General features: G+C 63.9%; 95 protein-coding genes and 1 other RNA gene (1 of these 96 only partly in view). 48 read left to right on the top strand and 48 right to left on the bottom strand.

Annotation, left to right across the window (positions count from 1 at the left end; translation table 11 throughout):
- Nucleotides 1-96: 96 nt before the first annotated feature.
- From katG to mutS, 19 genes are all read right to left on the bottom strand, one after another.
- On the bottom strand, nucleotides 97-2,277 hold the full coding sequence (gene katG, locus AZSI13_RS10790; protein ID WP_109041168.1) for a catalase/peroxidase HPI: 2,181 nt from the start codon (nucleotides 2,275-2,277) through the stop codon (nucleotides 97-99).
- Nucleotides 2,278-2,537: 260 nt separating this feature from the next.
- Entirely contained in the window at nucleotides 2,538-2,921 is a 384-nt protein-coding gene (locus AZSI13_RS10785; protein WP_109041167.1) for a hypothetical protein, read from the bottom strand.
- Complete coding sequence (locus AZSI13_RS10780; protein ID WP_133247305.1) at nucleotides 2,918-3,757, bottom strand: hypothetical protein; 840 nt, start codon at nucleotides 3,755-3,757, stop codon at nucleotides 2,918-2,920. Before AZSI13_RS10780 ends, AZSI13_RS10785 begins: the two co-directional genes overlap by 4 nt.
- Before the next feature lie 15 nt (nucleotides 3,758-3,772).
- Entirely contained in the window at nucleotides 3,773-5,197 is a 1,425-nt protein-coding gene (locus AZSI13_RS10775; protein WP_109041165.1) for an OprD family outer membrane porin, read from the bottom strand.
- 8 nt (nucleotides 5,198-5,205) lie between these two features.
- Nucleotides 5,206-6,768, bottom strand: coding sequence for a diguanylate cyclase (locus tag AZSI13_RS10770; protein WP_109041164.1), 1,563 nt, complete (start codon nucleotides 6,766-6,768; stop codon nucleotides 5,206-5,208).
- A 144-nt stretch (nucleotides 6,769-6,912) separates the two neighbouring features.
- Nucleotides 6,913-7,812, bottom strand: coding sequence for an ABC transporter permease (locus AZSI13_RS10765; RefSeq protein WP_109041163.1), 900 nt, complete (start codon nucleotides 7,810-7,812; stop codon nucleotides 6,913-6,915).
- Nucleotides 7,809-8,795: an ABC transporter permease gene (locus AZSI13_RS10760; RefSeq protein WP_109041162.1), complete on the bottom strand. Its 987-nt coding sequence runs from the start codon at nucleotides 8,793-8,795 to the stop codon at nucleotides 7,809-7,811. The genes AZSI13_RS10765 and AZSI13_RS10760 overlap by 4 nt, the downstream gene beginning before the upstream one ends.
- 14 nt (nucleotides 8,796-8,809) lie before the next feature.
- Nucleotides 8,810-10,441, bottom strand: coding sequence for an ABC transporter substrate-binding protein (locus tag AZSI13_RS10755; protein ID WP_165833460.1), 1,632 nt, complete (start codon nucleotides 10,439-10,441; stop codon nucleotides 8,810-8,812).
- 337 nt (nucleotides 10,442-10,778) lie between these two features.
- On the bottom strand, nucleotides 10,779-11,879 hold the full coding sequence (gene trmA / locus AZSI13_RS10750) for a tRNA (uridine(54)-C5)-methyltransferase TrmA (RefSeq protein ID WP_109041161.1): 1,101 nt from the start codon (nucleotides 11,877-11,879) through the stop codon (nucleotides 10,779-10,781).
- A 408-nt stretch (nucleotides 11,880-12,287) separates the two neighbouring features.
- Complete coding sequence (locus AZSI13_RS10745; protein ID WP_109041160.1) at nucleotides 12,288-13,310, bottom strand: AI-2E family transporter; 1,023 nt, start codon at nucleotides 13,308-13,310, stop codon at nucleotides 12,288-12,290.
- Nucleotides 13,311-13,500: 190 nt separating this feature from the next.
- Nucleotides 13,501-14,001 (bottom strand): STM3941 family protein, encoded by a 501-nt coding sequence (locus AZSI13_RS10740; RefSeq protein ID WP_109041159.1) that lies wholly within the window; start codon nucleotides 13,999-14,001, stop codon nucleotides 13,501-13,503.
- A 49-nt stretch (nucleotides 14,002-14,050) separates the two neighbouring features.
- The gene (locus AZSI13_RS10735; protein ID WP_109041158.1) at nucleotides 14,051-14,419 is read right to left on the bottom strand and encodes a DUF2834 domain-containing protein; all 369 of its coding nucleotides are present in this window, start codon (nucleotides 14,417-14,419) and stop codon (nucleotides 14,051-14,053) included.
- Nucleotides 14,420-14,470: 51 nt separating this feature from the next.
- Entirely contained in the window at nucleotides 14,471-15,298 is an 828-nt protein-coding gene (locus AZSI13_RS10730; protein WP_109041157.1) for an alpha/beta fold hydrolase, read from the bottom strand.
- Between the two features lie 97 nt (nucleotides 15,299-15,395).
- On the bottom strand, nucleotides 15,396-15,881 hold the full coding sequence (locus AZSI13_RS10725) for a hypothetical protein (protein ID WP_109041156.1): 486 nt from the start codon (nucleotides 15,879-15,881) through the stop codon (nucleotides 15,396-15,398).
- Between the two features lie 59 nt (nucleotides 15,882-15,940).
- Nucleotides 15,941-16,495: a DUF1697 domain-containing protein gene (locus AZSI13_RS10720; protein WP_201262356.1), complete on the bottom strand. Its 555-nt coding sequence runs from the start codon at nucleotides 16,493-16,495 to the stop codon at nucleotides 15,941-15,943.
- Between the two features lie 49 nt (nucleotides 16,496-16,544).
- Nucleotides 16,545-17,027, bottom strand: coding sequence for a hypothetical protein (locus AZSI13_RS10715; protein WP_133247304.1), 483 nt, complete (start codon nucleotides 17,025-17,027; stop codon nucleotides 16,545-16,547).
- Nucleotides 17,028-17,377: 350 nt separating this feature from the next.
- On the bottom strand, nucleotides 17,378-18,652 hold the full coding sequence (locus AZSI13_RS10710; RefSeq protein WP_109041154.1) for an O-acetylhomoserine aminocarboxypropyltransferase/cysteine synthase family protein: 1,275 nt from the start codon (nucleotides 18,650-18,652) through the stop codon (nucleotides 17,378-17,380).
- Nucleotides 18,653-18,910: 258 nt separating this feature from the next.
- On the bottom strand, nucleotides 18,911-19,192 hold the full coding sequence (locus AZSI13_RS10705) for a hypothetical protein (protein WP_109041153.1): 282 nt from the start codon (nucleotides 19,190-19,192) through the stop codon (nucleotides 18,911-18,913).
- Nucleotides 19,193-19,196: 4 nt separating this feature from the next.
- Nucleotides 19,197-21,800 (bottom strand): DNA mismatch repair protein MutS, encoded by a 2,604-nt coding sequence (mutS, locus tag AZSI13_RS10700; protein ID WP_109041152.1) that lies wholly within the window; start codon nucleotides 21,798-21,800, stop codon nucleotides 19,197-19,199.
- Nucleotides 21,801-21,992: 192 nt separating this feature from the next.
- On the opposite strand from mutS, the gene AZSI13_RS10695 reads away from it, so the two are divergent.
- From AZSI13_RS10695 to AZSI13_RS10675, 5 genes are read left to right on the top strand one after another with little or no spacing between them, the layout of a single operon-like run.
- The gene (locus AZSI13_RS10695; protein WP_109041151.1) at nucleotides 21,993-22,415 is read left to right on the top strand and encodes a DUF1924 domain-containing protein; all 423 of its coding nucleotides are present in this window, start codon (nucleotides 21,993-21,995) and stop codon (nucleotides 22,413-22,415) included.
- Nucleotides 22,416-22,426: 11 nt separating this feature from the next.
- Nucleotides 22,427-22,906, top strand: coding sequence for a cytochrome C (locus tag AZSI13_RS10690; RefSeq protein WP_165833458.1), 480 nt, complete (start codon nucleotides 22,427-22,429; stop codon nucleotides 22,904-22,906).
- A gap of 10 nt (nucleotides 22,907-22,916) precedes the next feature.
- A complete protein-coding gene (locus AZSI13_RS10685; RefSeq protein WP_109041149.1) occupies nucleotides 22,917-23,576 on the top strand; it encodes a cytochrome b/b6 domain-containing protein in 660 nt (219 codons plus the stop codon).
- A gap of 40 nt (nucleotides 23,577-23,616) precedes the next feature.
- Nucleotides 23,617-24,294 carry a response regulator transcription factor gene (locus AZSI13_RS10680; RefSeq protein ID WP_109041148.1) on the top strand — a complete coding sequence of 226 codons (678 nt, stop codon included), beginning with the start codon at nucleotides 23,617-23,619 and terminating at the stop codon, nucleotides 24,292-24,294.
- Nucleotides 24,291-25,643 (top strand): ATP-binding protein, encoded by a 1,353-nt coding sequence (locus AZSI13_RS10675; protein WP_109041147.1) that lies wholly within the window; start codon nucleotides 24,291-24,293, stop codon nucleotides 25,641-25,643. The genes AZSI13_RS10680 and AZSI13_RS10675 overlap by 4 nt, the downstream gene beginning before the upstream one ends.
- A gap of 131 nt (nucleotides 25,644-25,774) precedes the next feature.
- Here the strand turns inward: AZSI13_RS10675 and AZSI13_RS10670 are convergent, their stop codons facing one another.
- Entirely contained in the window at nucleotides 25,775-27,352 is a 1,578-nt protein-coding gene (locus tag AZSI13_RS10670) for a PLP-dependent aminotransferase family protein (protein WP_369406668.1), read from the bottom strand.
- Nucleotides 27,353-27,800: 448 nt separating this feature from the next.
- Here AZSI13_RS10670 and AZSI13_RS10665 point away from each other — a divergent pair, with 448 nt between their 5' ends.
- Both AZSI13_RS10665 and glyA read left to right on the top strand, forming a co-directional pair.
- Nucleotides 27,801-29,006, top strand: a complete 1,206-nt coding sequence (locus tag AZSI13_RS10665) for a benzoate/H(+) symporter BenE family transporter (RefSeq protein ID WP_235609735.1) — start codon at nucleotides 27,801-27,803, stop codon at nucleotides 29,004-29,006.
- A gap of 121 nt (nucleotides 29,007-29,127) precedes the next feature.
- Complete coding sequence (gene glyA, locus AZSI13_RS10660; RefSeq protein ID WP_109041480.1) at nucleotides 29,128-30,378, top strand: serine hydroxymethyltransferase; 1,251 nt, start codon at nucleotides 29,128-29,130, stop codon at nucleotides 30,376-30,378.
- A gap of 141 nt (nucleotides 30,379-30,519) precedes the next feature.
- Here the strand turns inward: glyA and AZSI13_RS10655 are convergent, their stop codons facing one another.
- Nucleotides 30,520-31,215: a Crp/Fnr family transcriptional regulator gene (locus tag AZSI13_RS10655; RefSeq protein ID WP_165833456.1), complete on the bottom strand. Its 696-nt coding sequence runs from the start codon at nucleotides 31,213-31,215 to the stop codon at nucleotides 30,520-30,522.
- A 391-nt stretch (nucleotides 31,216-31,606) separates the two neighbouring features.
- Entirely contained in the window at nucleotides 31,607-32,383 is a 777-nt protein-coding gene (locus AZSI13_RS10650; RefSeq protein ID WP_109041144.1) for a ferredoxin--NADP reductase, read from the bottom strand.
- Between the two features lie 160 nt (nucleotides 32,384-32,543).
- Here AZSI13_RS10650 and AZSI13_RS10645 point away from each other — a divergent pair, with 160 nt between their 5' ends.
- Nucleotides 32,544-33,500 (top strand): LysR family transcriptional regulator, encoded by a 957-nt coding sequence (locus tag AZSI13_RS10645; protein ID WP_109041143.1) that lies wholly within the window; start codon nucleotides 32,544-32,546, stop codon nucleotides 33,498-33,500.
- Between the two features lie 129 nt (nucleotides 33,501-33,629).
- Here the strand turns inward: AZSI13_RS10645 and AZSI13_RS10640 are convergent, their stop codons facing one another.
- The 3 genes from AZSI13_RS10640 to AZSI13_RS10630 all read right to left on the bottom strand — a co-directional run bounded on the left by AZSI13_RS10640 (nucleotide 33,630) and on the right by AZSI13_RS10630 (nucleotide 38,302).
- On the bottom strand, nucleotides 33,630-34,565 hold the full coding sequence (locus AZSI13_RS10640) for a restriction endonuclease (protein ID WP_235609734.1): 936 nt from the start codon (nucleotides 34,563-34,565) through the stop codon (nucleotides 33,630-33,632).
- A 54-nt stretch (nucleotides 34,566-34,619) separates the two neighbouring features.
- Nucleotides 34,620-37,802, bottom strand: coding sequence for an EAL domain-containing protein (locus AZSI13_RS10635; protein WP_109041142.1), 3,183 nt, complete (start codon nucleotides 37,800-37,802; stop codon nucleotides 34,620-34,622).
- Nucleotides 37,803-38,056: 254 nt separating this feature from the next.
- Nucleotides 38,057-38,302 (bottom strand): hypothetical protein, encoded by a 246-nt coding sequence (locus AZSI13_RS10630; RefSeq protein WP_201262355.1) that lies wholly within the window; start codon nucleotides 38,300-38,302, stop codon nucleotides 38,057-38,059.
- Nucleotides 38,303-38,628: 326 nt separating this feature from the next.
- On the opposite strand from AZSI13_RS10630, the gene AZSI13_RS10625 reads away from it, so the two are divergent.
- Complete coding sequence (locus tag AZSI13_RS10625; protein ID WP_235609733.1) at nucleotides 38,629-39,192, top strand: bifunctional 2-polyprenyl-6-hydroxyphenol methylase/3-demethylubiquinol 3-O-methyltransferase UbiG; 564 nt, start codon at nucleotides 38,629-38,631, stop codon at nucleotides 39,190-39,192.
- A gap of 95 nt (nucleotides 39,193-39,287) precedes the next feature.
- Here AZSI13_RS10625 and AZSI13_RS10620 read toward each other — a convergent pair whose 3' ends face one another.
- Nucleotides 39,288-40,127 (bottom strand): alpha/beta fold hydrolase, encoded by an 840-nt coding sequence (locus AZSI13_RS10620; RefSeq protein WP_109041141.1) that lies wholly within the window; start codon nucleotides 40,125-40,127, stop codon nucleotides 39,288-39,290.
- Between the two features lie 311 nt (nucleotides 40,128-40,438).
- Here AZSI13_RS10620 and AZSI13_RS10615 point away from each other — a divergent pair, with 311 nt between their 5' ends.
- Nucleotides 40,439-41,392 (top strand): GlxA family transcriptional regulator, encoded by a 954-nt coding sequence (locus AZSI13_RS10615; protein ID WP_201262354.1) that lies wholly within the window; start codon nucleotides 40,439-40,441, stop codon nucleotides 41,390-41,392.
- A 123-nt stretch (nucleotides 41,393-41,515) separates the two neighbouring features.
- Here AZSI13_RS10615 and AZSI13_RS10610 read toward each other — a convergent pair whose 3' ends face one another.
- Nucleotides 41,516-42,967, bottom strand: a complete 1,452-nt coding sequence (locus AZSI13_RS10610; protein ID WP_109041140.1) for a PLP-dependent aminotransferase family protein — start codon at nucleotides 42,965-42,967, stop codon at nucleotides 41,516-41,518.
- 97 nt (nucleotides 42,968-43,064) lie between these two features.
- Here AZSI13_RS10610 and AZSI13_RS10605 point away from each other — a divergent pair, with 97 nt between their 5' ends.
- Entirely contained in the window at nucleotides 43,065-43,727 is a 663-nt protein-coding gene (locus AZSI13_RS10605) for a pyridoxamine 5'-phosphate oxidase family protein (protein WP_109041139.1), read from the top strand.
- A gap of 182 nt (nucleotides 43,728-43,909) precedes the next feature.
- Here the strand turns inward: AZSI13_RS10605 and AZSI13_RS10600 are convergent, their stop codons facing one another.
- Nucleotides 43,910-44,788 (bottom strand): LysR substrate-binding domain-containing protein, encoded by an 879-nt coding sequence (locus AZSI13_RS10600; protein WP_201262353.1) that lies wholly within the window; start codon nucleotides 44,786-44,788, stop codon nucleotides 43,910-43,912.
- 107 nt (nucleotides 44,789-44,895) lie between these two features.
- Between AZSI13_RS10600 and AZSI13_RS10595 the strand changes: the two genes are divergently transcribed.
- The 3 genes from AZSI13_RS10595 to AZSI13_RS10585 are packed head-to-tail and all read left to right on the top strand — an operon-like array spanning nucleotide 44,896 to nucleotide 46,356.
- Entirely contained in the window at nucleotides 44,896-45,837 is a 942-nt protein-coding gene (locus AZSI13_RS10595; RefSeq protein WP_109041137.1) for an AEC family transporter, read from the top strand.
- Nucleotides 45,813-46,133: a DUF4160 domain-containing protein gene (locus tag AZSI13_RS18395; RefSeq protein WP_235609732.1), complete on the top strand. Its 321-nt coding sequence runs from the start codon at nucleotides 45,813-45,815 to the stop codon at nucleotides 46,131-46,133. Before AZSI13_RS10595 ends, AZSI13_RS18395 begins: the two co-directional genes overlap by 25 nt.
- Nucleotides 46,114-46,356 carry a DUF2442 domain-containing protein gene (locus tag AZSI13_RS10585; RefSeq protein ID WP_109041136.1) on the top strand — a complete coding sequence of 81 codons (243 nt, stop codon included), beginning with the start codon at nucleotides 46,114-46,116 and terminating at the stop codon, nucleotides 46,354-46,356. Before AZSI13_RS18395 ends, AZSI13_RS10585 begins: the two co-directional genes overlap by 20 nt.
- A gap of 14 nt (nucleotides 46,357-46,370) precedes the next feature.
- Here the strand turns inward: AZSI13_RS10585 and AZSI13_RS10580 are convergent, their stop codons facing one another.
- The 3 genes from AZSI13_RS10580 to AZSI13_RS18205 all read right to left on the bottom strand — a co-directional run bounded on the left by AZSI13_RS10580 (nucleotide 46,371) and on the right by AZSI13_RS18205 (nucleotide 48,600).
- A complete protein-coding gene (locus AZSI13_RS10580; protein ID WP_109041135.1) occupies nucleotides 46,371-46,961 on the bottom strand; it encodes an HD family hydrolase in 591 nt (196 codons plus the stop codon).
- Nucleotides 46,962-47,101: 140 nt separating this feature from the next.
- Nucleotides 47,102-48,160 (bottom strand): hypothetical protein, encoded by a 1,059-nt coding sequence (locus AZSI13_RS10575; protein WP_201262352.1) that lies wholly within the window; start codon nucleotides 48,158-48,160, stop codon nucleotides 47,102-47,104.
- A 305-nt stretch (nucleotides 48,161-48,465) separates the two neighbouring features.
- The gene (locus tag AZSI13_RS18205) at nucleotides 48,466-48,600 is read right to left on the bottom strand and encodes a hypothetical protein (RefSeq protein WP_268807527.1); all 135 of its coding nucleotides are present in this window, start codon (nucleotides 48,598-48,600) and stop codon (nucleotides 48,466-48,468) included.
- A gap of 292 nt (nucleotides 48,601-48,892) precedes the next feature.
- Here AZSI13_RS18205 and yjjJ point away from each other — a divergent pair, with 292 nt between their 5' ends.
- The 3 genes from yjjJ (at nucleotide 48,893) to AZSI13_RS10560 (ending at nucleotide 52,605) form a co-directional block, all read left to right on the top strand.
- Nucleotides 48,893-50,197, top strand: coding sequence for a type II toxin-antitoxin system HipA family toxin YjjJ (yjjJ, locus tag AZSI13_RS10570; protein ID WP_109041134.1), 1,305 nt, complete (start codon nucleotides 48,893-48,895; stop codon nucleotides 50,195-50,197).
- A gap of 190 nt (nucleotides 50,198-50,387) precedes the next feature.
- Complete coding sequence (locus tag AZSI13_RS10565; protein ID WP_109041133.1) at nucleotides 50,388-50,930, top strand: lipocalin family protein; 543 nt, start codon at nucleotides 50,388-50,390, stop codon at nucleotides 50,928-50,930.
- Between the two features lie 145 nt (nucleotides 50,931-51,075).
- Nucleotides 51,076-52,605, top strand: a complete 1,530-nt coding sequence (locus tag AZSI13_RS10560; RefSeq protein ID WP_109041132.1) for a cryptochrome/photolyase family protein — start codon at nucleotides 51,076-51,078, stop codon at nucleotides 52,603-52,605.
- A 133-nt stretch (nucleotides 52,606-52,738) separates the two neighbouring features.
- On the opposite strand, the gene AZSI13_RS10555 is transcribed toward AZSI13_RS10560, so the two are convergent.
- Nucleotides 52,739-54,133: an HD domain-containing phosphohydrolase gene (locus AZSI13_RS10555; RefSeq protein ID WP_109041131.1), complete on the bottom strand. Its 1,395-nt coding sequence runs from the start codon at nucleotides 54,131-54,133 to the stop codon at nucleotides 52,739-52,741.
- 74 nt (nucleotides 54,134-54,207) lie between these two features.
- On the opposite strand from AZSI13_RS10555, the gene AZSI13_RS10550 reads away from it, so the two are divergent.
- Nucleotides 54,208-55,161 (top strand): IS1595 family transposase, encoded by a 954-nt coding sequence (locus AZSI13_RS10550; protein WP_109041130.1) that lies wholly within the window; start codon nucleotides 54,208-54,210, stop codon nucleotides 55,159-55,161.
- Nucleotides 55,162-55,765: 604 nt separating this feature from the next.
- Here AZSI13_RS10550 and AZSI13_RS10545 read toward each other — a convergent pair.
- The 3 genes from AZSI13_RS10545 to AZSI13_RS10535 form a co-directional block, all read right to left on the bottom strand.
- Nucleotides 55,766-57,400 carry a PAS domain-containing methyl-accepting chemotaxis protein gene (locus AZSI13_RS10545; RefSeq protein ID WP_109041129.1) on the bottom strand — a complete coding sequence of 545 codons (1,635 nt, stop codon included), beginning with the start codon at nucleotides 57,398-57,400 and terminating at the stop codon, nucleotides 55,766-55,768.
- 205 nt (nucleotides 57,401-57,605) lie between these two features.
- Nucleotides 57,606-58,250: a response regulator transcription factor gene (locus AZSI13_RS10540; protein WP_109041128.1), complete on the bottom strand. Its 645-nt coding sequence runs from the start codon at nucleotides 58,248-58,250 to the stop codon at nucleotides 57,606-57,608.
- Between the two features lie 2 nt (nucleotides 58,251-58,252).
- Nucleotides 58,253-59,761: a PAS domain S-box protein gene (locus AZSI13_RS10535; RefSeq protein ID WP_109041127.1), complete on the bottom strand. Its 1,509-nt coding sequence runs from the start codon at nucleotides 59,759-59,761 to the stop codon at nucleotides 58,253-58,255.
- 147 nt (nucleotides 59,762-59,908) lie between these two features.
- Between AZSI13_RS10535 and AZSI13_RS10530 the strand changes: the two genes are divergently transcribed.
- Nucleotides 59,909-61,813 (top strand): diguanylate cyclase, encoded by a 1,905-nt coding sequence (locus AZSI13_RS10530; protein ID WP_133247303.1) that lies wholly within the window; start codon nucleotides 59,909-59,911, stop codon nucleotides 61,811-61,813.
- A 72-nt stretch (nucleotides 61,814-61,885) separates the two neighbouring features.
- Here AZSI13_RS10530 and AZSI13_RS10525 read toward each other — a convergent pair whose 3' ends face one another.
- From AZSI13_RS10525 to AZSI13_RS10505, 5 genes are all read right to left on the bottom strand, one after another.
- Entirely contained in the window at nucleotides 61,886-65,302 is a 3,417-nt protein-coding gene (locus tag AZSI13_RS10525) for an error-prone DNA polymerase (protein ID WP_109041125.1), read from the bottom strand.
- Nucleotides 65,303-65,562: 260 nt separating this feature from the next.
- The gene (locus tag AZSI13_RS10520) at nucleotides 65,563-67,536 is read right to left on the bottom strand and encodes a DNA polymerase Y family protein (protein WP_165833454.1); all 1,974 of its coding nucleotides are present in this window, start codon (nucleotides 67,534-67,536) and stop codon (nucleotides 65,563-65,565) included.
- A complete protein-coding gene (gene imuA / locus AZSI13_RS10515; RefSeq protein ID WP_165833452.1) occupies nucleotides 67,457-68,218 on the bottom strand; it encodes a translesion DNA synthesis-associated protein ImuA in 762 nt (253 codons plus the stop codon). Before imuA ends, AZSI13_RS10520 begins: the two co-directional genes overlap by 80 nt.
- Before the next feature lie 303 nt (nucleotides 68,219-68,521).
- Nucleotides 68,522-69,709, bottom strand: a complete 1,188-nt coding sequence (locus AZSI13_RS10510; protein WP_109041122.1) for a DUF2863 family protein — start codon at nucleotides 69,707-69,709, stop codon at nucleotides 68,522-68,524.
- Nucleotides 69,710-69,765: 56 nt separating this feature from the next.
- Nucleotides 69,766-71,862, bottom strand: coding sequence for a site-specific recombinase (locus tag AZSI13_RS10505; protein WP_109041121.1), 2,097 nt, complete (start codon nucleotides 71,860-71,862; stop codon nucleotides 69,766-69,768).
- Nucleotides 71,863-71,907: 45 nt separating this feature from the next.
- Here AZSI13_RS10505 and yaaA point away from each other — a divergent pair, with 45 nt between their 5' ends.
- From yaaA to AZSI13_RS10490, 3 genes are all read left to right on the top strand, one after another.
- The gene (yaaA, locus tag AZSI13_RS10500) at nucleotides 71,908-72,684 is read left to right on the top strand and encodes a peroxide stress protein YaaA (RefSeq protein ID WP_109041120.1); all 777 of its coding nucleotides are present in this window, start codon (nucleotides 71,908-71,910) and stop codon (nucleotides 72,682-72,684) included.
- A 2-nt stretch (nucleotides 72,685-72,686) separates the two neighbouring features.
- Nucleotides 72,687-73,160 carry an SRPBCC family protein gene (locus AZSI13_RS10495; protein WP_109041119.1) on the top strand — a complete coding sequence of 158 codons (474 nt, stop codon included), beginning with the start codon at nucleotides 72,687-72,689 and terminating at the stop codon, nucleotides 73,158-73,160.
- Nucleotides 73,161-73,246: 86 nt separating this feature from the next.
- Nucleotides 73,247-73,639 (top strand): hypothetical protein, encoded by a 393-nt coding sequence (locus AZSI13_RS10490; RefSeq protein ID WP_109041118.1) that lies wholly within the window; start codon nucleotides 73,247-73,249, stop codon nucleotides 73,637-73,639.
- A gap of 260 nt (nucleotides 73,640-73,899) precedes the next feature.
- On the opposite strand, the gene AZSI13_RS10485 is transcribed toward AZSI13_RS10490, so the two are convergent.
- Nucleotides 73,900-74,919 carry a Fe(3+) ABC transporter substrate-binding protein gene (locus AZSI13_RS10485; RefSeq protein WP_109041117.1) on the bottom strand — a complete coding sequence of 340 codons (1,020 nt, stop codon included), beginning with the start codon at nucleotides 74,917-74,919 and terminating at the stop codon, nucleotides 73,900-73,902.
- Between the two features lie 358 nt (nucleotides 74,920-75,277).
- Between AZSI13_RS10485 and AZSI13_RS10480 the strand changes: the two genes are divergently transcribed.
- The 10 genes from AZSI13_RS10480 (at nucleotide 75,278) to htpG (ending at nucleotide 87,262) form a co-directional block, all read left to right on the top strand.
- Nucleotides 75,278-76,465 (top strand): hydrogenase small subunit, encoded by a 1,188-nt coding sequence (locus AZSI13_RS10480; protein ID WP_109041116.1) that lies wholly within the window; start codon nucleotides 75,278-75,280, stop codon nucleotides 76,463-76,465.
- A gap of 2 nt (nucleotides 76,466-76,467) precedes the next feature.
- On the top strand, nucleotides 76,468-77,436 hold the full coding sequence (hybA, locus tag AZSI13_RS10475) for a hydrogenase 2 operon protein HybA (protein WP_109041115.1): 969 nt from the start codon (nucleotides 76,468-76,470) through the stop codon (nucleotides 77,434-77,436).
- Between the two features lie 13 nt (nucleotides 77,437-77,449).
- Nucleotides 77,450-78,616, top strand: coding sequence for a Ni/Fe-hydrogenase cytochrome b subunit (gene hybB / locus AZSI13_RS10470; RefSeq protein WP_109041114.1), 1,167 nt, complete (start codon nucleotides 77,450-77,452; stop codon nucleotides 78,614-78,616).
- Nucleotides 78,617-78,637: 21 nt separating this feature from the next.
- Nucleotides 78,638-80,350, top strand: coding sequence for a nickel-dependent hydrogenase large subunit (locus AZSI13_RS10465; protein WP_109041113.1), 1,713 nt, complete (start codon nucleotides 78,638-78,640; stop codon nucleotides 80,348-80,350).
- Nucleotides 80,351-80,483: 133 nt separating this feature from the next.
- Nucleotides 80,484-80,996: a HyaD/HybD family hydrogenase maturation endopeptidase gene (locus tag AZSI13_RS10460; protein WP_109041112.1), complete on the top strand. Its 513-nt coding sequence runs from the start codon at nucleotides 80,484-80,486 to the stop codon at nucleotides 80,994-80,996.
- Nucleotides 80,996-81,280, top strand: a complete 285-nt coding sequence (locus tag AZSI13_RS10455; RefSeq protein ID WP_109041111.1) for a HypC/HybG/HupF family hydrogenase formation chaperone — start codon at nucleotides 80,996-80,998, stop codon at nucleotides 81,278-81,280. Before AZSI13_RS10460 ends, AZSI13_RS10455 begins: the two co-directional genes overlap by 1 nt.
- Nucleotides 81,281-81,284: 4 nt before the next feature.
- Nucleotides 81,285-81,863, top strand: a complete 579-nt coding sequence (hybE, locus tag AZSI13_RS10450) for a [NiFe]-hydrogenase assembly chaperone HybE (RefSeq protein WP_165833450.1) — start codon at nucleotides 81,285-81,287, stop codon at nucleotides 81,861-81,863.
- A 192-nt stretch (nucleotides 81,864-82,055) separates the two neighbouring features.
- Nucleotides 82,056-82,613, top strand: a complete 558-nt coding sequence (greB, locus tag AZSI13_RS10445) for a transcription elongation factor GreB (RefSeq protein WP_109041109.1) — start codon at nucleotides 82,056-82,058, stop codon at nucleotides 82,611-82,613.
- 24 nt (nucleotides 82,614-82,637) lie between these two features.
- On the top strand, nucleotides 82,638-85,244 hold the full coding sequence (locus AZSI13_RS10440; protein ID WP_109041108.1) for a diguanylate cyclase: 2,607 nt from the start codon (nucleotides 82,638-82,640) through the stop codon (nucleotides 85,242-85,244).
- A gap of 101 nt (nucleotides 85,245-85,345) precedes the next feature.
- Nucleotides 85,346-87,262 (top strand): molecular chaperone HtpG, encoded by a 1,917-nt coding sequence (gene htpG / locus AZSI13_RS10435; protein ID WP_109041107.1) that lies wholly within the window; start codon nucleotides 85,346-85,348, stop codon nucleotides 87,260-87,262.
- Nucleotides 87,263-87,445: 183 nt separating this feature from the next.
- Here the strand turns inward: htpG and AZSI13_RS10430 are convergent, their stop codons facing one another.
- On the bottom strand, nucleotides 87,446-89,086 hold the full coding sequence (locus AZSI13_RS10430; protein ID WP_109041106.1) for a methyl-accepting chemotaxis protein: 1,641 nt from the start codon (nucleotides 89,084-89,086) through the stop codon (nucleotides 87,446-87,448).
- 355 nt (nucleotides 89,087-89,441) lie between these two features.
- Between AZSI13_RS10430 and clpB the strand changes: the two genes are divergently transcribed.
- Entirely contained in the window at nucleotides 89,442-92,027 is a 2,586-nt protein-coding gene (gene clpB / locus AZSI13_RS10425) for an ATP-dependent chaperone ClpB (protein ID WP_109041105.1), read from the top strand.
- Between the two features lie 230 nt (nucleotides 92,028-92,257).
- Here clpB and ssrA read toward each other — a convergent pair.
- The 6 genes from ssrA to AZSI13_RS10395 form a co-directional block, all read right to left on the bottom strand.
- Nucleotides 92,258-92,618, bottom strand: a transfer-messenger RNA (tmRNA) gene (gene ssrA, locus AZSI13_RS10420).
- Nucleotides 92,619-92,690: 72 nt separating this feature from the next.
- Entirely contained in the window at nucleotides 92,691-93,350 is a 660-nt protein-coding gene (locus tag AZSI13_RS10415; protein ID WP_109041104.1) for an HAD family hydrolase, read from the bottom strand.
- Complete coding sequence (gene ubiG / locus AZSI13_RS10410) at nucleotides 93,343-94,041, bottom strand: bifunctional 2-polyprenyl-6-hydroxyphenol methylase/3-demethylubiquinol 3-O-methyltransferase UbiG (RefSeq protein WP_109041103.1); 699 nt, start codon at nucleotides 94,039-94,041, stop codon at nucleotides 93,343-93,345. Before ubiG ends, AZSI13_RS10415 begins: the two co-directional genes overlap by 8 nt.
- A 129-nt stretch (nucleotides 94,042-94,170) precedes the next feature.
- Nucleotides 94,171-94,812, bottom strand: a complete 642-nt coding sequence (ompA, locus tag AZSI13_RS10405; protein WP_109041102.1) for an outer membrane protein OmpA — start codon at nucleotides 94,810-94,812, stop codon at nucleotides 94,171-94,173.
- 81 nt (nucleotides 94,813-94,893) lie between these two features.
- Complete coding sequence (locus tag AZSI13_RS10400) at nucleotides 94,894-96,225, bottom strand: TRZ/ATZ family hydrolase (RefSeq protein WP_109041101.1); 1,332 nt, start codon at nucleotides 96,223-96,225, stop codon at nucleotides 94,894-94,896.
- Nucleotides 96,226-96,273: 48 nt separating this feature from the next.
- Nucleotides 96,274-96,921 (bottom strand): OmpA family protein, encoded by a 648-nt coding sequence (locus AZSI13_RS10395; RefSeq protein ID WP_235609731.1) that lies wholly within the window; start codon nucleotides 96,919-96,921, stop codon nucleotides 96,274-96,276.
- A gap of 267 nt (nucleotides 96,922-97,188) precedes the next feature.
- Between AZSI13_RS10395 and gyrA the strand changes: the two genes are divergently transcribed.
- The 15 genes from gyrA to rfaE1 form a co-directional block, all read left to right on the top strand.
- Entirely contained in the window at nucleotides 97,189-99,813 is a 2,625-nt protein-coding gene (gene gyrA, locus AZSI13_RS10390; RefSeq protein ID WP_109041099.1) for a DNA gyrase subunit A, read from the top strand.
- The gene (serC, locus tag AZSI13_RS10385) at nucleotides 99,813-100,931 is read left to right on the top strand and encodes a 3-phosphoserine/phosphohydroxythreonine transaminase (RefSeq protein ID WP_109041098.1); all 1,119 of its coding nucleotides are present in this window, start codon (nucleotides 99,813-99,815) and stop codon (nucleotides 100,929-100,931) included. Before gyrA ends, serC begins: the two co-directional genes overlap by 1 nt.
- A gap of 4 nt (nucleotides 100,932-100,935) precedes the next feature.
- On the top strand, nucleotides 100,936-102,063 hold the full coding sequence (gene pheA / locus AZSI13_RS10380) for a prephenate dehydratase (RefSeq protein ID WP_109041097.1): 1,128 nt from the start codon (nucleotides 100,936-100,938) through the stop codon (nucleotides 102,061-102,063).
- Between the two features lie 66 nt (nucleotides 102,064-102,129).
- The gene (locus AZSI13_RS10375; RefSeq protein ID WP_109041096.1) at nucleotides 102,130-103,002 is read left to right on the top strand and encodes a prephenate dehydrogenase/arogenate dehydrogenase family protein; all 873 of its coding nucleotides are present in this window, start codon (nucleotides 102,130-102,132) and stop codon (nucleotides 103,000-103,002) included.
- 48 nt (nucleotides 103,003-103,050) lie between these two features.
- Nucleotides 103,051-104,985 carry a bifunctional 3-phosphoshikimate 1-carboxyvinyltransferase/cytidylate kinase gene (locus AZSI13_RS10370; protein ID WP_109041095.1) on the top strand — a complete coding sequence of 645 codons (1,935 nt, stop codon included), beginning with the start codon at nucleotides 103,051-103,053 and terminating at the stop codon, nucleotides 104,983-104,985.
- 203 nt (nucleotides 104,986-105,188) lie between these two features.
- Complete coding sequence (gene rpsA / locus AZSI13_RS10365) at nucleotides 105,189-106,898, top strand: 30S ribosomal protein S1 (protein WP_109041094.1); 1,710 nt, start codon at nucleotides 105,189-105,191, stop codon at nucleotides 106,896-106,898.
- A 78-nt stretch (nucleotides 106,899-106,976) separates the two neighbouring features.
- Nucleotides 106,977-107,279 (top strand): integration host factor subunit beta, encoded by a 303-nt coding sequence (locus AZSI13_RS10360; RefSeq protein WP_109041093.1) that lies wholly within the window; start codon nucleotides 106,977-106,979, stop codon nucleotides 107,277-107,279.
- A gap of 83 nt (nucleotides 107,280-107,362) precedes the next feature.
- Nucleotides 107,363-107,686 (top strand): lipopolysaccharide assembly LapA domain-containing protein, encoded by a 324-nt coding sequence (locus AZSI13_RS10355; protein WP_109041092.1) that lies wholly within the window; start codon nucleotides 107,363-107,365, stop codon nucleotides 107,684-107,686.
- Complete coding sequence (lapB, locus tag AZSI13_RS10350; RefSeq protein WP_201262351.1) at nucleotides 107,683-108,852, top strand: lipopolysaccharide assembly protein LapB; 1,170 nt, start codon at nucleotides 107,683-107,685, stop codon at nucleotides 108,850-108,852. The genes AZSI13_RS10355 and lapB overlap by 4 nt, the downstream gene beginning before the upstream one ends.
- 44 nt (nucleotides 108,853-108,896) lie before the next feature.
- On the top strand, nucleotides 108,897-110,222 hold the full coding sequence (locus tag AZSI13_RS10345) for a UDP-glucose/GDP-mannose dehydrogenase family protein (RefSeq protein ID WP_109041091.1): 1,326 nt from the start codon (nucleotides 108,897-108,899) through the stop codon (nucleotides 110,220-110,222).
- 9 nt (nucleotides 110,223-110,231) lie between these two features.
- On the top strand, nucleotides 110,232-111,293 hold the full coding sequence (gene rfbB / locus AZSI13_RS10340; protein ID WP_109041090.1) for a dTDP-glucose 4,6-dehydratase: 1,062 nt from the start codon (nucleotides 110,232-110,234) through the stop codon (nucleotides 111,291-111,293).
- On the top strand, nucleotides 111,280-112,209 hold the full coding sequence (rfbD, locus tag AZSI13_RS10335) for a dTDP-4-dehydrorhamnose reductase (RefSeq protein WP_109041089.1): 930 nt from the start codon (nucleotides 111,280-111,282) through the stop codon (nucleotides 112,207-112,209). The genes rfbB and rfbD overlap by 14 nt, the downstream gene beginning before the upstream one ends.
- Complete coding sequence (rfbA, locus tag AZSI13_RS10330) at nucleotides 112,199-113,089, top strand: glucose-1-phosphate thymidylyltransferase RfbA (protein WP_109041088.1); 891 nt, start codon at nucleotides 112,199-112,201, stop codon at nucleotides 113,087-113,089. Before rfbD ends, rfbA begins: the two co-directional genes overlap by 11 nt.
- Nucleotides 113,086-113,634 (top strand): dTDP-4-dehydrorhamnose 3,5-epimerase, encoded by a 549-nt coding sequence (rfbC, locus tag AZSI13_RS10325; protein ID WP_109041087.1) that lies wholly within the window; start codon nucleotides 113,086-113,088, stop codon nucleotides 113,632-113,634. Before rfbA ends, rfbC begins: the two co-directional genes overlap by 4 nt.
- Nucleotides 113,635-113,647: 13 nt before the next feature.
- Nucleotides 113,648-114,212: the 5' portion of a D-glycero-beta-D-manno-heptose-7-phosphate kinase gene (gene rfaE1 / locus AZSI13_RS10320; protein ID WP_109041086.1), read on the top strand. The gene runs 383 nt beyond the window's last position; 565 of the gene's 948 nt are visible here — the first part of the coding sequence; the start codon lies at nucleotides 113,648-113,650; its stop codon lies off the right edge, out of view.

Genomic DNA, 114,212 nt, shown 5'->3' with positions numbered 1-114,212 from the left:
GCTTGCACATGGAAAAGGCCCGGGGCAATGCCTCCGGGCCTTGGCATAAAGCGCCCCCGCCAACCGCCCGGGTGAGCGGCACCGGGGTAGAGCGCCTTAGTTCAGATCGAAGCGGTCGGCGTTCATCACCTTGGTCCAGGCGGCGATGAAATCGCGGACGAACTTCTCCTGGTTGTCGTCCTGGGCGTAGACCTCGGCGTAGGCGCGCAGGACCGAGTTGGAGCCGAAGACCAGGTCGGCCCGGGTGGCGGTGAACTTGGTGGCGCCGCTGTGGCGATCGATGATGGCGTAGCTGTTGCGGCCCGTGGGTTTCCAGGTGTAGGCCATGTCGGTCAGATTGACGAAGAAGTCGTTGCTGAGCACGCCGACCCGCTCGGTGAACACGCCGTGCTGGCTGCCGCCGTGGTTGGCGCCGAGGACGCGCAGGCCGCCGACCAACACGGTCATCTCGCTGGCGGTGAGGCGCAGCAGTTGGGCCTTGTCGAGCATCATTTCTTCCGGCGTCACCACGTAGTGGGTCTTCTGCCAGTTGCGGAAGCCGTCGGCCAGGGGTTCGAGCACCTCGAAGGACTCCACGTCGGTCATGGCCTGGGTGGCGTCGCCCCGGCCCGGGGCGAAGGGCACTTCGACCGGGAAGCCGACGGCCTTGGCGGCCTGTTCCACGCCCACGTTGCCGGCCAGGATGATGACGTCGGCGACGCTGGCGCCGGTATCCAAGGCGATCTTTTCATAGACAGCCAGCACCTTGGCCAGGCGGGCCGGTTCGTTGCCTTCCCAGTCCTTCTGGGGCGCCAGGCGGATGCGGGCGCCGTTGGCGCCGCCCCGCTTGTCGGAGCCCCGGTAGGTGCGGGCGCTGTCCCAGGCGGTGGCCACCATTTCGCCGATGGAGAGGCCGGCGGCAGCGATCTTGGCCTTCACCGCGGCCACGTCGTAGTCCTTACGACCAGCGGGGATGGGGTCCTGCCAGATCAGGTCTTCCTGGGGTACATCCGGGCCGAAGTAGCGGGCCTTGGGGCCCATGTCCCGGTGGGTCAGCTTGAACCAGGCCCGGGCGAAGGTCTCGGAGAAATAGGCCTGGTCGTCGCGGAAGCGCTCGGCGATCTTGCGGTATTCCGGGTCGAACTTGAGGGCCATGTCGGCGTCGGTCATGATGGGCTTGCAGCGGATGGTGGGGTCTTCCACATCCACCGGCATGTCCTCTTCCTTGATGTTGATGGGCTCCCACTGGTGGGCGCCGGCTGGGGACTTCTGCAGCCACCAGTCGTAGCCGAGCAGCAGCTTGAAGTAGCCGTTGTCCCACTGGGTGGGGTTGGTGGTCCAGGCGCCTTCGATGCCGCTGGTCACGGTGTTGCGGCCGATGCCGCGGCTGGTGTGGTTGTTCCAGCCCAGGCCCTGTTCATCCAGCTCGGCGCCTTCCGGGGCGGGGCCCAGGTTGGCGGCGCTGCCGTTGCCGTGGGCCTTGCCGACGGTGTGGCCGCCGGCGGTGAGGGCCACGGTTTCTTCATCGTTCATGGCCATGCGGGCAAAGGTGGTGCGCATGTCCCGGGCGGTCTTCAAGGGATCGGGCTTGCCGTCCACGCCTTCGGGATTGACATAGATGAGGCCCATCATGACGGCGGCCAGGGGGTTTTCCAGGTCCCGCTCGCCGGAGTAGCGGCTGCCTTCGGCGCCGGTGGGGGCCAGCCATTCCTTCTCGGAACCCCAGTAGATGTCCTTTTCCGGGTGCCAGATGTCTTCCCGGCCGAAGGCGAAGCCGAAGGTCTTCAGACCCATGGATTCATAGGCCATGTTGCCGGCCAGGATCATCAGGTCGGCCCAGCTGATCTTGTTGCCGTACTTTTTCTTGATCGGCCACAGCAGGCGGCGGGCCTTGTCCAGGTTGGCGTTGTCGGGCCAGGAATTGAGGGGGGCGAAACGCTGGTTGCCGGTGCCGGCGCCGCCCCGGCCGTCGGCGATGCGGTAGGTGCCGGCGGAGTGCCAGGCCATGCGGATCATGAGGCCGCCGTAGTGGCCCCAGTCGGCGGGCCACCAGGGCTGGCTGTCGGTCATGAGGGCCTTGAGGTCGTTCTTCAGGGCGGCCACATCCAGCTTCTTCAGTTCTTCACGGTAGTTGAAGCCGGCACCCATGGGATTGGTCTTGGCATCGTGCTGGTGCAGGATGTCCAGGTTCAGGGCCTTGGGCCACCATTGCATGGTCTGGCTGCCGGCGGTGGTCTGGGCACCGTGCATGACCGGGCATTGGCCAGCGGGCGCGGTTTGATTCGTGTCGTTTGCCATTTTTTCCTCCTTGGGTGAACCGTTGATGATCGGATATGAGGCAGTCTAGTGAATCGGCTGTAATTATTAAAATTGATTAATTGAATATTCGAAATAGCCAATGGCTATGGTGATGGGTGGCGGAAAAAGCGACTGCCCGGGCCGACCTGTCCGGGCAGTATAGTCCGCCGCCCAAAAAGAAAACGGCCGCATCGCTGCGGCCGTTTTGGCGTCTGCAACCGGCGGCATCAGGGCCGCCAGGGGATTGCCGGGAACCGGCCTTACACCTTGACGAACAGGGTCACCAGGGGCTCGTCGCCCACCTGGCAGCTCCAGTGGCCGTGCACCTTGGGATCGAAGGTGGCGCCGGCGGGCAGGGTGTCGGCGGAGTAGAAGTGCTGGCCGGCCTTGAAGTTGCGGCTGCTGCCGTCCTGCAGGCCGATCTTCATTTCGCCGCCGAGGACGAACAGCCATTGCTCTTCGGTGGTGCAGTGGAACTGGCTGCGGAAACCCACCGGGCTCTGGCGGAACTGGCAGGCCTTGGCCGGGGTGAGGGCGGAGAGCATGGCCTGGGGCGTGCCTTCGCTGAGGGGAACCTGCTCCTCCCGGAACTTGGCGTAGCCGTCGGTATCGGTGAACAGGACGACTTTGGTGAAGGTGCTCATGGGGTCTCTCCAGGGGATGTCTTGGGGCGGTGAAAGTAGGGCAGCAGGGCCTTGGCGGCTTCGACGCGAATCTCCGTCCGGGCGTTGCCATCGTTCATGAGGGCGAGGAGAAAGTCCTTCGGGTCCGCATAGGCCGCGACCTGCTGCAAGGGCTTTTCTGCTTCGCGCTGTGCAGCCAGGGCAGCGGCATCCGCAGCCGCCGCCACCTTGGCCGCAGTAGCAGCCGTGGCGCTTTGCAGGGCGGCCTGGCTATGGGCGAATTCGGCCGCGGAAATGGCGGTGCAGCCCGCCAGCAGGTCGGCCTGGGCCTCGTCTCCGGGCGGCATTTCCAGCCAGGGCTCATCCCGGAAGAGGCCGCCCAGGTTAGGGTCGATGAAGGCGGACCAGCGTTCAGCGGCACCGATGCGGGCGGGAATGACAGGTACGGCCGAAATGGCCGCCAGGCTGCCTTCCCCCGGAAAGAACATCAGGGCCGTATCGGGAAGTTCGGACAAATACTGGGCTCTCAGGGCCTGCCACCAGGCCTGGGCCTCGGCCACGGGGATGGTGGCTGCCAGGGAAAGCCACAGCTGGTAGCCGCAGACCCCGTCAATGGCCAGGGCCGGGCGGGGCAGCCCCAGGGTGTCGGTGAGGGTGGCGAGGAGGGCGGCCGCGCTGTCCCAATCCCGGGCGCGGCTGAAGCCGATGACCAGGGTGCGGGTACTGCCCGCCGCATCGGCGCACAGGGTCAGGCCGGCGTCGCCACAGGCCACGGCTTGTTGCAGGCTTTCTGCCGTCCAGGCGGGGGCCGCCGGCAGCAGGAAGAGGCGTTGCAGTTGGGCGAACAATCGTTGCATGGCGGTGGGCAAACCTCAGAAGTCGTAACGCAGGGCGGCGGTCATGAAGGCGTTATCGTAACGGGAATGGCCCGAACTGCGGCTATCCAGGGAGACCCGGGCAGAGAGGCGCGGGCTCAACTTGGCCCGGTAGAGCAGGCTGTTGATGCGGATGTCGGCGCCCGGCAGCAGGGCTTCGTCGATATTCACCCGGGCGTGGCCCAGCAGCAGGCTCTGGTCTTTCAGGCCGTACACGCCCAGATCGAACAGGGCGGTGAGGCGGGCCGAGGCGGTGCCGGCCAGGGCGCTGACCCGGTCTTCTTCCGGGTACAGGTAGGGCAGGATGACGAATTCGGGAAAACCGCCCCAGTTGCCGTAGGCGGTGACGGTGCGCTCGTTGCCGCCAAAGCGGTTCACCGCCAGGCCCAGGCTGATGCCGCTGGGGGCGTGGGCCAGGGTGCCCTTGAGGCCCTTGAGGCTGTAACTGGCATTGAGGCCATGGCGGGCCAGGTAATCCTTGAAGGCGCCCACTTCACTGACCCGGTAGGCCTGGGCCTCCAGCACTGCTGTCAGGTTCGGGCTGAGGGGCTGCTTCCAGCGGCCGTCGGCGTAGAGGCTGTGCAGGGTGTCGATGCCGTAGTAGTTCCACAGCTGCAGCCGGTGGGTGTTCTCATAGACCAGGCCGGTCATCCACACCCCGTGCTGGCCCACCAGGGGGGAAAGGTCGGCGGTGTCCCCGGCCCGGGCGTCCGGCGTGCCGTCGGGCCGGGTCATCAGGGAGAGGTAGGCTTGCCGCGACATGCTGTTGAAGCGGGAATAGCTGCCCAGGCTGTCCAGCCCCGACATCTTGCCCACGTAGGCGGCGGTCAGGGTGGTATGCGGCAGATCCCGGTTGATCAGGGTGTAGGCCTCGTAGAGGTTGGGGATGATGCGGTATTCGTAGCTGTTGATGAGGGGCGAGAAAATTTCCTGACGCCCCAGCACCAGTTCCGTGCGGCCTGCCGAGAGCCTGAGCTGGGCCTCGCCGAGCAGGGAGTAGGGGCGCTTGTCCAGGTCGAACATGTAGGCATCGGTCTGACGCGGATTGGCGTTGCGCAGGCCCAGATCCTGGCTGGTGTAGAGGGCGCCGCGAAAGCGCAGGCCGTAGTACTCCCCCGTCTCCAGGCCGAGCTTGCCGCCTACCCCGAGGGTGCCCTGGTTGGGGCGTCCGCCCTTCTTGTCGTCCGCCACCACCATGATCTTGGCGTAGCCGAAGGCACTGCTGCCCAGCAGGGCTTGACCCAGGTCGTCCCCGGCGCGGGCAGTGGGAGCGAAGGGGCTGAGGCTGCCCAGGGCCAGCACGACGCTGCCCAGGCGCTTGGCAAGCGGCGCACGCCGGGGGGACGCCATGGTGGCAGTCTCGCCAGAAGGGGCGTCGGTGGGCCGGCTGCCGTGGCGGCAGCGCTTGATCAAGTGCTTCATGCTCCGGGTCACAGGGGCGTCTGGTCGGCCGCAACGCGGTTGCGGCCCTGGTGCTTGGCCGCATAGAGGGCCCGGTCGGCCCGGGCCATCATGTGCTTGGCATCGTCCCCCGTCTGGTAGCCGGTAATGCCGAAGCTGGCGGTGATGTGTTCCACCTCGGGAAAGACATGATCCTGGATCAGGTGGCGCAGGCCTTCCGCCTGCAGCATGGCGCCCAGGGCATCGGTGTTGGGGCAGAGAATGAGGAATTCCTCGCCGCCCCAGCGGCCCACGATGTCGGTTTCCCGGGTATGGGCCCGCAGCAGGGCAGCGATTTCCACCAGGATGCGATCCCCTACCGGATGGCCATGGGTGTCGTTCACCGCCTTGAAGTGGTCCACATCCAGCAGCACCACGGCGAAGGGGTGGCCGAAGCGTTCCGTGCGGCGGATTTCGTTGTCGAAGGCTTCGTCCAGCTTGTTGCGGTTGAACAACCCGGTCAGCTTGTCGGTGATGGAGAGGCGGGCCAACTCCCGGTTGAGGCTTCCCAGCTCCCGGTTCAGGGCCGTCAGCTTGCGGTTCCAGTACAGCGCCAGCAGCAGGAGCAGGGCGGCCCCCAGGCTGATTTTCCAGATCAGGCTGTAATCCACGCCCTTCTGCACCTGGATCGCCACATGCTTGTTGGAGATGGCATCCCGTTCCTGGGGCGTCAGGGTGCGCACCCCCTTGTCCAGTATGTCCCGCAGCAGGGGCTCGGATTTGAGCACGCCGATGCGCAGCTGGTTGGTGAGGTGGGGCACCTGGCCGGCGATCTTCAGGTTGAAGAGGCCTTCCTTCTTGATGGCGTAGGCGGCGACGATGAGGGAGCGGATGGTCATGTCCGCCTGCCGGGACGAGACCAGGGAAACCGACTGGTCTTCGCTGTCGGTGAGAATCAGCTTGAGGCTGGGATAGTCCTGGCGGATGCGCTCGGCCACCATGGTGCCCCGGGGCAGGGCGACGCTTTCATCCCGCAGATTTTCCGGCGCGGCGACGAAGGGGTGCTCTTCCCGGGTGATGATCACATTGGGGTCGGAGAAGATGGGGGCCGTGAAGTTCAGCCATTTGTCCCGCACCGGCGTCTGGTTGAGAAAGCTCATGATCTGGCAGCGCCCGGCCTTGGAGGCGACCAGGCTTTCATCCCAGGTCTTGACCGGGTAAAGCGCAATCTTCAGGCCCACCCGCTGGGCCACCAGCTGTACCAGATCGGCGGCGATGCCTTCGTGGCGGCCTTCCGGGTTGATGCGTTCGAAGGGCACCCAGTCCGGGTCCACGCACATCCGGATGGTGCCGGCCTGGGCAATGTAGGCCTGCTCTTCTGGCGTGAATTGGATGGCTGCCGTCTTTTCCGCCGTGGGGGCGGCGGCTGTCGCGCTGATCCCGTCTGTGGCGCCTGCTGGACCGGCGACGCCTGCCAGAGCTACCAGGCCGACTAGGCCGGCCAGACCCAGCACCCCGGCCCGGATGCGGAGGCGCAGGATCGCCTGCAACAGCCGGAGGGCGGTTGGGCATCGGGCCGGAAAGCGGACGAAGGTCGGGGCAGAAACGGACATGGGGAAATTATCACCGATTCATGCCCGGCAAGACAGCGCATTAATTGGCGGAAAGGGCTGAAAAACGGGAGCTGGCGCGGTATTGCGCAGATTTTTCCGGATCATCCGTGCGCCCTGTTTTCCACCTCCCCAGACTGCAGACATTCACCCCGGCTGGCGCGGGTCCAGGGTGGCGGCCAGCCGGTCGGCGGCCAGGGTGATGGCGGTGATGGCCAGGGTGAGGAGCAGGCCCGGGAACAGGCTGACCCAGTATTCCCCCGAGAGCAGGTAGGCAAAACCATTGGCGATGAGGCGGCCCAGGGAAGGCTCGGTGGCCGGTGCCCCCAGGCCGAGGAAGGCCAGGGTGGCCTCCAGGGAAATGGCCGCCGCCAGTTGCAGGGGCAGGATCACCAGCAGGGGCGGCAGGCAGTTGGGCAGCAGGTGGCGCAGCAAGAGGCGCCCTTCCGACAGGCCTTGCAGGCGGGCGGCGGCCATGTAGTCCTTCTCCGCTTCCACCAGGGCGGCAGCCCGGGCGCTACGGGCGAAATAGGCCCACTGGGAAGCCGCCAGGGCCAGCACCACCTTGATCAGGCCGGGGCCGGAAAGGGCCAGCAGGGCCAGGGCGATGAGCAGGGCGGGGAAGGAGAGCTGCAGGTCGGCCAGGGCCAGCACCAGTCGGTCCCAGGCGCCGCGCCGGTAGCCGGCGAACAGGCCCAGCAGGCTGCCGGCGACGCAGGCCAGCCCGGTGCCGGCGCCCGCCACCAGCAGGCTCAGGCGCAGGCCGTAGAGCATGGCGGAGAGCAGATCCCGCCCCTGCTCGTCGCTGCCCAGCCAGTAGCTGCCGCCGGCGGCGGCCGGGCTGCCCGGGGGCAGGCGGGCATCGAGAATGTCCAGGGCGGCCAGGTCGTAGGGGTTCTGGGGCGCCAGCACCGGGCCGACGAAGGCGGCCAGCAGCACCAGGAGCAGCAGGGCCAGGATAGCCTTGCCCGCCGGGCCGGCGGCGAAGGCGGCGAGCAGCGGGAAACGGTGCCCTGCGGCAGGGCGCGTCACGGCAGCGTCGCTCATGCCCGGGATTCCCGCACCCGGGGGTCGAGCCAGCCGTAGAGCAGTTCAACACCCAGGTTGAGGAGCACGAAGAGGGCGGCGGCACAGAGCAGGTAGGCCACCACCACCGGGCGGTCCAGGGCGTTGATGGCGTCCATCAGCAGCTTGCCCATGCCGGGCCAGCCGAAGACCGTTTCGGTGACCACCGAAAAGGCGATCAGGCCGCCGAATTCCATGCCCAGCACGGTGACCACCGGAATGAGGGTGTTGGGCAGCACGTGGCGCGCCACCACCCGGGCTTCGCTGAGGCCCTTGGCCCGGGCGAAGCGCACGTAGTCACGGCCCAGCACCTCGCGGCTTCCGGCCCGCACCAGGCGCACCACCAGGGCCGCCTTGTAGAGGGCCAGATTGAGGGCTGGCAGCAGCAGATGCTGCCAGCCGTCCCAGGTCAGGCAGGAAAGGGAAAGGGCGGGCAGGCCGAACAGCTCCCGGGTGGCGCCCCGGCCGCCGGGGGGCAGCCATTGCAGCTGCACGGCGAAAACGAGGATCAGCATCAGCCCCAGCCAGAAGGCGGGCAGGGCGAAGCCCAGGGTGGAGGCGGCGCCGATCAGGCGGCCGGCCAGGGAGCGGGGCTTGAGACCGGCCCACAGCCCCAGGGGAATGCCCGCCAGCAGGGCCAGCAGGAGTGCGATGACGGCCAGTTCCAGGGTGGCGGGCAGACGCTCGAGAATCAGGCCCAGGGCCGGTTCGCCGTGGATGAAGGAGCGCCCCAGGTCGCCCTGCAGGGCCTGGCCGAGGAAGTGCAGGTATTGGCGCCAGAGGGGCTGATCCAGGCCCAGGGCGGCGACGGTGCGGGCGATGTCCGCCGGGTCGGCCTGGGGATCTACCAGCAGCTCCACCGGGTTGCCCACCACGTAGAGGGCGGCGAAAACCAGCAGGGAGACGGCCAGCAGCACCCCGGCCCCGTGCAGCAGGCGGCGGACGACGAAGGTGGCGTGGCCCATGGCTCCCGGCGTGCTCAGCGGGGCCGCACCTGGGCGGCGAAGGTGAATTCATCCACCCGGGCCGGATAGCTCAGGCCGGCCCGCAGGGCCCAGGTGGCCACCTGGTGGTGCAGGGGAATCACCGGCAGTTGCTGCATGGCCTGGTTCATGGCCGTTTCGGCGGCCCGGTTGCGGCGGCCGGCATCGGTGCTGGCCAGGGCCTCGCGGATGTCGGCATCCACCCGGGCGTCGCTGAAGCGGCCCCAGTTCCAGGCGCCCCAGCCGGTCTTTTCATCCGGCGTGCCGAGCAGGGTGCGCAGGGCGAAATCCCCGGAGAGGGAACCCCAGCCCAGCAGGGCGGCGCTGAAATCGGCGTGGCGCAGGCGGCCGAAGTAGGCGGCCAGGGGCAGGGTTTCCACCTGGGTCTTGATGCCGATGCGGCTGAAGAACTGGGCCAGGGTTTGCAGCACCTGCTCATCGTAGAGGTAGCGGTTGTTGGGGCCGTGCAGGGTGAGGCGGAAGCCCTCCGGGTAGCCGGCTTCGGCCAGCAGGCGCTTGGCGCCTTCCGGGTCGTAGGGCTCGGCGGCGGGTTTCTCGCCATGGCCGGGAATGCCCGGCGCCACCAGGCGGCTGGCGGGCACACCCAGTCCATCCAGGGTGCGGGCTGCCAGGGCCTCCCGGTTGATGGCCCGGGAGAGGGCCTGGCGCACCTTGAGGTCTTTCAGGGGATTTTTGTCCAGGGGCCGGCCAGCGTTGTCGGTGACGAAGGGCGAGGCGTCGCGGAAGAGGTCGAGCTGGAGGAACAGGGTGCGCCAGGAGACGCGCTGCTCCAGGCGGAAGCGCGCATCCTTCTTCAGCCGCGCCACGTCGGCGCCGGGCACGCCTTCGATCATGTCCACCTGGCCGGCCAACAGGGCGGCGAGGCGGGGCGCATCGGCGGGCAGGATGCGCAGGGTGACGCTTTCCCAGGCCGGTTTGTCACTCCAGTAGCCGTCGAAGCGGGCCATCTCCACCGCTTCGCCGCGGCGGAACTTGACCAGACGGAAGGGGCCAGTGCCCACCAGGGCCTTGCCGCTGTTGAAGTCTTCCGTCGTTGCCTTGGCCGCCGCCTTCTTCGAGACGATGAAAATGGAGGCCAGGTCCAGGGGCAGCGGGCCATAGGGCTGGGCCGTGGTAAGGCGCAGGGTGTGGGCGTCCACCACCTTCTTGGCGCTGATGGCCTTGGTGAAGCCGGTGAAGGGGCCAGGGCTCTGGGTGAGGCTGGCGGGGCGTTCCAGGGAAAAGACCACGTCTTCTACCGTGAGGGGGCTGCCGTCGTGGAATTTCACCCCGGGGCGCAGCTTGAATTCCCAGGTGGTGGGGTTGATGGCCTGCCAGGACTGGGCCAGGCCGGGCACCAGCTGGCCGTCCTTGTCCACCGCCACCAGGGTTTCGAAGAAGTGGCTGGCCACGCCGATGTTGGGGGCGGCGTTGAGGTAGTGGGGATCCAGGGAAGAAACGTCGGCGGCCAGGCCGATGCTGAGGGGTGCCGCCCGGGCGGGCGTTGGCGCCATCACCGCAAGGGTGACGACGGTCAGGAAAACGGCGCAGGCCGCCTTGCCAAGGGCGCGGGCGACAACGGCAGACAACCGCGAAGCGAAGGGGAGGGCCATGAGGGGGCGAGCCATGAAGGGGAGCCGGAAAGACGGAGCCGCCAGTCTACCGGGGCGGCCCGGCGGGGAAAAGGCAAAAGGGCGGGGGTTGGCGCCCAGGCCGCTTTGACTGGAAGGCGCTTTCCCGGCCGGTGGTGTGGCGGATGGTCTGGCGGATGGCCTGGCAGGTACGCCGGCTCGGCCTGCGGCAGTCGGCTTGCTCAGCCGGCTGGCATTAGCCTGCCCGGAGCGGCAAGCTGCAAGCCAATCTCCGTGATGGGGTGGTGGAGATCAAGGCAGGGTGCGCTTCTCCCGATAGGGTGGAGGAAGAACCGCGCCCTGCTTGCCTCTCCGGGGTGTTGCCGTTTTTGCCTCAGCGCCGGCTGAGCAGCAGCCCGCATTCCAGGTGGTCGGTGTAGGGGAACTGGTCGAAGGCGGCGGCGGCGGCGATGCGGTGGGTGTTGTGCAGGGCCGCCACGTTGGCCTTGAGGGTCTCCGGGTTGCAGGAGATGTAGAGAATGTTGTCGAAGCCCCGCACCAGTTCCAGGGTGCCGTCGTCCAGGCCGGCCCGGGGCGGGTCCACGAAAACGGTGGAGAAGCGGTAGCTTTTCAGGTCGATGCCGGCCAGGCGGGTGAATTCCTTGCCCTGCACGTAGGCTTCGGTGAATTCCTCGCTGGAGAGGCGCAGCATCTGCACGTTGCTGACCTGGTTGGCGGCCAGGTTGTCGAGGGCGGCGTACACCGAGGTCTTGCTCATTTCCGTGGCTAGCACCCGGGAGTAATGGGGCGCCAGGGCGATGGTGAAGTTGCCGTTGCCGCAGTACAGCTCCAGCAGGTCGCTCTCGCCGGCCGGGGCGATTTCCTGGGCCCGGGCGCAGGCCCAGGCCAGCATCTGCCGATTCACCTCGCCGTTGGGCTGGGTGAAGCCGCCTTCGATCTGCTTGTAGCGCAGGGCGCGGCCTTCCAGCTCAAAGGCCTCTTCCACCCAGTCCCGGCCCAGCACCACCTTCTGGCCGCGGCTGCGGCCGATCAGCTGGATGCCCAGGCGCTCCGCCAGGCCCCGGGCCGCTTCTTCCCAGAGGGGGCGCAGGGGGCGCTTGTAGACCAGGGTGACGAGCAGATCGCCGCTCAGGGTGGAGAGAAAATCCACCCGGAAGAGAAAGTCCTTGAGCAGGTCGCTGGCCTGCAGCTCGGCTTGCAGGCGCGGCATCATGGCGCAGATGGTGTCCGACGCCACCGGGAAGGTCGCCATGGGCACTGCCTGCCGGGTGTTGTCCGGGTTGAACATGGCGTAGGCCACCTTGCCCTCGTGGCGGATGATCTGGAATTCGGCCCGCAGGCGGTAATGCCGGGGGGCGGAAGGCGCCACGTGGGGTTCCGGCAGGTCGAAGGCCGCAAATTCCTCCCGGAAATGGGCCACCTTGGCAGCCAGAAGGGTGTCGTAGTCGTCGGGAGCGAAGCGGCGCAGGGGCATTGCAGGTACTCGGCGGGAAGAAGGTCAACAGGGGGAGTCAGGGAAAAGCCCGGGAAAAGGCCTAAAAAAAGCCCGGCAAAATCGCTGAGAAAGCGGCACCGGCTGCCTGCCACGCGCCACGCCTCAGGCGGGCGGATAGGAACGGCGCCTCTGCTGGACTGCGCGGGGCGGCGAGGCGTACAAGCCGTAGGTCACCTACAGTGCAGCCAGCCAAGTGGCCACGCCAGTTGCCGGAGGTGTGCAGCAGTCGCCGTTGCGTCACCGCTTGTCGTCAGGCCGGCGGGTCAGCCCGGGCGCTGTCAGGCATTGTTGGGCGTTGTTGGGTGCTTCCAAGCATTTCCGGGCCGGACTATACACGGCTCCCCCGGCACTCCGAAAGAGGGGGGGCGCTACCGGCCTGGGGCCGTTTCAGATCAGCCCCCGCTCCGCCAGTTCGGCCTTGAGGTAGGCGTAGAACACCGGGGCAGCGGCCATGCCGGGCAGGCCGAAAGCCGCTTCCATGACCAGCATGGCCAGGAGCATTTCCCAGGCCTTGGCCTGGATCTGGTTGCCCAGGATCTTGGCGCCAAGGAAATACTCCCCCTTGTGCAGGGCGACAAGAAAGACCAGGGAGGCGAGGGCCGCATTGAACGATACCGAGGCGCTGACCAGCACGATCACCGTGTTGGAGACCAGGTTGCCCACCACGGGCAATATGCCCACCAGCAGCGTGATGGCCAGCATGGTCTTGACCAGAGGCAGGTGGATGCCCAGGGACGGCAGTACCGCCACCAGGTAGATCGCCGTGAAAAAGGTGTTGATGAGGGAAATCTTGCCCTGGCCGATGAAGACCCGCTCGAAGGCCTGATGAAAGGCAGCGACGCGGCTGGCCAGGGCCGCTGCCAGGGGGCGGCGGAAGACGCCATCCCGCGCACGGCTCACCGCCACCATGGCACCGATGATGCCGCCCACCAGTACATGCACCAGGGCCACTCCGGCCTCCTTGCCCAGGCCCTGGAGTTCGGCGCTGTGGTCCCGGAACCAAGCGGAGAGGGTGGCCTGAATCTGCTCCGCCGAATCCGGCAGGCGCTCCGCCAGCCAGGCCGGGAGGATGGCATTGGCCCCTTCCACCACGGCGGCCAGCTTTTCCCACAATAGGGGCAGGCCGGAAGCGCCACCGTGCTTGAGATAGCTGTAGAGCAGCAGCACCCCCAGGCTCACCACCCCCACCGCCAGGGTGCCGATCAGGCCCGTGGCCAGCCCCCGGGCATGTTGCTGGGCAAAGCGTCGGGCAATGAGGGGCGACAGCCGCTCGATCAGGGAATAGACCAGCATCCCCGCAAACAGGGCAGGAATCAGGTGCAGAAGAATGGCCGCGAGGAGCAGGGCGGCCGCAATGCCGTAACTGGCCCGGGCCGGCAGATGCAGGGGGGAGGGATGGGGCGTTTCCATGGCATTCCCTTGTCGTAATGCCGGGAGTGTTGCGGAAATCGGGGAGGGGGGCTGTAACAGAATGTCATTCGCCGGACCCACGGTGGCTGCATTGCTGAAACGGCAGCTTCTGCCCCTGCTATCCGCCGCGGGGCCGGCAGTTGGCGATGTGTGGCCTTGTCAGCCCCCTTGAAACCGCGGTGATGGGTAGTCAGTCGTGGCGCTGGTGGCGCGTGGCAATGGTCTTCTGAATCAGCTCCAGTACCTCGGCCGGGTCTGCCGCCACGGCACTCAGGTTGAGATTGAGGGCGCTGAAGCCCAGGGCCTGGTTGGCAGAAACCAGGGCCCGTTTGATGGGGGAGAGCTTCTCCAGCCAGCGTTCCGGGTGGCGCAGTTCCAGGCAGATGAAGGGGGTGCCCTGCACCGACCCCAGGGAGGCACCGGTGATTTCCGACCAGGGAATTACGCCCACCCCCAGCGTGCGATCCAGAATGCCGTGTTCATCAATCACCAGGCGCGGGCGCGCATCGACCAACTGCCAGCCGAAGAGCAGAATGCCGGCTCCGAAAAACAGGATGCTCATCCACCCCACCCAGGCATCGCCGGGCTTGCCGTGGAGGAGGATGAACACACCTCCCGCAACGAAACCCAGGGTTGCCAGCAGCAACAGGGCGTATTTGAGCCGGGAGGCGTGGAGGGTGATGGGGGGCATGGTGAGTATCACCTGAAGTTTCGGAGGCTTCAGCGAAAATAGGGGCAGCTCATCCGCCCGTTGATGCGCCGTTTTGGCCGGACAGACTCGCTTGAGTTGATGATGAAGCACTGAGTGGGTGCCGCATGTAAAGGAAGAGTGGGAGTCCGAAGGAGACACCCACCAGGAAAGTCCCGGCAATGGGGGCCCATAGGTTGGTCATCTGTAAGCGACGCCCCTCCACCGCGATGAAGAGCGTCAGGACACACGCCGAAACGATGACGTCCATGCCAAAGAAGCCGCCGATAGGGGTGGAGAACAGTTCTTCCACAAAGCGCTGTAGATCGAGCCCATGGGCCAGGAGCCACGGAATGAACTGAGCGTAGGGCAGCACCAGCCCGAGAATGCAGAGGATGAAATAGGTGGTTCGTGTATTCATTTTTACGTTCCTGAAACCTGTGTGGACTCAAATGAGCTGTCGCTGCTGAGGTTATCGGGTGGAGGTTTCAAGCGGTTTCCCCTGAACCAAGGACAGGGCTTCGCGGATCGCCGCGATGATGGCCTCCGGCTTTTCCAGGGGAATGGCATGGCCGCTCTCCACCCAGATCTGCTTGGCGCCGGGGTAGAGGCGGGCGATGTCCCGACGTTTGGTATTGGCGTCATCTGCCACGGGGGATTGTTCTTCCAGGGGCTTGGCGGCGCTGAGTACGAACACCGGCTTGCCGGTGACGGTGGGCAGTTCCAGCACCTGCCTGCCGGTTTGCGGCAGCAGATCGAGTTCCTCCCGGGCACTGCCCGTCACCAGCGCCCCGAGCAGGCCGCGCGTCAGCAATGACTGCTTTTCCAGGGCGCCTTCGCCTTCGAGTTGGCGGGGGTGGGCTGTATCCACCAGAATCAGCGCCCCCACTTCATCCGGGTAGCGGCGCGCATAAAGCTGCATGTACAGGCCACCCAGGGAGTGGCCGACCAGGATGTAGGGGGGCTTCATCCTTTGCGCCTGCAACAGCGCCCGCAGTTCATCCACGATGTGCTGGCCGTCCCGGGGCGTGGTGACGGCATCGCTGTTGCCATAGCCGGGGCGGTTGTAAGCGAAGGTGGTGGTGTCGGTGAGACCGGGCAAGACTTTGGCCCACCACTCCATCCTGCCGCCCAGCCCGTTTTCGAAAACCACCGGCGGCGTGCCATGGCGGGTCAGGGCCATTTCCACCTGTTGCTGGCCCAGCTTTTCCAGCTTGGCATTGGGCAGCGAGGCGCAGCCTGAGAGCAAGGTGGCGGCAAGAAGGGTTACGGCCGCGATGAAGTGATTGTTCCGGTTCATCCAGATAGTCCTGTGGTCAGTACGGAGTGCCAGCCCTGTTCTGTCGCTTGCCTGGTGCTGCCACGGTGTTCTGGCCGGGACGAATTTTTGGGGACTCTCATTGCACGTCGAACTCGAAGACGCCGGCGAGCACGCCTTCGACATACACGCGAATGACGTAGCGCCCCTTCGGGTCTCCCGGGGCAATGCTCCAGGCATTGAGAATGAGCCCGCGATTTAGCGAAACCTCCCGCTCGGTCACCGAGGTGCGGCCATCCTCCGATACCGCCCTTTTGCCCAGGGCCTCGGGCTCCCCCCAGGTGTCGGGCTTTTGGGGCAGCGTGAACTCCTCTCGCCATTTGACCTTCTGCTGCGAGGTGCGGAGCACCAAGACCCAGCCATAACTTTGATTGGGCATGAATGGCACCACGTTCGTTGCCACGAACTCGGTCTTGCCGCTGTTGGCCTGCTTGAAGATGCCGAATTGCGCACGCACTACTTCAGTACCAGTGGCTGCCGTAACCGGCCGGTTCAATGTCGTGGCCAAGGATGGCGAGCAGATGACAAAGCAGAGGAGCGAGAGGACAAAGCGTAGTCGGTTCATGGGGGATGCGGATTCTTGGTTTGACGGGTGCAGTGGGTGACCTATTGCCTAGGCCTCTCTCAGGTTTCAGGCGCTGTTGCCAAAGCCTGCAGTTTAAGAACGGTTGCCCAGTTTCTCGTGGTGAGCGCCTTCCCTGATTTGCCGAGCAGTGCTCCGGCTGCCTTGCTTTCCAGAATGCCGGTAGCGCAATACAGATAAGCCGCCTGTTTCCCGGACAAGAGCGCCTCGGGTTCCGCGACCAGTGAGCTGACCGCATCGAGCCCGGCGAGCGCTGCGTTGTCCTGGGCAAAAACAACCAGGAGCCGGGAGGGATCGATTGCCTTCTCGGCCAGGGAATTCTCAGCAACGATGGTCGAAAGCTCCTCTGCCGTTTTGACGACGACCGGGACTTCCAGTCCCAGCCGTTTTGCGATGGCAGCAGAGATATCGGCAGCATGCCGGGCCGGCGTTCCCCCGCTTGCCTGGAACACGACATTTCCGCTGTTCAGCAGTGTCACGATGCCGCTGTAGCCAAGTTCAATCAGCAAGGCCCGCAAATCGGCCATGGCAATCCGCTTGGCCTTGCCAACATTGATGCCGCGCAGCAGGGCTATGTATCTGGGCAGGTTCGACACCTAGCTTTTGAATTCACTGATCTTGTGCAGATTTATTCGCACGGTCGGGTTAAATAACGGCGCTGCCGTCATTCGTGCCCTCCTGTTGGCTAACAGTGGCGACTGGCTCTGTAGAGCTTGCTTGAAAGAGTTCGCCTCGCAGTTTCGATAGCTCGAGTTCTAGCTTTTCAATTTGAAGTTGCGCAAGCTTGTCGTCTCGAAGTTGGATTTTTCCGTGCCAAAGAAATGCACCGAAGATACTAAGGGCGATACCAGTGCCAAGAACTGCACCGGCAAAAATATTGCCGGTCTTATCATTTGACTTCGCTACTTCCAGCAACTTCTTATTCATCTCAAGCAGGTCTTCATCAATCTTGTTTTTTTCCGTTTTCGCCTCAAGCAGTATGAGGGCCTCCATGTATTTCACTTTTCGCTCAAGGGAAGCGGAATACATGGAAACAACGGAGAAAATTGCACTAATGATGAGTGCAAGGCCGAACAAGCATGTGAACTTATAAATATTGTCAGTGGCAATGGAAAAAGATGGTGGCATGTATTTTGAGGGGAAAGTCTTTAGCGCCCTAGGCATCGTCTCTCAGCCGACTGTAGAGTGACTTGGCAGGTTATTTAGGTGGGGTTGCCAGGGGCAGATATGAATTGAGAATTCTGAAACTAGGACGAAGGTATATTTCAAAGGCGGTAACTGTACAAGCGGCAACTTACCGTTGCTCATAGCCTCCGGCAATGTATTTTTGCAAATGGCATGGGTGGTGAAGTCCTTTTTGTGTGCATGAAGGCCAGGCCATGTCGGTAGCAAAGGTCTTGGTAACGTCAGCCGAAAAGCTATAACCAAAAGAAACGGGACCCGCAGGTCCCGTTTCTTATTTGGCGTTGCCGCAGCGATCAGACAGCAGCCAGCGCCTGTTCCAGATCCTCGATCAGGTCGTCGATGTGTTCGATGCCGATGGAGAGGCGCACGGTATCCACGGTGACGCCGGCCTTGGCCAGTTCTTCCGGGTTGAGCTGGCGGTGGGTGGTGGAAGCCGGGTGGCAGGCCAGGGACTTGGCATCGCCGATGTTCACCAGACGGGTGAAGAGCTTGAGGGCGTCCTGGAAGCGGGCGCCGCCTTCGATGCCGCCTTCCACGCCGAAGGTGAGGATGCCGGAGGGCTTGCCGCCCAGGTACTTCTGGGCCAGGGCGTGGTCAGGGTGGTTTTCCAGACCGGCGTAGTTCACCCACTTCACCTTCTTGTTGCCTTGCAGGTACTTGGCCACCTTGATGGTGTTTTCGGTGATGCGCTCCAGGCGCAGGGCGGCGGTTTCAATGCCCTGCAGGATGAGGAAGGCGTTGAAGGGGCTGATGGCGGCGCCGGTGTTGCGCAGGGGCACGACGCGGGCGCGACCGATGTAGGCGGCGGGGCCCAGGGCTTCGGTGTACACCACGCCGTGGTAGGAAACGTCGGGTTCGTTGAGGCGCTTGAAGCGTTCCTTGTGCTCGGCCCAGGGGAATTTGCCGCTATCGACGATGATGCCGCCGATGGAGTTGCCGTGGCCGCCCAGGTACTTGGTCAGGGAATGCACCACGATGTCGGCACCGAACTCGATGGGACGCAGCAGGAAGGGGCTGGCCACGGTGTTGTCCACGATCAGCGGAATGCCGTTGCGGTGGGCGATTTCGGCCAGCTTTTCGATGTCGGTGATGTTGCCCAGGGGGTTGCCGATGGTTTCGGCGTAGATGGCCTTGGTCTTGCCGTCGATCAGCTTCTCGAAGGAAGCGGGATCGCGGTAGTCGGCGAAGCGCACCTGGATACCCAGCTGGGGGAAGGTGTGGGCGAACAGGTTGTAGGTGCCGCCGTAGAGGGTGGCGGTGGAGACGATGTTGTCGCCGGCTTCGGCGATGGTCTGGATGGCGTAGGTGATGGCGGCCTGGCCGGAAGCCAGGGCCAGGCCAGCGATGCCGCCTTCCAGGGCAGCGACACGCTTTTCCAGGACGTCCTGGGTGGGGTTCATGATGCGGGTGTAGATGTTGCCCGCCACCTTCAGGTCGAACAGGTCGGCCCCGTGCTGGGTGTTGTCGAAGGCGTAGGAGGTGGTCTGGTAAATGGGGACCGCCACGGCCTTGGTAGTGGGGTCGGGGGAATAACCGGCGTGTACGGCGAGGGTTTCGAGCTTCGGCATCTAACAATCTCCCTTGTTGGAATGATGAGCGGTCCGGGGCCGGGCCAGTGCCCGGTGGCAAAGTGGCCAAGGAGGCCCCGTTCCATGACGTTGAATTCTAGGCTTGCAATCCTAGCACTAAGAAAACTATTTTCTAGAATTAATTGGAATAAATAAGCAACCGTCGCGTTCTTAGCGTTCCTTGCGGATGCAGCGCGCCCTGTGGTGCTGGTCCGTTGCGATAACCGCTTGCGGCGTACCGGGGGCCTGGCCGGGGGTTCAGGCCAGCAGCTTGCTGCCCAGACGGTAGAGGGCGGTGGGCAGGGCGATGCAGCCGAGTACGAAAAGGCCGATCTTGAATTCCGCCCAGCGGTCTTCATCCAGCCGGCCTCGCAAGAAGGACACCCAGTCGGGAGGCGCGGCAGTAGCCACGTCATCGACGAAGCCTCGCAGGTCGTCGAACAGCAGGCGGAAGAATTCCCGCAGGGGGTAGAACGACAGGCCCAGGCTGAGCACCAGCAGGAAAGGATGCTCCAGTTGGGGAAAGAGCCACTGGAGCATGGGGTCAGGCCTTGCCCAGGGACTTCAGTTCGTAGAGCAGATCCAGGGCTTCCCGGGGGCTGAGGCTGTCGGGGTCGATTTCCCCCAGGCGCTCCAGGGCCGGATGTTGGGCTTCTTCCGGCGCTTCGGCGCTGGCCACGGCGGCGGCAAAAAGATCGGGTTGTAGCGGGTCCACCGCCGCCCGGGTTTCCAGCTGCCGCAGTTCCTTCTTCGCCGCCCGCACCACGGCGCCGGGAATGCCGGCCAGGGCCGCCACCTGAATCCCGTAGCTCTGGTTGGCCGGGCCTTCTTCCACGGCGTGGAGGAAGACGATGCGGTCGCCGTGCTCCACCGCGTCCAGATGCACATTCACCAGGGCCGGGTATTCGTGGGCCAGGCGGGTCAGCTCGAAGTAGTGGGTGGCGAAGAGGGTCAGGCTGCGGTTCTTCTCCAGCAGATGGCGCAGGATGGCCATGGCCAGGGCCATGCCGTCGAAGGTGGAGGTACCCCGGCCCACCTCGTCCATCAAGACAAGACTTTGTTCCGTGGCGTTGTGCAGGATGGCGGCGGACTCGGTCATTTCCACCATGAAGGTGGAGCGGCCCGAAGCCAGGTCGTCGGAGGCGCCGATGCGGGTGAAAATCTGGTCCATGGGCCCCAGCCGTGCCGCCTTGGCCGGCACGTAGCAGCCCACATGGGCGAGCAGGGCAATCAGCGCCGTCTGCCGCATGTAGGTGGATTTACCGCCCATGTTGGGGCCGGTGATGAGCAGCAGGCGGCGTTCCGCGTCTTCGCTTTCCCCCAGGTCCAGGTCGTTGGGGATGAAGGTGTCGCCCTGGGCCTGCAGCTCGTTTTCCACCACCGGGTGGCGGCCCGCTTCCAGCCACAGGCCGGGCTGGTCGGTGAATTCAGGGCGGCACCAGTTACGGGCCACGGCGGTGTCGGCGAAAGAGGCCAGCATGTCCAGCTGGGCCAGAGCCCGGGCCACCGCCTGCAGTTGTGGCACCACCGGCTGCAACTGGTCCAGCACCTGCTCGTAGAGCCACTTTTCCCGGGCCAGGGCGCGGTCCTGGGCGGAGAGGGCCTTGTCCTCGAAGGCCTTCAGTTCCGGGGTGATGTAGCGTTCGGCGTTCTTCAGGGTCTGGCGCCGGCGGTAGTCGTCCGGCACCTTGTCGGCGTTGGCGTGGGTGACTTCGATGTAGAAGCCGTGCACCCGGTTGTATTCCACCTTGAGGGTGGCGATGCCGGTGCGCTCCTTCTCCCGGGCTTCCAGATCGACGAGGAAGGCGCCGCAGTTGTCGTTGAGGGCCCGCAGCTCGTCCAGCTCGGCATCGAAGCCGGTGGCCATGACGCCGCCGTCCCGCACCATGGCCGCCGGTTCCTGGGCGATGGCGCGCATCAAAAGCTCGATGGCCTCCATCGGCGCTTCCAGCTGGCCCCACAGCTCACCCAGCAGGGGCGAGGGATGGCCGGCCAGGGGGCGGCGCAGTTCCTCCAGGCAGGCGAGGGAGTCGCGCAGGCTGGAAAGGTCCCGGGGCCGGGCGTTGCGCAGGGCGATGCGGCCGGCGATGCGCTCCACGTCGGCAAAGCCCCTCAGGCCGGAACGCAAATAGCCGGCCAGGGCCAGATGGTCTTCCATGAGGGCGCCGATGGCGTCGATGCGGGCCGCCGGCACCGCCCGGTCGCGCCGGGGGTGGTGCAGGGCGTGGCGCAGGTAACGGGCGCCCATGGCGGTGACGCAGCTATCCAGCAGGGAAAAGAGGGTGGGGGAGGCTTCGCCGCGCAGGGTCTCGGTCAGTTCCAGGTTGCGGCGGGTGGCGGCGTCCAGCCCAAGGTAGGCGGATTCCCGTTCCACCACCAGGCCCTGGACGTGGGGCAGGGCCTGGGCCTGGGTGGCCTGGGCATATTGCAGCAGGGCCCCGGCCGCCCCCAGGGCGGGGCGCAGGTCTTCGGCGGCGAAGGCGGTGAGGCTCTGCACCTTGAAGTGTTCCAGCAGCAGGCGCTTGGCCGCTTCGGCGTCGAAATGCCAGTCCGGGCGGCGGGTGGTGGCGGCGCCGATGTTCACTTCCGGCACCAGGGAATCGGGCAGCAGCACTTCGGCGGGGCGGATGCGCTCCAGGGTGGCGGCCAGCTTTTCCGTGGCCACTTCGCTGACGCGGAACTCGCCACTGGCCAGGTTGAGCCAGGCCAAGCCCCAGACGCCCCGGCCGCCGGTCAAGGCCATGAGCAGGGTGTCCCGCTTCTCGTCGAGCAGGGCGGCGTCGGTCAGGGTGCCGGGGGTGACGATGCGGGCCACGGCCCGTTCCACCGGACCCTTGCTGGTGGCCGGATCCCCCACCTGTTCGCAGATGACCACGGATTCGCCCATCTTCACCAGCTTGGCCAGGTACTGCTCCACGGCGTGGTAGGGCACCCCGGCCATCTTGATGGGCAGGCCGGCGGACTGGCCCCGGGTGGTGAGGGTGATGTCCAGCAGGCGGGCGGCCTTTTCCGCATCCTCGAAGAACAGCTCGTAGAAATCCCCCATGCGATAGAAGAGCAGGGTGCCCGGATGCTGGCTTTTCAGCGCCAAATACTGCTGCATCATAGGAGTGTGGCCGGAGGGGTCGCTGTTCTTCTTGGTTGCCATGGGCTGTTTGGGAAAGTGGTAGGCGCGGCACCGGGCCGCCGAAGGGCCGGATTATCCCGTGTCCGGCGATGGGGGGGAAGGCCGGCGCAAGCGATGCCACACAGATTGTTTTGCGCCGGCTGTCCACGCTTAAGGTTGGCTTAATCCGCGCTGCCAATACTGACTCCCACATTCACTTTGGGAGACACCTCAATGAACCGCTTCAGACCCCTGGCCATAGGTGCTGCCCTGGCCTTCCTGGCCGGTAGCACTCTGGCTGCATCGCCCACTTCTCCTGCCGAATTGCAGGCTGCCTGGCTGGCCGAAGCCCGACAGTCCAATCCCGCCTTGCGGGCCTTTTCCGCCGAGCGGGGCCGCAGCTTTTTCAGCACCGCTCACGGCGGCGACTGGAGTTGCGCTTCCTGTCATACCAACAACCCGGGCCAGGGCGGCGCCCATGCGGTGACCCGCAAGCTGATCGAACCCCTGTCACCGGCGGCCAATCCCCGTCGTTTCAGCGATGTCGCCAAGGTGGATAAATGGTTCGGCCGCAACTGCAAGGATGTACTGGGCCGGGCCTGCACGCCCGAGGAGAAGGGCGACCTGCTGGCCTATCTGCTGACCGTGAAACCCTGAGGAGCCATGCCATGAAAACACTACAGAGCCTGTCCCTGGCAACGCTGCTGTTGGCCGGCGGCGCCTGGGCCGGCGACCATCGTTATGCCCTGTCCCCTACCTACGCGGCGGAGTGCGGCAGTTGCCACGTCGCCTATCCGCCGGCATTGATGGACGCTGCTGGCTGGAAAGTGACCCTGCAACAGCTGGAGCGCCATTTCGGCAGCGATGCCAGCCTGGAGCCCCAGGCCCAGCGGGAGATCGCCAGCCTGCTGCAAGCCCAGGCCAGCACCCGCAGCGTCCATGAGGGCAAGGGGGCGGCGCCACGCCTGACCACCACCGCCTGGTTCCAGCGCAAGCATCGGCCCGAGGAGTTGCATGGTTATCCGCTGCCTGCGGTGCCGGCCGGCAGCAAGGCCACGCCCATGGCCCAGTGCCAGGCATGTCATCGCCGGGCCGAGCAGGGCGATTTCGGCGAAGGCTCCCTCAAGCCCGTCAGCGGCCGTCGATAAGGAGAACATCGTGATATCCCATACCCAGCAACGCACTGCCGCCGCCAACGCGTCGGATTCCTCCCCCCGAAAAATCCTGGTGTGGGATGTGCCGGTACGACTGTTCCATTGGAGCCTGGCCCTGGCCTTCACCACTGCCTTCATCACCAGCGAGTCGGAGCGCTGGCAGTTGATTCACATCGCCAGCGGCTATGTGGTGGCGGCCCTCATCGTCTTCCGCCTTCTGTGGGGGCTGGTGGGCAGCCGTTACGCCCGCTTCAGCCAGTTCGTCCGCGGCCAGGCGGCGATCCGCGAGTATTTGCTCGGCATGCTGCGCTTGCGCCCGCCGCACTACACCGGCCACAATCCCGCCGGCGCCCTGGCCGTGCTGGCCCTCCTGGGCCTGGGCCTGCTGACGGCCGCCACCGGCTGGATGACCTTCAACGAGGTGGCCGGGGACTGGCTGGAAGAGGTCCATGAAGGCGTGGCTTCCACCATGCTGGGACTGGTGCTTATCCACGTGGCGGCCGTGCTGTGGAGCAGCCTGCTGCACCGGGAAAACCTGGTGGCTGCCATGTGGCACGGTTACAAGCAGGGCCGGCCGGAAGACGGCATTGCCCGGCGTCACCTGCCGGTGGCCGTGGGGCTGCTGGCCCTGGTCGGCGGCGCCATTGCCCTGGCGCTGGCGTGATTGGATAGGGCGCACACCATAAAGAGGTCCGGCAGCGATCATGCGAATTCTCATCGTGGAAGACGACCAGGCCCTGGGGGAAGGCATCCAGATGGGCCTGCGCCAGGGCGGCTGGCAGGCCGACTGGGTGCAGGATGGCGAGGCCGCCGGCCATGCCCTGGCCAGCGAGCCCTTTGCCGCCCTGGTGCTCGATCTGGGGCTGCCCAAAGTCTCCGGCCTGGAGGTGCTGCGCCAGCTGCGGGCCCGGGGCGATGCCCTGCCGGTGCTGATCCTCACCGCCCGGGATGCGCCGGATGATGTGGTGGCCGGCCTTGATGCCGGGGCCGACGATTACATGATCAAGCCCTTCAACCTGCAGGAACTCGGCGCCCGCCTGCGGGCCCTGACCCGCCGCAGCGGCGGCCGCGCCGTGCCGGAAATCGTCCATGGCAATCTGCGCCTGGACCCGGCCGGGCGGCGGGTGACTCTGGCGGGGCAGGCGGTGGAACTGTCGGCCCGGGAATTCGACCTGCTGCACGAACTGCTGGCCCAGGCCGGCCGGGTGCTGACCAAGGCCCAGATCGAATCCCATCTCTATGCCTGGGGCAGCGAGCTGGAATCCAATGCCATCGAGGTGCACATCCATCACCTGAGGCGCAAGCTGGGGGCCGACCTGATCCGCACCGTGCGCGGCGTCGGCTACCTGATCCCCGAAGCCGGCCGGAGTCCGGCGCCATGATGCGCACCTATTCTCTGCGCCTGCGCATTCTCTTTGGCATCCTCGCCGCCGTCGCCCTGGTGTGGAGCGTGGTCGGTGTCATCGCCTACCGGGAGGCCCGGCACGAGGCCGAAGAACTGCTCGATGCCCATCTGGCCCAATCGGCCACCCTGCTGTTCGCCTTTCTCGGCGACGAGGCCGACGACATCGGCGAGCGCCTGCCCCGGCATCGTTACGACAAGAAGGTGGCCTTCCAGGTGTGGGATGGCGAGCGCTTACTCACCCGTTCTCACGGCGCTCCCGAGCACCGCCTGTCGTCCAGGGAAGAGGGTTTTTCCGAGGTGGATATCGACGGCAAGGCGTGGCGCGTCTTCAGCGTGCGCGATGCCCGCCGCCACTATCTGATCCAGGTGGCCGACGCGGCTGAGAGCCGGGCGGAGGTCAGCAACGAGGTGGCCAGCCATCTGCTGCAGACCATGGGGGTCGGCCTGCCGGTGCTGGGCCTGGTGCTCGGCATTTTCATCCTGCTGGCCTTCCGCCCCCTGTCCCACCTAGCCGACTCCATTGGCGCCCAGGCGCCCCTGCGGCTCCAGCCCATGGCCCTGGCCAAGGCCCCGCGGGAAGTGGTGCCGATTCTGGAACGTCTCAACCATCTCTTTGAGCAGGTCCGGCGCGCCCAGGAAGACGAGCGCCGCTTCACCGCCGATGCGGCCCACGAATTGCGCACCCCCCTGGCCGTGCTGCAGACCCATGCGGAAGTGGCCCAGGCCGCTGGTGACGAGGACACCCGGCAGCGGGCCCTGGCCCATCTGGTCAGCGGCAGTCGCCGGGCGGCGCGGTTGGTGGATCAGCTGCTGACCCTGGCGCGGCTGGACGCCCAGGCCGAATTGCCGGACCAGGAGCCTTGCCCCCTGCACCATCTGGCGGTGGAAACCGTAGCGTCCCTGGCCCCGGCCGGCTTCGACAAGGGGGTGGAGCTGGAGGTGGAAGAGGGGCCGGAAATCCGCGTCGCCGGTTCGCCCCTGCTCCTGCAAGTGTTGCTGCGCAACCTGCTGGATAACGCCATCCGCCATACCCCCGCCGGTGGCCGGGTGCTGGTGCGTTGCCAGGCGGAAGGGAGCGATGGGGCCGGCGCCACCCTGCATGTCTGCGACAGCGGTCCGGGCATTCCCTTGGAACAACGTGCAGAGGCCCTGGCCCGCTTCCGCCGGCTCGACCCGGGGGCCGGGGAAGGCCATGGGCTGGGCCTTTCCATTGTCACGCGGATCGCCGAACTGCATGGCGCTCGCCTCAGCCTGGGGGCGGCTCCCGACCTGGGCGGGCTGGATGTGACCATTACTTTTCCGGGCCGCGACAGTAGGCTGCAATAGCCGCTCTTCCGCAGCGGGAATTGGAGGGAACCAACGGGCGGAACCAACGGACGGCGCTGACGGGCGGAACGGACTCCCCGTCAATGTGGCCCAGGCCCAAGGCCGGATTCAGGGCCCGTACCACAGGGGCGTCAGCGGCGGCTTCCCGCCAGCGCGCACAGGGTACGCACGGCCTTGTTGATGGCTTCCGGCGGGGTGTTGCCGAAGCCCATCAACAAGCCTCGGGAGGGGGCGCCCGGAGGCGGCGCAACGAAATAGGCCGAGAGCGGCGTGACGCCGATGCGGCAGGCTCGGGCGGCGCTGGCCAGGGCCAGGTCATCCATGGTGTCGGGCAGGTAGGCCAGCAGGTGCAGCCCGGTAGCGGCATGGGTGACGGCAAACACCCCCTCACCGGCTTCCCCCAGGGCGGCGAGCAGGGCGGCCCGCCGCTCCCCGTAAAGGGCACGGGTACGGCGGATATGGGTGCCGAGATGGCCATTGCCGATGAACTCCGCCGCCGTGGCCTGGATGGAGGCGGGGACCCGGTGGTCGGTGCCGTTGCGCACCGTTTGCAGCACCTCCACCAGGGCATCGGGCACTACCAGATAGCCCAGCCGCAGGCCCGGGGCGAGCAGCTTGCTGAGGGTGCCGATGTAGATGACGCGGCCATCCTGCCCGTCCAGGGCCTTGAGGGCCGGGGTCGGCGCCCCTTCGTGGCGGAACTCGCTGTCGTAATCGTCTTCGAGAATGAAGGCGTTGGCCTCCCGGGCCCATTGCAGCAGTGCCAGGCGCCGCTCCAGGCTCATGGTGACGCCCAGGGGGTATTGGTGGGAGGGCGAGACCAGGGCCAGCCGTGCCTCCGGGGCCTGTTGGCGGCCATCGTCCACATCCAGCCCCGCGTCATCAACACGAACCCCGACAGGCCGCACGCCGGAGAGCTGCAGGCTGCGGTAGGCGGCGTCGTAGCCGGGATTTTCCACCCACACCGAATCCCCCGCGTCGGTCAGGGCCAGGGCGGCGATGGCAATGGCCGCCTGGGCACCGGGGGCGATGACGATGTTGTCCGGCCGGCAGACCACGCCCCGGGCGGCGCCCAGGTATTCGGCCAGGGCCACTCGCAAGGCCAGCAGCCCCTGGGGATCGCCATAGGAAAGATCAGGGGAGGGATGGCGGCGCCAGAAGCGGCCGTCGAGGCGGCCCCAGAGGGCGTAGGGAAAGGCATCCAGGGCCGGCAGGCCCGGAGTGAGGGGCCAGGCGGCCTGGGCCATGGACATGGAATCGGGCCCCCGCAGACAACGGGCACGCTGGGAGCCGGCGGCTGTTGCGGCAGTCGGCGCCTGTGGCGCGGCGGCGCGGGGGGAGGCGCTGGTCAGTGGAGAGGGGGCTGGGATGTAGGCGAAGGGAGTGGCGAGGTCGGCTGCCCGGGAGGGCGCTGGTGCACTGGCCATCCTGGCCGGATGCGCTGCATTCGGGGAATGCGGTACATAGGGCGGCTGGGGTGAATGAGGCGCAGGGGGCCGCCTGGCGATGTGCGCCGCCACATAGGTTCCTGCACCCTGGCGGGCTTCGAGAAAGCCTTCAGCAACCAACTGCTCGTAGGCACCGGAGACGGTGATCCGCGACAGCTTCAGTTCCGCTGCCAGCACCCGAGAGGCGGGCAGGCGGATGCCGGCCTGCAGGGTGCCGTCGGCCACGCCCTTGCGGAAGAAACGCACCAGCTGTTCGCGCATGGGGAGCCGGCTATCCGCCTCCGGCACGAAGCGGTTCCAGATCGGGTAGGCGGTGGCACGGGTTCTCACGGGGCGGCTTCTCGATGTTGGATGGGTGGGGAGCGGCGGGAATGGGTAAAAAGGGACAAGAAGGGGCAGGAAGCCACGCCCAGGGCATGGGGCAAGACGCCGGGCAAGCCAGCGGCTAAGGAATTCCTCTACCGCACCGGGCAAGGGTGCTGGGCAAGGCCTTGCCGCAAGCCCCGGGGGCAGCGCAGCAAGTGGCTCTCGCATCAGGTCGGTGGAGCTTAAGTGGTCTTATTTTTTTTCAAAAGTGGCAATTTATATAAGGCCATTTTGCCGCCACACTGACCGGGCTGACAAGGCCAACCAACGCCCCAGGAGACCGCCCGTGCCCCCCTCGCCACCGATAAACCCCACGACCCCTACCGCCCTCAGGCCCGCCGATTTGCTGCACCCCACCGTGGCGGCCCTCATCTCGGTCATCGTCAATTACGGCGGCACCTTCATTCTGGTGTTCCAGGGCGCCAAGGCGGCGGGGTTGAGCCCGGAGCAGACCGCCTCCTGGATCTGGTCCGTCTCAGTGGGGGTGGGCCTGACCGGCGCCTGGCTGAGCTATCGCTACCGGGAACCCATCATCACCGCCTGGTCCACCCCCGGCGCCGCGTTCCTCATCGCCGTGCTGCCGACCACGCCCTATGCGGAAATGATCGGCGCCTACATGCTCTCTGCGGTCGGCTTCATGGTGCTGGGCGTCTCCGGCTACTTCGAGCGGGTGGTGAAGATGATTCCCCCCGGCATCGCCGCCGGGCTGCTGGCCGGCATTCTGCTGCGCTTCGGCATCGGCGCCTTCGGCGGCGCCGGCATCGATCCGCTGCTGGTGGGCGTGCTGGTGCTGACCTACGCGCTGCTGCGCCGCTTCACCGCCCGCTATGCCATCGTCGGCGTGCTGGTGGCGGGCATCCTGCTGCTGCTTGGACTCGGGCAGGTCAGTTTCACGGGCGTCGCCTTGCAGCTGGCGCTGCCGGTGTTCACCACGCCGGCCTTTTCCCTCAACGCCCTCCTCAGCGTGGCCCTGCCGCTGTTTGTCATCACCCTTACCGGGCAGTACATGCCCGGCATGCTGGTGCTGCGCAACGACGGTTTCAAGACCAGTGCCAGCCCCATCCTGGCGGTGACCGGGCTGGGCTCCCTGTTGATGGCGCCTTTCGGTGCCCATGCCTTCAACGTCGCGGCCATCACCGCGGCCATCTGCACCGGCAAGGAATCCCACGAGGAGCCGGGCAAGCGCTACATCGCCGGCCTGGCCTGTGGCGTGTTCTACAGCCTGGTGGGGATTTTCGGCACCACCCTGGCGGCCCTCTTCGTCGTGCTGCCGCCGGCCTTCATTACCACCCTGGCCGGCCTGGCCCTGCTCGGCGCCATCGGCGGCAGCCTGGCCACGGCCCTGGGGGACCTGCGGGGGCGGGAAACGGCCCTGATCACCTTTCTCGCCACCGCCGCCAACGTCACCCTGTTTGGCCTGGGGGGCGCCTTCTGGGGCCTCCTCGCCGGCCTGGCGGCCCATGCCCTGATCCACGGCGACCTGCGCACCCTGCGTGCCTTGCGCGGGCAGCCCCGCCTGGGCCAGTCCGGCGCCGGGGCCGGGCGCTGAGCCGCTTTCCCCCGTGCCGGGCATGTGGCCCGGCGCCTTTTCCCATCAATCCCAAGAAAGGCTGGATGCCATGAACCACCCCAACGACCTGTCTCCCCACCAACCTGCCCATGGGGCGGGGATGCTGGGCCGGAGCGACCCGGAACTGGCCCGCTACGTCGCTGATGAATATGGCCGGCAGCGGGATTGCATCGAATTGATTGCCTCGGAGAACATCGTCAGCCGGGCCGTGCTGGAAATGCAGGGCTCGGTGCTGACCAACAAATATGCGGAAGGCTACCCGGGGCGGCGCTACTACGGCGGCTGCGGGCTGGTGGATGGGGTGGAGGCCCTGGCCATTGCACGGGCCAGGCGCCTCTTCGACTGCGCCTACGCCAACGTGCAGCCTCATTCCGGCAGCCAGGCCAACCAGGCCGTCTATCTCGCCCTGCTGCAACCCGGCGACACCATTCTCGGCCTGGGCCTGGCCGCCGGCGGCCACCTCACCCACGGCGCACCGATGAACCAGTCGGGCAAATGGTTTCGCGGCGTCGCCTACGGCGTGCGGGCGGACAACCACCGCATCGACATGGCGGAGGTGGAGCACCTGGCCTATGAACACCGGCCGAAGCTGATCATTGCCGGTGGCTCCGCCTATTCCCGCATTCTCGATTTCGCCGCATTCCGTCGCATTGCCGACCGGGTCGGGGCGCGGCTGCTGGTGGATATGGCCCACTTTGCCGGCCTGGTCGCCGGCGGCGCCCATCCGTCGCCCCTGCCTTACGCCGACGTGGTGACTTCCACTACCCACAAGACCCTGCGCGGGCCCCGGGGCGGCCTCATCCTGAGCAACGACGCGGCCCTCGGCAAGGCCATCGATTCCGCCGTTTTCCCCGGCCTGCAAGGCGGGCCCCTGATGCATGTGATCGGCGCCAAGGCCGTGGCCTTCGGCGAGGCCCTGCAACCGGAATTCCGTGGCTATGCCGCCCGGGTGGTGGAAAATGCCCAGGCCCTGGCCGATGCCCTGGTGGCCGGTGGTCTGCGCATTGTTTCCGGCGGCACCGATACCCATCTGGCGGTGGCCGACCTGCGCCCCCTGCAACTGACCGGCAACGTGGTGGAAAAGGCCCTGGAGCAGGTGGGCATCACCCTCAACAAGAACGCCATTCCCCACGACCCGCAAAAACCCATGGTCACCTCCGGCATCCGCGTCGGTAGCCCGGCCGGCACCAGCCGGGGCTTTGGCGCAGCGGAATTCCGCCAGATCGGCGGCATGATCGTGCACCTGCTCCAGGCCCTGACCGACAACCCGGAAAAGCCGGATCCAGCGGTGGCCGACACGGTCCGAGGGCAGGTGGCGGAACTCTGCCGCCGCTTTCCCCTGCCGTACTGACCTTGCATCGCCGCCGGGCACCGGGAGCGCATCCCGGTGTCCGGGCCGTTCAGCTCCGTTCCACCTCACATGGCGGCGTCGAGGGTTGTCCCCGTAAAGTGGGGCCGGGAAAGGTGGCCGGAAAACAGTCGCCTCCGGCTCCTAGGCGCAGCCTTCGCAGAAGGCGTAGCGCATTTCCCCATCGCCCTTCAGCTGCAGGCGCCCATCCTGGCGCAGCAGAACGCCTTCCCTCACCATGGTGCTGACCGAGCGGGAGAGGTGGCCGGCGCTGCAACCGATGCGCCGAGCCAGCAGCTGCATGGGCAGGGTGGCCTTGCCGAGAGGCTTCTGCTGGGGCTGGTGGCCGTTCTCGCCGCAGCGCAGGTAGCACAGCAGGCGGTTGTTTGTGGGCATGGAACGGCCGTGTTCCCGTTCCCGTTCCAGGGCCCAGATGTGGTTGGCGATGCTGTTGGTCAGGGCCTTGCGGAAGAGGGGCAGACGGATGATCAGCTGATCGACCACGTCGAGGGGAATCTGCAGCACCTCGGAATAGGTGACGGCGCGAATGCCGTAATCCTGCCGGGGCGCCTCACCGGCGGTACCGGACGGCGCGGAGAGCGCCGACAGGGCCTCGGTGCCGAACAGTTCCGATTCGGCCAGCACCCGCAGGGACCTTTCCCGGCCCTCCGCATCCATCACCGCCAGTTCCAGGCGACCATGCCGAACGACGAAAATACTCTGTTTGCCATTGTGGCAGGATTGCCAGTGGGTCCCCGGCGCCCAGCGTTCGCTGCTGACCCGGTGAGCGATTTGCGGGTCCTTCAGTGCTGCCAGCAGGACCTCCATAAGCGTTGGCAAGCCAATGCATTCCCCGTCCGTGATTTCCATCCTCTACCCCCATTGATGCTGCTGTAGTTTTTATGCAACAAGGGTCGGATGCTGCCTGCCGCCGCAGGGCGCCCGGAGGTGGCTGGGGGTGTTCTATTTTTTCCTTTTTAATCCAGTCAGTTAGCGGTACTAAAACTTGATTTGAATCAAGTTTTAGTACCGCACATGGAAAGCGCCGGCCATGGCGTCATGTCACCGCCGGGCGGCGTGGTGCGAGAGTGGTGCAGAAGAGGGGCGGAGAAAGCCAGGGAAGACCCGGGAAAACCAAACCAGGCGCCAGAAAACCGGAGGTACGTTGCGACTGTATCCGGCAATAAAAAACCGGGCACCAGGCCCGGTTTCCTTGGCACGTCGAGGCGCCTTATTTTTCCACGAAAGCCCGTTCGATGACGTAGTCGCCAGGGGTGCCGATGTGGGGGGAAACGTGGAAGCCGAGGCGATCCAGCATGGCGCTGGTGTCTTCCAGCATGGCCGGGCTGCCGCAGAGCATGGCCCGGTCGGTTTCCGGGTTGATCTGGGGCAGGCCGATCTGGGCGCACAGCTGGCCGCCTTCCAGCAGGTCGGTGAGGCGGCCCTGGTTGCGGAAGGGTTCGCGGGTGACGGTGGGGTAGTAGATCAGCTTTTCCCGCACCAGATCGCCGAAGAACTCGTTATTGGGCAGCTCGTTCTCGATGAAGTTGGAGTAGGCCAGCTCGCTGACGGTGCGCACGCCGTGGATCAGCACGATCTTGTCGAAGCGCTCGTAGGCTTCCGGGTCGCGAATGACGGAAAGGAAAGGGGCCAGGCCGGTGCCGGTGCCCAGCAGATAGAGGTGCTTGCCGGGCTTCAGGTCGTCCAGCACCAGGGTGCCGGTGGGCTTGCGGCTGACCAGCATCTTGTCACCGGGCTGCAAGTGCTGGAGCCGGGAGGTGAGGGGGCCGTTCTGCACCTTGATGCTGAAGAACTCCAGGTGTTCTTCGTAGTGGGCGCTGGCGATGCTGTAGGCACGCATCAGGGGCCGGCCTTCCACTTCCAGGCCGATCATCACGAACTGGCCGGTGCGAAAGCGCAGGCCCGGGTCACGGGTGGTCTTGAAGCTGAACAGGCTGTCGTTCCAATGATGGACGCTGGTGACTTCTTCGTGGATGAATCCGGACATGGTGGGCTTTCGCAGATCGTGGATACGGTGAAGGGTTACGGGGCCGGGGTTACGTAAGGGCTCAGAGCTTGGAGCGGATTTTAAGAGCCATTCTCATATTTATTAATCGAATTAAATTTATATAATTATTCAGTTAATTCGATAAGCGAGGCCTGCCGTCATGAAATTCACCTTGCGCCAGCTGGAATCCTTTGTTGCCGTGGCCCGCCAGGAAAGCGTTTCCCAGGCGGCGGAGAGCCTTTCCCTCTCCCAATCGGCGGTCAGCATGAGCCTCAACGAACTGGAGCGGCAGTTCGACACCCGACTCTTCGACCGCCACGGCAAGCGCCTGCAGCTCAACGAACTGGGGCGCCAGGTGCTGCCCCGGGCCCAGGCCCTGCTGGACCAGGGGCGGGACATCGAGGGCCTGCTGCAAGGCGAGGGGGAGGGCGGCCCCCTGCGCCTGGGCGCCACCCTGACCATCGGCAACTACCTGGCGCCCCTGTTGCTGGGGGAATTCATGGGTGGCCGGCCCGAGGCCTATCGGGGCCAGGTGCATCTGGAGGTGCATAACACCGCCACGGTGATCCGCCAGGTGGCCAATTTCGAACTGGATTTCGGCCTCATCGAAGGGGTTTGCCAGCACCCGGACCTGGAAGCCAGCCCCTGGATCGAAGACGAACTGGCGGTCTTCGCCGGCCCGGACCATGCCCTGGCCGGCAAGCAGGACGCCACCCTCGACGACCTCCTGGCGGAACCCTGGATTCTGCGGGAACCCGGCTCCGGCACCCGCCAGACCCTGGAATCCGCCCTCGGTCCCCGCCTGCCCCGGCTGCGGGTCGCCCTGGAACTGGAGCACACGGAGGCCATCAAGCGTGCCGTGGAAGCCGGCCTGGGCATCGGCTGCATTTCCCGCCTAGCCCTCAAGGAAGCCTTCCGCCGCGGCAGCCTGGTGGAACTGCCTTCCCCCGGGCTCAATCTGCGGCGCCAGTTCCACTTCATCATCCACCGCCAGAAATTCCGCACCCGGGGCATCCAGCATTTCCTCGAACTCTGCCGCCGGGCCGTGGCGGGCATCCAGCGCAGCGACCAGATCGTACTGCGCCGCGCCGATGGGTCGGTGATCGACTATCGTTGAGGGCAGTGTGACGGTGGCGTAATCATGGTGCCCTTGCAGGCCATTGATCTGCCGTCTCCGCATCCAGTGTTCGCCCTGCTGGCGGTTTTTCTCTGCCCACGTGTCTGCCGGGCAGGGGATGGTGACTTTCTAAGCGGCCCGAGTTCCCTTGCACTGGGGGTAGCGAGGACAGCCCCAGAAACGGGAGCCACTGTTCTGACCTCGCTTACTGGTACGCATCACCATGGATTGCCCGCATGCCGGGCAGCAAGGGGTATCGGCGGCGAGGGAATTGGCAGGGGCCGTACCGCTGATCATGCTAAGGACTTTCTCGGTGGCGACCAGCTCAATCGAGCGTCCTTCAGCAAAGCGAAGTGCCTCCTCGGTGAACGCGCCGGATGCCACGACAAATCCACCGACGGCGCCTTCCGCCGCCATGACGCCATAAAGCTCTCTGACCGTGGCAACCCCCACCTTGCGGGTCTTCCACTGTTTGCATTGCACCAGGTACTTGTCCTGGCCGGCACGCAGTTCGAGATCCACGCCGCCGTCCGGCCCTGTGCCTCCCCGCTCGATCACCTTAAATCCCTTGTCGCGAAACATGGCAGCAGCCAGACCCTCGAATTCCCGCCATGACATGGCTTCAAGCCGGCTTTGGCTGGGGCTTTCGGCGACCCAGGCATGGAGCTTTTCCTGACGTTGTCGTTTGAAAAACGAGAAGCCCGCGCCGAGCAAAAAGGCGGCTGGGAAGACGTACTGCAAGAACGAACCGATGACGATGAGCATCTGCTTGCCCAGGCCAGAACTCACGGCCTGACCGAAGCCCCTCAGGTCAGTTGCGACGAATGAAGGTGGGGGCAGCCCCGCCAGGTAATGAAAGCCTACATAGGAAACGAAGGCCAGGCCGATACCGGCTTGCCAGGGGAGTGCCGCGGCTATTTCGATGAGGTCTTCAAAGACGGTGGATTTCTTTCTGGCCATTTTCTGCGTATCACCGGAGTAAGGGATATGCCGAATAATGCCATTGTGCTTGCCGTCTTGGTCAAGCCAGCCCTCTGGAAAGCAGGGGAATGCCAAGTGGAGCAAGGGCGGCAACCTGCTTTGCCAGGGGAAATATTGTGGAGGCGCTGAGGCGCTCGATCAGGCGCCGTTATGCTGCCGCACGAAGCCGGCGAAGTCTTCTGCCGGCATGGGGCGGGCGAAGAGGAAGCCCTGGTACACCCGACAGTCGCAGTTTTCCAGGAAGGCGCATTGGGCCTGGGTTTCCACCCCTTCGGCGATGACAGCCAGTTGCAGGGTTTCCCCCAGGGCGACGATGGCGGCGACGATGGCGCCGTCGTCCGGGTTTTCCACCACGTCCCGTACGAAGCCCCGGTCGATTTTTACCTGGTCGATGGGCAGGCGCTTGAGGTAGGAGAGGGAGGAGTAGCCGGTGCCGAAGTCGTCCAGGGCGAAGGAGACGCCGATGGCCTGCAGGGCTTCCATGCGCACGATGACTTCTTCGACGTTGCCGAGCACCACGCTTTCCGTCAGCTCCAGCTTGAGGCGCCGGGGGGCGATGGCATAGCGGGCGAGGTAGTCCTTCACCTGGTCCACGAAGGTGGGCAGGCCGAATTGCCGGGGGCTGACGTTGATGGCCAGGGGCAGCGGGCCCAGCAGCGGGTCGTCGGACCAGGCCTGGAGCTGGGCGCAGGCCGATTCCAGCACCCAGTCGCCGAGGGGCAGGATGAGGCCGGTTTCTTCCGCCAGGGGAATGAAGTCTCCCGGCGGGATGGATTTCCCCGTGGCATCGAACCAGCGCAGCAGGGCCTCCATGCCGATGACCCGGCCGCTGCTATCCACCTGGGGCTGGTAGTAAAGCTGCAGGCCGCCCTGGCTCAGGGCCTGGCGCAGGCCGCTTTCCACCGCGGCGCGGTCGAACAGCTCCTGCTGCATGGCCGGGTCGAAGAAGCGCACGGTGTTGCGGCCGGCGGCCTTGGCTTCGTAGAGGGCCAGGTCTGCCTGCTTGAGCAGCACATCCACCCCGGGTTCCTTGTCCAGGAAGAGAGTGACGCCGATGCTGGAAGAAAGGCGGTGCTGGTAGCCCCCCAGGTCGTAGGGCTCGTTGAGGGCGGCGCGCAGCTTTTCCGCCACCATTTCCGCCAGGGCGGCGGCTTCCCGGGTTTCCTGGCCCAGGTCCTGGAGCAGGACGATGAATTCGTCGCCCCCCAGACGGGCCACCGTGTCGCCTTCCCGCACGCAGGCGCTCAGGCGCTGGGCGGCGAGGAGCAGCAGTTCGTCCCCCACGTCGTGGCCCCGGGTGTCGTTGAGTACCTTGAAGTGATCCAGGTCCATGAAGATCACGGCCCCGTACTGGCGGCTGCGCTGGCTGCTGGCCAGGGACTGGCGGATGCGGTCAAGCAGTAGCCGCCGGTTGGGCAGGTTGGTCAGGGGGTCGAAGAAGGCCAGGCTGTGGATGCGCTCCTCCGCCTTCTTGTGCTCGGTGATGTCGGTGAAGGCGGCGACGAAATGGGTGATGCGGCCATCGGTATCGCGCACGGCGGAAATGGTCACCCACTCGGCGTAGATGTCGCCGCCCTTGCGCCGGTTCCAGATTTCCCCCCACCAGAAGCCGTCTTCGAGGAGGGCTTGCCAGAGGGCGGCGTAGAACTCCCGGTCATGGCGTCCTGATTTGAGGAAGGCCGGGGTCTGGCCGATGGCCTCCTGATCGCTGTAGCCGGTGATCTTGGTGAAGGCCCGGTTCACCCGCAGGATCACGCCCCGGGCGTCGGTGATGAAAATGCCCTCCTGACTTTCGAAGGTGGCGGCGGCAATGCGCAGCTCCGATTCCATGGCCTTGGTGGCGGTCACATCGGTGACGAAGCCGTACCAGGTGACGTGGCCCTCGTTGCCGCCATCGCCATCCACCTCCGGCACCGCATCGACGTGGAGCCACTTCTCCCGGCCATCGGCGGTGCGGATGCGGTAGTCCACCTGCCAGGGCGACAGGCTGGCGGCGGATTGGCGCAGGGCGGTGAAGAAGTGGTCGGCGTCATCGGGGTGCTGCATGGCGCGAATCTTCCCGGCGTCGGCTTCCAGCGCTTCCGGGCTGACCCCGTAGATGTCGCGCACGGCCTGGCTGGCAAAGGGAAAGCTGCCATTGCCATCGGGGTGGAAACGGTACTGGAAGACCATGCCGGGCACATGGGAGAGAATCTTGCGCAGGCGCCGGTTGGCCGCGTTTTCCGCCGCTTCCGCTTCCTGGGCGACGATCACTTCCAGCAGGCCGTTGAAGGCGTTGGCCATCTGGCCGATCTCATCCTGGCGGCGTACCGGCAGCGCCTGCCGTGGCAGCACGCCGTCCCGCATGCGGTCGAGCAGGCCCGCGGCTTCCTCCAGGGGGTGCAGCTGGCGCCGCAGCCACCACCAGGCAACGGCGGCCATCAACAGGGTGAGGGCCAGGGTCGTCAACAGCAGGCGATGCTGCATGGCCCGCACCGGCGCGAAGGCTTCCTCGGTGGGGAGCACCGATTGCATCAGCCAGCCGGTGCTGGGAATGCGCTTGGAAGACGACAGTTCCTCCACCCCCCGGGAGCTGACCGCCACACCGGAGCCTTCGTTGCCGGCCAGGTAATGGTCGTATACCGGGTTCACCCCCGGCGGCGGCCCCGCCTTCATGACCCGCCGCTTGTCCGAAGAGGCGATGCCCATGCGGGCCTTGGGCGCAGTGAGAAGAAAGTCCCCAGTCTTGCCGTATTTGGCGGTGCTGATCTCGTCGAGGAAGTTGGGCTGGTCCAGGTTGGTGATGCCCATCACCGCCCCCCGCACTCGGCCCTCCTTGTCCTTGATGGGCACGGCGATGTTCAGTACCGGCACCCCGGTGCGCTTGCCCCGCATGGGTTCGGTGACGACGCTTTCTCCCTGCCGAAGCAAGGTCCCCATGAACGGCAGGTCGCCATAATGGGTACCGGTTCGGTCGAGGGCGCGGGGTTCGCTGGCGATGGCCAGTCCCTCCGCATCGACGATGATCAGCCCCCAGTTGAAGAGGGCGCCGAGGGGGGCTTGCTGGCGGAGGAATTCCCCGGCCTGGTGACTGTCCAGCGGCCCCGTTGCGGCCAGGCTGCGGGCCGCGGCGCCCAGCACCGTCAGGCGCTCCTGCACGGAGCGGTCGATTTCGCTGGCGATGAGGGAAACGGTGGAGAACTGCTGGGCGGAGATGGCCGCCTCCATGTCCTGGCGCAGGTAATTGCCCACCACGTAGGCAACGCCGCCCATGGAGAGAACCGTGGCGAAAAGTACCCCCAGCACCAGGCGGGTACGCAAGGATTGCCGACGGAGTGTCATGAAAAGCCTCCCTGGCCTGCTATCCGACGGGCCATGGGCTGGCCCGTGCAGGCTTCTGATTTCATCTTACGCCGCGAAATTGGCGGAATCCAAGGCACTCTCTCACGCAATTCCAGGGTTAGCGGCCCTTCGTCCGGTTTTGCGGGTGGGCTGCAGAAGGCGGAGCCAGGAGGGATCAGCGGCGTGGTTATCAAGGAGCAAAGCACCAGGAGGGGTGTCTCAACAGGCCATCTCAGGCAGCCGGGCCGAGGCCCTCAATTACCCGGCGGGGCCATGCGCTTGCAGGCGGCGCGGATGCGGGCAATGGTGTCTTCCACCGGGGCTTTGGCGCTTACCTCCAGGCCCAGTTCCCGGGCGATGTGATTGACCCGGGCCACATTGAGGGGAATGCCGCCCCGATCAATGGCGGCGATCAGGGCCAGCGCCTGGGCCTCCGCCGAAGGCGGCACAGCCGGAGCCGGGGGGCGGGGGAGGAACCACTGGAGCAGGCGGGCGAACATGGGTTTCGGGCCGGTGGGGCAGCAAGGTGAAAATGGGCAGGAGCCGACTATAACCGGCCAGCCCCTCTCCGTGCAGCCCCCACGGGCGAAGACGAGACACGGTGGCGATGGATATGCACGCCGGCGCGGTTGCCTTCCTGCCGGTGCCGCGTAACACTGCCAGCCTTTGCGAAGGCGATGCCCACCCGCTGGCGAGTTGGCCTGCCGGTAGCTTGCCGGTGGGCGGCAGCGTTTCTGCGGCGCGCCTTTTCAGGCTTTTGATGAAGGAGTTTCCGTTGCCCCCTGCCAACCCTGTCGTGCCTGTTTCTCCGAGTTCGTCAGACCCGGTGGCTGCCCCCTCCGCCTGGGTCTGCCGTTTTGCCGCCACCCTTCCGGCCGCATCCGCGGTGCTGGATCTGGCCTGTGGCCGGGGGCGCCACGGGCGCTGGCTGGCGGCGCAGGGGCATCGGGTGCTGGCGGTGGATCGGGATGGGGAGGCCCTGGCCAGCCTGGCGGACGTGGCTGGCCTCACGACGCTCCAGGCCGACCTGGAAGGGGGCGACTGGCCCCTGGCCGGGCGGCAGTTCGGCGGCATTGTCGTCACCCATTACCTGCACCGGCCCCTCTTGCCGTATCTGGCCGAATGCCTGCTGCCCGGCGGGCTGCTGATCTACGAAACCTTCATGGCGGGCAACGAGCGTTTCGGCAAGCCCAGCCGGCCCGACTTTCTCCTGCAACCCGGCGAGCTGCTGGATTTCGCCCGGCAACAGGGCTTGCAGGTACTGGCCTACGAAGCGGGGGAAGTGGCGCGCCCCAAACCGGCCATGATGCAGCGGCTGGCCGCCTTCAAGGCGCCGCAGGATGGGCTGGTCAGCTGGCCCCTTGCCGAGGGGCTTCCAGCGGCTGTTTGAGCGGCCCGAGTGGCCCGAGTGACTTGAGCGGCTCGAGCAGCCTGCACCACCGCCATTCCTTGCGTCGCCCAGTATGGCAACGCGGCAACGCGCCCTTATGCCAGCGGCGCCAGAAAACGCTGCACCGCCGCCAGCACCCGCTGGGGATGTTCCCGGTGGGGCACGTGGTAGCAGTCGGGGAGCAGCAGCAATTCCGTTGTCTCCCTGCCCAGGCTGGCGATGGTCTGGGGATGGGCGAGGGAGCCGTATTCATCCTGCTCGCCGTGGATCACCAGCAGGGGGCAGGGGATGGCCGTGGCGGTGGTGTCGATGCGCCAGGGCGCGAAGTCCGAGGACAGCCAGGTGTCGATCCAGGCCCGCAGCACCCATTCCGTCTTGTCGCCGTGGTACTTGCTCAGGCGCTCCCGCTGGCCCGGCTGGGCGAAGGCGGTTTCCGCTGCGCGGATGCCCTGCCGCACGCCCTCGTCGACAAAGGCTTGGGCCGACTGGGTGATGAGGGCCGTACACCCTTGGGGATGCAGCGCCGCACAGGCCGCCGCCATGCCGCCACCAACGCTGTAGCCGTAGGGAATGCAGTGTTCCAGCCCGAGGGCCTGGCGCAGGGCGGGGAAAATGCTGCGGGCCTCTTCGGCGATGAAATCAACCCCCAGACTGCCGGTGCGGGCGGCGGAACGGCCGAAGCCCAGGCGGTCGTAAGCCACCACCCGGCGCCCGGTGGTGGCGGCCAGCTGGGCGGGAAAATCGCGCCACAGATCGACGCTGCCCAGGGAATCGTGAAAGAGCAGGATGGCGGCCCGGGGCTGGGGGGACGTCTGGCCGGGCACCGCTTCGGGCTGCCAGCTGCGGGCGTAGAGTCGGCCCTGGGGCAGGTCGATGCCATGTTCCTGGCTGCTGATGGCCGGGGCGTCGGCAGGGTGGGGGCTGGGGGAATGCATGGTGAAAACTCCGGGGGCGGCTGTCGGCAGGCGTTGTTGCAGCGTTGTCGTCGCGCTGCTGCTTCGTTGATGTCTCGTTGCTATCTCGTTGCTGTTTCGTTCGTATGGCCCCGCCGTGGCGCCGCCATGGCGCTGTGATCGCGTCGCGATGGTGCGGCGTTGGTGCCGCGACGGCATAGCGAAGGCATTCAGGCGGCGGGGTTCTGGATGTCCGTCGATGTTAGCCGCTACGCCGCCCAAGCCCCATCTCCCATGGGGAAAAATGATAGTCTGATCGGGCCAACAAAAATCAGTGAAAGAGGGAGGTGCTTATGCGTATTGCCATTCTGGCCTATGACGGCTGTTGGGGTATGAGCCTCTTTGCCGCCCGGGATTTCTTCAGAGTCGTCGCCCTGCTGGAAAGTCACCAGGGCCTGGCGCCCTTCTACGAGGTGGCCGTGCTCTCGCCCGATGGCGGCCCCGTGACCCTGGCCGGCGGCGCTGCCCTGCAAGTCGATGGCCCCATGGCGCCGGCAGACCGCTACGACCTGGTGATCGTCCCCGCCATGGAAGGGCCACGCCTGGTGGCCCAGCACGACGACGATAAACGCCTGGCCGCCTGGCTGGCCGCCCACCTCCAGGCCCGGGTGCCGGTGGTGGCCATGACCACCGCCTCGGCCCTGCTGGCCGCCACCGGCTTGGTGGATGGGCTGCTGCTGGCCACCCACTGGGCCTTCGTGCGCCTGCTCAACAAACGCTACCCGGCCTGCCGCTTTGCCACCCACGATTCCTTCCGCCAGAGCGAGGGCATCTACACCACCGGCTCCATGAACGGCGGTTTCGATGCCCTGCTGGAAATCGTCGCCCAGCAGCGGGGCGATGCCTTTTCTCAGCTTTGTGCCACCCACCTGCTGCTGGCGGAGCCGGGCCGGCTGCGGCCCATCCTGCCGGGCCACCGCAACCATACGGACGAAGCCATTCTCAAGGCCCAGGACTGGATCGAAGCCCACCACAGCGAAAAGCTGGGCCTCGCGGCCATCGCCCACCACTGCGGCCTGGGGGAGCGCACCCTGAAGCGCCGCTTCCAGGAAGCCGCCGGGGTCTCGCCCATCGTCTATCTGCAAAAGGTGCGCGTCGACCGGGCCAAGAAGCTGCTCATCGCCACCGGCATGACCGTGCAGGAAGTGGCCTTCGAAGTGGGCTACGACAATGTCAGCTTCTTCATCCGCCTCTTTCGCCAGCATGTGGGTAAAACGCCGGTGCAGTGGCGTAGTGGCAAGGCCTGAGCCAGTCACCGCCCTACTGGACTAGGTGGGCCAGGTAGGCCAGGTAGGCCAGGTAGGCCACGTTTTGCCTGGACCTCGGCGACAACCCAGCCCCACCTCAACGCTCCCGCACCACCGACTTTCCTACACCGCGCCGTCGCCGTGGATGGCCAGGGCCAGCCGGCGCACCGCTTCCATCGCCCGTGCTTCTTCCAGATTGCCGTAGCCCAGCACCAGGCCGTTGCAGGCCACCGGCGGCCGGGCATAGGCGCTTAAGGGGCGGGGCGCCAGGCCCAGTTTGGCGGCCCGGGCGGCCACCTCCGTATCCTTCACTTCGGGCGGCAGCCACAGCACCAGATGCAGGCCCGCCTCGCCGCCGGAGATTTCAATCTCCGCCCCCAAGGTTTGCCGTAGCGCCGCTCTCAGAGCCGCCTGCCGGGCGGCGTAGCGGCTGCGCATCTTGCGCAGGTGGGCGGTGTAACTGCCCCGGGCCATGAAATCCGCCAGGGCCCGCTGCTCGATGCCCTGGCCGGCCCGGGTGGCCTGGGCGGCGGCCAGGGTGAAGTCGGCGGCGATGGCCTTGGGCAGCACCAGATAGCCGAGGCGCAGGCCCGGGTAGAGGGTCTTGCTGAAGGTGCCCACATAGACCACCGGCGCATCGGGTTGCAGGCCGAAGAGCGCCGGGGGCGCCGGGCCGGCGCGGCGAAATTCGCTGTCGTAGTCGTCCTCGATGATCCAGGCGCCGCAACGGCGGGCCCGCTCGATCAGCGTCAGGCGTCGGGCCAGGGACATGACCCGACCGGTGGGGTACTGGTGGGAAGGGGTGATCATCACCAGGCGCGGCGGCTGGTCGCGCCAATCGGCTTTCGTGGGCGCCAGTCCCTCCCCATCCACCGCCACGTCGTGAATGGCCAGCCCGGCCAGGCCGTAGGCGACGCGGGCGGCGAAGTAGCCCGGGTTTTCCACCCACACCGTATCGCCGTTATCTGCCAGCAGCCGGGCGCAGAGGTCCAGAGCGGCCTGGGTGCCGCTGGTGATGACGACCTGCTCCGGGCTGACCGCCAGCCCGCGCACCGTGGTGAGGTGGCTGGCCAGGGCCTGGCGCAGATCCGGGTCGCCGCCGTGGGCGGCGTAGCCCAGCTGGCGCCAGCCCGCCTCCCGCCAGGCCCGCTCCAGGCAGGCCCGCCAGGCGCGAAAGGGAAAGGCGCCGTAATCCGGCGTGCCGGGGGCGAAGGGCAGGGCGGCAGTCTCCCGCACCGGCCCCGGTTGCAGGGCGGCGGCGGCTCGGGTGGAGAGTTGTAGAGGCGCGGCGGGCGTTGTTTCGGCTCGCTGCGTCATCGCCCCCAGGGCCAGGGGCGCCACCCGGGTGCCCTGGCGGTCCGCCAGCAGGCAACCTTCGCTGAGCAACTGCTCGTAGGCAAAAAGCACCGTGTTGCGGGCGATGGCGAGGGATTGGGCCAGCTGACGGCTGGCGGGCAGGCGGGTACCCGGCGCCAGGCGACCAGCCAGAATGGCCTCCCGCAGGCGGTGGTAGAGCAACCGCTGGCGGGGTACGGCGTCGGGCAGGGGCGGGGCGAGCAGCCAGTCCAGTTCCATCGTGGCTCCATGAATCCGTAGTTTTGTGGCACTACGCAAGGTACCACCGGAGCCTTAGTCTGGGGCCATTCCTTTTACTTCAATGGCGTTCTGCCCCATGTCCGAATCCACTGCTCCTTCCGCCCCGTCTTCCCGCACCCGCGTGCGTCGCCTGCCTGAGCGGGCCCATTACGATAGCGACACCATCGCCGCCATCGTGGACGCCGCCCCCATCTGCACCGTGGCCTTCCAGATCGACGGGGCGGTGCACGCCATGCCCACCATCCACTGGCGCGAGGGTGACCACCTCTACATCCACGGCGCCAAGGCTTCCCGGATGCTCAAGGCCCTGGTGGAAGGCGAGGCCTGCGTCACCATCGCCCTGGCCGACGGCCTGGTGCTGGCCCGCTCGGCCATGCACCACTCCATGAACTACCGCGCCGTGGTGATCTACGGCCAGTTCGAGCTGGTGACCGACGCGGCGGAAAAGACGCGCAGCCTGGAAGCCTTCATCGACGGACTCTACCCCGGGCGCTGGGCCACCCTGCGGCCCATCAACGACAAGGAGCTGAATGCCACCGGCCTGCTGCGCATCCCCCTGGCGGAGGCTTCGGCCAAGGTGCGCAACTGGGGCGTCAAGGATGACGCGGAAGACCTGACCTGGCCGGTATGGGCCGGCGTCATTCCCTTGAATACCGTGCCCGGCGCGCCGGTGGCGGAGGAGGGCAGCGTGGTGGCGGAAGTCCCGCCGACCCGCTTTGATCGGGAACTACCTCAATAACTTGTCAGAGAACCTTGGCCATAAAACCAAAGCGAACCACCAAGACACCAAGAAGGCCAAGATGCACCAAGGAAAGCCAGCCCTTGCTCCTGCATCATCGCTTCGCCTTGGTGAAACTTGGTGGCCCTTGGCGTCTTGGTGTTTCGCTTTTCGATATCCGTTCGCCTTGATGTAGCCGGCGCCTAGGCGACAAACGCCTGTGCTGCGGCGAGAAAACCTGCCAGGCAGGGGTTGTCGTTGCCGGCGGCCCAGATCAGGCCTTGTTCCACCTGGGGCGTGCCCGGCACGGGGCGGAAGACCGCGTTGGGCAACTGCATCTTGCCCAGGGATTGGGGCACCAGGGAGACCCCCAGGCCTTCCCCCACCAGATTGACGATGGTCTGCTGCAAATGGGTTTCCAGGCGGATGCGGGGCTCGAAGCCGTGGGCGCGGCAGCAGCCGATCACCAGCTCATGCAGGGCCGGCGCCGTGGCGGCGGGGAAGGTGATGAAAGGCTCGCCGGCCAGGTCGCCCACGGTGAGGTCCGCCTTGGCCGCCAGGGCATGATCGGCCGGCAGCACGGCGCACAGCGGCTCGGCGAACACGCCCCGGTATTCCAGCCCCGGCGGGCGCTGCCAGGGGAAGGCGATGCCCACATCGGCCTGGCCGGAGATGAGCAGGTCGTTCAGCTCCCGGGGCAGCACCTCGGCCAGTTGCAGGTCCACCGCCGGAAACTGGTCGCCATAGCGGCGGATCAGGGGCGGCAGCACGCTCCAGGCGGCCGCCATGGTGAAGGCCACCCGCAGGGCGCCCCGTTCGCCCCGCTCCGTGGCCTGGGTACTGCGCACCGCCGTGTCCACCGAAGCGAGAATGCGCCGGGCCTGGTCGTGGAAATGGCTGCCCGCCGCCGTCAGCTCCACCTGGCGGGAGGTGCGCTTGAACAGCAGCACCCCCAACTCCTCCTCCAGGGCGGCGATCTGCCGGCTCAGGGGCGGTTGGGAAATGTGCAGCAGGGCGGCGGCCCGGCCGAAATGCAGGGTGTCGGCAAGGGCCACGAAGTAGCGCAGCTGGCGAAGGTCCATGATTGATACGCATCAGGTATTGATTGGCGGCATATATAGCATTGGACGGTATTGGTTGGAAATCCTAAGCTGGCCCCATCTTTCCCCCTTCCTGCACCGCTGCGGCCATGTCCTCCATCCTCAACGTCGTCCTGCCCATCTTCGCCCTCATCCTGGCCGGCTACCTCTGCCGCCGCAGCGGCGTCCTGGGGGAGGCGGCCTCCGGCGAACTCAACCGCTTCGTCGTCTGGCTGGCCCTGCCGGCGCTGCTCTTCAAGGTCACGGCGACCGCTACCTGGGAACAGATCTGGCACCCGGGCTTCATCGTCTCGGTGAGCGCCGGCTGCGTGCTGGTGTTCGCCGCCACCGTGGCCTGCCGGCTCTATCAGCGCCGCCCCCTGGCCGATGCCAGCATCGACGGCCTCAGCGCCGCCTACGCCAACACCGGCTTCCTCGGCATTCCCCTGTGCGTGCTGCTGCTGGGGGAGCCGGGCCTGCTGCCCGCCATCGTCGCCACCCTGATCGTCGCCTGCGCCCTGTTCGCCCTGGGCATTGTGCTGGTGGAGATCGCCCTACAGCGGGCCAACCACCAGCAACTCCACCCCCTGCGGGCCTGCGCCAAGGTGGGCCGCTCCCTGGCGAAAAACCCCCTGCTGGTGGCCCCGGTGCTGGGGGCTGCCTGGGCCATGGGCGGCGCGCCCCTGCCGGGCCCCGCCAGCCAGTTCCTCACCCTGCTGGGCACGGCGGCCACTCCTTGCGCCCTGGTCTCCCTGGGCCTGTTCCTGGCCCAGAAGCAGGAAGGCCGGCGGGACGGCACCCTGGGCCTGGTGCTGGCCAAGCTGCTGCTGCAACCCCTGGTGACGGCCTTTCTCGCCTTCCGCGTCTTCGAGCTGCCTGCCCTATGGGCCAACTCGGCCCTGCTGCTGAGCGCCCTGCCCACCGGCACCGGTCCCTTCATGCTGGCCAGCTTCTACGGCCGCGAAGGCGCCCTGGTGGCGCGGGTGATCCTGTTGACTACTCTGGGGTCGCTGCTGACGGTGTCGCTGTGTCTGTATTGGCTGGGACTGTAGGATTCTGCCCTTGGGAGGGCGGCTGCCTCCCGCCTATCAGACTTGCTAGACTTTGCCCCAGGCCTACGATCCTTACTGTCCTGGGGTTCCGATTTTTCTTCTTCAGTGGTGAGGGAGCGGAACCGCCCCATATCCATGTGGAACATGGCGATAAGACAGCAAAGTATTGGTTGAATCCGGTGAACCTGGCGATGTCGGAAGGTTTTCGGAGTCATGAATTGACGAAAATCCGCGCGTTGGTAATTGAACACCGGGCACTTTTTCTGGAGAAATGGGATGAGCACTTTGGCGGTTAAGCTGGACGCCCATGCCGTCGACGTTTCCGTCGATGAGGCGGCATTGCATTTCATCCTGGCCGATGGCCGGGAGATTTCAGCGCCCTTGGAGTGGTTCCCGCGTTTGCGTGACGCTTCCCCCAGCCAGCGCCATAACTGGCGACTGATCGGCAAGGGCATCGGCGTTCATTGGCCGGATATCGACGAAGATATTGCGGTCAGTACCCTGATGCGGAACCACTAGTTACAGAGGGTGATTCAATCCGCCTTGGGCGGATTGAAGTGGGCTTCGGCCATTTGCTCCGCCGCTTCCCACAGGGTCGGCGAACCCTTGGCGATGGGGGGCTGGCAGCGGCTTTTCACCTGCTCCAGGGTGACGGCGCATTCCACCCAGGTGCCGCCGTCGGTGGCGGCGTTGTGCAGCATGGGCTGAAAGCGGTCCAGGGCCTTGGCGAATCTGGCATCGTCGCTCTCCGCCGCCTCGAACTCAAACCACAGCTCGCGGAACTCCGCCGCCTGGGCCTCCGGCAGCAGGCCGAAGAGGCGCTCCGCCGCCAGCCGTTCCCGCTCCGCCTGCCCCGCATGAGTCTCCGGCACATGGAAGGGCACATCCCCCGCGTCGATCTCCACGATGTCGTGGATCAGCAGCATCTTCACCACCCGCAGCACATCCACCTCCCCCGCCGCATGTTCCGCCAGCACCAGGGCATAAAGCGCCAGATGCCAGGAATGCTCCGCACTGTTCTCCCGCCGCGAGCGGTCGAGCAGGGGCGTCAGGCGGACCACGCTTTTCAGCCGGTCGATTTCGCGGAGGAAGGTGAGTTGTTGGGCGAGGGTGGGGGAGGGCATGGTGCTGCAGATTCTTTGAATCGGGAGGTGGCGAGTCTACCAGAGTCGTTCTTCTGGCTTGAGTTCGGTGGAAAGAACGAATGACCCAAAGAAGTTCTCGCCGATTAGGAAATGCAGACATTCAATGTCAAGGCTCAGGATTACGAGCTGGTTGGTAGTGAAGCATCCTCAGCACCATTGGGCTGGGCATTGCCCCCAGCCCCTCCAAAACAGACACTTTTTGATACACAAACAGCTGGTGTGATTAGCCAAGCGATACCACTTTGTGGCAACAACCAAGAGTCATATTTGAATTTAAGATACCCATCCTCGTGGGTTATTTGGCTTACAACATCTTCTAATACTAATGTCTTGAACTGAATTGTTGCTCCCGGGGGGTAAGTGATTGTGATATCGAAGTTTCGTGTTGGATGCGCCATCTGCCAATATTGAAACTTTCCTTTCTTCACAAGGTAGGTGGACTCCACGATTACGACGAGATTATCAATGCTTTCGTATTTCTCAAGTGAGACGGTGAAGCCCTTTTGGAGTTCTGCGTTATCGTTACTTTTCTTGACGACTTCGGTCTTCCCTTTTTGAGAATGATTTCCTGGATATTGGACAGAAATCGTCATGCTCGAAATTTCATGGAATTCATCTGCATCGGCACACCAATTAATGGCTGGCTGGATTTTATTTGATGATGAACGACACACATAAATAACTTTATCCGTAACCTCATAGCAGTCCGGGCTTGTTACTGAATCACGCATTAATACTTCTGTTGACACATCCTCACGATAAGGTTCAGAGATATAGCGGTGCAGATTTTGATGGAAGTAACTGAGGAATCCATCTTCCTTATCAATCCTTGGATTGTTGAATTGAGCTTTTAGGACGTTTATCTGAAGGCTTTTGAGAGTTTCAGCATCAAGCATTTTTAGGTAATTGCTGTCAATGACAATTTCCTTAATTCTGTCGGAAAAGTAGTCGCGCCAATTCTTTGTGTCGAGAGCAAAACTAAATATCGCAAAACCTACTAGAGCCACACTGAGCGTGGTCAGTCCAGCTGTGAAGGCGTAGGCGACGCTGCCAGGAGAAGGCGCACGGACCTCAGAATAGTAAGCGGCAGCTAGTACTCCTATAATTCCAACAAACATAATTAGTATTGTAGAAAGTGATATAATTTGCTTGGTTTTTTTTGAGTCTATAGCTTCCATAAGCTCCCTCTAGATGGTTATATGAAATGTTGTTTAATTGTTAAAATATATGATTATTTGATATGTTGTAGAATGGGTGATTGGAATGGTTTGTGCTGCAATGTTTTTGTGGTTATTTTATTCATATCTCTAAGTTATCAACAAACAAACCGGGTAACCTCAAAACTACGGTTGGTTTAATATCAGCGTAATTAAATGTTTCCATATTGCATACGCATTATGCATGTTGTCAAGCAATTGGAACATGGCTTTCGACCTGTATTTCTGGTCAATAACAGTTCTCTAATGAAAATCCTGCCCCCGCGTCACCAGCTCCTCGGTAGCGGCGTCAGATCCACCAGCCGCTTGGCCACCAGATGGGTCACCCCGTGGCGGGATTCGAGTTGGCCGTAGACTCCTAGCAGGCTGCCGGCCAGGGTTTCGCGGCGCTGTTTTTCCACCAGTTTGGGGCGGAGGATGACGTTGATGGGCGTCTTCCATGGTGACGAAGACGATGCCGCTGGTGGTGCCGGTGAGTGACGATGCCGGCGGCCCGGGCCAGTTTTTGTCCGGCGCGGCCCGCAGTTCGGCAGCGGTGATGAAGCGGCCCGCCGTTAAGCGTTCCGCAGCCGGCCCAGGGGGCTTGTTCTCCTCATGCTGCCGCCGCGCCGGTTGCGGAAAATGCCGTGACGGGTATCTCCTGGGTGGCTAGAATAGTTATTCATTTCTCTATTCATTTAGTCATTCATCACCATGACTCGCCATTCCGATTCCCTTCGTCTTCTGCTTGGGCAGGGGCCGCTGTCGTCTCGCCAACTTGTTGAAAAGGCGGGGATTAGCCAGCCGACCATGTCCCGAGCGCTGGCGGCGTTGGGGGATGAGGTGGTGCGTATCGGCGCCGGGGCCGCTATTCGTTATGCCCTGCGGGATGCTGCGCGCGGCTTTACGGCGGCGCCGATCTTCCGTGTCAGCGAGGCGGGGCAGATTCGGGAGTTGGGCCAGCTCGTGCCGGTTCGCCCGACGGGGTTTGTCATGGTGCAGGCCGATGGGGTGACGCTGCATAGCGATGGGTTGCCGTGGTGGTTGTTGGATATGCGGCCCCAGGGCTATCTCGGTCGGGCCTATGCCGCCGCTTATGCGGGCGCCCTGGGGTTGCCGGGCAACCCGGAGCATTGGGGCGATGGGGAGGTGATCCGGGCGCTCCTGGCCCATGGCCATGACGCCATTGGCAACCTGCTGATCGGGGATTTGTCCCGCGACCGTTTCATTGGCATGGCGGAACCGTCTCCCCTGGATCGGGAGGCCGAATACCCCGCCCTGGCCCGGGCCGTTGGCGCCGGGGAGGTTCCCGGCTCTTCGGCCGGGGGGGAGCAGCCGAAGTTCTGTGCCTATTCCGCCCGTGGTCATGTGCTGGTGAAGTTTTCGGCACCGGACGACAACCCGGTTAGCGAGCGGTGGCGTGATCTCCTCTTGGCCGAGCATCTGGCCCTGGCGGTGCTGGGGGTGGAAACCGAGGTGTTTGATTTCGGCGGCCAGCGCTTTCTGGAGGTGCCGCGCTTTGACCGCGTCGGCAAGCTGGGCCGCGTGGGCGTCTTCTCCCTGCGTGCCTTGGAGGCGGAGTACGTGGGCGATGCGTCGGCGCCTTGGCCCTCCCTGGTGCGCCGCCTGGTGGCGGATGGCCATGTTCACCCCGACGCCGTCGCCGGTTCGGCGCGGCTGTGGGCCTTTGGCACCTTGATCGGCAATACGGACATGCACGGGGGGAACTTGTCGTTTCTCAGTGGTGAAGGCCGCCCGTATCGGCTGGCACCGGCCTACGACATGTTGCCCATGGGGTTTGCGCCGAGAAGTAGCGGCGTGGTGGCTGATGCGCTTTCGCCGCTTTCGCTGTCGGCTTCGGTCGATGGCGCCATTTGGCGCGAGGCCTTGGCGTTGGCTGAAACCTTCCTGGCCCGGGTGCGGGATTGCAATGGCTTCTCCGGCAGGTTCGCTCCCTGCATCGAGGCGATCAGCCAGCGTATGGATGAAGCCGCCTCCCGCATTGCCCGGCTAGGCTGAGTCCCTTGTGAGCGTCCCGACCTCGCTGCGACGTTCCATGGGCGCGGGTGGCGGACTTGCCGCTAGCCACAGACGCCCAGGAAGCGGCTCGGGGGCTTCGGGGCCGATGGTTGGGCCGTCAGTGCTGCCGCTGGCTAGCGGAAAAATGCAGGTAAACTTGCCCGTCTTCCTTCGTTTTTGGAATCGTCCCATGTCGTTTTTCCGCATCCTGCTGCTTGCCGCTTTCTCTGCCCTGACCCTGGCGGGATGTGCCACGGCGCCGCCCGAGGGGGTGCGTCCGGTGACGGGCTTTGAGGTGAATCGTTACCTGGGCCAGTGGTATGAAATTGCCCGGCTGGACCATTCCTTCGAACGGGGCATGAGCGATGTGCAGGCCGTCTACCAGTTGCAGGAGGACGGCAGCGTGAAGGTGATCAACCGGGGCTACAACACCCGGCGCCAGGCGTGGCAGGAGGCCATTGGCCGGGCCTTGTTCCTGGGCGACAGCACGGTGGGTTCCCTCAAGGTGTCCTTCTTCGGCCCCTTCTATGGGGGCTACCACGTGATCGCCCTGGACCCGGACTACCGCTGGTCCCTGGTGTCTGGCCCGGATCGGGACTACCTGTGGATTCTCGCCCGGGACAAGACCCTGCCGGGGGAGGTACGGGAGCGCCTGCTCAGTCAGGCCCAGGCCCTGGGCTTTGCCACCGACAAGCTGATCTGGGTCGAGCAAAACCGGGCCGACCAGCCCTAAGCCTGCCGGCTGCCGCGGACGGTTTTCCCCCCGCTTGGCCGGCGCCGCCCCATCCCGTTTTCGGCTGAGACTTGGGGCCGATGATTGATCTTCCCCATGGCGCCGGGCGTTGCCGGCCCCATGGTCAGGATTGCCAGGAACAACCATGACCACCCTGCGCCTTGTTCTGGGCGACCAACTCAATCCGCAACACTCCTGGTTCCGCTCCCCTGATCCCCAGGTCGTTTATGTGCTGATGGAGGTGCGCCAGGAGACGGATTACGTCCTGCATCACGCCCAGAAGATCATCGCCATCTTCGCCGCCATGCGCGACTTCGCGCGGCAACTGGAGGCGGCCGGCCATCGGGTGCATTACCTGCGCATTGACGATCCGGCCAACCAGCAATCCCTGCCGGCCAATCTGGATGGGCTGATCGCCCGCCATGGGGCGCGGGCCTTTGAATACCAGGCGCCGGACGAGTGGCGGCTGGATCGGCAGCTGGCCGAGTACGCCAGCCAGCTGCCCATTCCCGCCTGGATGGTGGAGAGCGAGCATTTCTATACCCGGCGGGATGAAGCCGCCCAGCTTTTCGCCGGGCGCTCCCAATGGCTGATGGAGCATTTCTACCGCCAGATGCGCAGTCGCCATGGGGTGCTGCTGGCCGCTCCGGGCAAGCCCCTGGGCGGGCAGTGGAATTTTGACCACGACAACCGCAAGCCCTGGCCCGGGCTCCCTCGGGAGCCGGCGGACTGGCGCGGCACCCACGACCATTCGGCGCTATGGCAGGCCATCTTGCAGGCGGGGGTGGCCAGCTTTGGCGAGCTGGCTGCCGCGCAATTCCGCTGGCCCCTGAACCGGGCGGAGGCCCTGCAGCAGCTGGATGACTTCATCAGCGAGGCGCTGCCCCATTTCGGCGATTTTCAGGATGCCCTGACCTATCGGGCCTGGCGCCTCTTCCATTCCCTGCTGTCTTTCGCGCTCAACACCAAAATGCTCAATCCCCGGGAGGTGGTGGCCCGGGTGGAGGCGGCCCATGCCGCGGGACAGGTGCCCCTGGCCGCCGCAGAGGGTTTTATCCGCCAGATTCTCGGCTGGCGCGAATACGTGCGGGGCGTGTATTGGGCCCACATGCCCGGCTACGCCGAGCACAACGCCTTCAATCACCAGCGGCCCCTGCCCGGGTGGTTCTGGAGCGGGCAAACGAAAATGCGTTGCCTGGCCCACGCCATCGGCCAATCCCTGGACCATGCCTACGCCCACCACATCCAGCGCCTCATGGTCATCGGCAACTTCGCCCTGTTGGCCGGGCTGGACCCGGCGGCGGTGCATCGCTGGTATCTCGGCGTCTATATCGACGCCTTCGAATGGGTTGAATTGCCCAACACGGTGGGCATGAGCCAGTTCGCCGACGGCGGCAAGCTGGCGACCAAGCCCTATGTATCCAGCGCCGCCTACATCGACCGCATGAGCGATTACTGCAAGGGCTGCCATTACGACCGGAAAGCCCGGGTCGGGGAGCGGGCCTGCCCATTCAATGCGCTGTACTGGGACTTTTTCGCCCGCCACCGGGAGCGCCTGGGTGCCAACCCGCGGCTGGGCATGGTCTATCGCCAATTGGCGAAAATGGCCCCCGCCGCCTTGGCCGAGGTCCAGACGCGGGCCGATCAGCTCCGGGCAGATATCGAAAGCCTGTAGTTTTTCCGTCGGCTGCGGCCAGGTGGACGTGGCAGAGCGCTTTTTGCGGCTGCGACGGGAAAGGGGAGCAGCTCACACCTCCAGTTTCACCGTCATTGCAGCTCTACACTAGAAATTCAGTTCGCTTAGGAATTCAATCTAAGATTTTTTGACGCAAAGCCACAAACTCATCCAGATGCTCAAGAAATACTCCAACGAGCGTTGGATCGAAATGACGGCCCGACTGCTCCTCAAAAAACTCGATCACCCTGTCAATCGGCCACGCCTGTTTATATGGCCTGGATGACAGCAAAGCATCGAAGACGTCACATATTGCCGTGACTCGCCCCTCAAAGGGGATTTCTTCACCGACCAGTCGTTTTGGGTAACCACTACCATCCCACTTTTCGTGATGAGTTAGGGCAATGGTTCTAGCCATAGCGGTAAGAGGCGTATCAACTCCGGTCAAAATACGAGCACCAATTTCACAATGGCGCTCCATCACGGCCCGTTCGTTTGCATCGTACTTCCCTGGCTTAAGCAAAATATGATCAGGGATGCCAATCTTCCCAATATCATGCATTTGACTCGCCAAACCAAGCATCTCGGCCTCTTGGGCACTTTTACCTGACAATTCTGCCAAGCGCCTACAGCAGATACTCATGCGAATGACGTGACCACCAGTTTCGTTATCGCGGAACTCTCCCGCCCGACCCAAGGCCCGAACAATTTCGACTTGCGTATCACGCAAGACTTCTCCATGAGCAGAGACCCTGGCGGCCATCAGCAAGAAAGAACCATTGAGCTCGGCAATCTCCGTAACCGCACTGATCTGCCGTGGTGCCGGCAAGACTTCCGTCTCGCCAAAATGATCCAGATCAGCAACCAAACGCTTCAAGGGCCGCACGATTGGCCGGACTGCAAAAATCCCCAGGCAGGAAAAAAGCAGTCCGACAATCAGGCTGATCCCAATTACCTGCCATTTCATTGAGGAAATTTCACTTCCTACGATCTCTACTGGCTCACGGACCACAATGTGCCAACCCAGGCCATCGAAAGAGTCATGAGTTGGAACCTGGGTGGAGGACATCAAATATGTCCCGGTATCTGACAGCCACAAACCCTCGGTCCAATTAACTTCGGTTAATTTGGAAAGGACAGTTTCAACATTGCCCTCAGTCCGTTGGGTGTCGTAAAGGATATCTCCATTGCCTGACACCACTGCAGCCGAAAGGTGTCCTGCACCAGCGGAGGTGCCGACAACCCGAGTCACCACCTCCTCGATCATCTTCCAGTTGAAGTGACTCCCCAGAACAGCGACCACCTCTCCATCTTTACTACGTAAAGGCAGTGCAATGTCCAGCAAGTAAAAGGGGGCTCCATCTTCATTCCGTATGTGATCGGCCAATAGACTTGCTGGATGTACATTCCCAAAGAAGATCGATGAATGCTTGGCCCCCTCAAACCAGTTACGCCCAGCAACGCTGTTCCCTTCAAGCAATCCTTCGGTGCCTAGTGCAATCAGTCCGTCTGTACCGACGACCCCCATCCAAGAAAAAGGCTCTGTCGCAGAACCGAGTTGTTACCTAAAGTGAAGGAAGAGAGGTAACGAGGAGGTTGGCCATGAACCGGGTTGAATTCGGGCATTTGCTGAGCCAGGTATCCCAGCTCAATGGCCGGCAACGATCGCGTCTCCAGGCCGCATTGGGGCAACCTGCAAGGCTGGATCGGTTATCCGAGGTCTTGCCCGAAGTGAAGGGCTGTCCTCATTGCCAGGCTCCTGTCAGTCAGTTGATCGGCTGGGGCCGGCAGCGGGGAGTGCAACGTTATCGTTGCAAGGTCTGTCGGCGTACCAGTAATGCACTATCGGCCACGCACCTGGCCCGGCTGCACAAGGCCGATCGTTGGTGGGATTACGCTCAGGCCCTGATTGATGGGGTCTCCATCCGGGCTGCCGCCAGGCAATGCGGCATTGCCAAGAATACGGCCTTCCTGTGGCGACACCGGTTCCTGAAGGCCGCAATAGGTCATCAGGCCTTGCACGAACAAGGCATCGTCGAAGTGGATGAGACGTTCTTCCTCCAGTCCTTCAAGGGACAACGCCATCTCCCCAGGCCGGCACGCCGACGCGGCGGCATCGGGGTGACGCGAGGCACCGGGCCCGATCAGATTCCGGTGATGGTGGTGCGGGACCGGGAAGGGCATACGGCAGACTTTCAGCTGGCCAAACTGGATGCTGATCACGTCATCGCGGCCTTGCAACCCCTGGTGGATGCCGAGGCCGTTCTCTGTAGTGATGGGGCCGGCGTCTATGCCTCCTTTGCCCGTCGTTGCAGCATCACCCATCAGGTTGTTCGCAACCTCCCGGGCCGGCGTGTCCGGGCCGGTGCTTTCCACATCCAGAACGTCAATGCCTATCACCACCGGCTCAAGGAATGGATGGCCAGGTTTCATGGCGTTGCCACCCGCTATCTCCCCGACTACCTTGCCTGGCGTCGCATCCTCGAACGCTATCAACACCACATCCAGCCCCTGCATTGCCTGCAGGAGGCGGTAGGTAGCGCTACCAACGCTTAATTGCGACAGAGCCAAGAAAAATGCTGACGAGCACTGCGAGCTCGATTCATTACCTCTCGCTTTTGTGAATCAGAGGAACTCGCCAATTCGTTCTCGAAAAGGTCCCTGATTCCGCGAACCTCTGCCTCCCGTTCCTGCATGGCATGCGATATGGCACCAGCAATATGCCGCCCCATTTCAGCAAGCCGCACACTTTCCTGGTGGTGGATGTATCGAGTACCAAGGGTCGTCACAAACCAAGCGCAAAGAGCTCCCACCACAATGGTTAATGCTGCAATATTTATTATCAGTGCCGACGTAATCGATATTCTTGTAAAACGCTCTGCAACAGCCATAACCATTCAAGCCTCAATCAGGCGATCAAATTGGAAATCGGATAGTAATAGGCATGCCAGATCAAGCATGCCTCAAAATCATCTTGTGCCTACCAGGTTAATCTTTGTCCCGGACCTGGTTAGAAAAGTAAAGGACCTCCTGCAGAGGTTCTTGTGCGAAACATGTGTCGCGAAATGTATCAGTGATTCGTTGTAGCTATCCAGATTCAGCGAGATTGCCCGATGGGCGCTTCGAGATCGGATTCCCAATCAGTCGAGTCCATGAAAATTTAGACGGAATACTGTGCAACAGCCTTTCGCATCCGATCAACGACATCATTCAAATAGTTGACCGTCGTATCCGTCTGGATAACGACTGCCATGTTCTGTTCGGTCATGGCTGCAACCCGTTCAACATTTTGGGCCATCAGGGTCATGGCCTGTTGCTGCTCATCAGAAGAGTGGGAGATGTCATTCACCATTTCCACGGTTCTGGCCATCTGTTGATTGATTTCATGGAGGGACGACTGTGCCTCCTGGACCAGTTGAACGCCACTTTCGACCTGCTGGGCTCCGGATCGCATACCCTCTACAGCCTTGCTAGTCTCAGACTGCACAGACTGGATCATGGTGCTAATTTCTTCCGTAGCCTTTGCCGTACGTTCGGCCAGTTTTCGGACTTCATCCGCCACCACGGCAAAACCTCGGCCTTGCTCTCCAGCACGGGCTGCTTCAATGGCTGCATTCAATGCCAGAAGGTTGGTTTGATCAGCGATTTCCTTGATTACCCCGGTAATACGAGAAATCTCTTCTGACTGGTTACCCAATAGCTCCACTTGTGCGGCGGAATTCTTAACCGTGTCGGCCAGAGCAAGAATCGTTGCACAAGCTTGCGCTGACAGATCAGCCCCTTGTGCCGAAACATCTGCCGCTACCGAAGCACTATCCCGCGTTGCAGCAGCATGGCTAGCCACTTCGCCGATTGAGACAGTTATTTCCTCGATGCCGGCAGCTGCAGATGAGGTTGCATCACTTTGGACCCTGGCTGACTCGTGAACATTGTGAACACCTTGACTAACCTCCAGGGCTACACGATTGACCTGGGTCGCGGCATCACCAATGCCCTGGACGGTAGACTGAATCCAGGAAACAAACTGGCTGACTTTCCGCATTACCTCACCTAGTTCATCCTGACGTTCGAGCTTGAACTGATTCTTGAGGTCTCCCGTCATCAGCAAGCGATCAAGATAAGCCCCGGTAGCATTCAAGTCGCTGCGTAAACGGGGCATGAATACTGCCAGGAAGTAAATTCCGAGCAGGCCGCCTACTCCTCCCAAGAAATAGGCCACATCATCCGCCATATGGGGCGGAATGTTCGGCATGGCCAGCAGGGTCAGACTCATGCCCAGCAATGCCAGGCCGATGATCCAGGACAGGGTGCCAAGGCTACCCAGCCGACTCCATATGGAGCGATGGCTGGGGACTATCCGCCCGTGCAGAACCTTGATACTCGTATCCCCAGCTTTCAAGCGCTTGTAAGCAGCATCTGCGGCGGCCACTTCATCCCGTGACGGACGGGAACGCACGGACTGGTACCCCACCACTTGGCCGTGCTCACGAACCGGAGAGGCATTTGCCACGACCCAGTAAAAGCCTCCGTCCTTCCGGCGATTTTTGACCAAACCACGCCACGGCAAGCCAGCCTTGAGATCCTGCCACATGTCCTGAAATGCTTGAGGCGGCATGTCGGGATGGCGCACCATGTTGTGGGGCTGCCCCAGCATTTCATCCCGCTCATATCCACTGATATGAGCAAAAGCCTCGTTAGCCTCAGTAATTTGCCCCTTCGAATCCGTCCGGGAATAAATGAACTCCCCTTCTGGCAACAGTGTCTCTATTTTTGTAACAGGCTGGTTGTTTCTCATCGGAAGGTCCCAATATTTCTAAGGCCACTCCGGAACAGCTGGAATGGCGCGAAAATCCAGGGACTATCGTCGGAAAACCAGCAAATACGCGGGTTTTGAAGGATAAGAGAAATGTAATAGTCCCTATCTGGAGGATAAGGGCCGACACCGAAGCTAACAATTCCGCCAAACCGATAATCTGAATACCCATTTCTGGGTACTAATCTTATCCTTGCTGACTGTGAGCCAAGCCTTGACGGATTGCATAGCGGGTCAGATCCGCTACCGACCGCAGTCCCAGCTTGGCCTTGATATTCCGGCGATGGACTTGCACTGTCCCGACCGAAATACCCAGTAACAGCGCAATATCGGGAGAAGTCTTGCCGCTGGCAAGCAGGCCGAGGATTTCTCTTTCACGTTTGCCCAGTAGGGACAATGGCGCTTCACCATTTTCACCGACATCGGGCATAAGAACTGCAGCCACTTCCGGAGAAAGGAAGACATTTCCCTCTATCACGGCTCGCATGGCCCTTACCAAATCATCGGCTCCGGCAGACTTTGCGACATACCCTTTTGCCCCTGCCTTGAGCATTTCGTCGACGAAAAGTCGATCTGTATATCCGGACAGCGCCACAATAAAAACCAAAGGATGGGCTGAACGGACTTTCCTAGCCAGCTCGATTCCCGACATGTCTGGCAACCCCACATCAAGGACCACCAGGTCAGCTTTAACCCGAGCCAGAACATCAAGTAGTTCTTTCCCAGACCCTACCTGCCCTAGCAACTCCAGGTCAGGAACTCCCTCCAGCATATGGCAAAGGGTTTCCCGGAACATGCGGTGGTCATCCGCCAGCAAAAATCGAATAGCCATGGTTACACATTGACGGTGGTAATGTTTTTGAGAGGAATGCACATGGTGATGCAGCAACCATCACCATCAGCGCTGTCAAACTGGATGCGTCCACCAAGAGACTGTATGCGTTCACGTACGCTGGCCAAGCCGAACCCCCCTGCTTCTTGGGCGGGGATTTGATTCACGTTCATTCCGCGCCCCTGGTCACTCACAGATATGCACAAAGTATCTGCGGACTGCTGCATGGTCAGTACAGCCAAATTTGTGCCCGAATGCTTGGCGGCATTAATCAGAAGCTCTCTAGCCGCCCGGTACAAGATCGCTGCCTGGGTTTGATTGATGGGAGGTGTCCCAGCCTCTATATGGCAAATAACCTTCAATTGATAACGCTGAAGCAACTCGTCGCCAAGCGTGTGCAAGGCTGGACCCAACCCAAGACTGAGTAGCACGGGAGGACTTAATTGGGATGTCAGCGTTCGAACCTGACGACTGGCATCAGCCACTAATCCATGCAAATCCTGAATCAATGTGTCGGGTATCCCGTCTTTGCTCAATCGGTCCAACTTGAGCTTCATTACGTGAAGGACTTGACCCAACTCATCATGCAAATCACGAGCAATGCTTTGACGCTCCCGCTCTTCTACAAAGGCCAGTTGCAAGGACATCTGGCGTAACTGCTTGGTCTGCTCCTCCACTCTCCGCTCAAGTTCTGCTCTGGCCTGCGCCAGGGACTCCTCTGCTTGTTTTCGCTCCGTGATGTCCCGGCCCACTGACTGAATCTCACGCAACATCCCTGACTGATCAAAAAAACCCCGGTTAACGAACTGCATCCACATCAGTCTTCCCTGGCCGGAATAGACCCGGTTTTCGATTACGACTAGCGGATTAGCCGGAGTTAGCTCCTTCAGACGCCGCTCCACCATAGGAAGGTCATCAGGATGGGCCACGGGCATCCAACTCCCAGGCAGCAACTCCCGTCGAGTTTTAGCAAAAACTCGACAATAAACATCATTGACGAAAACCAGCCTGCCATCCGGACGGAAACGGGAAATGACCTCAGTCTGGTCTTCGACGACTGCCCGGTATCTTTCCTCACTGGCCCGAAGCTCACTCTGAGCCCGCTTCAAGGGGGTGATATCGGACACAAGCACATAAAAGCCCTGTACCTGTCCATCCACAATATCCGGGATATAGTTCGCCAGAGAATGCCGAATCTCCCCATCAGGGAGAGGAATCATTCGTTCGAACGACTGAAATTGTCCAGCCAGAGCGGCCTCAATGTAGGGGAGATTGAGCTTATAGCGATCTTCCCCGATCACCTCTCGGATATGTCGCCCGGGCATGGTCTCGGGATCGATGCCAAACCAAATCCGGTAAGCATAGTTGCCGAAACGATTGATACAGTTGCGATCCCAATAACCAATCATCGACGGCATGTTGTCGAGGATTGATTTGAGATCCCTATTTTTTTGTCTCAAATCCTCAATCAGACGTTCTATCGACAACGATTCCTCTTTCCCTGATTTCATGATTTTTGTCTTTGTGAAACTGATGGGGATACTGCTATGGTTGCCGCGTAAAGATGTAGCCCCTGAACTACGCTGGACCGTAAGCTAGCATAGCTTGTCCCAAACGCTATTCAGATCAGGCTCGAAAAATCAACTTGGGGATGGATAGTGTCTGCACTTCGGGAAAGTTTGCGCTGGGTATTGTTGCTTCTCCTGCTGATTGTCTTGGTTGATCTACGTCTCTACACCATGGCCGTGGATGCCAGGGAAGAGGTGCTGATGGATGCGAAAACCAGACTACGCAATGCGACGGATGTCATTCTCGGTCGAGTCGAGCAACTTCTGGATACCTATGACCGAACGCTCTCTGGCATTGGCGAAGTGGTGAGTGCCAGGGGGGGTATTGCTGAGCGCCCCGACAATTACGTGCATCGACTGCTGGTCCGGCGTCATGCCATTACTCCGAGTCTTCGGTGGTTGTTTTTGGTTCGTAGCAACGGTGATCTTGCCGAGTTGTCGGCAGATTTCCCCGCTCCCCGTGCCAATGTCGCTGACCGGGAATATTTTCAGCAAGTCGCCTCTCGCTGGGACCAAGGGCTCTACATCGGTGATCCCATCAAAAGCCGGCTGGACAACGCCCTGTTCATTCCGGTCAGCCGTAGAGTCGTGAACGATGGCAATCGGTTTCTGGGGGTCATTGCTGCCGGCATTGAGCCGATGGAAATCAGCCGTTTACTCAGCGATGCGGCCTTGCCGGATGGCTATACCCTGCGGCTCGTTCATCACCGGGGCAGGGCCATCGCCTGTCTTCCAGACTCTCAGGCATGTCGGGAAAACCTTTGGCATAACGTTACCGCTCTTGCCAATCCGAATGGTCCGGCTGAAAAAGGTGAGATCAGTGATTCGACCCGCTTTGGCGATCCCCAGGGATTTGGCGCCTATGCAACCTCGGAGAAATTTCCCGTTAGCGTAATGGCAACGGCAGATGTCGATAAGGTGTTGGCCCGATGGCACCAAAGCATCTTTAACTACTGGATCATTGCTCTCAGTAGCAACGCACTGCTTGTATGGCTCGCGGGGATTGCACTTCGGCAATATCAGCGCCGCCGTCAGGCCTTACGGGATCTGGAGACTGCTAATCGGAATTTGGAGCAGCGCGTCGTCGAGCGCACGGCAGAACTCCATCAAAGAGAGGCCCAAGCCAGAATTTTCATGAACACGGCCCTGGATGCCGTGGTTGTCATTGGCAGCGATGGGCTTATTCGGGAATTCAACAAGGCCGCGGAAAATATGTTTGGCTACGCCAACGAGGAAATCGTTGGCCAACCACTGGGGTGCTTGATGCCCCCGAATTTTGCGGATGAACACCAGGGGTTGGTGGAGGCAACGAATAATGGAGAGGCCGTTCGAGCCATGGCCAGAGGGCGGGAGGTTCTGGGTCGTGCCAAAGATGGACGAGAATTCCCGATAGAAGTCAGCGTTGGCACGACGGATGAGGGAGGGGTTCGGCTGCACGTTGGGATCATTCGCGATATCAGTGAGCGCAAGATCGTAGAACAGGAGCTGCAACGCCTGGCCACCACAGATGGCCTGACGGGGGTATTGAATCGAAGAGCATTCACGAGCGAAGCCGATAATTTAGCCGCTCTGGCCCAACGCCTTGGTCACCCCGTCAGTCTCATGATTCTTGACGCGGACAAGTTCAAAAGCATCAATGACACGTATGGGCATCCGGTCGGCGATATCGTCCTCAAGAAACTCGTTGAGGCGGTCGCTTCCGTACTGCGTAAAACCGACGTTTTAGGCCGCTTGGGGGGCGAAGAATTCGGTGTGGTGCTCCCTGGTACCGATGGCGAGGGAGCCGCCATTCTTGGGGAACGAATTCTTGATGCGGTGCGTGCCTGCGCGGTCGATCTTCCCGAGAAACAACTTAGGTTCACCATCAGTTTGGGCATATCTGAACTGGGTGCTCCACCCGATAACTTGGAGGCCACATTCACGCGGGCAGATCAGGCGCTTTATGAAGCCAAGCAATCCGGGCGTAACTGTCTGAGGGTAGCCTCTCATCGCTGAGGCAGATACGGGTTATCGACTGTCGTCTGCCGGAATAGTCTTTCTTCCGCCTACATCCCAGTCCGCCAGGCCTTAATGAAAATCCCGACTCCGGGTCGCCAGCCGGCCCAGTAGGGGCGTCAGATCCACCAGCCGTTTGGCCACCAGATGGGTGACGCCGTGGCGGGATTCGAGTTGGCCGTAGACGCCCAGGAGGCGGGCGGCCAGGGTTTCGCGGCGCTGTTTTTCCACCAGTTCGGGACGGAGGATGACGTTGATGGGGCCGGTTTCGTCTTCCATGGTGACGAAGACGATGCCGCTGGCGGTGCCGGGGCGCTGGCGGTGGGTGACGATGCCGGCGGCCCGGGCCAGTTTCTTGTCCGGCGCGGCCCGCAGTTCGGCGGCGGTGATGAAGCGGCCCGCCGTGAGGCGATCCCGCAGCAGGGCCAGGGGATGGCGGCCCAGGGTGAGGCCCAGGGTGGCGTAGTCGGCCACCAGGTCTTCGCCTTCCGTGGGGGGCGGCAGGGGCGGCGGCGCTTCCACGGGCGGGGGCAGGGCGGAGAAGAGGTCGCCCTGGATGGGGAGGGCGGGGGCGTGGCCCCTTTCGTCTCCCTTGTCCCTCTGGTCCATCCCGTTTTTGCTGCGGCCTGTTGCGTGGGTGGCATCGCTGGCGCCGCTGCGTCTGCCCAGGGCTTTGGCGCTTCCTCTTCCCTTTCTCTTTTCCCCTTCCTGGTCATGGCCGCTGCGGCTGCCATGGTGGCGGGGCTGGCCGGTGTTTTCCACGGCGGCGCTTTCCCAGGCGGCGGCGCGGCGGTGGCCGGCCAGGGCGTGGAGGGCATTGGCGGCGGCGAGGCGTTCCAGTTCCGGGCGTTGTAGCCCGGCCCGGGCGGCCAGGTCGGCCACGGATTGGAAGGGGCCTTCTTGCCGGGCGGCGACGATGCGTTCGGCGGCGGCCTGGTTGAAGCCGGCGATTTCCCGCAGGCCCAGGCGTACGGTGCGGGGGCGGGCGGGGGGATGATCGGGCAGCAGTTCCACCAGCAGGGATTCCCAGGCGCTGTGGGTGACGTCCGGCGGCAGCACGGTGACGCCGTGGCGCTGGGCGTCCTGCACCAGTTGGGCGGGGGCGTAGAAGCCCATGGGGTGGGCGTTGAGCAGGCCGCAGAGGAAGGCGGCGGGCTCGAAGCGTTTCAGCCAGGCGGAGAAATAAACCAGGATGGCGAAGCTGGCGGCGTGGGATTCGGGAAAGCCGTAGTCGCCGAAGCCTTTGATCTGCTCGAAGATGCGCCGGGCGAAGGATTCGGGCAGGCCCCGTTCCTGCATCCCGCGGATGAGCTTCTGCTCGAAGGGCTCCAGGCCGCCCTTGCGCTTCCAGGCGGCCATGGCCCGGCGCAGCTGGTCTGCCTCGCCCGGGGTGAAGCCGGCGGCCACCACGGCCAGCTGCATCACCTGCTCCTGGAAGATGGGCACGCCGTAGGTGCGTTGCAGCACCTTGTCCACCGCCGGGGAGATTTTCTCGATTCTCTCTTCGCCGTGGCGCCGCTTCAGGTAGGGATGGACCATGTCGCCCTGGATGGGGCCGGGCCGCACGATGGCCACCTGCACCACCAGATCGTAGAACTGGCGCGGCTTGAGGCGCGGCAGCATGGCCATCTGGGCCCGGGATTCCACCTGGAAGATGCCCAGGCTGTCGCCCCGGCAGAGCATGTCGTACACCGCTTTCGATTCCCGGGGAATGTCCTGCAACCGCACCGGCCTGCCGTCCCGGGCGCCGAGCATGTCGAGGGCGCGGCGGATGGCGGAGAGCATGCCCAAGGCCAGCACATCCACCTTCATCAGGCCCAGGGCGTCGATGTCGTCCTTGTCCCACTGGATGACGCTGCGCTCGGCCATGGCGGCGTTTTCGATGGGCACCAGCCGCGACAGGGGGCCGCGGGAGATGACGAAGCCGCCCACGTGCTGCGACAGGTGCCTTGGAAACCCCCGCAGGGCGCGGCTCACCGCCAGCCACTTGGCCACCCGGGGGCTTTCCGGGTCCAGGCCCACGGCCCGCAGGCGCTCGGGCAGTTCGTCCTGCCTATCCCACCAGGCCAGGGTGTTGGCGAGGGCATCAATCTGCTCCCGGCCGAAGCCCAGGGCCCGGCCTGCATCCCGCAGCGCCCCCCGGGTGCGGTAGGTGATGAGGGCGCCGGTGAGGGCGGCCCGCTCCCGGCCGTATTTGGCGTAGAGGTACTGGATGACTTCCTCCCGCCGCTGGTGCTCGAAATCCACGTCGATATCCGGCGGCTCGCCCCGCTCGGCGGAGATGAAGCGCTCGAACAGCAGTTCGGATTTGGCCGGGTCCACCTCGGTGATGCCCAGGGCATAGCACACCGCCGAGTTGGCGGCGGAGCCCCGGCCCTGGCAGAGGATTTCCCGGCTGCGGGCAAAGCGCACGATGTCGTACACGGTGAGGAAGTAGGCCTCGTATTGCAGCCGGGCGATGAGGCCCAGCTCGTATTCCACCTGGGCCCGGGCCTTCTCCGGCACCCCTGCCGGGTAGCGCACAACGAGGCCCGCTTCCACCTCCTGGCGCAGGTAGGCGGCGGGGGTGAGGCCGTGGGGCACCACTTCTTCCGGGTATTCGTAGCGCAGCTCGTCCAGGGAGAAGGTGCAGCGGGCCGCCACGGCCAGGGTTTCGGCCAGCAGCTCGGGCGGGTAGAGCCGGGCCAGGCGCAGGCGGGGGCGCAGGTGGCGTTCGCCGTTGGGGTGGAGGGCGTGGCCGGCGGCGAAGACCGTGGTGTTGAGGCGCAGGGCGGTGAGCACGTCCTGCAGGGGCCGGCGGGCGCGGCTGTGCATGTGTACGTCGCCCGCCGCAAGCAGCGGCAGGCCGCAGTCGGCGGCCAGTTGTTGCAGTTGCTCCAGGCGGCCCCGGTCGTCCGGCCCGGCGTGGAGTTCCACGGCCAGCCAGGCCCGGCCCGGAAAACGCTGGGCCAGCCAGCGGCCGTCGGCAATGGCGGCGGCGTTGCTGGCGTCGGCTGCATTGGCTGGGGGGACCGTGTTGGCGATGGCGGCGTGATCGGTGCGATCAATGCTATTGGCGGTGGGGCCGGGCACCCACAGGGCCAGGCAGTCGGGCAGGGCGCCGCTGGGGCCGAAGCCTTCCAGGTCGCCCCGGGTGAGGCGGTAGGCGCCTTTCTCGGCCCGGCGCCGGGCCAGGGTGACGAGGGCCGAAAGGTTGCCGTAGCCCTCCCGGTTTTGCGCCAGCAGCACCAGCTTGAGGCCGTCGGCCAGCACGATCTCGGTGCCGTGGATGAGCTTGAGGCCCACTGCCTTGGCCGCCACGTGGGCCCGCACCGAGCCGGCGAAGGCGCATTCGTCGGTGACGGCCAGGGCGCCGTAGCCCAGCTCCACGGCCCGCTGCACCAGTTCCTCCGGGTGGGAGGCACCGCGCAGGAAGGAGAAGTTGGAGAGGCAGTGCAGCTCGGCGTAGTCGGGCAGGGCCGGCGGTGGGGAGGTTTCCGGGAGCGGCATGGTTCAGCGGCTTCTGCTGGCGGGAGCGGTGGTGCGATGCCTTGGCCGGCGTGTGGCAAGGCGGGCCGGGCGAGGAAGTGCCCTGTTGGAAAGTGCCCAGTTGGAAGGCGGCAGGCGGCTGGGGCGCCGGGGGCTGTCGTTCCCTCGGGCTGTTGCCGGAGACAGGCTGGCCGGGAGGCGGATGGGAAGGCTGGCGGGAAGGCCGCTGGCGGTACGGCTTGCGTCGTCCTGGGCCGGGAGCCGCCCGTGAGGGTGCCGGCTCATGCGAACCTGCCGTGGAGGAACCAGCCGGTTTCATCCCGGAACACCCATAGCCATTCGCCGGCCGGGTTGCGGGCGACGAAGTAGTCGCGGCGCAAATCGCCGGGGGCTGGAAGGCCGTCGCTGCTTTCGCCTTCGTCCCACCAGCCGCTTTCGATGCGCTCGGGGCCGGCCAGGAGTTGCAGGGGGCCGCCGTGCCGGGGGCGGCCCTGGGTTTCGCCCAGGGCTTGAGGATGCTCCAGAAGCCACAAGGGGCGCGGACCTTGCGGGGGTGCCCCGGGAGACTGGCTTGTAGCCTGCTTCTCCGGGGTGGCCAGGGCAAGGTCGCCGTCCAGCGGGCGTTTGCGGGTGGCCTGCTCCGGGCGGTGGTCCGCCACGTGGGTGAGGCCGTACACCCGGGCGTCCCCCAGGCGGGCCTTGAGGCGCTCCAGGGTGAGGGCGGCCCGTTGGGCGCTGGCGGGCGGGTCGTCGGCCAGGGCGCCGTCGCTGCCCTGGCCGGGCAGGGCTTGATCCTGGCCCGGCAGCTCGCCGATCTGGTCCGCCACCAGGCAGAGGGCTTCCACCGGGGCCGCCAGGGGCAGTTGGGCCAGGCGTTCGGCCAGCACCCGCTCGAGCCGGGCGCCGTCCCGGGTCAGGCCGGCAAAGCCGAGCACCAGGAGGGTGGGCGGGCGACCCCGGCGGCCCTGGCGGAGGATGGCCGGGCCGTATTGCTCGTGGTGCAGTTCCAGGGTGCAGCGGGAAATGCCGCCGCTGCGCCGGGCCAGCCAGCCCTGGAGCTGTTGCAGCAGGCGCCGGGCGGCGAAGCGCAGGGCGCCGGCGTCCTCCACCCGGGCCGGCAGTTCCAGGCCCTGGCGGAAGGTTTCCGGGTAGGGAAAGCGGGGCCGGGAATCGGGAATTTCCCCCAGGGCCCGGGCCAGTTGGGTCGTCAGCCCCAGGCCCAGACGCTGGTTGAGGCCGCTGCGGGGCAGGGCCAGCAGGTCGCCGACCCGGCGCAGGCCGAAATTGCCCAGGCGCCGGGCCTGGGCCGGCGGCAGTTCCAGACAATCCAGAGGCAGGGGGGCGAGGAGCCGGGGGAGGTTGCGAGGGTCGCCCAGGGCCCCGGCGTCGGGAAGGTCGCCCGGGATGGTGCTGTCCGCCGGATCAAGCGCATCAGCCCCAGGTGCGGCGGTGGCCGGGCTGGCCGGGGGAATGGGCGTGGCCAGGCTTGGGCCGGTACTCCCCACCCCCTTCCGGCTGGCAGTTTGGGCGGCAGCGTTTGAGTCGGCGGCGCTACGGGTGGCTGTGGCGATGGGCCGGGATGCGCCGCCGGCCAGGGCGGCCGGCGGTTGGCCCCGCTGCTGCCGGGCCGTGGCTGGCGGAGTGGGCTTGCCTATCGCGCTGGCCGCTGCCGCCTCCTTGCCTTCCTGAACGTCCTGCTGCCCGGCACCGCTTTCCCCTTCCTCGGCCAGGGGTTCCAGCCAGGGGGCGACGTTGGCCTGCCAGCGGGCGGCCAGGGGGGTCGGGGCCAGGCCCCAGGCCAGGGTGTAGCCCTGGCGCCGGGCTTGTTCCGCCACCTGACTGACCAGGGCCTCCAGGCCGCCGAAGAGGCGCAGGCAGCCGCCGATTTCCAGCAGCAGGCCGGCGGGTGGGTCGAGGCAGACCTGGGGAGTGAAGTTGAAGCCCCAGCAGGCCAGGCCCGCCAGGGCGGCGCTCTCCGCCGCCGGATCCCGTTCGTGCACGGCCAGTTCGGGTGCCAGGCCCCAGGCCGAGGCCAGGCCCATGCCGGGGTGGATGCCTCGCTCCCGGGCGGGGCCGTTGGCCGCCACCACCCGGCCCTGGCTGGCCGCTGCCCGGGGGGAGGAGCGGGGCGAAGGCAAGGATTGGGACTGGAGTGGGGGCGGAGCCCCGTCAGCCTCAGGCGTGGGCCGGGGTGCGGGCGGCAGCGCCAGGGCGTCCAGGGGCAGGCAGGGGAAGCGCAGGGAGAGCCAGAGCACGATCGCGTTCCAGAAGGGCGGTGACGGCCAGGGCCGGGGTGAGGATGAGGGGCTGCTCCGCCAGGCCGTCGCCGCCCCGGCGTTTGAGCAGGCGCACCCGCAGGCCCCGGGGGGCGTTTTCCAGGCTGAGGCGCAGGGGCGCCGGGGAGGGCTCCCGGGCCCGGGCCGGGGGCCGCAGGATGCAGGCCAGGCCCGGCTGGCCGGCGGCGGCCAGTTGCAGCCGGCGCAGGCCCTTGGCGTCGATGTCCGGCAGCCAGGCCAGCAGGGCGGCAAATCCGCCTTCTTCCAGGGCCACTTCGCAGGCCCAGGCGCCTTCCTTGCCGTTGGCCTCCACCACCGCCAGGCGCCCGGCGGCAAATCCGGCGGCCTGCCAGCCGGGGGCGTGCAGGGGCCAGGGCGGATTGACGAAGAGCAAGGGCCCGGCCAGGGCGGCCAGGGCCGGCGCCAGGAGTCCGGTGACGCCCACCTCCGGGGTGGCGAGGAATTCGCTCAGGGCGCCCCGGGGCCAGCCGCCGCCGGGCAGCAGCCGGTCCAGCGCCGGGTGGCCGGTGGGCAGGCCGGGCCGGGGGCTGGCGGCCAGCCGGTCGCCCCGCCAGATATCCGGGCGGGCCAGCAGTTCGGCAAGCCCCCCGGCATCGGGCCGGGGCGGCTCCCGCTGGGGAAGGCTGGAGGCAGAGGGCATGGGCGTTGGCGTCGGGAATACATAGGGGCACGGGCTGTGCCGGTAGAGGAAAACTGATTTACTGTATTTTCGTACAGTAGTCATGGCGTGGCAAGGCGTATCTCGTTTCGGCGGGCGCTGGCGGTCTGGCAGCAGCGATACCCGGAAAGGAAGGCGAGGCGGGGAGAAGGTGGTACGAGGGAGCGAAGGGCGCAGCGAGGAAAAGCAGGGGAGAAGCAGGGAAAAAGCAGGAAGGAAAAACGGGGGGCGGGTGAAGGAAAGGCCCGGGCGACGCAGAGTGCGCCGCCCGGTGGTGGGGCAGGGTCAGTGCAGGACGCGGGGGGCGTGGCTGGCCGGCTCTTCCGGCATGTCGGTGTGCATCAGCTCGCCCTCGCCGTTGGGGTAGAGGGGGGCGCCGCAGTCGTCGCAGAACTCGAGGGGGAAGCGGTGGTCGTGGGCGACGATCTCGGTGATGCCGCATTCCCGCAGCAGGGCGCTCATTTCGCCGACGGCGTCGGTGTTCTCGTCCTCATCGCCGAGGAGGGCCCAGACGACGCCGTGGATCACCGTTTCCGGCCGTTCCCGCAGGGAGAAGCCGAGGCGGTATTCCTCCAGGCGCTGGTCGTGGAAGGGGCCGATGGCCACCTTCAGCTGGTCCGGGGTGATGCCCAGGGCGGTCTGCAGGAAGGCCACGGAGGCCTTGAGGGAATAGGGGCGGGAATCCTTGTCGGCCTGGCGGCAGGCCGCATGGTAGGCGTCGGGCAGCAGGGGCTCGAAGGCGCAGCCGGCGAGCAGGGGCTCCAGGGCGCCGCCGCCCTGCTGGCGCCATTGCTGGCGGGCCACCTCGCGGCTGCCTTCGCTCTCGTGGCTTTCATGCCAGTAGAAGAGGGGCGTATTGCGGGGCACGGCGATGGCGGCCAGCAGGTAGCGGGTGTCGGAGAGGAAGCGGTTGGTCTCGGGCATTTCCCGGGTGTCCAGGGCCATGTCCTGGCCGGCCAGGGCGCAGCGGCCCAGGTCCTGGGTCAGGCGGTGGGTGTCGGTGTAGCTGCGGGGCAACTGGTCCGGGCTGAAGAGGAAATCCACCAGGGCCACCCGGGCCTGGGAGGCCAGCACGTGGCCGCAGAGCTGGGCCTTGAGGGCACCCAGGGTGTCGGCGGGAATACTGGGGGCGGGAATGCCGAAACGGGACCAGGCCAGCACCGGCACCGCCACCAGCAGCACGTCGTAATCCTGGCCCTGGTGGCTGACACGAATGGATTCGGCCCGGGATTCCACCATGTCGGCCAGCTCGTCGTGGGCCTGGGGGTGGCTGTCGTAGAGGCGATCCAGGGTGGTGGTCAGTTCCTCCTCGTCGCCGTCGGCCAGCAGCTGTTCCACCAGCAGGGCCAGGCGGCTTTCCCAGAAGGCGTCTTCCAGCTTGCTCCCGGATTCGGCAAGGCCGACGGCCAGCCAGGAAAGCTGGGAGACGTCGCGGGAGACACGGGAGCGGGAGCCGAAGCGGGGTCGTTTCATGGGGAACCGTTCAAGGGAAAAAGGGGCGGCAAAAACGCAGCGAAGGCGGGATTCTATCAACCCGCCGCCGGGTCCCGGGATTCTTCTGCGGGCAGGGCCCGGGGCGGCAGCAGGAATTCCCCCGGGCTGCGCCAGAAGCGCCGGGCCAGGCTGGCCACCAGATGGCGGCCCTGGGCGAAGGAGACCTGGCGGGCCTTGAGGGCCACGTAGAGGGCCAGGGAGAAGCTCACCGCCAGGTTGCTCAGGCCCACGGCGGCCACCCCCAGGCCCGCCAGAGCCAGGGTTTGCCAGGGCATGGCGAAATCCAGGGCGACGGCAGCGTAGCCCAGGTAGGCGGAAGAGAAGGCGATGTGGCGGATATCCACCGGCAGGCCGAAGAGGGTGCCGATGGCGGTCATGCCGCCGAGGAGAAAGCCGAAGAAGAAGTTGCCGGCCAGGGCCCCCAGGTTGTTTTCCACATAGTTGGCGACCCGCCACAGGCGGGCCTCGCCGAACAGGCGCTTGGGCCAGTCGAGCTGCATCAGGCGCTGGGGAATGCGGTTGTAGGCGGCCAGGTTGTCGTAGTAGCCGGCGATCAGCCCGGCGAGGAAGAGGCAGACCCCGGCCACCCCGGCGTAGAGGATGGCGCCGCTGTGCCAGGGGTGCACGTCCGCCAGCAGGTGCTCGGCCTTTTCCGGCCCGATCAGGTGGCCGCCGGCCAGCTGGTTGGCGATAAAGGCGATGACCATGGCCATGGGAATGGCCAGGCCGATGTTGCCGATGATGGCCGCCATCTGGCTGCGGCAGGTGCGGGCCACCAGGCCGGCCAGATTTTCCAGGTTGCGCGGCTTGGCGCTGCCGCCGGGGCCGGTGGCCTCGTCGATGCTGGCGGCGATGGCATTGGCGGTCATGGCTGGCTGCTTGGTGGCGACGGTGCCGTGGAGGATGTGGATGAGGACGAAGCCCAGGCCGTAGTTAAGGCAGAAGGCCAGGGCCTCGGTGAGGGGCGGCAGGTGCAGCTTGGCCAGCTCCAGCTTGTTGAGGGCCATGAAGGCGATAACGAAGCCGCCGAGCAGGGCCGAGCGCAGCAGGGCAAAGTATTCGCTGCGGCTTTCAGTGATGTAGTGCTCGCCGGTGCGGCCGGCGTTTTCCGTCACCCGGCGGGCCAGCAGTTCGACGTTCTGGCGCCAGTAGGTCTTCAGGTCGTTCTTGCGGCACTCGGCCCGCACCAGGGCCTTGAAGAGAGCCACGGCCTGGGGCAGGGCGGCCTCCAGGCTGCGTTCGCGGCGGAATTCCCGCAGCAGCTCCAGGAGGGATTCGGCCCGCTCCAGGTGCTGGCGCAGGCGTTGCAGGTGGAAGGTGAGGGAAAGGCTGGTGCCTTCCCGGGCGGCCCGGTTGCGGATGCGGTCGCCGATGCTGCGGCACTGGTCGAAGAGCACTTGCAGCTGGCGGTCGTCTTCCGCTTGGAAATCCGGTTCCCGCCACCACTGCTCGAACTGCTTGAGGAAGCGCAGCATTTCGGCGTTCTGGGCGAGGAAGGGGGATTCGAAATTCTCGATGCTCGGTTCCACCCGCAGCAGTTCCGGCTCCAGGCCGATGGCGCTGATGCGGTAGGAAATGACCAGCAGGCCTTCCAGCAGCTGGGCCAGGGCCGGGGCCATGGGGGCGCCGCTGACGCTGTGCCCCGGGGCCAGGTCGAGGAGGGTGAACAGGGCCAGCCAGTCTTCGTCCGGAGTGCCTTCCACCCAGCGTTCGTCAGCGGGGTCGTGGAAGAACAGGCCCAGCAGGTCCTTCAGGTAATCCCGGGAGACCACATCCGGCAGCAGGGTGCGGGAAAGGCGGCGGGCGGTTTCCGAGAAAAAGCCGGTGTTGGGGAACACGCCGGAATCCACGTATAGGGAAACCTGCTTCTTCTCGGCGAAGAGCCGCAGGATGGCCAGCCGCAGGTGGCCCCGCAGGTCGGCCCGGGTTTGCAGCAGGTAGCAGAGGGCCCGCAGGGCCTGGGTGGCGCTCTCCACGTCGTCGGCCCGGCGGGGGCGCAGGGTGTCCACCAGCTGGACCAGGAGCGGGGTGGGGTCGGCATCGGGGGAGGCGTTGAGGTTGCCCAGGGCTTCCAGCAGGGCATCCGGGGATTGGGAGGATGCAGTGGAAAGTTTGAAAAGGGGGCGTGTCATAATGTTTGCCTTGTTGTTTTGTGCTTTCCGATTGAAGATTTTGCCATGCTTTTTGTGATCTCTCCGGCCAAGAGCCTGGATTTCGACACCCCGCCCGTGACGACGGAATACAGCCAGCCGGCCTTTCTGGCCCGCTCCCGCCTGCTGGTGGAACGCCTGCGGGAGCTGCCGCCCGCCGAGCTTTCCCGGCTCATGGATATTTCCGATGCCCTGGCGGTGCTCAATGTCACCCGCTACGCCGACTGGGCACCGCCCTTCACGCTGGACAATGCCAAGCAGGCCCTGTTGGCCTTCAACGGCGATGTCTATGAGGGCCTGGATGCGGCCAGCCTGGCGCCGGCTGCCCTGGTCTGGTGCCAGCAGCACCTGCGCATCCTTTCCGGCCTCTACGGCCTGCTGCGGCCCCTGGACCTGATCCAGCCTTATCGCCTGGAGATGGGCACCAAGTTGGCCAATGCCGTCGGCAAGGACCTCTACGCCTTCTGGGGCGAGGAGATTACCCAGGCCCTGAACGCCGACCTGCCGGAAAGCGGCCCGGCGGTGCTGGTGAATCTGGCCTCCGAGGAATACTTCAAGTCGGTCAAGCCCAAGGCCCTGAAGGCCCGTATCGTCAATTGCGTCTTCGAGGACTGGAAGGGCGGCCGTTACAAGATCATCAGCTTCTACTCCAAGCGGGCCCGGGGCCTCATGGTGCGCTATGCCGCCAGCCACGGACTGAGCCAGCCGGAAGGCCTGCAGGGCTTCAACCTGGACGGCTATGCCTTCGTGCCGGAGGTTTCCGATGGCGATACCTATGTCTTCCGGCGCCGGGTGGAGGAATGAGCATGCGTTTCGAACATCTGGTCGAGATCAACGACCTGGACAATCCCCTCGATTTCACCTTGGACCGCAGCCAGGTCTGGGCCGGGCTGATGGCCCGGGTGGAGGATTCCGTACCTTTCCTGCCGGGGCTGGCGGAATGCCGCATCCTCTCCCGCGAGGTGGGGGCGGTGGAGCGGCTGCTGGTCTTCGGCGCCGCCCAGATCCGCGACCGGGCCAGCTTCCTGGAAGCGGAATGGGTGTGCTTCGAAACCCAGCGCACCGCCGACCACGCCGGCGGCACCCTGACCATCCGCATTGAGGAGCCGGCGGAAGGGCGCCTTTTCCTGCGCTTTACCTACGAAACCTCCTTCGGCGACCCGGGCAGCGATCCGGAAGCTTCTGCCTATGTTGATTACATAAAGTCCGCGTATCATGCCTCGGACCTGGACACGGTGGCCCTCATCCGCGAACTGGCGATGGCGCGCAGCGCCCACTAGACTTGAAGCAAGGGGGCGTTGCCGGTGCCGGCTCCGTGTGGCCGGCCTTTTTCCCCTTTTTTCAGTCTTTGCTCAGGAGTGATGCCATGTTTCCCCGAACCGCCACCACCGTGCTGACCCGCCTCTGCCTCGGCTTGTGCCTGGGGATGCTCGGCGGACCCCTGCTGGCCCAGAACAACGGCACCCAGATCTACCAGCTGCCCCAGGAGCAGCCCATCGGCGGCGGCCAGGGCGCACCGGGCCTGTATCCCTACCGCAAGGCGCCGCCTGCGGCCACCATCATCGAGCAGGGGCCGGCCAACCAGGGCATTCCCACCACCGGGGTGCAGCCCTTGCCCCAGCGCCCCAGTACTTCCACCCGCAGCCCCAGCTACCGCTACTACCAGCCCCACAAGGACGGCAAGGGCACCACGGTGGTCGGACCCGACGGGGTGACTTACTGCCGCAGCCCCAACGGCAAGCTGGTGATGTGCTACTGATCCAGGACTGACCCCGACCTTGGGCCGAGCGGCCGGGTCGTGATGGCCAGGGTGGGGCGGGTGAGGGATGGGTAAGAAGGCCCGGCCGCCTTGGCCGGAGCAAGCAATCGCTGGCCGTGGCCAGTCATCCAGAATATTTGCAGTGATGAAAAACATCGCCCCCGGCAGTGCGGGGGCGAGGGGCTTACATCGGGAAATACCGGAGGCTACCGGTAGGGTGGCCGGTGCGGGCAGTGTCTGCCCGCAATGACTGCTCGTGCTTAGCGGTAGCCGGCCCGGTCAAAGAGGATCTGGGCCTTGGCCCGGTACATGGCCAGGGAGCCCACGGGCAGGGCATCGGCCTTGAACTTGCCGAGACTTTCCAGGGCCGGGTTGCTGACCTTGAGGCTGGCGACCACGGGCCATTCGTTGTTGCCGTCGGCAAAGTAGCGCTGGGCCTCGTCGGAGGCCAGATACTCCAGGAACTTCACCGCCGCACCCTGATGGGGGGCGTGCTTGAGCATGCCGGCGCCGGAGATGTTGATGTGGGTGCCGCTGGTCTTCTGGTTGGGCCAGACCACTGCCACCTTTTCCATGATCTTCTTGTCTTCCGCCTTGTCGGAGCGCAGCAGGCGGGCGACGTAATAGGTGTTGGAGATGGTGACGCCGCACTCGCCGGCGGCTACGGCCTTGATCTGGTCGGTGTCGCCACCCTTGGGGGCACGGGCGAAATTGGCCACCACGCCCTTGGCCCAGGCTTCGGCCTTGGCTTCGCCCTGGTTGGCGATGATGGAGGCCATCAGGGACAGGTTGTAGGGGTGGGCGCCGGAGCGGGTACAGACCTGGCCCTTGAGCTTGGGGTTGGCCAGATCGTCGTAGTTCTGCACGTCTTCCGCCTTCAGGGCCGCCTTGTTGTAGACGATGACCCGGGCGCGGGTGGAGAAGGAGAACCAGTCGTCGGTGCGCAGGTTGGCCGGGATGCGGGATTCCAGGACCTTGGACTTGACCGGGGCGAACAGGCCCAGTTCGTGGGCCAGGGCCAGGCGGGAGGCGTCCACCGTCAGCAGCACGTCGGCGGGGCTGTTGGCGCCTTCGTTCTTGATGCGTTCCAGCAGCTCTTCTTCCTTGCCTTCGATGCGGTTGATCTTGATGCCGGTCTGCTTGGTGAAATTCTCGTAGAGCTTTTCGTCCGTCTGGTAGTGGCGGGCGGAATAGAGGTTCAGCACGTTCTCTTCGGCCTGGAGATTCAGGGAGAGGGCAGCGGCCAGGGCGCCGGCCAGCAGGGGAAGACGCAGGGTCATGGAAAGACTCCGGTTGGTCAGGAATGTGTCAGATTCTATCTGCGGGTTGAAGCGGTGTAAATGAGAATGCTTCTTGCGTTATGGCGAAGGAAGAAGGGCGTTGGAGCGATAGCCGAGGAATGCGGGGAGTTGGAGTGAGGTGGAAACAAAGTTGTCACTTTTGGCGTATTTCATACACCGTGCTTGCGGCTTTTTCATGGTGCACTGCGGTATGTGAAATGTCATTTCACTGATTTGCAACGGTAAATGGAAGCTGGCACGGTTCTTGTAGTGGTATTCCCTTAATAAGGGCGCGGCAACCCCGCGCTGTCGTTCAAATAACCCCGTGGGAACGGGGCAACAGACCGAGGGTGAGGCCATGCAAGAGCACAATCTCCAGTCCCTGGAAAACCACGAGCACGTCGTTGCGGCGGCCAACCGCCTGGAAATGGGCCGGCGGGAATTCATGCAGTTCTGTACGGCCATGGCCGCCACCCTGGGCCTGCCGGCCGGGGCCGAAGCCGCGGTGGCCGAGGCGGTGGCGGAAAAGAAACGCCCCTCCGTCATCTGGCTGCACTTCCAGGAATGCACGGGCTGTACCGAATCCATGCTGCGGGCCGAGCATCCGACCATCGAGAAGCTGATTCTCGACGTCATCTCCCTCGATTACCACGAGACTCTCTTCGCCGCTGCCGGCCACCAGATCGAGGCCGCCAAGCAGGCCGCCATGAAGGCCAACAAGGGCCAGTACCTGCTGGTGGTGGAAGGGGCCATCCCAACCAAGGATGGCGGTATCTACTGCAAGGTGGGCGGCAAGACCGCCATCGAGATCGTCAAGGAATGCGCCGTCGATGCAGCGGCCGTCATCGCCATCGGCTCCTGTGCTTCCTGGGGCGGTATGCCCGCCACCGACCCCAACCCCACCGGGGCCGTGGGGGTGAACAAGATCATCGACAAGCCGGTGGTGACCATTCCCGGCTGCCCGCCCAACCCCTACAACTTCCTTTCCACCGTGGTGCACTTCCTCACCTTCGGCCAGTTGCCGCCGGTGGATGAACTAGGCCGGCCGAAGTTCGCCTATTCCCGCCTGGTGCATGAAAACTGTGAGCGCCGCGCCCACTTCGACGCCGGCCGCTTCGCCATGGAGTTCGGCGACGATGGCCACCGCAAGGGCTACTGCCTCTACAAGCTGGGCTGCAAGGGGCCCGAGACCTACGCCAACTGCCCGACCATCCTCTTCGGCGATGCCGGCGCCGGTACCTGGCCCGTGGGCTGTGGCCACCCCTGCATCGGCTGTACGGAGGAGGGCGTGGGCTTCACCAAGCCGATTCACCAGACCGCCAAGGTCATGACCTACGCGCCGCCGGCTTCCTTCCCGCGCATCGTGGAAGAGCAGGGCAAGGGCGCCTCCCTCGGTGCCGCTGCCGTGCTGGCCGCCGTGGCCGGGGCGGCTGCCGGGGCCGGTGCCATGGTGGCGAAGAACCTGGGTCTCTCCCACGCTGCCGAGGAGGCTGAAAAGGCAGAGAAGAAGGCCGCCGCCGATCAGAAACCCGCCGAGAAGGTGTGACCATGAGCTCCCGTCGCAATTTCCTGAAAGGGGCGCTGGCGGGCGGAGCCGCCGTGGCTACGGCCGCGGTGAGTCAGCCGGTCTGTGCCCGGGACAATCTGCCCCAGCCCGAAGGCGCCTTGGGCCTGCTCTTCGACGCCACCCTGTGCGTCGGCTGCAAGGCCTGCGTCGCCGCCTGCAAGGAGGTGAATGGCAATCCGGTGGAATTCTCCACGCCGGAACAGCTGTGGGATACCCCGCTGGATACCACCGCCAAGACCTTCAACGTCATCAAGATGTTCCGCAACGGCACCATGCAGACGAAGGACGATCCGGATAACGGCTACGCCTTCATGAAGACTTCCTGCCTGCATTGCAACGATCCTTCCTGCGTTTCGGCCTGCCCGGTGTCGGCCATGACCAAGGATCCGGTCACCGGCATCGTCGGCTACAACGCCGATGCCTGCATCGGCTGCCGTTACTGCGTGGCCGCCTGCCCCTTCGGCATTCCCAAGTACGACTACTCCTCCGCTACCGGCAAGATCGGCAAGTGCGAGCTGTGCCGCCACCGCCTGCCGGAAGGCAAGTACGCCGCCTGTGCCGAAGTCTGCCCCACCGGCGCCACCCTTTACGGCAAGGTTGCCGACCTCAAGGTGGAAGCCGCGCGGCGTCTGGCCCTCAAGCCCGGCAGCAAAACCGTGTTTCAGCGCGGTCAGCTGGGGGGCAAGGACCAGAGCTACGAAAACGTGGTGGGCCATTACGTGCAGCACCTCTATGGCGAGAAGGAAGTGGGGGGCACCCAGGTCATCAAGCTCTCTGCCGTGCCCTTCGAGAAGGTCGGCCACAAGCCCCTGCCCGAGCGTTCCGCCTCTTCCAAATCGGAAACCCTGCAACACACGCTCTATGGCGGCCTGGTCATGCCCCTGGCCGTACTTGGCGCCATGACCTACTTCGCCAAGCGCAACGTCAAGCCTGACGACGACGAGCTGTAAGGGAGAGATCGCAATGTCTGCACATCAACATGCTGCACCCGCCCCCGTCGGCGGCAAGCTCCTCACCCCGGTGACCCTCAGCGCGGCGACCCTGATCGTGGTGGCTCTGGCCATCATCCTGATCCGTTTCGTCTTCGGCCTGGGGGCCGTCACTAACCTCAACGACGGCTACCCCTGGGGCCTCTGGGTGGTGGGGGACGTGGTCATCGGTTCCGCCTTTGCCTGCGGCGGCTTCTCCGTGGCCATGCTGGTCTACATCTTCAACCGTGGCGAATATCACCCCCTGGTGCGCCCGGCGCTGCTGGCCTCGCTGTTTGGCTACACCCTGGCCGGCGTCGGCGTCATCTTCGACCTGGGCCGCTGGTGGAATTTTTGGCACATCCTCACGCCGGGCTACGCCTCGGCCAACTCGGTGATGTTCGAAGTGGCTTTGTGCATCTCCCTCTACATCGTGGTGATGTGGATCGAGTTTTCCCCCACCTTCATGGAGAAGTGGGGCATGGATGCCAAGCGCAAGAAGCTCAACAAGGTGATGTTCTTCTTCATCGCCCTGGGCACCGTGCTGCCCATGATGCACCAGTCCTCCCTCGGCTCCCTGCTGGTGGTGATGGGCACCCAGGTGCATCCCCTGTGGCAATCCATGGCCCTGCCGCTGATCTACCTGCTCTCTGCCATCACCATCGGCTACGCCGTGATCCTGTTTGAATCCTGCATGGCCGCCGCCGGCTTCCGCCGGCAGATGGAGACCCACATCCTGACCCCGCTTTCCAAGGTGATGCTGGGCATGCTGGCGGTCTTCCTGGCAGTGCGCGTTGGCGACCTGGTGGTGCGGGGGGCACTGCCCCGGGCCTTCGAGGGAACCCTGCAGGCCTTCATGTTCTGGCTCGAGATGATCTGCTTCATCCTGCCCCTGATCCTGCTGGGGGGTGAAAAGTCTCGCCGCAACCCGGCCCGCCTCTTTGTTGGCGCCGTGCTACTGATGCTGGGCGGCGTCCTGCTGCGCATCAATTCCTACCTGGTGGGTTACGAAACCGGCGACGGCTGGCACTACTTCCCCTCCGTTCCCGAAATGCTGGTGACCTTTGGCATGTTCGCCATCGAGGTCTTCGGCTACATCGTCATCACCCGCCGTTTCCCGGTACTGGCCGCCGAGCCTGCCGTGGAAAAAGCCGCTCACTAAGAATTCAAGGAGAAACCCAAAATGACCAAGCGCGTAACCATTGACCCGGTGACCCGTATTGAAGGCCACCTGCGGGTGGACGTGGAAGTGAATGGCGGCAAGGTGACCAAGGCCTGGTCCTCCGGCCAGATGTGGCGCGGCGTGGAGAACATTCTCATCGGTCGCGACCCCCGCGACGCCTGGGCCATCACCCAGCGTATCTGCGGCGTGTGCACCACCGTCCATGCCATCTGCTCCGTGCGGGCTGTGGAAGATGCGCTGAAGCTGGAAATCCCGGTGAATGCCCAGTACATCCGCAACATGATCATCACCGCCCACAACCTGCATGACTCCATCGTGCACTTCTACCACCTCTCCGCCCTGGACTGGGTAGATGTGGTCTCCGCCCTGCAGGCCGATCCGGACAAGGCTTCCGCCCTGGCCGAGAGCCTCTCGCCGTGGAACCGCAACGGCAAGCACGAGTTCCGCAAGATCAAGGAAAAGCTCGCCGGCTTCGTCAAGACCGGCCAGCTGGGCATCTTCACCAACGGCTACTGGGGCCACCCGGCCATGAAGCTGCCGCCGGAAGTGAACCTGATCGCCGTGGCCCACTACCTGCAGGCTCTGGAAATCCAGCGCTACGCCTCCAAGATCGTTTCCGTCCTCGGTTCCAAGTCTCCTCACATCCAGAACGTGGCCGTGGGCGGTGTGGCCAACCCCCTGGCGGTGGATTCCCAGTCCGTGCTGACGGTGGAACGCCTGCTGGCGGTGAAGGAATGGATCGAAAAGCTGGACGAGTTCGTCAAGCAGGTCTATCTGCCCGACGTGGCCGTGGTCGGCGCCCATTACCCCGAATGGACCAAGATCGGCCGCGGCATCGTCGAGTACCTCTCCGTGCCCGACCTGCCCCTGGACGGCAAGGGTACCCAGTTCGCCCTGCCCGGCGGCTACATCCAGAACGCCGACATCAGCACCTTCAAGCCCATCACCCAGTTCGGTGACAAGTACTTCGAAGCCGGCGTCTCCGAGGCCGTGAAGCACGCCTGGTATTCCTACAAGGACGGCGACAAGGCCACCCTGCACCCCTACAAGGGCGAGACCACCCCGAACTACACGGACTTCCAGGACGACGGCAAGTATTCCTGGCTGAAGTCCCCCACTTTCTACGGCAAGCCTGCCCAGGTTGGCCCCCTGGCCCGCATGCTGGCCATGCTGGCCGCCGGCCACGAGCCCACCAAGAAGTACGCCACCCTGGCCCTGGATACGGTGTCTTCCCTGGCCAAAACCAAGATCGGCCTGGATGCCATGCACTCCACCATCGGCCGTCATGCCTCCCGGGCGGTGGTGGCCTGCGTCCAGGTGGACGAACTGGCCCACCAGTGGGACCTGCTCCTGGCCAACATGGGCAAGGGCGACCTCAAGACCTTCAACAAGCCCACCTTCCCGAAGGGCGAGATCGCCGGCGTCGGCTTCCACGAAGCGCCCCGCGGCGTGCTCTCCCACTGGGTGGTGATCGACGACGGCAAGATCAAGAACTACCAGTGCGTGGTGCCCACCACCTGGAACGCCGGCCCGCGCAACGAAAAGGATGTTTCCGGCGCCTACGAGGCCTGCCTGCTGGACAACCCGGTGGCCGATCCCGAGAAGCCCCTGGAAGTCCTGCGTACCGTGCACTCCTTCGACCCCTGCCTGGCCTGTGCCGTGCATGTGGTGGACAAGGAAAATGATCAAGTGGTGAAAGTGAAGGCCGCTTGAGCCTGTGGTGAGGCTGCCCCGGTTTGGGGAAACGGCGGCTCCGGGGGAGCCGCCGTTTTATTTCCGGGCCGGCCCGCCCCTTTCTTGCGCTGCCTCAAACCACGATTTCCCTTGAAGGATTAAAGTCCAGCCCATGAATTCCGCTCTCCACGCTCCCCGTATTGCCGTCCTCGGCGTCGGCAACATTCTTCTCACCGATGAAGGCATCGGTGTCCGCGTCATCGAAGCCCTGCAGTCCCGTTACCGCCTGCCGGACCACGTGCTGGTCCTGGATGGCGGCACGGCCGGCATGGAATTGCTGGAGCCCCTGGAGGGGCTGGATGCCCTGATCATTGCCGACGCCGTGCGTGTCGGCCAGCCTCCCGGTTCGGTGGTGCTGCTGCAGGGGGACGAGGTGCCGGCCTTTTTCCGCACCAAGATTTCCCCCCACCAGATTGGCCTTTCCGACCTGCTGGCGGCTCTGGAGCTGACGGAGCAGGCACCCAAGCATGTTTCCCTGATCGGCCTTCAGCCCGTTTCCCTCGATACCGGCATGGCGCTTACGGCGGAAGCCGAAGCTCGGGTGCCAGAGATGCTGGCCCTGGTGGTGGCTGAACTGGCCAAGGCCGGCGTGATGGCCGAGCCCGTCGCCGGGGAGCATGCCTGATGTGCCTCTCCATTCCCATGCAGATCGTCGAACTGGAAGGCGAGGGGGATTTCGCCTGGGTGGAGCGGGGGGAGGGGGAGCACTTCCGCCGGGAGCGGGTCAACATGATGCTGCTCGGCCCCCAGCCGGTGGGCACCTGGATTCTCGCTTCCCTTGGCCTGGCCAAGGAAGTGGTGGAGGAAGACGAGCGCCGCCTGATCGAGGATGCCCTGGCGGCCCTGGCCGAATCCCTGGACGGGGATTACGACCCGGCCCGGCATTTCGCCGACCTCAACCGGCATTGATGCCATGAGTGGCGTCCGTCCCCGGGTTCCTGCCTGGCAACCGCCGCCGGTGCGGCCGGCCGTGCCCTGGGCGGACGATCCTGCCCCCCGGCTGTCCAGCCATTTCCAGACCGTGCGGCAGACCGCCATGGCCGGTCTGCCGTTCCTCAACGAAGCCCTGGAAGTGGCAGCCCTGCCTTTCCACCGGGTGGCCGGCGACTGGTTGGGGGTGGTGCTGACGCCCTGGTTTCTCCACGTCTATCTGGTGCCCGGGGGCGGCGATTTGTGGCAGGACCTGGGCCAGGGCCTGCGCCGCCGGGTGGCCCTGCCGGCCGGGGAGCTGGAATTCATCGGTGAGGACGATCCGCAACTGGGGCCGCTCCAGTATTGCGTGCTGCTGGCCCCGGTGCCTCAATTTTCCGCCCAGGCCGAGGCGATCCAGGCGGCCGGGGAGGCCCTGGAAACCCTGCTTACCCCGCCACCACCCGCACCCGCGGCGGCGAATGCTACGACCCCGCTGGCCGAATCCGCCGAATCCGCCGAGGCGGAAATTCCCGATGCCCGCCGACGGGGTTTTCTCCGAGGTTTTCTCGGCCGCCTCTGATGGGGTCAGCCCCCAGGGTTTGCAGGGGAGATTTCGCTGCGGCAGGGAAAAATTGCGCCATACGCTTCAGGACGGAGCAGGGGTTTTGCACTATCATAGTGCGTAATATTTCACACATGCTTCAGCGCGATTTTTGGCCCACGTTGCAGCGTACCTTTTGGCCTCTCCTTTGGCGCTTCATTCCCCCTTTCCATGAGCAAGGCTTTCACCAAAGAAACAGACGACGCGGAAGAGGACGAACTCGAGCCTGCCCAGCGCCTGCCTGTCGGCACCAAGAACTACATGACGCCGGTCGGCCATGCCCGCCTCAAGGCGGAGCTGGAAAGCCTGCTCAAGGTGGAACGGCCGAAGGTGGTGGAAGTGGTGGCCTGGGCCGCCTCCAACGGCGACCGCTCGGAAAACGGCGACTATCTCTACGGCAAGAAGCGTCTGCGGGAAATCGACCGGCGCATCCGTTTCCTCACCAAGCGCCTGGACAATTCCCTGGTGGTGGACCCGGAACAGCGGGAGGCCACCGACCAGGTCTTCTTCGGCGCCACCGTCACCATTGCCGATGAAGCCGGCCAGGAGCAGACCTACCGTATTGTCGGCGTGGACGAGACCGATATCGGTCGCGGCCACATCAGCTGGATTTCCCCCCTGGCCCGGGCCCTGATCAAGGCCCGCGAAGGGGATTCGGTCCGTTTCCAGAGCCCGGTGGGCATGCGGGAAATCGAGATCGTCGAAGTCCGCTACGAGGCCATCCCGTAAAGGCCATTCAGCAAAGGCGTTGCCATGCACTACGACCTGCCCATCTCCCAGATACTGCGCCATGAACTCCTGGAGTGCCCGCCGCGGACCACGGTGGCGGAGGCGGCAGGGCGGATGCATGAATCCCGCTGCGGCTCCATCCTGGTGGTGGATGGGGGCCAGGTCTGCGGCATCTGGACGGAGCGGGATGCCCTCTCCCTGAATTTTTCCGATCCCGAATCCCTGGCCATGCCTGTTTCCCGGGTCATGAGCGCGCCGGTGAAAACGGTGCGGGAGACGGATACGGTGGCCGATGCGGCCATCCGCTTTAAGCAGGAGCGCATGCGCCACCTGCTGGTGGTGGACGAAAATGGCAGGCGCCTGGGCATTGTTTCCCAGACGGACATCGTGAACCACCAGGGGGTGGAGTTCTACGTGCACATGCGCAACGTGGGCTCGGTGCTGAAGAACCTGCCGCTGCAGGTGCCCGGCGAAACCCCCATGGCGGAGGTGGTGGTACGGCTGCGGGAAACCCGGGGTGATGCGGCCATCGTTCAGAGTGGCGGCCACCTGGGCATTCTCACCGCCCGGGACGTGCTGCGTCTGATCGGCCAGGAGGCCCTGGGCCGTACCGCGGGCGAAGTGGCGACCTTTCCGCTGATCACGGTGCCGCGCAATTCCACCCTTTACCACGCGCGCAAGATCTTCAACGATCGCCGTATCCGCCACCTGGGGGTGATGGATGACAACGGCCAGGTCAGTGGCCTGCTGTCCTACGCCGATATTCTCGATAGCGTGGAGCAGGAATACGTGGCCGAGCTGCGCCAGGCCCTGCAGGAGCAGAACCAGCGCCTGCAGCAGTCCCGTCATGCCCTGCTGCTGGCCTCCAAGGTGGCCGAGTCGAGCCAGCAGGCCATCATGATCGTCAATGCCGAGCGGGTGATCCAGTCCGTCAATCCGGCTTTCACCGCCATCACCGGCTATGCCATCGAGGAAGCCGTCGGCCAGGACACCCGCCTGCTCAAGTCCGGCCTGCACGATGGCGAGTTCTACCGCCAGTTGTATGCCAACCTGGATACCTTCGCTGTGTGGAGCGGTGAAATCTGGAACCGGCGCAAGAATGGCGAGCTGTATCCGGAAAGCCTCACCATCACGGCGGTGAAGGGGGAGGGCGGCCAGGTCATCAATTACGTCTGCGTGTTCACCGATATCACCGAGCAGAAGCGGGTGCGGGAAGACCTGAAGGAAAGCCGTCAGCGCCTGGAGCAGCAGTCCAGCCTCACCGAAATGATCCTGGATACCCTGCCGGTGATGGTCTTCGTCAAGGACGAGGACGGCCGCTATCTGGTCATGAACGAGGCCGCTGCGGCCTTCGTCGGCCACGACAAGCACGAGGTGGTGGGCAAGAGCGATTTCGAGCTGTACAGCCCGGATCTGGCGGCCCGCATGCGCCACGACGACATCAAGGCCCTGGCTGCCAAGAAGGTCATGGGGCGGGAGGAAAAACATGCCACCGCCAAGGGCGAACGCTACCTGCTCTCCTACAAGCGGGGCGTGGACCTGGGCGGGCGGCGCCTGCTCATCGGCAGTGCCACCGACATTTCCGAGCGCAAGCAGACGGAGCACTTGCTAGCCGCCGAACGCCATGTGCTGGAACTGATTGCCAGTGACGCTTCCCTCCATGTGGTGCTGGAGGCCTTGTGCAGCCGGGTGGAATCCCTCATCGGTGAATCCTTCTGCGCCGTACTGCTGCTCCAGCCGGAAAGCCGGCGGCTGGTGCTGGGGGCGGCTCCCAGCCTGCGCCGTACCTGCCGCGACGTCGGGGAGAACTGCCCGGACAACCCGGAGGTCTGCGCCTGCGCCGCCGCCATGAGCACCGGCAAACAGGTCATTGCCGAACATATCGACGATTCCCCCCAGTGGCAGGATTGCCGGGAGTTCGCCTCCGCCCTCGGTCTGAAGAGCGCCTGGTCCACCCCCATCGTGTCGCCGGGCAAGGAAGTGTTGGGCACCGTATCCCTGTATTTCCGCCAGAGCCGGCGGCCCAGCCGCTACGAGAAGGATGTGATCGACCACGCCTGCCGCCTGTCGGCCATTGCCATCGACCGGGCTCGCTCCATGGAGTCCCTGCATCGTCTGGCGACGGTGGATACCCTGACCGGCCTGTTCAACCGCTCCCGCTTCCTGGAACAGGGGGAGGCGGAGATTGTCCGGGCCCGGCGCCAGGACCGCTGCATCGCCGTGCTGATGCTGGATGTGGATCACTTCAAGCGCATCAACGATACCCATGGCCACGCGGCAGGCGACGTGGCCCTCAAGGTGGTGGCCGCCATCATCTCCCGGGAACTGCGCAGCATCGATGTCTGCGGCCGCCTGGGGGGTGAAGAGTTTGCCGTCATCCTGCCGGAGACCGAAGGCACCGGTGCCATGCAGGCAGCAGAACGCCTGCGCCTGGCGGTGGCCAACGAATCCATGCGGGTCACCAACGAAGTGGTGCTCAACGTCACCATCAGTATTGGCGTCACCATCCTGGCTGACCAGGATGCCAATATCGACCATCTGCTGGCCCGGGCCGACGGCGCCCTTTACGAAGCCAAGCGCGGTGGCCGCAATCAGGCCATCTATGCCGCCCCGGGCGGCACCCCCTCTTGAAATCCTGAGGCTTGCCCCCATGTGGGGAAAGAACTTCCGTGGCGGCCCCCGGCCGCTTCGGAAGCACCCTTTCATCCCAATCTTTACCCACGGAGTCTTGCATGGGCGCACCCAAGGAAACCCTCGGCTTTCAGGCAGAGGTCAAGCAGCTGCTGCAGCTGATGATCCATTCCCTTTACAGCAACAAGGAAATCTTCCTCCGCGAACTCGTCTCCAACGCTTCCGATGCCTGCGACAAGCTGCGCTTCGAGGCCCTCAACAACAACGGCCTTTATGGTGATGACAGCGAACTGAAGATTCGCCTCGCCTTCGACAAGGCGGCCCGCACCCTGACCATTTCCGACAACGGCATCGGCCTCTCCCGTGAGGAAGCCGTGGCCCACCTGGGTACCATCGCCAAGTCCGGCACCAAGGAATTCTTCGCCTCCCTCTCCGGTGATGCTCAGAAGGATGCTCACCTCATCGGCCAGTTCGGTGTCGGCTTCTACTCCGCCTTCATCGTCGCCGACAAGGTCACCGTCATCTCCCGCCGTGCCGGCCTGGAAAACAACCAGGCGGTGAAGTGGGAATCCGAAGGGGCCGGCGACTACTCCGTGGAAATGGTGGAGAAGGCCAGCCGCGGCACCGACGTCATCCTGCACTTGAAGGACGGCGAGGACGACTTCCTCAACGCCTGGAAGATCAAGTCCATCATCCGCAAGTACTCCGACCACATCACCCTGCCCATCCAGATGGAAGGGGAGAAGTGGGACGAGGAAAAGAATGAGCAGGTCCCCACCGGCGAACTGGAAACCATCAACCAGGCCAATGCCCTGTGGGCTCGCCCCAAGAGCGACATCACGGAAGAGCAGTACCAGGAGTTCTACAAGCACGTCGCCCACGACTTCGAGAACCCCCTGGGCTGGATCCACGCCAAGGTGGAAGGCAAGCAGGAATACACCCAACTGCTCTACATCCCCGCCCGGGCTCCCTTCGACATGTGGGACCGCAACGCCCGCCACGGCGTGAAGCTGTATGTGAAGCGCGTCTTCATCATGGACGACGCCGAGCAGCTGATGCCCCTTTACATGCGCTTCGTGCGCGGGGTGGTGGATTCCGCCGACCTGCCGCTCAACGTCTCCCGGGAAATTCTGCAGCAGAGCAAGGATATCGAAACCATCCGCGGCGGCTGCGTGAAAAAGGTGCTGTCCCTGCTGGAAGGCCTGGCCGACAGCGACGACGCCGCCGAGAAGGAAAAGTACGCCGGTTTCTGGAAGGAATTCGGCAATGTGCTGAAGGAAGGCGTGGGTGAGGACTTCGCCAACAAGGAACGCATCGCCAAGCTGCTGCGCTTCGCCTCCACCCACCATGACACCACCGAGCAGACCGTCTCCCTGGCTGACTACGTCTCCCGCATGAAGGAAGGCCAGGAGAAGATCTACTACGTCACGGCCGAGACCTTCCTCGCCGCCAAGAACAGCCCCCACCTGGAAATCTTCCGCAAGAAGGGCATCGAGGTGCTGCTGCTTTCTGACCGCGTCGACGAATGGGTGGTGGGCCACCTCACCGAATTCGACGGCAAGCAGCTGCAGTCCGTAGCCAAGGGCGGCCTGGATCTGGGCAAGCTGGAAGACGAGGCCGAGAAGAAGGAACAGGAAAAGGAAGCCGGCGAGTACAAGGACCTCACCGACAAGGTGAAGCAGGCCCTGGAAGCCCGGGTCAAGGACGTGCGCATTACCCACCGCCTGACCGATTCCCCTTCCTGCCTGGTGGCTGACGAACACGACCTTTCCGGCAACCTGGCGCGCATGCTCAAGGCCGCCGGCCAGAAGGCCCCGGAGGTCAAGCCCATCCTGGAGATCAATCCCCACCACCCGGCGGTGCAGCGCTTGAAGTACGAAGAAGCCCGTTTCGACGACTGGGCCAACCTGCTGTTCGAGCAGGCCCAACTGGCCGAAGGCGGCCAGCTGGAAGACCCGGCCGGCTTCGTCAAGCGCATCAATGACCTGATGCTGGCCCTGTCCCTCGGCGGCAAGTAAGCCCTTTCAGGGAATACAGGGGCGGGGCGACCTTTTGGGGTGGCCCCGCCCCTGGCTTTTTGAGGCCCAGGAAAGGCGGTCGGTTGTCTGGGCCGGGGAAAGGAAAAGGCCGTGCAGCAATTGCTGCACGGCCTAATTTTTTTCAGTTTCCGGGCCCTGTGTCAGAGGGCAAAAAACGCTGGCTTAACGGGTCTTGAAGCGGCTGACTGCACCGTGCAGGGAGATGGAAAGTTCCTGCAGATGGCGCGCTGCCTGGGCAGTGTGGGCGATGGCGTTGGAGCTGTCTTCCGACATGCGGGCAATGCGCTCGATGCTCTGGGCGATGTCGCTGGAGGTACTACCCTGTTCCCGGATGGAGGTGGTGATGTCATTGACCACCTGGGTCACCCGCAGGGCCCCATCGCGAATCTGATTGATGGATTCACCCGCCTGGTTGGCCAGTTCCACGCCATTTTCAACCTGGCTGACGCCCTGTTCCATGCTCGCCACTGCATCCCGGGTGCCTGCCTGGATCTTGCCGATGGTTTCACCGATCTCCTGGGTGGAGGAACTGGTGCGTTCGGCCAGCTTGCGCACCTCGTCGGCTACGACGGCGAAGCCCCGGCCCTGTTCGCCGGCCCGGGCAGCCTCAATGGCGGCATTGAGGGCCAGCAGGTTGGTCTGGTCGGCGATTTCCTTGATGGTCTTGACGATGGAGGTGATCTGGTCGGACTGGCGGCCCAGCTCTTCAATGATGCTGGAGGAGGACTGAACCGCCTGGGCGATCTGGCGCATTTCCTGGGCGGCGTTGTGGATAACCACGGTGCCTTCCTGGGAGTGGTCGCCGGACTGGATGCTGATGGCGTGGGCCTCTTTGGCGTTTTCCCCGACCTGGTCGATGCTCACCGTCATTTCTTCCATGGCGGCGGCCATGGAAGAGGCTGCTTCGCTCTGTTCCCGGGCGGACGCGGAGACTTCCTCCGAGGCCTGGAAGAGTTGGGCGGCAGCGCTGGAAAGCTGCTCGGCATCCCCGACGATGTTGCCGATCATGTTCCGCAGGGTTTCCTGCATTTCCTTCATGCTGGCGATGAGGCTGGTGGTATCGCCGGGCTGGGTACGGATATCCACGGTCAGGTCGCCGGCGGCGATGCGCTTGGTGATGGCAGTGGCTTCGTGAGGTTCGCCGCCCAACAGGCTCAGCAGGTTACGCCGTACCAGGAAGAGGGAAACACTGATCAGGCCGCCAATGGCCAGGCCCCAGAGCAGGAACTTGATGGCTTCCTGCTTGAAGATGGCATTCACATCGTCAATGTAGATGCCGCTGCCGATAACCCAGCCCCAGGGCTCGTAGCCCTTGACGTAGGAAATCTTCGGCACCGGATCCTCAAAACCAGGCTTGGGCCAGAGGTATTCGACGAAACCGCCCCCCTTGGTTTTCACGGTCTGATTGAATTCGACGAAAAGCAGCTTGCCGGCCTTGTCCTTCAACTGGTCCAGCTTCTTGCCGTCCATATCCGGCTTGATGGGGTGCATCACCATCAGGTCCTGCAGGTCGTTTATCCAGAAATATTCGACCTTGTCGTAGCGCAGCTCCTTGATGGCGGCGATGGCGGCCAAGCGGGCTTCTTCCTGGGTGAGCTTGCCGGTCTGGGCCTGCTTGTCGAAGTGGGCCACCAGCCCGTGGGCGACTTCCACCAGATTGCGTACCTTCTCCTGGCGATCCTGCAGCAGCAGGGATCTCTCCGTAGACAAGACTACGGCAAAGAGTACTGCCAAGCTCAGCACGGTAATGCCGGTGAGCCAGAGAAACTTGGTACGAATGGATGTGGGGGTGCCAGAACTCATTTTGTCTCCCTCCGGTGGCGCCCCGGGAACTGACGCCGACATGGTTATTGGTATGCAGTGCGAAGACTGTTGGGGCAATTCTAGCCGAAAGGAAGGTTGCAGCAGCAATTCCCAGGCAGCTCACCAGCAGCTCATTGAGTCGAGGTAGGTCCCGGATGGCCTGGGGCTCCACGGGGAATGCCTCTGATCTCCTTTACTGGCGCGGACCTTCATAAAAATTAGGCAGGTGGCATGGGTTGCGCGGGATAGTCTGGACGAAGACATCACGGAATTTTTCGATGGCCAATTGAAATGGCCCGGGCCACCCCCATGTAGGGGCCATACCGATTCCGCGTTTGCGAAAGGATTGCACGCCATGCGTTTCGACAAGTTCACCACCAAATTCCAGCAAGCCCTCTCCGATGCCCAGAGCCTGGCTATCGGTGCCGACAACCAGTTCATCGACCCCAGCCACCTGCTGCTGGCTCTGCTTAACCAGGATGATGGCGGCACCACCTCCCTGCTGGCCCGGGCCGGCGCCAACGTGCCGCCCTTGCGCACCGCCCTGGAACAGGCCATCGCCCGCCTGCCCAAGGTGGAAGGCCACGGCGGCGATGTCACCGTGGGCCGGGACCTGACCAACCTGCTCAACCTCACCGACAAGGAAGCCCAGAAGCGGGGCGACCAGTTCATCGCCAGTGAAATGTTCTTGCTCGCCCTCACCGGCGACAAGGGGGAGACCGCGCGCATTGCCAAACAATACGGCCTGGAGAAGAAACCCCTGGAAGCCGCCATCGATGCCGTGCGCGGCGGCCAGGGCGTGGACAGCCAGGAGGCCGAAGGCCAGCGTGAATCCTTGAAGAAATACTGCGTGGACCTCACCGAGCGGGCCGCCCAGGGCAAGCTGGACCCGGTGATCGGCCGGGACGACGAAATCCGTCGCGCCATTCAAATTTTGCAGCGCCGTACCAAGAACAACCCGGTGCTGATCGGCGAGCCCGGCGTCGGCAAGACCGCCATCGTCGAGGGCCTGGCCCAGCGCATCGTCAATGACGAGGTGCCGGAAACCCTGAAGGGCAAGAAGGTGCTGGTGCTGGACATGGCTGGCCTACTGGCCGGCGCCAAATACCGGGGCGAGTTCGAGGAGCGCCTCAAGGCCGTGCTCAACGACATCGCCAAGGATGAAGGCCGCATCATTCTCTTCATTGACGAAATTCACACCATGGTCGGCGCCGGCAAGGCCGAGGGCGCCATCGATGCCGGCAACATGCTCAAGCCCGCCCTGGCCCGGGGCGAGCTGCACTGCATCGGCGCCACCACCCTGGACGAATACCGCAAGTACATCGAGAAGGATGCCGCCCTGGAGCGCCGCTTCCAGAAGGTGCTGGTGGATGAGCCTTCCGTGGAGGCCACCATCGCCATCCTGCGCGGCCTGCAGGAGAAGTACGAGCTGCACCACGGCGTGGACATCACCGACCCGGCCATCGTCGCCGCGGCAGAACTGAGTCACCGCTACATCACCGACCGCTTCCTGCCGGACAAGGCCATCGACCTCATCGACGAGGCCGCCGCCCGCATCAAGATGGAAATCGACTCCAAGCCGGAAGTGATGGACAAGCTGGACCGCCGCATCATCCAGCTGAAGATCGAGCGGGAAGCTGTGAAGAAGGAGAAGGACGAAGCCTCGAAGAAGCGCTTCGGCCTGATCGAGGACGAAATCGCCAAGCTGCAGAAGGAATATTCCGACCTGGAGGAAGTGTGGAAGGCCGAGAAGGCCCAGGTCCACGGCGCCGCCCACGTCAAGGAAGAGATCGACAAGATCAAGGCCGAGATCGCCAAGCTGCAGCGCGAAGGCAAGCTGGAAAAGGTGGCCGAACTGCAATACGGCAAGCTGCCCCAGCTCGAAGCCCAGCTCAAGGTGGCCGAGAAGGCCAGCGAAGGTGGACAGCAGCAGAACAAGCTGCTGCGCACCCAGGTGGGCGCCGAGGAAATCGCTGAAGTGGTGAGCCGGGCCACCGGCATTCCCGTCTCCAAGATGATGCAGGGTGAGCGGGACAAGCTGCTGAAAATGGAAGACCGCCTGCACAACCGGGTGGTGGGCCAGGACGAGGCCGTGCGCCTGGTGTCCGACGCCATCCGCCGCTCCCGCGCCGGTTTGAGCGACCCCAACCGGCCCTACGGCTCCTTCCTCTTCCTGGGCCCCACCGGCGTCGGCAAGACCGAGCTGTGCAAGGCCCTGGCCGAGTTCCTCTTCGATTCCGAAGAGCACCTGATCCGCATCGACATGAGTGAGTTCATGGAGAAGCACTCCGTGGCCCGCCTCATCGGCGCGCCTCCGGGCTACGTTGGCTATGAAGAGGGCGGCACCCTGACGGAAGCCGTGCGCCGCAAGCCCTACAGCGTGATCCTGCTGGACGAGGTGGAAAAGGCCCACCCGGACGTCTTCAACGTGCTCTTGCAGGTGCTCGACGACGGCCGCATGACCGACGGCCAGGGCCGCACCGTGGATTTCAAGAACACGGTGATCGTCATGACCTCCAACCTGGGCAGCCAGATGATCCAGCAGATGGCCGGCGACGACTATCAGGTAGTGAAGCTGGCGGTGATGGGCGAAGTGAAGACCTACTTCCGTCCCGAGTTCATCAACCGCATCGACGAGGCCGTGGTCTTCCACAGCCTGGACGAAAAGAACATCCGCAACATCGCCCGCATCCAGCTCGGCTATCTGGAGAAGCGCGTGGCCCAGCTGGAAATGCGCCTGGAAGTCTCCGACTCTGCCCTGGACGAACTGGCCAAGGCCGGCTTCGACCCGGTCTTCGGTGCCCGTCCGCTGAAGCGGGCCATCCAGCAGCACATCGAGAACCCCCTGGCCAAGCAGATTCTCGAAGGTAATTTCGGACCCAAGGACACCATCCAGGTGACTTGCGACCAGGGCGGAGTAATGCGCTTTAGTAAGGCGTGAGTACCGGCCTCTCGGCTGGAACAGCAAAAAACGGCAGGTCTCAGCCTGCCGTTTTTTTTTTCACCCGGAGATCGTTGAGCCCAGTTTCAGGTGTGATTACCGGCCCATCCGGTGAGGAGGGAAGCGTTCTGGGCCGGGCAACGCTGTAAAACGATATTCGCAATTCAGCCGCAAATAGACCGAGATATAAAGAAAAAGGCCCGGATGCTTTCGCATTCGGGCCTCTTATTTGGTGGAGCCGGGGGGGATCGAACCCCCGTCCGCAAGTCCTCTACAGACAGTTCTACATACTTAGCCTCGCCGTTTGATTTAGCCGGTCACCCGCCGACGGGCAGGCTGGTGACAGACGATCCACTGAAATTTTCGAGTCTTTCCACGTGGCGGAGATCGACCTTATCTGATGTGAATGACTCTGCTGCTGGTTGCCCAGCCCGGCCCATCAGAGTACCGGTGCAGAGCTCGCCGGGTTAAGCGGCGAGAGCGAAACGCTCGTCGTTGGCGTTTAGTTGCTTCCAGATGGATTTACGAGGTAACTGGGCCTCGGTATGCCCTGCGCTGCTTCGCAACCCACGTCGAAGCCAGGTCGGCCCCAGGTGAAATCGGTGTCAGCTTGTATGCGGTAGATCGGCCTTTCGGCCAGAAGTTCCTAACGCGACACGAATTCTAGCACGGCAGGCCGAGAAGACCGGGAATTTCGCAGGGGTGGTCGATGAGATGGTGGGCACCCCAGTCTTCGGGGCGACTGGCGGTACCCAGATAGCCCCAGCGCACGGCGACGGTGGTCATGGCGCAGGCATTGCCGGCCTGGACGTCTCGCACATCATCTCCCAGGTAGAGGCAGGCCTGCGGGGAGAGCCGAATCTGCTGTGCTGCCAGCAGCAGGGGGTCTGGGGCTGGTTTGGGGTGGGGCGTCGAGTCGCCACCGACAATACAGGCACAACGCCGGGCCAGACCCATTTTCTCCAGCAGGAGGTGGGTGAGGTGCAGGCTCTTGTTGGTGACAACGCCCCAGGGGATGCTGTGGCGTTCCAGCTCTTCAAGTGCGGCGGCCATGCCGGGAAAAAGCACGGTCTGATGACAGATTCCAGCCTCGTAATGGGCCAGGAAGCGGGCGTATGAGGCCGGGTAGGTTGGATGGTCGGGAAGAAGTCCCATGCCTTCCCGGAGCAGTCCGCGGCCCCCCTGGGAGGTGTGGGGGCGCAGCAAATCGAGAGGCAGGGGAGGGAGGTGGTGTTCCTCGCGCACCCGGTTGAGTGCGGCGCCCAGGTCGGGCGCCGTATCGGCCAGGGTACCGTCCAGATCGAAGAGGACGGCGTCAGGCATTGCGCACGGTGCGCATGAGGTAGTTCACCGAGGTGTCGCGGCCCAGAGTGTATTGCTGGGTCAGGGGGTTGTAACTCATGCCGATGAGTTCGCTGACCTCAAGGTCGGCAGCCTTGCAGTGGCGAGAGAGTTCAGAGGGCTTGATGAACTTGGCGTAGTCGTGGGTGCCCTTGGGGAGCAGTTTGAGCAGGTATTCGGCACCAATCACCGCGAAGAGATAAGCCTTGGGATTGCGATTTAGGGTGGAGAGGAATACCTGGCCGCCGGGCTTCACCAGTCGGGCGCAGGCAGCCACCGTGCTGGCTGGGTCGGGAACGTGTTCCAGCATTTCCAGGCAGGTGACGGCATCAAAGGTTCCGGGTTCCTGGGCAGCGAGTTCTTCGGCGGAAATGTGGCGATAGTCAACGCTGCGGCCACTTTCCAGCAGATGTAGTTTGGCGACACCCAGCGCTTTTTCCGATAGGTCGATACCGGTGACCTGGGCGCCGCATTCGGCCATGCCTTCACTCAGCAGGCCGCCTCCACAGCCAACATCCAGGACCTTCTTGCCGGCCAGGCTGACGTAGTCGTCAATCCACTGCAGGCGCAGCGGGTTGATGTCGTGGAGCGGCTTGAATTCGCTCTTCGGGTCCCACCAGCGGTGGGCCAGGTCACTGAATTTCTGGAGTTCGGTGGGGTCGGCGTTGATCATGGCGGTATGACGCAGAAAATTATCAGATGCGGTAATCAGGTAATGGGGCAGGTGCGAGGAGCGTTGAAGCTCAGCGTTGAAAGAAAAAAGCCCTGCTAATGCAGGGCTTTTTCGAGGAACGGGCCAGTATTACTTGGTACCGATCACTTCGATTTCAACGCGACGGTCAGGTTGCAGGCACTCGATCAGGGCCTTGGTCTTCTTTTCGCTCTTGCCGCACTTGTCGCCGGTCACGGGCTGCTTTTCGCCCTTGCCTTCGGTGTAAACGCGGTTGGCTTCGATGCCCTTGCTCACCAGGTATTCCTTAACGGCGGCAGCGCGACGCTCGGACAGCTTCTGATTGTAAGCATCCTTACCGATACGGTCAGCATGACCCACGGCGATGATCACTTCCAGGTTGATGGCCTTGGCCTTGGTCACCAGTTCGTCCAGCTTGGACTTACCTTCAGCGCGCAGCACAGCCTTGTCGAAGTCGAACAGGGCGTCGGCGGACAGGGTGATCTTGGCAGAAGCGGGCTTCACGCCGGCAGCGTCGGCAGCCTTGGCGGTAGCGGCCTTGACCAGATCGGGATCGCACTCGGCGATGGCGGCGGCGGGGGTCCAGTAGCCGGTGCGCCAGCAGAGGCCGAAACCGCTACGGGCAACTTCGTTACGGACGTCGGTCAGATAGGCACTCTTGTCGGTGGTTTGGGCTTGGGCCACGGTGGCGCCCAGGCTCAGGCCGGCGGCAAGCAGAACCAGCAGGGACTTTTTGGCGAATTTGTTGGTCATCTCTCATTTACCTCGTGTTCGTGAAAGGCAGCTGAATCAGCAACGGCGCAACCCTTATTTTTCCATGGGCTTGGCCCGAGACTAATCTCGAATTTTATTCTGCCATACTTTCGCCAGCCTGATCAAATCATTTTTCCCAATTCCGCACAGGGAGCCATTCTCCACCCGTAATTGGCCTGCAACCCAGACGTGGGATACGTGTTCCCTGCCCGCCGCATGGATGGCGTGGGATGCAGGGTCGTAGCAGGGGGCGAGTTCAGGGTGTTGTAGGCCGATGGCGCAGAGGTCGGCAGCCTTGCCGGTTTCGATGGAGCCGATTTTTTCCTGAAGTCCCAGGGCCTGGGCGCCATTGAGCGTGGCCATGCGTAGCGCGACATGGGCGCTCATGACCCGTGCATTCCGGCTGCTGCCCTTGGCCAGTAGGCAAGCCAGGCGCAACTCCGAAAGGAGATCGAGGCGGTTGTTGCTGGCGGCACCATCGGTGCCGATTCCGACATTGATTCCAGCCTGCAGCATGGCGGCAACCGGTGCTATGCCACTGCCCAGCTTGAGGTTGGAGGCCGGGCAGTGGGCGATGGAGCAGTTGTGCGCAGCCAAGATCTGGATTTCGTCTGGCAGCAGATGGACGGCATGGACGGCGATAAGGCTGGGGCTGAGGAGCCCCAACCCTTGTAGGCGCGCTACCGGGCGGACACCGTACTGGGTCAGGCTGCCCTGGATTTCATCTTCCGTCTCGTGAAGATGGAGATGAATCGGAATATCCAGTTGTTCCGCCAGGGTCAGGACCCGCTCGAAGGTGGCGTTGCTGACCGTATAGGGGGCGTGGGGCGCGAGGCAGAAGGACAGCAGGGGTTCGTCCCGCAGGGCGTCCCGGGTTGTCAGGCCCTTGTCCAGATAGTCTTCGGCATCGCTGGCATAGGCGTTGGGGAAATCCAGGACCACCAGCCCCTGGGCGCTGCGGATGCCCATTTCCACGGCTGCTTCGGCTGCCTCCCGGGGGAAAAAGTACATGTCGCTAAAGCAGGTGGTTCCACTGCGCAGCATTTCCGCCGCGGCCAGACGAGTGCCGTCCCGGACGAATTCCCGGGAAACAAAGCGGCTTTCGGCGGGCCAGATATGTTCCTGCAGCCAGGTCATGAGCGGTTGGTCGTCGGCCAGACCGCGCAGTAACGTCATGGCGGCATGGGTGTGTAGATTGACGAGACCGGGGATAAGAAGTTGCTCTCCCAGTTGAACGGTCTTCGCTGGAGACAGTTCCTCACGGGCGGCGCTCTGGGGCAGGACGGCAACAATCTTGCCATCGGTGATGGCTACCGCGTGGTTTTCAAGGGTGATGCCGGCGGGCTCGACCGGAATGATCCAGCGTGCTTCGATAAGCAGGTCGACGGGGCGGGGTGGGGTGGAAAATGTCATCGAAAATAAAAAGCCCCGCCAGGATGGCGGGGCTGAAGATGGGAAGAGTTACTTGGCGGTGCCCTTGACTTCAATCACCACCCGGCGGTTGGGCGCCAGGCAGGTAATGAGTTTCTGGCGGGGCTGGCTGTCATCGCATTTGACGCCCTGGGCCGGCTGCGTCTTGCCGGCGCCCATGGTGTCCACCGTGTCAGCCGGAACGCCCTGTTTGAGCAGGTGGGCCTTGACTGCGTCAGCGCGCTTTTCGGAGAGCTTCTGGTTGTATTCCTGGCTGCCCAGGCGGTCGGTGTGGCCGGTAATCATGACCATGGATACCGAGGCACAAGAGGCCAGCTTGCCTACCACGTCGCTGTCGAGGCGCTTGCGGGCAGCGGCTGTCAGGGTGGCCTTGTTGAAGGCGAAAAGCTCGTCACTCTGCAGGGTGGTGGTGAAGTCGCACTTCTTCGGCGCGGCAGCAGCAGCAGCGGGCGCTGCGGCGGCGGCCGGGGCTGCCTTGACCAGGTCGCCATCGCATTCGGCTATGGCGGCGGCCGGCGTCCATGAACTGGTGCGCCAGCAGAGGCCGAAGCCGCTCTTGGCAACGACGTTGCGCGTATCCGTGAGATAGGCGGCGGTAGGGGTTTGGGCCAGGGTCTGGGTGGCGCCAGCGATGGCGCCCAGGGCGGCAATGGCAGCGATGAGTTGGTGTTTTTTCAAGATTTGTCCCTCCTCGTGGGGTTTGCTTTGGGTGGCGGCCTTGTCTGGCCTTTTGTGCCGGGCATTGCACATACGGCAATGTATGGGCGATTTAACCAAAGATTGGCAGCGCATACAACCGCTGTCGGCCAGGGCTTTCCCTATTCCTTCAGAATATTCCGCCGGGCGGGGCCGCGCCTGCCGGGCGGGTGGCCGGCGTGCTAGAATCCCACCCTTTATTTCCACCGGATACCCTCCCAGTGCCGCCCCGGCGGCCGCCCGAGACCTATGGATCAATTCGCCAAAGAAACCCTGCCAATCAGCCTCGAAGAGGAAATGCGCCGTTCCTACCTGGATTACGCCATGAGCGTGATCGTCGGCCGGGCGCTGCCGGATGTGCGGGATGGCCTCAAGCCCGTGCATCGCCGGGTGCTGTTTGCCATGCATGAACTGGGCAACGACTGGAACAAGGCCTACAAGAAGTCCGCCCGTATCGTCGGTGACGTCATCGGTAAGTACCACCCCCACGGCGACACGGCGGTGTACGACACCATCGTGCGCATGGCCCAGGACTTCTCCCTGCGCTACATGCTGGTTGATGGCCAGGGCAACTTCGGTTCGGTGGACGGCGACAACGCTGCCGCCATGCGGTACACGGAAGTGCGCATGGCCCGCATCGGGCATCAGCTGCTGGAAGACATCGACAAGGAAACCGTCGACTTCGGCCCCAACTACGACGGCTCCGAACAGGAGCCCCTGATCCTGCCGGCCCGTATTCCCAACCTGCTGATCAATGGCTCTTCCGGTATCGCCGTGGGTATGGCGACCAACATCCCGCCCCACAACCTGAACGAGGTGGTGGCGGCCTGTCTGGCCCTGCTGCAGAACCCGAACCTGACCATCGACGAGCTGATCGACATCATCCCGGCCCCCGACTTCCCCACCGCCGGCATCATCTACGGCATCGTCGGTGTGCGCGAGGGCTATCGTACCGGCCGTGGTCGGGTGGTGATGCGGGCCAAGACCCACGTCGAAGACCTGGACAAGGGCAACCGTCAGGCCCTGATCATCGACGAGCTGCCCTACCAGGTTAACAAGCGCACCCTGCTGGAAAAGATCGGTGAGCTGGTCAACGAAAAGCGCATCGAAGGCATCTCCGACCTGCGGGACGAGTCCGACAAGTCCGGCATGCGGGTGGTGATCGAGCTGAAGCGGGGCGAGATGCCCGAAGTGGTCCTGAACAACCTGTTCAAGATGACCCAGCTGCAGGACACTTTTGGCATGAACATGGTGGCCCTGGTGGACGGCCAGCCGCGCCTGCTCAACCTGAAGCAGATGCTCGAATGCTTCCTGGCCCACCGCCGCGAAGTGCTCAATCGCCGCACCGTCTTCGAATTGCGCAAGGCCCGGGAAAAGGCCCACACCCAGGAAGGCCTGGCCGTGGCCCTGGACAATGTGGACGAGATCATCGCCCTGATCAAGGCTGCGCCTACTCCGGCCGATGCCCGCCGCGAGCTGATGGCCCGCATGTGGGTTTCCGCCACCGTCACCGAAATGCTGGCCCGGGCCCGCCTGGATGCCACCCGTCCCGAAGGTATCGCCCCCGAGTACGGCCTCTCCGCCCAGGGCTATCGCCTTACCGAAGCCCAGGCCCAAGCCATTCTGGAATTGCGCCTGCAGCGCCTGACCGGCCTGGAGCGGGACAAGATCGTCGCCGACTACAAGGAACTGCTGGAAAAGATCGCCGATCTGATGGACATCCTGGCTCGCCCCGAGCGTGTCACCGAGATCATCGGCGAGGAACTGACCGCCATCCGCGACCAGTTCGGCGACGAGCGTCGCTCCGAGATCGTGACCTATGCCCAGGACCTGGGTATTGAAGACCTGATCACGCCCCAGGACATGGTGGTGACCCTGTCCCACACCGGCTACATCAAGTCCCAGCCCCTGGCCGACTACCGGGCCCAGCGCCGCGGCGGCCGCGGCAAGCAGGCCGCCGCCATCAAGGATGACGATTTCGTCGATCACCTGTTTGTGGCCAATACCCACGATTACATCCTCTGCTTCTCCAATCGGGGCCGCGTCTACTGGCTCAAGGTCTATGAAGTGCCCCAGGGCAGCCGCATCAGCCGGGGCAAGCCCATCGTGAACATGTTCCCGATGGAAGAGGGCGAGCAGATCAACGCCATCCTGCCGGTGAAGGAATTCGCCGACGACAAGTACGTCTTCATGTGCACCGTCCAGGGCACCGTGAAGAAAACCTCTCTGGCCAATTTCTCCAATCCCCGCAAAGCCGGCATCATCGCCGTGGATCTGGATGAAGGCGACTACCTGATCGGCGCCGACCTCACCACCGGCAGCAGCGACATCGTGCTGGTCTCCGATGGCGGCAAGGCCGTGTGGTTCGGCGAGGACCAGGTGCGCCCCATGGGCCGCCAGTCCCGCGGCGTGCGCGGCATGATGCTGCAGGAAGGTCAGAGCGTCATTTCCCTGTTGGTGGCCGAGAGTGAAGAAGAAACCGTGCTGGTGGCCACCGAGAACGGCTACGGCAAGCGCACCCGCCTGGGCGACTTCCGTCGCTCCAGCCGCGGCACCCAGGGCGTTATGGCCATCGCCGCCAGCGAACGTAACGGCAAGATCGTTGCTGCCAAGCTGGTGACCGACGCCGACGAAGTCATGCTCATCACTACCGGCGGCGTGCTGATCCGCACCCGTGTGGCCGAGATCCGCGAACTGGGCCGGGCTACTCAGGGTGTCACCCTGATTTCCCTGGATGCGGGCGAGAAGCTCTCCGGTCTGGAAAAGGTAGCTGAAAGCGAAGGCGACGATGCCGAAGCCGGCGATGAGCTGGTGGAAGGCGAGGGCGCTGAGGCTGCCGATGGTGAAGCGGGCGGTAACGGCGAGGAGGCGTAATGCGCTTGTGGAATTTCAGTGCCGGCCCGGCGGCCCTGCCCGCCGAAGTGCTGGAGCAGGTGAAGGACGAGTTGCTGGATTGGCACGGCGCCGGTTGTGGCGTCATGGAAATGAGTCACCGGGGCAAGGAATTCATGTCCATCGCCCAGCAGGCCGAAGCCGACCTGCGGGAGCTGATGGGCATTCCGGCCAACTACAAAGTGTTGTTCCTCCAGGGTGGCGCCACCCAGCAGTTCGCCCAGGTTCCCCTGAACCTGCTCAATGGCGGCAAAGCTGACTATATCGTTACCGGCTCTTGGTCCAAAAAGGCATTGAAGGAAGCCCAGCGGGTATGTGGCGAGTCCTCCGTTCGCTGTATTGCCAATACTGAAGACAAGCAGGCCGTGGCGGATGGTTTCACTCGGCTGCCGGCACCTTCCGGTTTTTCGGTCAACGCCGATGCGGCCTATCTACATCTCTGCACCAATGAAACCATCCATGGTGTCGAGGTGCTGGATGAGGCAGCCTTCCTGGCGGGCGTGCCGGCCGGTGTGCCGGTGGTAGGGGATCTGTCCTCCCACATCCTTTCCCGCCCCATGGACGTTTCCCGTTACGCCATGATTTACGCTGGCGCCCAGAAGAACATCGGGCCCTCCGGCCTGACCCTGGCCATCGTTCGGGAGGATCTGCTGGGCAAGGCCGCGGCAGGGCTGCCGGAGGTCATGGACTATCAGGTCATGGCCAAGCACGATTCCATGCTGAACACCCCGCCGACCTTTGCCATCTACGTGGCCGGGCTGGTGTTCCAGTGGCTGAAGCGCATTGGTGGTGTGGCCGAGATGGGGCGCATCAATGCCGAGAAGGCGCGCCTGCTGTATGCCGCTATCGACGGTAGCAATGGTTTTTACCGTAATCCGGTGGATGTGGCCTGCCGTTCCCAAATGAATGTGCCCTTTACCCTGCACGATGCCGCCCTGGATGCAGATTTCCTGGCTGGGGCCAAGGATGCCGGCTTGCTGGCGCTAAAGGGGCACAAGTCCGTCGGCGGCATGCGGGCATCCATCTATAACGCCATGCCCCTGGATGGGGTCAGGGCCCTGGTGGCCTACATGGAAGATTTCGCCAAGCGCAAAGCCTGAAGCCATGAGCGATCAACAGAACAAGCCGAACCAGCAAAACCAGGATCTCCTGGCCGAACTGTCCGTGGTGCGTGCGGATATCGACGGCATCGATGCCCAGTTGCTGGAACTCCTCAATCGTCGCGCCCGCTGTGCCCAGCAGGTTGGTGAGATCAAGGCCCGCCATGGTGAGGCCGGTTTTATTTACCGTCCCGAGCGGGAAGCCCAGGTTCTGCGTCGTATCCAGGACATCAACCAGGGTCCCCTTTCCGGGGAAAGTGTCACCTGGTTCTTCCGTGAGGTGATGTCAGCCTGCCTGTCCCTGGAGCAGCCCCTGGGCATCGCCTTCCTCGGCCCCCTGGGGACCTTCTCGGAAAGTGCCGCCACCAAGCACTTTGGCCATGCTGCCCGGCTGTTGCCTCAGTCTTCCATTGACGACGTCTTCCGCGAAGTGGAAGCCAGCCACGCCCATTACGGTGTGGCGCCGGTGGAAAATTCCACCGAAGGGGCCGTCGGCCGGACGCTGGACCTGCTCCTTGGCACCTCCCTGAAAATCTGCGGCGAAGTGGTGCTGCGCATTCATCAGCATCTGCTGACCAATGCGCCGTCCCTGGAAGGTGTTACCAAGGTTTATTCCCATGCCCAGTCCCTGGCTCAGTGCCATGAGTGGCTGAACCGCAATCTGCCCAACGTGCCGCGCATCTCTGTCGGCAGCAATGCCCAGGCAGCCCAGATGGCGGCACAGGAAGAAGGCGCCGCGGCTATTGCCGGCGAGGCAGCGGCAGAGCGTTACAGCCTGCCCCGGCTGGCTGAAAGCATCGAGGATGAGCCCAACAACACCACCCGTTTTGTGGTGCTGGGCCGCCACGATGCCGGCCCTTCCAATCCGGGCAAGGACAAGACTTCCCTCATCATGTCCACGCCCAATAACACCGGGGCCCTGCACACCCTGCTGGTGCCCTTTGCCGATGCGGGGGTTTCCATGACCCGGTTGGAGTCCCGCCCCGCCCGCCATACCCTCTGGGAGTACGTCTTTTTCGTGGATGTGGATGGCCATCGGGAAGACCCCGGGGTCAAGTCCGCCCTTGAGGAACTGGGCCAGCGTGCTGCCTACCTCAAGGTGCTCGGCTCCTACCCTGTGGCCGTATATTGACCCCGTCATGGGGCGGAGCAGGTAGGTCGCGACAGTACTTCACGGGGCAGGCAACGAGGTAGGCATATGGCGGAATTTAACAAGGTAGTCATCTTCGGCGTCGGCCTCATCGGTGGTTCCTTTGCCCTGGGGCTCAAGGCTGCCGGGGCAGTGGATGAGGTGGTGGGCTTCGGGCGTAGCCCCAAGTCCCTGCAACAGGCCCTGGATCTGGGGGTGATTGACCGGGCCGGCATCAATCCGGCCCACGAGCTGCCTGACGCTGATCTGGTGCTGCTGGCCACGCCGGTCGGGCAGATGCCCGAGATCATGGCCCGCATCGCCCCCTATCTGGGGCCCGATACGGTGGTGACCGATGGTGGCTCGACCAAGGGTGATGTCGTGGCTGCCGCCCGTGCCGCCTTCGGCGGGCGTATCAGTCAGTTCGTGCCGGCCCATCCCATCGCCGGGGCGGAGAACTCCGGTGCCGCTGCTGCCCGTGCCGACCTCTACCGGGAGCGCAAGGTGGTGCTGACGCCCCTGCCGGAAAATTCAGTACTCAATGTGGCCAAGGTACGCTCTGCCTGGGAGTGGTGCGGTGCCCAGATGTTCGAGCTGACGCCGGCAGAGCATGACCGGGTCTTCGCAGCAGTTTCCCATCTGCCCCATCTGCTGTCCTTTGCCCTGGTGCACGACCTGGCCGTGCGGGAGAACAAGGACCTGTTCTTCACCTTTGCTGCCAGCGGCTTCCGCGACTTCACCCGCATCGCCGCCAGCCATCCGGAAATGTGGCGGGATATCTGCCTGGCCAACAAGGATGCCCTGCTGCTGGAGCTGGACAGCTATCGCGCCCAGCTGGACGAGCTGCACAATGCCCTGGCCGGCGGTGACGGCGCCCGCCTGGAAGAAATCTTCGATACTGCTCGCACCGCCCGCCGCGATTGGGCTGAAGGCAAGCACTAAACCCTGGGTGGCGGGCTCCACCGCCGTCCTTTCAAGATTGTTCTGATCATGGAATTCCTCGACCTCGCCCCCTTTCTTTCTGCTCGTGGCACAGTACGCCTGCCCGGTTCGAAGAGTATTTCCAACCGGGTCCTGCTGCTGGCGGCCCTGGCCGAAGGCGTCACCGAAGTACGTGATCTGCTTCATTCCGATGACACTGAGCGCATGCTGGAAGCCCTGCAGCAGCTGGGTGTCGGGGTGCTGTCCCTGGGGGATAACGCCTATCGGGTGAGTGGGGTGGGGGGGGCGTTTCCGGTCAAGGAGGCGGAGTTGTTTCTCGGCAACGCCGGCACCGCGTTCCGGCCCCTCACTGCCGCTCTGGCTCTGGCCGGTGGTCACTATGTCTTGAAGGGCGTGGCCCGCATGCATGAGCGGCCGATCGGCGATCTGGTGGATGGCTTGCGCCAACTGGGCGCCGATGTGCGCTACCTGGGTAACGAAGGTTTTCCGCCCCTGGAGATTTTCCCGTCCCAGATCCGCCCCGGTGGTGTTATCCCGGTACGGGGTGATGTTTCCAGCCAATTCCTTACTGCACTGCTCATGGCGCTGCCCCTGACCGGAGTGGAAACCCGGGTGGAAGTGGTGGGCGAGCTGATTTCCAAGCCCTATATCGAAATCACCCTGGCCACCATGGCCCGCTTCGGTGTTGAGGTGAAGCGGGAGGGCTGGCAAGCCTTCGTGGTGCCGGCCGGTGCCCGCTATGTTTCTCCGGAAACCGTCTATGTGGAAGGGGATGCCTCTTCCGCCTCCTACTTTCTCGCACTGGGGGCCATCGGTGGTGGCCCGCTGCGGGTTGAGGGGGTGGGTAAGGATTCCATCCAGGGCGACGTGCGCTTTGCCGACGCCCTGGCGTTGATGGGCGCTCAAATTGAAATGGGGCCCAACTGGATAGAATCCCGGGGCCCCGCTTCCGGCAAGCTTTGCGCCATTGATCTGGACTGCAACCACATTCCCGATGCGGCCATGACCCTGGCCACCGCCGCTCTCTTTGCCGAAGGCACTACGGTGCTGCGCAATATTGCCAGCTGGCGGGTTAAGGAGACAGACCGCATCGCTGCCATGGCCAAAGAACTGCAGAAGCTTGGTGCGGTGGTGGAGGAGGGGGCCGATTATCTCAAGGTGACACCGGTGCCTGCGCTGACGCCTGCGGCCATCGACACTTATGACGACCACCGCATGGCCATGTGCTTTTCCCTGGCCGCTTTTGCCACGCCCTTGCGCATCAATGATCCCAAATGCGTGGCCAAGACCTTCCCCGATTACTTCGAGCGCCTGGCGACGGTGACCTACAGCGTTCCGGTAATTGCTATCGATGGCCCCTCCGCTTCTGGCAAGGGGACAGTGGCGGCCCGGGTGGCGGCGGCTCTGGGCTTTGGCTATCTGGATTCTGGTGCCCTCTACCGATTGACTGCCCTGGCGGCCCGCCGGGCCGGCGTGGCCTGGGAGAATGAAGACCGTGTGGCGGAACTGGCGGCCGGGTTGAATGTGGTATTCAGCGAAGGTTCCATCCGCCTTGACGGAGAGGAAGTGGAGTCTGCCATCCGCACCGAGGAGATGTCCCAGGGGGCCTCCAAGGTGGCGGCGCTGCCGGCTGTCCGTGCCGCCCTGCTGTTCCGCCAGCGGGTCTTTCGCTGCGGCGCCGGCCTAGTGGGGGATGGCCGGGATATTGGCTCGGTGATCTTTCCCGATTCCCGGCTAAAGGTCTTTCTTACCGCCAGTGCTGAGGTGCGGGCGGAAAGGCGCTATAAGCAGTTGATCGAAAAAGGCTTCCCTGCTAACATGCAGGCCATTTTGCTGGATTTGCGTGAGCGCGACCGCCGCGATAGCGAACGGAGCGTGGCGCCCTTGCAGCAAAATGCGGATGCCGTCCTGCTGGATACCTCGGGGCTGACCATCGACCAGGCGGTCGACCAGGTCCTCGACTGGTACGGTTCGGCGTCCTGACTGGTGTCGCCGCTCCACGCCTCTGCCTCGTCAGCCTGACCGGAAACTCCCTTTCACGTTCGGACTCCTGGAAGAAGCGGGCCCTTTTTTTCTTTCGTTTTTATGGCATTCCTCCGGGAGTGCCAGCGAAAGGGAAGGCCGGAGCGGTGGCGGTGTTCAACCTTTTCCCGCCAGCTAGCACAGGCGGTTAGGGTACCTTTTCCATGACTACTGCTGCTTCCCCCATTTCCCAAGAATCCTTTGCCGCCCTGTTCGAGGAGAGCCTCTCCCGCCAGGAAATGCGTTCCGGTGAAGTGATCACCGCCGAAGTCGTGCGCGTCGACCAGAATTTCGTCGTCGTGAACGCCGGCCTGAAGTCCGAATCCTACATCCCCGTCGAAGAGTTCCTGAGCGACGCTGGCGAAGTCGAAGCCAAAATTGGCGACTTCGTGCAGGTTGCCATCGAACAGCTGGAAGACGGCTACGGCGAGACCCGCCTGTCTCGTGACAAGGCCAAGCGCATCGCCGCCTGGAACGATCTGGAAAAGGCCCTGAACGAAGGCACCCTGGTGACCGGCGTCATCACCGGCAAGGTCAAGGGCGGTCTGACCGTCATGACCAACAGCGTCCGCTCCTTCCTGCCCGGCTCCCTGGTCGACATTCGCCCCGTCAAGGACACCACTCCTTACGAAGGCAAGACCATGGAATTCAAGGTCATCAAGCTGGATCGCAAGCGTAACAACGTGGTCGTTTCCCGCCGTGCCGTCCTGGAAGAAACCATGGGCGAAGAGCGCGAGAAGCTGCTGTCCACCCTGCAGGAAGGCGCTACCGTCAAGGGTATCGTCAAGAACATCACCGACTACGGCGCCTTCGTGGACCTGGGCGGCATCGATGGTCTGCTGCACATCACCGACCTGGCCTGGCGTCGTGTGCGTCACCCCAGCGAAGTGCTGGCCGTGGGCGACGAAGTCACCGCCAAGGTACTCAAGTTCGACACCGAAAAGAACCGCGTGTCCCTGGGCCTGAAGCAGCTGGGCGAAGATCCGTGGGTGGGCATCTCCCGTCGTTACCCCTCCGGTACCCGTCTGTTCGGCAAGGTCACCAACCTGACTGACTACGGTGCTTTCGTTGAAATTGAACAGGGTATCGAAGGCTTGGTTCACGTCTCCGAAATGGACTGGACCAACAAGAACGTGCACCCCACCAAGGTTGTCCAGCTGGGCGACGAAGTGGAAGTCATGATCCTGGAAATCGACGAAGACCGTCGTCGTATCTCCCTGGGCATGAAGCAGTGCATGGCCAACCCCTGGGAAGAGTTCGCTCAGAACCACAAGAAGGGCGACAAGGTTTCCGGCCAGATCAAGTCCATCACCGATTTCGGCGTGTTCATCGGCCTGCCCGGCAACATCGACGGCCTGGTGCACCTCTCCGATCTGTCCTGGAGCGCCACCGGCGAAGAAGCCATCCGCAACTTCAAGAAGGGCGACGAAGTGCAGGCCGTGGTGCTGGCCATCGATACCGACAAGGAGCGCATCTCCCTGGGTATCAAGCAGCTCGAAGGCGACCCCTACACCAACTACATTGCCACCCACGAGAAGAACACCATCGTCCGTGCCGTGGTCAAGACCGTTGATGCCAAGGGTGCCGTGCTGCAACTGGAAGGTGACGTTGAAGGTTACCTGCGCGCTTCCGAGTTCTCCCGCGATCGTGTGGAAGACCTGTCCCAACTGGTCAAGGTCGGCGACGAACTCGAAGCCATGATCATCAATGTGGATCGCAAGTCCCGCAACGTGAACCTGTCCATCAAGGCCAAGGACCAGGCCGAGCAGCACGAAGCCATGCAGAAGTTCGCTTCCGAAAGCTCCGCCAGCTCCGGCACCACCAACCTGGGTGCCCTGCTGAAGGCCAAGCTGAACGGCTCCAACCAGGGCTAATTGCCTGGTTTCCTTCCGCCGGGAGACTCCTTCCGGCGGAAGGTGTTGTGTTTCCGAAGGGCTTTTAAGGCTTTAAGCATGACCAAATCCGAGCTGATCGTCCGCCTGGCCATGCGGTTTCCGCAACTGGTGGCGAAAGACGCTGATTTTGCGGTCAAGGAAATTCTCGATGCCATGACCGAGGCTTTGGCCCAGGGTGATCGTATCGAGATTCGGGGATTCGGCAGCTTTGCGCTGAACTACCGTCCGCCGCGAATGGGGCGTAACCCCAAATCAGGGGAAAAAGTCAGCGTTCCGGAAAAGTACGTTCCCCATTTCAAGGCCGGTAAGGAGTTGCGTGAACGGGTGGACCTGGGGCTGCTAGCCAGCCTGGGCGCCTGACGCTGACCTTGTCTCCGTCCTGTGGTAGATTGCGGGCGGCAACCTGGGGGTTGCCGCCTTTTTTATTGCTTGTAGGTAAGGCTATGCGCGTCCTGCTCTGGATCATCCGGCTGCTCATATTCATTTTTCTGCTCGGTTTTGCTGCCATGAACAGTGATCCGGTGAGTCTGCGCTTCTTCTTCGATACCCAGTGGCAGGCACCTCTGGTGATCATTCTCCTGGGCTTTTTTGCGGCGGGCACCCTGTTAGGCATTCTTGCCCTACTGGGTACGCTCTTTCATCTTCGCCGCGACTTGTCCCGTGCCCGCCGTGATCTGGAGCATGAGCGCTCCTTGAAGCCTGCGGCAAAGCCCGGACCTGTCACCGGTACCAATCCGCCTCCCGCCGGTGAGGCCGTGGCCCAATGATCGAATTTGAATATTGGCAGCTGCTGCTTTTCCCGCTGTTCTTTGTCCTCGGCTGGGCCGCTGCCCGCATCGATATCAAGCATCTGGTCAAGGAATCCCGGGCGCTGCCCCGTTCCTATTTCCAGGGGCTCAACTTTCTTCTCAACGAGCAGCCGGACAAGGCGATCGAAGCCTTCATCGAAGTGGTGAAAGTGGATCCCCAGACTGTGGAATTGCATTTCGCCCTAGGCAACCTGTTCCGTCGGCGGGGGGAAACCGAGCGTTCCATCCGCATGCACCAAAGCCTAATTGATCGTACTGACCTGGCGCCGGAACTAAAACTCCAGGCCCTCTCTGAACTGGGGCAGGATTTTCTCAAGGCAGGTCTGCTGGACCGGGCGGAAGAGGTCTTTGTTCGCCTGCGCGGCACTTCCCGGGACGAAGAGGCGAAGCGCAACCTGCTGGAAATCTACCAGCAGGAAAAGGATTGGCAGAAGGCGATTGCCATTGGCAAGGAAATGCCCGAGTACGCCACTCAGAAGGAAATTGCCAACTATTACTGCGAACTGGCTGCGGGGGAAATGATGAACTCCCGCCCGGATTCGGCGCGTCAATACCTGGATTCCGCTCTGGCCCTGCACCGCAATTGCGTGCGTGCTAGCGTCCTGCAGGGTGACTTGTTGCTGCAGGGAGGGGACTTGCCGGGTGCCATCGAAGCCTGGAAGCGCATCGAGAGTCAGAATCCCTCCTACCTCGCGATCGTCGCCCGCAAGCTCCAGGATGCCTATCTCGCCCAGGGGGAGCGGGATGCAGGTCTGCAACTGCTGCGCGGCTATCTCACCAGCTATCCCTCCCTCGATTTGCTTGATACGGTCTTCCAACTGGTGATGGAAGCCGAAGGGCCGGAGGGCGCTTATCGTCTGGTGCGGGATGAGTTGCGTCGCAATCCCACCATGCTGGGCCTCGATCGTCTGCTCGAAGCCCAGTTGGCCGGTACTCCGCCGGAAAAGCGCCAGGATATGGAGCTGGTGCGCAATCTGGTGCACAACCACACCCGTCGCCTGGCCCGCTATCGGTGCGATAATTGCGGCTTCAAGGCGCGCCAGTTCTACTGGCGCTGCCCAGCCTGCGGCGGATGGGAAACCTATCCACCCCGGCGTACGGAAGAATTCGACCTGATTCCCTGAGCCGGCCTGCGGCGGGGGGTCTGGCAATTTCCAGGGAGAATAATGTGAAAGTCACGGTTGTCGGGACCGGTTATGTCGGTCTCGTGAGCGGTACTTGTCTGGCCGAAGTCGGCAACGACGTTTTGTGCCTGGACGTGGATCCGGAAAAGATTCGCCTGCTTAATGATGGCGGAATCCCCATCTTCGAACCTGGGTTGCTCGACATGGTCCGGCGCAATGTAGCTGCCGGGCGTCTGCGTTTTACCACCGATGTGGCCCAGGCCGTGGCCCACGGCCTCATCCAGTTCATCGCCGTGGGTACCCCGCCGGATGAAGACGGCTCTGCCGATCTGCAATACGTTCTTGCCGCCGCCCGTAACATCGGCCGCCACATGGATGAATACAAGGTGGTGGTGGATAAATCTACCGTGCCCGTGGGAACTGGCGACAAGGTACGTGCTGCCATTGCCGAAGAGCTGCAGGCCCGGGGGGCGGATATCCCTTACAGCGTGGTTTCCAATCCAGAGTTTCTCAAGGAAGGCGCCGCCGTCGAAGATTTTATGCGCCCGGACCGGGTGGTGGTGGGGGCGGATGATCCCCGGGCCATCGAATTGATGCGGGCGCTCTATGCGCCGTTCCAGCGCAATCATGAGCGCCTCATCGTCATGGATGTCCGTTCTGCCGAACTCACCAAGTATGCCGCCAATGCCATGCTGGCCACCCGCATCAGCTTCATGAACGAGCTGGCCAATTTGGCGGAAAATATTGGTGCCGACATTGAGCAGGTCCGTCTGGGCATCGGTTCCGACCCCCGCATCGGCTACCACTTTCTCTATCCTGGCTGCGGCTACGGCGGCTCCTGCTTCCCCAAGGATGTCCAGGCCCTGCAGCGCACCGCCCGTCTCGATGCCGGGCTGGACCTGAAGGTGCTGAATGCGGTGGAGGAGGCCAACGACGCCCAGAAGCGCGTACTGGCAACCAAGGTCAAGACCCGCTTTGGCGCAGATCTCGCCGGCCGCAAGTTTGCCCTCTGGGGGCTGGCCTTCAAACCCAATACCGACGACATGCGGGAGGCCCCCAGTCGTTACCTGCTGGCTGATCTTTTTGCCGCAGGGGCCACGGTGGTGGCCTACGACCCCGTGGCCATGCATGAGGCCGGCCGGGTATTCCAGGGAGAATCCCGGCTGGAATTTGCTGACAGCCCCCTGGCTGCGCTGGATGGTGCCGATGCGCTGATCATCGTCACGGAATGGAAGGAATTCCGTAGCCCTGATTTCGAGGTCATCAAGGGCAAGCTCAAGCAGCCGGTGATTTTTGACGGGCGCAATCTCTACGAGCCGAAGCTGGTGCGTCAGCACGGTATCGACTACCAGGCCATCGGCCGTCCGTAAGGGAATAGCATGATTCTGGTCACTGGCGGCGCCGGCTTCATCGGCAGCAATTTCGTTATCGACTGGTTGGCGACGGGGAGCGAACCGGTCATCAACCTGGATAAGCTGACCTACGCAGGCAATCTGGAAAATCTGAAGGGACTTGAAGGCGATTCCCGGCACCGTTTTGTGCGGGGCGATATTGCCGACTACGATCTGGTCCTGCGCTTGTTGCGGGAAAATCAGGTACGGGCAGTGGTGAATTTCGCCGCCGAGAGTCATGTGGATCGTTCCATCCACGGGCCGGAGGACTTCATCCAGACCAATATTGTCGGCACCTTCCGCCTGCTCGAGGCCGTGCGGGCCTATTGGGGGGCGCTGGAAGGTGATGCCAAAGCAGCCTTCCGTTTCCTGCACGTGTCCACCGATGAGGTTTATGGTTCCCTGGACAAGGCGGATCCCGCCTTCACCGAGCAGCACCGTTACGAGCCGAACAGCCCCTATTCCGCCAGCAAGGCGGCCTCCGACCATCTGGTGCGAGCCTATCATCACACCTATGGTTTGCCGGTGTTGACCACCAATTGTTCCAACAACTATGGGCCTTACCACTTCCCGGAAAAGCTCATTCCCCTGGTCATTCACAATGCCCTGGCTGGCAAGCCCCTGCCGATTTACGGCGATGGCCAGCAGATCCGGGACTGGCTCTACGTGCAGGACCACTGCAGCGCCATCCGTCGCGTCCTGGAGGCCGGGCGCGTGGGTGAAACCTACAATGTGGGTGGCTGGAACGAAATGCCGAACCTGGAGGTGGTGCATACCCTGTGCGCCATCCTCGATGAATTGCGGCCCCGGGGGGATGAGTTGCCTTACGCCGCCCAGATCACTTTCGTGGCTGACCGGCCCGGCCATGACCGCCGCTATGCCATTGATGCCGGCAAGCTGGAGCGGGAACTGGGCTGGAAGCCGGCGGAAACCTTCGAGAGTGGCATTCGCAAGACCGTGCGCTGGTATCTGGACAATTCCCAGTGGGTGGCCAACGTGACTTCCGGCGCTTATCGGGAGTGGGTGGATCGTCAGTATGGGGTTGCCTGAGATGGCGGCACCGATTCTTCTCCTGGGTCGTGATGGCCAGGTGGGCTGGCAGTTGCAGCGTGACCTGGCGCCCCTCGGGCCTGTGGTAGCGCTGAATCGCCAGGGCTGCGATCTGGCTGACCTGGATCAGGTCCGGGCCGTGGTTCGGGAGTTGCGCCCGCAGGTGATCGTCAATGCGGCGGCCTACACCGCCGTGGATCAGGCGGAAGCGGAGCCTGATCTGGCTCGGTGCATCAACACCGATGCCGTGGGGCTGCTGGCGGAGGAAGCCAAGGCCCTGGATGCCCTGCTGGTCCATTACTCCACCGACTATGTATTTGATGGCAGCAAGGCCGAGCCTTATGCCGAGACCGACCTCACAGCGCCGTTGAGTGTTTATGGCCGTACCAAGCGGGGAGGGGAGGAAGCCATGCTGGCCGTCGGCGGCCGAGGCCTGATTTTCCGTACCAGCTGGGTCTTTGGTGCCCGGGGCAGAAACTTCGTCAAGACCATTCTGCGCCTGGCGAGTGAGCGGGATAACCTCAGCGTGGTAGCCGACCAGATCGGCAGCCCGACGCCCGCCGCCATGATTGCCACCGTCTCCGGGATGGTCCTGGCCCAGTTGCAGGGCGGCCGAGCCCAGCAGGGCTGCGAGTTGTACCACCTGGCGGCGGCCAATCCGGTGAGCTGGAACGGCTTCGCCCGGGCCATCGTTGCCACCGCCGGGAAGACGCCCGGTTTCGCCCTCAAACTGGGGCCCGAGGCCATTGCCCCTATTCCCAGCAGCGGTTACCCGTTGCCGGCGCCGCGCCCCCTCAATTCCCGTCTGGATTGCAGCAAGCTGGAGGACCGTTTCGGTCTGACCATGCCCGACTGGCAGCCCTATCTTTCCCGCATGATGCAGCTTCTTGCCCTGAAGGCCCAGAATGGCTACTAAACCCCGTAAAGGCATCATTCTCGCCGGCGGCTCCGGCACCCGGCTCTACCCGGCTACCCTGGCAGTATCCAAGCAACTGCTGCCGATCTACGACAAGCCGATGATCTACTACCCCCTGACCACCCTGATGCTGGCTGGTCTGCGGGACATCCTTATCATCTCCACGCCCCAGGATACCCCCCGCTTCGAGCAACTGCTGGGGGACGGCTCCCAGTGGGGGCTCAACCTACAGTACGCCGTGCAGCCCTCGCCGGACGGCCTGGCCCAGGCCTTTCTCATCGGCGAGGCATTCCTCGATGGTGCTCCGGCAGCCCTGGTGCTGGGGGATAACATCTTCCACGGTCACGATCTGGTGACCCTGGTACAGCGGGCCAACGCCCGGGATAGCGGCGCCTCGGTCTTTGCCTATCGGGTTCATGATCCGGAGCGCTACGGCGTAGTGGAGTTCGATGCCCAGCAGCGGGCCCTTTCCATCGAGGAAAAGCCGCTGCAGCCCAAGTCCCACTATGCGGTGACGGGGCTCTATTTCTACGACACCGATATTGTCCAGGTGGCCAAGGGCATCAAGCCTTCCGCCCGGGGCGAACTCGAAATTACCGACGTGAACCGCCATTACCTCGAGGCCGGCAAGCTCAACGTGGAAATCATGGGGCGCGGCTATGCCTGGCTCGATACCGGGACCCATGAATCCCTGCTGGAAGCCAGCCAGTTCATCGAAACCATTGAAAAGCGCCAGGGGCTGAAGGTGGCCTGCCCCGAGGAAGTCTCCTGGCGCCAGGGGTGGATCGACGATGCCGCTTTGGCAGCCCAGGCGGCAGCCCTGGCAAAAAATGGCTATGGCCAGTACCTGCTGGGCCTGCTCAAGGAGCGGGTGCTGTGAAAGTGCTGGGGACAGCCATCCCGGAGGTGCTGCTCCTCGAGCCCCGGGTTTTTGGCGATTCCCGGGGGTTTTTCATGGAAAGCTACAACCGGCGTACCTTTGCCGAGCTGACCGGGGTCAATGCTGATTTTGTCCAGGACAACCACTCCCGTTCCGCCAAGGGAGTTCTGCGGGGCCTGCATTACCAGATACGGCAACCCCAGGGGAAGCTGGTGCGGGTGGTGAGCGGTGCCGTGTTCGATGTGGCGGTGGATCTTCGACGTTCCTCGCCCACCTTCGGCCGTTGGGTCGGTGAGGTGCTGTCTGCCGAAAACCAGCGCCAGCTCTGGGTGCCGGCAGGATTTGCCCATGGTTTTCTCGTCCTCTCGGAAACTGCCGAATTTCTCTACAAGACGACGGATTACTACGCTCCCGAGCATGAACGCTGCATTGCCTGGAACGACCCGAAACTGAATGTGGTCTGGCCCCTGGAGGGGGCGGTGCCGTCCCTGTCGGCCAAGGATGCCCAGGGGCTGTCTTTCCGTGATGCCGAATTTTTCGATTGAATGCTGATTGCCTATGCAACAACTCCCTGATTTCTCCAAGGCCCGCCTGCTCGTCGTCGGCGATGTGATGCTCGACCGCTACTGGTTTGGCGATGTCTCCCGCATTTCTCCAGAAGCCCCGGTGCCGGTGGTCAAGGTGGAGCGTTCGGAAGAGCGCCCAGGTGGTGCCGCCAACGTGGCCCGCAACTGCGCTGCCCTGGGGGCGTCCGTGGGCCTGCTGTCCGTAGTGGGGGATGACGAGGCAGGCCGTATTCTCCGGCGCCAGATGGCTGATGGCGGCATTGCCGCATCCCTGCTTGCTGATCCGGCAATCGACACCACCGTCAAACTCCGGGTTATCGGTCGCCAGCAGCAGCTACTGCGCATCGATTTCGAGACCAGCCCCTCCCACGAAATCCTGCAGGCCAAGCTGGCGGAGTTTGAGCAACGGCTTGAAGGGGTGGATGCAGTGATTCTTTCGGATTACGGTAAGGGTGGCCTGGCCCATATCGGTCAGATGATCAACATGGCCCGGGCAGCAGGCAAGAAGGTGCTGGTGGACCCCAAAGGGGATGATTACGCCCGTTATCGCGGGGCCA

The organism is Azospira sp. I13 (assembly GCF_003112695.1).
Taxonomy (GTDB): Bacteria; Pseudomonadota; Gammaproteobacteria; order Burkholderiales; family Rhodocyclaceae; genus Azospira.
The sequence above is the reverse complement of the archived record's forward strand: the minus strand, read 5'-3'. Positions and strand labels throughout refer to the sequence as shown.

Bases quoted from the DNA above. Each gene is read 5' to 3' on its own strand.
- AZSI13_RS10580 (WP_109041135.1), bottom strand. From the start codon at position 46,961: ATGCCCTCCCCCACCCTCGCCCAACAACTCACCTTCCTCCGCGAAATC.
- AZSI13_RS10355 (WP_109041092.1), top strand. From the start codon at position 107,363: ATGCGCGTCCTGCTCTGGATCATCCGGCTGCTCATATTCATTTTTCTG.
- AZSI13_RS10555 (WP_109041131.1), bottom strand. From the start codon at position 54,133: ATGGGGGTCGTCGGTACAGACGGACTGATTGCACTAGGCACCGAAGGA.
- AZSI13_RS10635 (WP_109041142.1), bottom strand. From the start codon at position 37,802: ATGACACTCCGTCGGCAATCCTTGCGTACCCGCCTGGTGCTGGGGGTA.
- AZSI13_RS10460 (WP_109041112.1), top strand. From the start codon at position 80,484: ATGAATTCCGCTCTCCACGCTCCCCGTATTGCCGTCCTCGGCGTCGGC.
- ompA (WP_109041102.1), bottom strand. From the start codon at position 94,812: ATGACCAACAAATTCGCCAAAAAGTCCCTGCTGGTTCTGCTTGCCGCC.
- AZSI13_RS10670 (WP_369406668.1), bottom strand. From the start codon at position 27,352: ATGCGCGAACAGCTGGTGCGTTTCTTCCGCAAGGGCGTGGCCGACGGC.
- hybA (WP_109041115.1), top strand. From the start codon at position 76,468: ATGAGCTCCCGTCGCAATTTCCTGAAAGGGGCGCTGGCGGGCGGAGCC.
- lapB (WP_201262351.1), top strand. From the start codon at position 107,683: ATGATCGAATTTGAATATTGGCAGCTGCTGCTTTTCCCGCTGTTCTTT.
- AZSI13_RS10455 (WP_109041111.1), top strand. From the start codon at position 80,996: ATGTGCCTCTCCATTCCCATGCAGATCGTCGAACTGGAAGGCGAGGGG.
- AZSI13_RS10740 (WP_109041159.1), bottom strand. From the start codon at position 14,001: ATGCCCCCCATCACCCTCCACGCCTCCCGGCTCAAATACGCCCTGTTG.
- clpB (WP_109041105.1), top strand. From the start codon at position 89,442: ATGCGTTTCGACAAGTTCACCACCAAATTCCAGCAAGCCCTCTCCGAT.
- AZSI13_RS10690 (WP_165833458.1), top strand. From the start codon at position 22,427: ATGAAAACACTACAGAGCCTGTCCCTGGCAACGCTGCTGTTGGCCGGC.
- AZSI13_RS10400 (WP_109041101.1), bottom strand. From the start codon at position 96,225: ATGACATTTTCCACCCCACCCCGCCCCGTCGACCTGCTTATCGAAGCA.
- rfbD (WP_109041089.1), top strand. From the start codon at position 111,280: ATGGGGTTGCCTGAGATGGCGGCACCGATTCTTCTCCTGGGTCGTGAT.
- AZSI13_RS10770 (WP_109041164.1), bottom strand. From the start codon at position 6,768: ATGTCCGTTTCTGCCCCGACCTTCGTCCGCTTTCCGGCCCGATGCCCA.
- AZSI13_RS10620 (WP_109041141.1), bottom strand. From the start codon at position 40,127: ATGCATTCCCCCAGCCCCCACCCTGCCGACGCCCCGGCCATCAGCAGC.
- trmA (WP_109041161.1), bottom strand. From the start codon at position 11,879: ATGCCCCTGCGCCGCTTCGCTCCCGACGACTACGACACCCTTCTGGCT.
- AZSI13_RS10370 (WP_109041095.1), top strand. From the start codon at position 103,051: ATGGAATTCCTCGACCTCGCCCCCTTTCTTTCTGCTCGTGGCACAGTA.
- glyA (WP_109041480.1), top strand. From the start codon at position 29,128: ATGCTGGGCCGGAGCGACCCGGAACTGGCCCGCTACGTCGCTGATGAA.
- htpG (WP_109041107.1), top strand. From the start codon at position 85,346: ATGGGCGCACCCAAGGAAACCCTCGGCTTTCAGGCAGAGGTCAAGCAG.
- mutS (WP_109041152.1), bottom strand. From the start codon at position 21,800: ATGGCAACCAAGAAGAACAGCGACCCCTCCGGCCACACTCCTATGATG.
- AZSI13_RS10510 (WP_109041122.1), bottom strand. From the start codon at position 69,709: ATGAAACGACCCCGCTTCGGCTCCCGCTCCCGTGTCTCCCGCGACGTC.
- AZSI13_RS10765 (WP_109041163.1), bottom strand. From the start codon at position 7,812: ATGAGCGACGCTGCCGTGACGCGCCCTGCCGCAGGGCACCGTTTCCCG.
- AZSI13_RS10595 (WP_109041137.1), top strand. From the start codon at position 44,896: ATGTCCTCCATCCTCAACGTCGTCCTGCCCATCTTCGCCCTCATCCTG.
- AZSI13_RS10415 (WP_109041104.1), bottom strand. From the start codon at position 93,350: ATGCCTGACGCCGTCCTCTTCGATCTGGACGGTACCCTGGCCGATACG.
- AZSI13_RS10630 (WP_201262355.1), bottom strand. From the start codon at position 38,302: ATGTTCGCCCGCCTGCTCCAGTGGTTCCTCCCCCGCCCCCCGGCTCCG.
- AZSI13_RS10695 (WP_109041151.1), top strand. From the start codon at position 21,993: ATGAACCGCTTCAGACCCCTGGCCATAGGTGCTGCCCTGGCCTTCCTG.
- AZSI13_RS10375 (WP_109041096.1), top strand. From the start codon at position 102,130: ATGGCGGAATTTAACAAGGTAGTCATCTTCGGCGTCGGCCTCATCGGT.
- AZSI13_RS10505 (WP_109041121.1), bottom strand. From the start codon at position 71,862: ATGACACGCCCCCTTTTCAAACTTTCCACTGCATCCTCCCAATCCCCG.
- yaaA (WP_109041120.1), top strand. From the start codon at position 71,908: ATGCTTTTTGTGATCTCTCCGGCCAAGAGCCTGGATTTCGACACCCCG.
- AZSI13_RS10725 (WP_109041156.1), bottom strand. From the start codon at position 15,881: ATGAACCGACTACGCTTTGTCCTCTCGCTCCTCTGCTTTGTCATCTGC.
- AZSI13_RS10465 (WP_109041113.1), top strand. From the start codon at position 78,638: ATGACCAAGCGCGTAACCATTGACCCGGTGACCCGTATTGAAGGCCAC.
- AZSI13_RS10605 (WP_109041139.1), top strand. From the start codon at position 43,065: ATGTCCGAATCCACTGCTCCTTCCGCCCCGTCTTCCCGCACCCGCGTG.
- serC (WP_109041098.1), top strand. From the start codon at position 99,813: ATGCGCTTGTGGAATTTCAGTGCCGGCCCGGCGGCCCTGCCCGCCGAA.
- AZSI13_RS10560 (WP_109041132.1), top strand. From the start codon at position 51,076: ATGACCACCCTGCGCCTTGTTCTGGGCGACCAACTCAATCCGCAACAC.
- hybB (WP_109041114.1), top strand. From the start codon at position 77,450: ATGTCTGCACATCAACATGCTGCACCCGCCCCCGTCGGCGGCAAGCTC.
- AZSI13_RS10705 (WP_109041153.1), bottom strand. From the start codon at position 19,192: ATGCTCCAGTGGCTCTTTCCCCAACTGGAGCATCCTTTCCTGCTGGTG.
- AZSI13_RS10600 (WP_201262353.1), bottom strand. From the start codon at position 44,788: ATGGACCTTCGCCAGCTGCGCTACTTCGTGGCCCTTGCCGACACCCTG.
- AZSI13_RS10480 (WP_109041116.1), top strand. From the start codon at position 75,278: ATGCAAGAGCACAATCTCCAGTCCCTGGAAAACCACGAGCACGTCGTT.
- AZSI13_RS10360 (WP_109041093.1), top strand. From the start codon at position 106,977: ATGACCAAATCCGAGCTGATCGTCCGCCTGGCCATGCGGTTTCCGCAA.
- AZSI13_RS10585 (WP_109041136.1), top strand. From the start codon at position 46,114: ATGAGCACTTTGGCGGTTAAGCTGGACGCCCATGCCGTCGACGTTTCC.
- AZSI13_RS10755 (WP_165833460.1), bottom strand. From the start codon at position 10,441: ATGGCTCGCCCCCTCATGGCCCTCCCCTTCGCTTCGCGGTTGTCTGCC.
- katG (WP_109041168.1), bottom strand. From the start codon at position 2,277: ATGGCAAACGACACGAATCAAACCGCGCCCGCTGGCCAATGCCCGGTC.
- AZSI13_RS10735 (WP_109041158.1), bottom strand. From the start codon at position 14,419: ATGAATACACGAACCACCTATTTCATCCTCTGCATTCTCGGGCTGGTG.
- AZSI13_RS10745 (WP_109041160.1), bottom strand. From the start codon at position 13,310: ATGGAAACGCCCCATCCCTCCCCCCTGCATCTGCCGGCCCGGGCCAGT.
- yjjJ (WP_109041134.1), top strand. From the start codon at position 48,893: ATGACTCGCCATTCCGATTCCCTTCGTCTTCTGCTTGGGCAGGGGCCG.
- AZSI13_RS10775 (WP_109041165.1), bottom strand. From the start codon at position 5,197: ATGAAGCACTTGATCAAGCGCTGCCGCCACGGCAGCCGGCCCACCGAC.
- rpsA (WP_109041094.1), top strand. From the start codon at position 105,189: ATGACTACTGCTGCTTCCCCCATTTCCCAAGAATCCTTTGCCGCCCTG.
- imuA (WP_165833452.1), bottom strand. From the start codon at position 68,218: ATGCCCTCTGCCTCCAGCCTTCCCCAGCGGGAGCCGCCCCGGCCCGAT.
- pheA (WP_109041097.1), top strand. From the start codon at position 100,936: ATGAGCGATCAACAGAACAAGCCGAACCAGCAAAACCAGGATCTCCTG.
- AZSI13_RS10710 (WP_109041154.1), bottom strand. From the start codon at position 18,652: ATGCCGAAGCTCGAAACCCTCGCCGTACACGCCGGTTATTCCCCCGAC.
- AZSI13_RS10610 (WP_109041140.1), bottom strand. From the start codon at position 42,967: ATGGAACTGGACTGGCTGCTCGCCCCGCCCCTGCCCGACGCCGTACCC.
- AZSI13_RS10650 (WP_109041144.1), bottom strand. From the start codon at position 32,383: ATGTCCGGATTCATCCACGAAGAAGTCACCAGCGTCCATCATTGGAAC.
- AZSI13_RS10490 (WP_109041118.1), top strand. From the start codon at position 73,247: ATGTTTCCCCGAACCGCCACCACCGTGCTGACCCGCCTCTGCCTCGGC.
- AZSI13_RS10645 (WP_109041143.1), top strand. From the start codon at position 32,544: ATGAAATTCACCTTGCGCCAGCTGGAATCCTTTGTTGCCGTGGCCCGC.
- AZSI13_RS10675 (WP_109041147.1), top strand. From the start codon at position 24,291: ATGATGCGCACCTATTCTCTGCGCCTGCGCATTCTCTTTGGCATCCTC.
- AZSI13_RS10485 (WP_109041117.1), bottom strand. From the start codon at position 74,919: ATGACCCTGCGTCTTCCCCTGCTGGCCGGCGCCCTGGCCGCTGCCCTC.
- ubiG (WP_109041103.1), bottom strand. From the start codon at position 94,041: ATGATCAACGCCGACCCCACCGAACTCCAGAAATTCAGTGACCTGGCC.
- AZSI13_RS10535 (WP_109041127.1), bottom strand. From the start codon at position 59,761: ATGAAATCAGGGAAAGAGGAATCGTTGTCGATAGAACGTCTGATTGAG.
- rfbA (WP_109041088.1), top strand. From the start codon at position 112,199: ATGGCTACTAAACCCCGTAAAGGCATCATTCTCGCCGGCGGCTCCGGC.
- AZSI13_RS10680 (WP_109041148.1), top strand. From the start codon at position 23,617: ATGCGAATTCTCATCGTGGAAGACGACCAGGCCCTGGGGGAAGGCATC.
- AZSI13_RS10540 (WP_109041128.1), bottom strand. From the start codon at position 58,250: ATGGCTATTCGATTTTTGCTGGCGGATGACCACCGCATGTTCCGGGAA.
- AZSI13_RS10545 (WP_109041129.1), bottom strand. From the start codon at position 57,400: ATGAGAAACAACCAGCCTGTTACAAAAATAGAGACACTGTTGCCAGAA.
- AZSI13_RS10565 (WP_109041133.1), top strand. From the start codon at position 50,388: ATGTCGTTTTTCCGCATCCTGCTGCTTGCCGCTTTCTCTGCCCTGACC.
- AZSI13_RS10495 (WP_109041119.1), top strand. From the start codon at position 72,687: ATGCGTTTCGAACATCTGGTCGAGATCAACGACCTGGACAATCCCCTC.
- AZSI13_RS10615 (WP_201262354.1), top strand. From the start codon at position 40,439: ATGCGTATTGCCATTCTGGCCTATGACGGCTGTTGGGGTATGAGCCTC.
- AZSI13_RS10780 (WP_133247305.1), bottom strand. From the start codon at position 3,757: ATGCAACGATTGTTCGCCCAACTGCAACGCCTCTTCCTGCTGCCGGCG.
- AZSI13_RS10785 (WP_109041167.1), bottom strand. From the start codon at position 2,921: ATGAGCACCTTCACCAAAGTCGTCCTGTTCACCGATACCGACGGCTAC.
- AZSI13_RS10525 (WP_109041125.1), bottom strand. From the start codon at position 65,302: ATGCCGCTCCCGGAAACCTCCCCACCGCCGGCCCTGCCCGACTACGCC.
- AZSI13_RS10440 (WP_109041108.1), top strand. From the start codon at position 82,638: ATGCACTACGACCTGCCCATCTCCCAGATACTGCGCCATGAACTCCTG.
- gyrA (WP_109041099.1), top strand. From the start codon at position 97,189: ATGGATCAATTCGCCAAAGAAACCCTGCCAATCAGCCTCGAAGAGGAA.
- AZSI13_RS10575 (WP_201262352.1), bottom strand. From the start codon at position 48,160: ATGGAAGCTATAGACTCAAAAAAAACCAAGCAAATTATATCACTTTCT.
- hybE (WP_165833450.1), top strand. From the start codon at position 81,285: ATGAGTGGCGTCCGTCCCCGGGTTCCTGCCTGGCAACCGCCGCCGGTG.
- AZSI13_RS10760 (WP_109041162.1), bottom strand. From the start codon at position 8,795: ATGGGCCACGCCACCTTCGTCGTCCGCCGCCTGCTGCACGGGGCCGGG.
- AZSI13_RS10730 (WP_109041157.1), bottom strand. From the start codon at position 15,298: ATGAACCGGAACAATCACTTCATCGCGGCCGTAACCCTTCTTGCCGCC.
- greB (WP_109041109.1), top strand. From the start codon at position 82,056: ATGAGCAAGGCTTTCACCAAAGAAACAGACGACGCGGAAGAGGACGAA.
- AZSI13_RS10430 (WP_109041106.1), bottom strand. From the start codon at position 89,086: ATGAGTTCTGGCACCCCCACATCCATTCGTACCAAGTTTCTCTGGCTC.
- AZSI13_RS10550 (WP_109041130.1), top strand. From the start codon at position 54,208: ATGAACCGGGTTGAATTCGGGCATTTGCTGAGCCAGGTATCCCAGCTC.
- AZSI13_RS10715 (WP_133247304.1), bottom strand. From the start codon at position 17,027: ATGCCACCATCTTTTTCCATTGCCACTGACAATATTTATAAGTTCACA.
- rfbB (WP_109041090.1), top strand. From the start codon at position 110,232: ATGATTCTGGTCACTGGCGGCGCCGGCTTCATCGGCAGCAATTTCGTT.